Annotated in this window: 81 protein-coding genes, 1 tRNA gene and 4 pseudogenes (2 of these 86 running past the window's edge); 36 read left to right on the top strand and 50 right to left on the bottom strand. The window is 57.8% G+C overall.

The annotated features are described in order from the left end of the window. Window positions 1–520 carry part of the coding region annotated (locus ICA16_RS05485) for an Ig-like domain-containing protein (RefSeq protein ID WP_228734132.1) on the top strand (this coding region is incomplete at its 5' end). 844 nt of the annotated region lie to the left of the window's left edge, so 520 of the 1,364 annotated nt are shown. A gap of 99 nt (window positions 521–619) precedes the next feature. Continuing rightward, window positions 620–1,165 (top strand): hypothetical protein, encoded by a 546-nt coding sequence (locus tag ICA16_RS05480; RefSeq protein WP_210700155.1) that lies wholly within the window; start codon window positions 620–622, stop codon window positions 1,163–1,165. An 847-nt stretch (window positions 1,166–2,012) separates the two neighbouring features. On the opposite strand, the gene ICA16_RS05475 is transcribed toward ICA16_RS05480, so the two are convergent. Continuing rightward, window positions 2,013–2,171, bottom strand: coding sequence for a hypothetical protein (locus ICA16_RS05475; RefSeq protein ID WP_210700154.1), 159 nt, complete (start codon window positions 2,169–2,171; stop codon window positions 2,013–2,015). Window positions 2,172–2,186: 15 nt separating this feature from the next. Here ICA16_RS05475 and ICA16_RS05470 point away from each other — a divergent pair, with 15 nt between their 5' ends. The 6 genes and pseudogenes from ICA16_RS05470 (at window position 2,187) to ICA16_RS05445 (ending at window position 10,062) form a co-directional block, all read left to right on the top strand. Continuing rightward, window positions 2,187–4,487, top strand: coding sequence for a type I secretion system permease/ATPase (locus ICA16_RS05470; protein WP_210700153.1), 2,301 nt, complete (start codon window positions 2,187–2,189; stop codon window positions 4,485–4,487). Then, window positions 4,477–5,727, top strand: a complete 1,251-nt coding sequence (locus ICA16_RS05465) for an HlyD family type I secretion periplasmic adaptor subunit (protein ID WP_210700152.1) — start codon at window positions 4,477–4,479, stop codon at window positions 5,725–5,727. Before ICA16_RS05470 ends, ICA16_RS05465 begins: the two co-directional genes overlap by 11 nt. A 2-nt stretch (window positions 5,728–5,729) precedes the next feature. Continuing rightward, on the top strand, window positions 5,730–7,217 hold the full coding sequence (locus ICA16_RS05460) for a TolC family protein (RefSeq protein ID WP_210700151.1): 1,488 nt from the start codon (window positions 5,730–5,732) through the stop codon (window positions 7,215–7,217). Window positions 7,218–7,393: 176 nt separating this feature from the next. Beyond that, window positions 7,394–7,621: an IS66 family insertion sequence element accessory protein TnpB gene (tnpB, locus tag ICA16_RS05455; protein WP_228734131.1), complete on the top strand. Its 228-nt coding sequence runs from the start codon at window positions 7,394–7,396 to the stop codon at window positions 7,619–7,621. Between the two features lie 111 nt (window positions 7,622–7,732). Continuing rightward, window positions 7,733–9,227, top strand: a pseudogene (tnpC, locus tag ICA16_RS05450) (IS66 family transposase). Window positions 9,228–9,435: 208 nt separating this feature from the next. Beyond that, on the top strand, window positions 9,436–10,062 hold the full coding sequence (locus tag ICA16_RS05445) for a serine protease (RefSeq protein ID WP_228734130.1): 627 nt from the start codon (window positions 9,436–9,438) through the stop codon (window positions 10,060–10,062). A gap of 97 nt (window positions 10,063–10,159) precedes the next feature. Here the strand turns inward: ICA16_RS05445 and ICA16_RS05440 are convergent, their stop codons facing one another. From ICA16_RS05440 to ICA16_RS05430, 3 genes are all read right to left on the bottom strand, one after another. After that, entirely contained in the window at window positions 10,160–13,825 is a 3,666-nt protein-coding gene (locus ICA16_RS05440; protein WP_210700150.1) for a transporter substrate-binding domain-containing protein, read from the bottom strand. 86 nt (window positions 13,826–13,911) lie between these two features. After that, on the bottom strand, window positions 13,912–14,613 hold the full coding sequence (locus ICA16_RS05435; protein ID WP_210700149.1) for a response regulator transcription factor: 702 nt from the start codon (window positions 14,611–14,613) through the stop codon (window positions 13,912–13,914). A 471-nt stretch (window positions 14,614–15,084) separates the two neighbouring features. Beyond that, a tRNA-Ser gene (locus ICA16_RS05430) sits at window positions 15,085–15,172 on the bottom strand. Window positions 15,173–15,294: 122 nt separating this feature from the next. Here ICA16_RS05430 and ICA16_RS05425 point away from each other — a divergent pair. Beyond that, on the top strand, window positions 15,295–15,966 hold the full coding sequence (locus ICA16_RS05425) for a Bax inhibitor-1/YccA family protein (RefSeq protein WP_007915443.1): 672 nt from the start codon (window positions 15,295–15,297) through the stop codon (window positions 15,964–15,966). 65 nt (window positions 15,967–16,031) lie between these two features. On the opposite strand, the gene ICA16_RS05420 is transcribed toward ICA16_RS05425, so the two are convergent. Both ICA16_RS05420 and ICA16_RS05415 read right to left on the bottom strand, forming a co-directional pair. Further along, window positions 16,032–16,358, bottom strand: a complete 327-nt coding sequence (locus ICA16_RS05420; protein WP_210700148.1) for a YceK/YidQ family lipoprotein — start codon at window positions 16,356–16,358, stop codon at window positions 16,032–16,034. 57 nt (window positions 16,359–16,415) lie between these two features. Beyond that, the gene (locus ICA16_RS05415) at window positions 16,416–16,853 is read right to left on the bottom strand and encodes an Lrp/AsnC family transcriptional regulator (protein ID WP_007915449.1); all 438 of its coding nucleotides are present in this window, start codon (window positions 16,851–16,853) and stop codon (window positions 16,416–16,418) included. Between the two features lie 148 nt (window positions 16,854–17,001). Here ICA16_RS05415 and ICA16_RS05410 point away from each other — a divergent pair, with 148 nt between their 5' ends. After that, window positions 17,002–17,895, top strand: a complete 894-nt coding sequence (locus ICA16_RS05410) for a DMT family transporter (RefSeq protein WP_210700147.1) — start codon at window positions 17,002–17,004, stop codon at window positions 17,893–17,895. Window positions 17,896–17,899: 4 nt separating this feature from the next. On the opposite strand, the gene ICA16_RS05405 is transcribed toward ICA16_RS05410, so the two are convergent. Both ICA16_RS05405 and ICA16_RS05400 read right to left on the bottom strand, forming a co-directional pair. Further along, window positions 17,900–18,940, bottom strand: a complete 1,041-nt coding sequence (locus ICA16_RS05405; RefSeq protein WP_191626443.1) for an FUSC family protein — start codon at window positions 18,938–18,940, stop codon at window positions 17,900–17,902. 46 nt (window positions 18,941–18,986) lie between these two features. Beyond that, the gene (locus tag ICA16_RS05400; protein WP_210700146.1) at window positions 18,987–20,612 is read right to left on the bottom strand and encodes an NADP-dependent glyceraldehyde-3-phosphate dehydrogenase; all 1,626 of its coding nucleotides are present in this window, start codon (window positions 20,610–20,612) and stop codon (window positions 18,987–18,989) included. A 345-nt stretch (window positions 20,613–20,957) separates the two neighbouring features. Here ICA16_RS05400 and ICA16_RS05395 point away from each other — a divergent pair, with 345 nt between their 5' ends. From ICA16_RS05395 to ICA16_RS05375, 5 genes and pseudogenes are all read left to right on the top strand, one after another. Beyond that, window positions 20,958–21,320: a c-type cytochrome gene (locus ICA16_RS05395; RefSeq protein ID WP_210700145.1), complete on the top strand. Its 363-nt coding sequence runs from the start codon at window positions 20,958–20,960 to the stop codon at window positions 21,318–21,320. A gap of 76 nt (window positions 21,321–21,396) precedes the next feature. Further along, the gene (locus tag ICA16_RS05390; protein WP_210700181.1) at window positions 21,397–22,725 is read left to right on the top strand and encodes a D-arabinono-1,4-lactone oxidase; all 1,329 of its coding nucleotides are present in this window, start codon (window positions 21,397–21,399) and stop codon (window positions 22,723–22,725) included. Continuing rightward, window positions 22,725–24,008 (top strand): DSD1 family PLP-dependent enzyme, encoded by a 1,284-nt coding sequence (locus ICA16_RS05385; protein WP_228734129.1) that lies wholly within the window; start codon window positions 22,725–22,727, stop codon window positions 24,006–24,008. The genes ICA16_RS05390 and ICA16_RS05385 overlap by 1 nt, the downstream gene beginning before the upstream one ends. 197 nt (window positions 24,009–24,205) lie before the next feature. Beyond that, window positions 24,206–24,480: pseudogene (locus tag ICA16_RS05380) on the top strand (LysR family transcriptional regulator); the annotation flags it as partial. 293 nt (window positions 24,481–24,773) lie between these two features. Further along, window positions 24,774–25,292: a GNAT family N-acetyltransferase gene (locus tag ICA16_RS05375; protein WP_210700144.1), complete on the top strand. Its 519-nt coding sequence runs from the start codon at window positions 24,774–24,776 to the stop codon at window positions 25,290–25,292. A gap of 1 nt (window position 25,293) precedes the next feature. Here ICA16_RS05375 and ICA16_RS05370 read toward each other — a convergent pair whose 3' ends face one another. Continuing rightward, a complete protein-coding gene (locus ICA16_RS05370) occupies window positions 25,294–25,986 on the bottom strand; it encodes an aspartate/glutamate racemase family protein (RefSeq protein ID WP_210700143.1) in 693 nt (230 codons plus the stop codon). A 202-nt stretch (window positions 25,987–26,188) separates the two neighbouring features. On the opposite strand from ICA16_RS05370, the gene ICA16_RS05365 reads away from it, so the two are divergent. Continuing rightward, window positions 26,189–26,680 (top strand): hypothetical protein, encoded by a 492-nt coding sequence (locus ICA16_RS05365; protein WP_150615773.1) that lies wholly within the window; start codon window positions 26,189–26,191, stop codon window positions 26,678–26,680. A gap of 115 nt (window positions 26,681–26,795) precedes the next feature. Here ICA16_RS05365 and ICA16_RS05360 read toward each other — a convergent pair whose 3' ends face one another. Together ICA16_RS05360 and ccoN are read right to left on the bottom strand one after the other, a co-directional pair. Continuing rightward, window positions 26,796–27,017 carry a cbb3-type cytochrome c oxidase subunit 3 gene (locus ICA16_RS05360; RefSeq protein ID WP_210700142.1) on the bottom strand — a complete coding sequence of 74 codons (222 nt, stop codon included), beginning with the start codon at window positions 27,015–27,017 and terminating at the stop codon, window positions 26,796–26,798. A gap of 15 nt (window positions 27,018–27,032) precedes the next feature. Continuing rightward, window positions 27,033–28,460, bottom strand: coding sequence for a cytochrome-c oxidase, cbb3-type subunit I (gene ccoN / locus ICA16_RS05355; RefSeq protein WP_150615771.1), 1,428 nt, complete (start codon window positions 28,458–28,460; stop codon window positions 27,033–27,035). Window positions 28,461–28,720: 260 nt separating this feature from the next. On the opposite strand from ccoN, the gene ICA16_RS05350 reads away from it, so the two are divergent. The 3 genes from ICA16_RS05350 to ICA16_RS05340 all read left to right on the top strand — a co-directional run bounded on the left by ICA16_RS05350 (window position 28,721) and on the right by ICA16_RS05340 (window position 32,067). After that, window positions 28,721–30,394, top strand: a complete 1,674-nt coding sequence (locus tag ICA16_RS05350) for a nitrite/sulfite reductase (protein ID WP_210700141.1) — start codon at window positions 28,721–28,723, stop codon at window positions 30,392–30,394. Then, window positions 30,391–30,870, top strand: a complete 480-nt coding sequence (locus tag ICA16_RS05345) for a DUF934 domain-containing protein (RefSeq protein ID WP_210700140.1) — start codon at window positions 30,391–30,393, stop codon at window positions 30,868–30,870. The genes ICA16_RS05350 and ICA16_RS05345 overlap by 4 nt, the downstream gene beginning before the upstream one ends. A 222-nt stretch (window positions 30,871–31,092) precedes the next feature. Further along, entirely contained in the window at window positions 31,093–32,067 is a 975-nt protein-coding gene (locus ICA16_RS05340) for a hypothetical protein (RefSeq protein WP_210700139.1), read from the top strand. 118 nt (window positions 32,068–32,185) lie between these two features. Here ICA16_RS05340 and ICA16_RS05335 read toward each other — a convergent pair whose 3' ends face one another. Next, on the bottom strand, window positions 32,186–34,540 hold the full coding sequence (locus ICA16_RS05335) for a tetratricopeptide repeat protein (protein WP_210700138.1): 2,355 nt from the start codon (window positions 34,538–34,540) through the stop codon (window positions 32,186–32,188). A gap of 213 nt (window positions 34,541–34,753) precedes the next feature. Here ICA16_RS05335 and ICA16_RS05330 point away from each other — a divergent pair, with 213 nt between their 5' ends. After that, window positions 34,754–35,431 carry a DUF3313 domain-containing protein gene (locus ICA16_RS05330; RefSeq protein WP_210700137.1) on the top strand — a complete coding sequence of 226 codons (678 nt, stop codon included), beginning with the start codon at window positions 34,754–34,756 and terminating at the stop codon, window positions 35,429–35,431. A gap of 121 nt (window positions 35,432–35,552) precedes the next feature. On the opposite strand, the gene ICA16_RS05325 is transcribed toward ICA16_RS05330, so the two are convergent. Next, window positions 35,553–35,978 carry a YciI family protein gene (locus tag ICA16_RS05325; protein WP_210700136.1) on the bottom strand — a complete coding sequence of 142 codons (426 nt, stop codon included), beginning with the start codon at window positions 35,976–35,978 and terminating at the stop codon, window positions 35,553–35,555. Between the two features lie 529 nt (window positions 35,979–36,507). On the opposite strand from ICA16_RS05325, the gene tpx reads away from it, so the two are divergent. From tpx to ICA16_RS05290, 7 genes are all read left to right on the top strand, one after another. Next, window positions 36,508–37,008 (top strand): thiol peroxidase, encoded by a 501-nt coding sequence (tpx, locus tag ICA16_RS05320; RefSeq protein WP_150603175.1) that lies wholly within the window; start codon window positions 36,508–36,510, stop codon window positions 37,006–37,008. Between the two features lie 188 nt (window positions 37,009–37,196). Next, the gene (locus tag ICA16_RS05315; RefSeq protein ID WP_210554669.1) at window positions 37,197–38,504 is read left to right on the top strand and encodes an MdtA/MuxA family multidrug efflux RND transporter periplasmic adaptor subunit; all 1,308 of its coding nucleotides are present in this window, start codon (window positions 37,197–37,199) and stop codon (window positions 38,502–38,504) included. Beyond that, window positions 38,501–41,602 carry an MdtB/MuxB family multidrug efflux RND transporter permease subunit gene (locus tag ICA16_RS05310; protein WP_210700135.1) on the top strand — a complete coding sequence of 1,034 codons (3,102 nt, stop codon included), beginning with the start codon at window positions 38,501–38,503 and terminating at the stop codon, window positions 41,600–41,602. Before ICA16_RS05315 ends, ICA16_RS05310 begins: the two co-directional genes overlap by 4 nt. Window positions 41,603–41,738: 136 nt before the next feature. Beyond that, complete coding sequence (locus ICA16_RS05305; protein WP_210700134.1) at window positions 41,739–44,846, top strand: efflux RND transporter permease subunit; 3,108 nt, start codon at window positions 41,739–41,741, stop codon at window positions 44,844–44,846. Continuing rightward, complete coding sequence (locus ICA16_RS05300) at window positions 44,843–46,303, top strand: efflux transporter outer membrane subunit (protein WP_210700133.1); 1,461 nt, start codon at window positions 44,843–44,845, stop codon at window positions 46,301–46,303. Before ICA16_RS05305 ends, ICA16_RS05300 begins: the two co-directional genes overlap by 4 nt. Before the next feature lie 520 nt (window positions 46,304–46,823). Next, window positions 46,824–48,905: a putative bifunctional diguanylate cyclase/phosphodiesterase gene (locus tag ICA16_RS05295; RefSeq protein WP_150603170.1), complete on the top strand. Its 2,082-nt coding sequence runs from the start codon at window positions 46,824–46,826 to the stop codon at window positions 48,903–48,905. Window positions 48,906–49,085: 180 nt separating this feature from the next. Continuing rightward, window positions 49,086–49,832, top strand: coding sequence for an SDR family oxidoreductase (locus ICA16_RS05290; protein ID WP_210554673.1), 747 nt, complete (start codon window positions 49,086–49,088; stop codon window positions 49,830–49,832). 227 nt (window positions 49,833–50,059) lie between these two features. Here the strand turns inward: ICA16_RS05290 and mapR are convergent, their stop codons facing one another. The 3 genes from mapR to ICA16_RS05275 form a co-directional block, all read right to left on the bottom strand. Continuing rightward, window positions 50,060–51,469 carry a GntR family transcriptional regulator MpaR gene (gene mapR, locus ICA16_RS05285; protein ID WP_042558991.1) on the bottom strand — a complete coding sequence of 470 codons (1,410 nt, stop codon included), beginning with the start codon at window positions 51,467–51,469 and terminating at the stop codon, window positions 50,060–50,062. A gap of 209 nt (window positions 51,470–51,678) precedes the next feature. Continuing rightward, the gene (ccoG, locus tag ICA16_RS05280; protein WP_210700132.1) at window positions 51,679–53,109 is read right to left on the bottom strand and encodes a cytochrome c oxidase accessory protein CcoG; all 1,431 of its coding nucleotides are present in this window, start codon (window positions 53,107–53,109) and stop codon (window positions 51,679–51,681) included. A gap of 195 nt (window positions 53,110–53,304) precedes the next feature. Beyond that, window positions 53,305–53,553: a DUF3203 family protein gene (locus ICA16_RS05275; RefSeq protein ID WP_150615756.1), complete on the bottom strand. Its 249-nt coding sequence runs from the start codon at window positions 53,551–53,553 to the stop codon at window positions 53,305–53,307. 123 nt (window positions 53,554–53,676) lie between these two features. Between ICA16_RS05275 and ICA16_RS05270 the strand changes: the two genes are divergently transcribed. Beyond that, entirely contained in the window at window positions 53,677–54,210 is a 534-nt protein-coding gene (locus ICA16_RS05270; RefSeq protein ID WP_150603166.1) for an MgtC/SapB family protein, read from the top strand. Between the two features lie 227 nt (window positions 54,211–54,437). Here ICA16_RS05270 and ICA16_RS05265 read toward each other — a convergent pair whose 3' ends face one another. After that, window positions 54,438–54,596: a hypothetical protein gene (locus ICA16_RS05265; protein WP_191626437.1), complete on the bottom strand. Its 159-nt coding sequence runs from the start codon at window positions 54,594–54,596 to the stop codon at window positions 54,438–54,440. Between the two features lie 218 nt (window positions 54,597–54,814). Between ICA16_RS05265 and ICA16_RS05260 the strand changes: the two genes are divergently transcribed. From ICA16_RS05260 to glgB, 3 genes are all read left to right on the top strand, one after another. Continuing rightward, entirely contained in the window at window positions 54,815–56,812 is a 1,998-nt protein-coding gene (locus ICA16_RS05260) for an alpha-1,4-glucan--maltose-1-phosphate maltosyltransferase (RefSeq protein ID WP_210700131.1), read from the top strand. Window positions 56,813–56,954: 142 nt separating this feature from the next. Further along, complete coding sequence (gene treS / locus ICA16_RS05255) at window positions 56,955–60,296, top strand: maltose alpha-D-glucosyltransferase (RefSeq protein WP_210700130.1); 3,342 nt, start codon at window positions 56,955–56,957, stop codon at window positions 60,294–60,296. Between the two features lie 2 nt (window positions 60,297–60,298). After that, window positions 60,299–62,530 (top strand): 1,4-alpha-glucan branching protein GlgB, encoded by a 2,232-nt coding sequence (gene glgB, locus ICA16_RS05250; RefSeq protein WP_210554678.1) that lies wholly within the window; start codon window positions 60,299–60,301, stop codon window positions 62,528–62,530. A 130-nt stretch (window positions 62,531–62,660) separates the two neighbouring features. Here glgB and ICA16_RS05245 read toward each other — a convergent pair whose 3' ends face one another. The 11 genes and pseudogenes from ICA16_RS05245 to ICA16_RS05195 form a co-directional block, all read right to left on the bottom strand. Continuing rightward, window positions 62,661–63,731: an autotransporter domain-containing protein gene (locus ICA16_RS05245; RefSeq protein WP_210700129.1), complete on the bottom strand. Its 1,071-nt coding sequence runs from the start codon at window positions 63,729–63,731 to the stop codon at window positions 62,661–62,663. Window positions 63,732–64,051: 320 nt separating this feature from the next. Further along, window positions 64,052–66,637, bottom strand: a complete 2,586-nt coding sequence (locus ICA16_RS05240; RefSeq protein WP_210700128.1) for an autotransporter outer membrane beta-barrel domain-containing protein — start codon at window positions 66,635–66,637, stop codon at window positions 64,052–64,054. 199 nt (window positions 66,638–66,836) lie between these two features. Then, entirely contained in the window at window positions 66,837–67,619 is a 783-nt protein-coding gene (locus tag ICA16_RS05235; protein WP_150615750.1) for an endonuclease/exonuclease/phosphatase family protein, read from the bottom strand. A gap of 264 nt (window positions 67,620–67,883) precedes the next feature. After that, window positions 67,884–68,297: a hypothetical protein gene (locus ICA16_RS05230; RefSeq protein ID WP_210700127.1), complete on the bottom strand. Its 414-nt coding sequence runs from the start codon at window positions 68,295–68,297 to the stop codon at window positions 67,884–67,886. 382 nt (window positions 68,298–68,679) lie between these two features. Further along, window positions 68,680–72,441 carry a YncE family protein gene (locus ICA16_RS05225; RefSeq protein ID WP_210700126.1) on the bottom strand — a complete coding sequence of 1,254 codons (3,762 nt, stop codon included), beginning with the start codon at window positions 72,439–72,441 and terminating at the stop codon, window positions 68,680–68,682. A gap of 201 nt (window positions 72,442–72,642) precedes the next feature. Further along, window positions 72,643–73,401, bottom strand: coding sequence for a PIG-L deacetylase family protein (locus ICA16_RS05220; protein WP_150615747.1), 759 nt, complete (start codon window positions 73,399–73,401; stop codon window positions 72,643–72,645). A gap of 155 nt (window positions 73,402–73,556) precedes the next feature. After that, entirely contained in the window at window positions 73,557–74,243 is a 687-nt protein-coding gene (locus tag ICA16_RS05215; protein WP_210700125.1) for a glycosyltransferase family 2 protein, read from the bottom strand. Then, complete coding sequence (locus tag ICA16_RS05210; RefSeq protein WP_210700124.1) at window positions 74,240–74,839, bottom strand: SAM-dependent methyltransferase; 600 nt, start codon at window positions 74,837–74,839, stop codon at window positions 74,240–74,242. Before ICA16_RS05210 ends, ICA16_RS05215 begins: the two co-directional genes overlap by 4 nt. Continuing rightward, window positions 74,836–75,606, bottom strand: coding sequence for a PIG-L deacetylase family protein (locus ICA16_RS05205; protein ID WP_210700123.1), 771 nt, complete (start codon window positions 75,604–75,606; stop codon window positions 74,836–74,838). Before ICA16_RS05205 ends, ICA16_RS05210 begins: the two co-directional genes overlap by 4 nt. 20 nt (window positions 75,607–75,626) lie before the next feature. Continuing rightward, a pseudogene (locus tag ICA16_RS05200) lies at window positions 75,627–75,812 on the bottom strand (endonuclease/exonuclease/phosphatase family protein); the annotation flags it as partial. Window positions 75,813–76,110: 298 nt separating this feature from the next. Continuing rightward, a complete protein-coding gene (locus tag ICA16_RS05195) occupies window positions 76,111–76,485 on the bottom strand; it encodes a DUF6124 family protein (RefSeq protein ID WP_210700122.1) in 375 nt (124 codons plus the stop codon). A gap of 383 nt (window positions 76,486–76,868) precedes the next feature. On the opposite strand from ICA16_RS05195, the pseudogene ICA16_RS05190 reads away from it, so the two are divergent. Next, window positions 76,869–77,045, top strand: a pseudogene (locus ICA16_RS05190) (transposase); the annotation flags it as partial. Between the two features lie 191 nt (window positions 77,046–77,236). Here ICA16_RS05190 and ICA16_RS05185 read toward each other — a convergent pair. The 13 genes from ICA16_RS05185 to ICA16_RS05125 form a co-directional block, all read right to left on the bottom strand. Beyond that, window positions 77,237–80,986, bottom strand: coding sequence for a hypothetical protein (locus ICA16_RS05185; RefSeq protein ID WP_210700121.1), 3,750 nt, complete (start codon window positions 80,984–80,986; stop codon window positions 77,237–77,239). A gap of 179 nt (window positions 80,987–81,165) precedes the next feature. After that, complete coding sequence (locus tag ICA16_RS05180) at window positions 81,166–82,164, bottom strand: acyl-CoA dehydrogenase family protein (protein ID WP_210554690.1); 999 nt, start codon at window positions 82,162–82,164, stop codon at window positions 81,166–81,168. Between the two features lies 1 nt (window position 82,165). Then, window positions 82,166–84,325 carry a glycogen debranching protein GlgX gene (gene glgX, locus ICA16_RS05175; protein WP_210700120.1) on the bottom strand — a complete coding sequence of 720 codons (2,160 nt, stop codon included), beginning with the start codon at window positions 84,323–84,325 and terminating at the stop codon, window positions 82,166–82,168. A 354-nt stretch (window positions 84,326–84,679) separates the two neighbouring features. Beyond that, window positions 84,680–84,994: a DUF2934 domain-containing protein gene (locus ICA16_RS05170; protein ID WP_210700119.1), complete on the bottom strand. Its 315-nt coding sequence runs from the start codon at window positions 84,992–84,994 to the stop codon at window positions 84,680–84,682. 27 nt (window positions 84,995–85,021) lie between these two features. Further along, entirely contained in the window at window positions 85,022–87,790 is a 2,769-nt protein-coding gene (locus tag ICA16_RS05165) for a malto-oligosyltrehalose synthase (RefSeq protein WP_210700118.1), read from the bottom strand. After that, window positions 87,787–89,865, bottom strand: coding sequence for a 4-alpha-glucanotransferase (gene malQ / locus ICA16_RS05160; RefSeq protein WP_150603150.1), 2,079 nt, complete (start codon window positions 89,863–89,865; stop codon window positions 87,787–87,789). Before malQ ends, ICA16_RS05165 begins: the two co-directional genes overlap by 4 nt. Continuing rightward, a complete protein-coding gene (gene treZ / locus ICA16_RS05155) occupies window positions 89,862–91,664 on the bottom strand; it encodes a malto-oligosyltrehalose trehalohydrolase (RefSeq protein WP_210700117.1) in 1,803 nt (600 codons plus the stop codon). Before treZ ends, malQ begins: the two co-directional genes overlap by 4 nt. Before the next feature lie 18 nt (window positions 91,665–91,682). Continuing rightward, complete coding sequence (gene glgA, locus ICA16_RS05150; protein WP_210700116.1) at window positions 91,683–93,269, bottom strand: glycogen synthase GlgA; 1,587 nt, start codon at window positions 93,267–93,269, stop codon at window positions 91,683–91,685. A 584-nt stretch (window positions 93,270–93,853) separates the two neighbouring features. Next, window positions 93,854–94,807, bottom strand: coding sequence for a D-2-hydroxyacid dehydrogenase family protein (locus tag ICA16_RS05145; protein WP_210700115.1), 954 nt, complete (start codon window positions 94,805–94,807; stop codon window positions 93,854–93,856). 13 nt (window positions 94,808–94,820) lie between these two features. Continuing rightward, the gene (locus tag ICA16_RS05140) at window positions 94,821–95,873 is read right to left on the bottom strand and encodes an alpha/beta fold hydrolase (protein ID WP_210700114.1); all 1,053 of its coding nucleotides are present in this window, start codon (window positions 95,871–95,873) and stop codon (window positions 94,821–94,823) included. A gap of 86 nt (window positions 95,874–95,959) precedes the next feature. Further along, window positions 95,960–96,394 carry a YqaA family protein gene (locus ICA16_RS05135; protein ID WP_150603146.1) on the bottom strand — a complete coding sequence of 145 codons (435 nt, stop codon included), beginning with the start codon at window positions 96,392–96,394 and terminating at the stop codon, window positions 95,960–95,962. Further along, window positions 96,394–96,840: a DUF411 domain-containing protein gene (locus ICA16_RS05130; protein ID WP_077572718.1), complete on the bottom strand. Its 447-nt coding sequence runs from the start codon at window positions 96,838–96,840 to the stop codon at window positions 96,394–96,396. The genes ICA16_RS05135 and ICA16_RS05130 overlap by 1 nt, the downstream gene beginning before the upstream one ends. Before the next feature lie 272 nt (window positions 96,841–97,112). Further along, entirely contained in the window at window positions 97,113–99,104 is a 1,992-nt protein-coding gene (locus tag ICA16_RS05125; RefSeq protein ID WP_210700113.1) for a methyl-accepting chemotaxis protein, read from the bottom strand. A 381-nt stretch (window positions 99,105–99,485) separates the two neighbouring features. On the opposite strand from ICA16_RS05125, the gene ICA16_RS05120 reads away from it, so the two are divergent. After that, entirely contained in the window at window positions 99,486–100,013 is a 528-nt protein-coding gene (locus ICA16_RS05120; RefSeq protein ID WP_150615732.1) for a hypothetical protein, read from the top strand. 62 nt (window positions 100,014–100,075) lie between these two features. Here the strand turns inward: ICA16_RS05120 and ICA16_RS05115 are convergent, their stop codons facing one another. From ICA16_RS05115 to ICA16_RS05090, 6 genes are all read right to left on the bottom strand, one after another. Next, on the bottom strand, window positions 100,076–101,011 hold the full coding sequence (locus tag ICA16_RS05115) for a GNAT family N-acetyltransferase (RefSeq protein WP_210700112.1): 936 nt from the start codon (window positions 101,009–101,011) through the stop codon (window positions 100,076–100,078). After that, complete coding sequence (locus ICA16_RS05110) at window positions 100,989–102,299, bottom strand: phenylacetate--CoA ligase family protein (protein WP_210700111.1); 1,311 nt, start codon at window positions 102,297–102,299, stop codon at window positions 100,989–100,991. The genes ICA16_RS05115 and ICA16_RS05110 overlap by 23 nt, the downstream gene beginning before the upstream one ends. 46 nt (window positions 102,300–102,345) lie before the next feature. Further along, window positions 102,346–104,748, bottom strand: a complete 2,403-nt coding sequence (locus ICA16_RS05105; protein WP_210700110.1) for an aldehyde dehydrogenase family protein — start codon at window positions 104,746–104,748, stop codon at window positions 102,346–102,348. Between the two features lies 1 nt (window position 104,749). Further along, the gene (locus ICA16_RS05100) at window positions 104,750–105,880 is read right to left on the bottom strand and encodes a LuxE/PaaK family acyltransferase (RefSeq protein WP_210700109.1); all 1,131 of its coding nucleotides are present in this window, start codon (window positions 105,878–105,880) and stop codon (window positions 104,750–104,752) included. Between the two features lie 10 nt (window positions 105,881–105,890). Then, window positions 105,891–107,138 (bottom strand): MFS transporter, encoded by a 1,248-nt coding sequence (locus ICA16_RS05095; RefSeq protein ID WP_210700108.1) that lies wholly within the window; start codon window positions 107,136–107,138, stop codon window positions 105,891–105,893. 268 nt (window positions 107,139–107,406) lie between these two features. Beyond that, complete coding sequence (locus tag ICA16_RS05090) at window positions 107,407–107,547, bottom strand: hypothetical protein (protein WP_191627647.1); 141 nt, start codon at window positions 107,545–107,547, stop codon at window positions 107,407–107,409. A gap of 157 nt (window positions 107,548–107,704) precedes the next feature. Here ICA16_RS05090 and ICA16_RS05085 point away from each other — a divergent pair, with 157 nt between their 5' ends. Further along, window positions 107,705–107,893: a hypothetical protein gene (locus ICA16_RS05085; RefSeq protein WP_210554704.1), complete on the top strand. Its 189-nt coding sequence runs from the start codon at window positions 107,705–107,707 to the stop codon at window positions 107,891–107,893. Window positions 107,894–107,911: 18 nt separating this feature from the next. Here ICA16_RS05085 and ICA16_RS05080 read toward each other — a convergent pair whose 3' ends face one another. Continuing rightward, window positions 107,912–108,289 (bottom strand): fe2+ zn2+ uptake regulation protein, encoded by a 378-nt coding sequence (locus ICA16_RS05080; RefSeq protein ID WP_210700107.1) that lies wholly within the window; start codon window positions 108,287–108,289, stop codon window positions 107,912–107,914. Between the two features lie 302 nt (window positions 108,290–108,591). Here ICA16_RS05080 and pvdQ point away from each other — a divergent pair, with 302 nt between their 5' ends. Further along, on the top strand, window positions 108,592–110,937 hold the full coding sequence (pvdQ, locus tag ICA16_RS05075; protein WP_210700106.1) for a bifunctional acylase PvdQ: 2,346 nt from the start codon (window positions 108,592–108,594) through the stop codon (window positions 110,935–110,937). Between the two features lie 55 nt (window positions 110,938–110,992). Here pvdQ and ICA16_RS05070 read toward each other — a convergent pair whose 3' ends face one another. Next, complete coding sequence (locus ICA16_RS05070; RefSeq protein ID WP_210700105.1) at window positions 110,993–111,994, bottom strand: FecR family protein; 1,002 nt, start codon at window positions 111,992–111,994, stop codon at window positions 110,993–110,995. 152 nt (window positions 111,995–112,146) lie between these two features. Between ICA16_RS05070 and ICA16_RS05065 the strand changes: the two genes are divergently transcribed. Next, window positions 112,147–112,416 (top strand): PepSY domain-containing protein, encoded by a 270-nt coding sequence (locus ICA16_RS05065; RefSeq protein ID WP_150603134.1) that lies wholly within the window; start codon window positions 112,147–112,149, stop codon window positions 112,414–112,416. Window positions 112,417–112,475: 59 nt separating this feature from the next. Here the strand turns inward: ICA16_RS05065 and ICA16_RS05060 are convergent, their stop codons facing one another. Beyond that, window positions 112,476–115,343, bottom strand: the 3' portion of a protein-coding gene (locus tag ICA16_RS05060) for a dermonecrotic toxin domain-containing protein (RefSeq protein WP_338049901.1). 1,434 nt of this gene lie beyond the right edge of the window; only the last 2,868 of its 4,302 coding nucleotides appear in the window; its start codon lies off the right edge, out of view — the gene reads right to left on this strand; the stop codon is at window positions 112,476–112,478.

The following is a 115,343-nucleotide window of genomic DNA, read 5'->3' as shown; positions in this document are numbered from 1 at the left end:
TGGTGATGAACCTTTGAATGACAATGGATTTCTTCTTGAAAAGGTAACATGGGGCGGTTCCAGCATCTCCAGCATCTCCAGTAATGAGATTGTAAGAGATGCTTTGACTGATATTGCTTCGGGAGAGCATATTTTGCAGAGTGCTTCCACTGAAAAAAATGTCGAATCTTCCCATGGTGAGCACGATATTAGTGTACGAGCTGTCGCTGAAAACCAGAGTGCTAGCATGACTAAAGTTGTTTTTGATGATGATCAAATGCAAAAGCTTACTTTGGAGGACATGCTGGATGCTGCGACTAAGAATCTACTTGTTGACGACGGGCATATGCAGTTCTTGGTAGGGAAGGGTGAATGTGAAAATATCCAACTCAAAGACTTGCTGCCCGAAGGTGCCGAGCTGAGTGATTGGGATTCTATGGGGGAAATAAAGGTGGCTGGTGTTGTTTATGATGTTTACCAACATCAAGGGCTAGATGCTGAGTTGATTTTTCAGCATGAGATAGCTTCTGCCCTGATTTAACTCTCGTGAGGCGCTACCTTTGTGTCGCCTAATTAATTAAGTAATTCTCACTTTTGGTGTGGGCGTTGCTATTTTGCGACGCCCAAGTTGGAGTTTTCTATGTTAAAGCAAAAGAAACAATTGCTTTTCGGGTTTTTGACAGCGGCCCTTGTAGGTCCCTTGTCTTTTGATGTGGGTGCGGCTCCCTCGGCCGCAGCGTTTGGTGCCGAATATAAGTCAGGTGTCGCACCGTCCCACGAACAATCGCAAGTTATATACTATCGCAAGACTGAGCCTGATTCTCCGGGCGGAGCAGCTTTTATATACGTCGATCATAAGTTTCACAATAGCTTGTTGTTGGGAGGGTACACCCGGTTTTGCTTGGCACCAGGAAAACACGTGTTAGGCGGGTTTATGAATGAAGTCCCTCTTTATTTAGGTAAAGCCAATAAAGATTTTGAAATTGATCTAGAAGCGGGGAAAACCTATTTTTTTCGCGTAAGTAATAACAAGGCTCTTCAATCTGTACATATTGCCGAAGCCGAGCATGAGTTATTTACCCATCGAGAACAGCGGCATACCCTTTCCCGCGCTTCTAATGTGCAAGAATGTGGGACCAATCAGCAAGTGGTGGTTGGGGTGAATCTGAATCCGTTAGACCACTGATCAAGAGGCTTCCCAAGGTGGGCGGCGGAAGCTGCCCATTCAGGCCAAACGTACGGAGTGGTTCACGCCGCGGGATGTTGCTAATGTTTATATTGAGCGAGAATTTCATGCGAGTCTGTTGCCTGATAGCTACAGTGCGTTTTTGTGTTGTACCTGTTGCCCACACTCTAGGTGCTTAACTCGAGTGTGAGCCACTTTGCTAAGGAAAGAGTAGCAAGCTTTGCCAGGCGATATTTTATGATGGCGAGATTTATTTTTTACAAGTACGCTAGGGTAGAGATACATTGCCGATGATTGTGTGGTGTAATAAGTTAGAGTCATATTTTAAGCTTGCCTATGCGCGACGGCACGTGCTGTCTAGCTCTTCTTAAGTCGAAATCTGTAGCAATTACAGTTTTCTGTAGTGAGTAATTGAACTAATCGAGACTATAGCTTAACAGCGGAATGGCTCTTTTCAAAGGTAGTCTGATTATTTTGCGGAAAAACGAAACCCTTCGTCAGTCTATACGTAGCGTGGAGAGAGGCGTGCAAACCTAAAAATTATATTTAGGGGTATGTGGCTTCGCTTTGTAACTAGACTCAGAATCAACTAATCGAATTGCAGCGCGCCGATACGGTGCACGAGGATCTGGTTTTCTGAGTATTCCACAACTCTGATGCGCACATCTAGCAGTGGCCACCGAGATCCTGTGATCAATATCTGTTATGGCAACCTTAGCGAGTAACGCAAATGTTTCCCACACAATAACTAATCGCGTGGACTTGAAGGCTCAATCGAAAAATGATTTGCCCATGAATAGCGTAGTGAGACGCGTATGCATAATTATTCCCGATCTACATGTTATTTTTAAGACAATTCTTGTTCCGGCGCTTGCGCCAACGCATCAAAATCCTGTGCCAGCTTTAATTCTCGAATTGGTGTGCCTGTCACATCGTTACACAAATTGCGTAAATCACTTGCAAGTATCACTTTCAGCGACCTGTCATTTGGCGCGCGCTTGCTCATCCCAGGATTTTTTCGATGGATATTGACATGCCTGTAGCCTCAAGCATGGAAACTAAGATTCTACCCCCGCACCGGCCTAGTATTCAGGACTCTTTGTTAGAGAGCGTTTCTTGGGTCTGTGATTATTATGACCTTGGCAAAACACCGGAGGCCTTAACCGCAGGATTGCCAAAAGGCTGCCTGTTGTCTCCCTCACTAGCACTGGCAGCGTTGGAGAATACGGGGTTTTCGGCCGGGCTGGTCGAGAGGCGAGCTCAGGCTCTGCCATTGCAGCTGATGCCGATAATTTTGCTTCGAAAGGAGCAAGGGGGGGCGGTATTGGTGGGGCGACGTGAAGAAACCGATGAAAGGGGCAAGCGTTGTTTCTTTTACCAACTGATCCTACCCGACGTTAGTTTGCACGCAGTTGAGCTCGGACAGGCCGAGATGGATGAGTTGTACGCAGACTATGCCATCCTTCTCAAACCACGAGCCAAGATCGATGCGCGTGCTGGGGCACAACTCCCTAAGCCGACGGGGCATTGGTTAGTGAGCACATTATGGCGATACCGCCAGTATTACCGAAGTGCGGCGATTGGTGCAGTACTGATTAACGTACTTGCTCTAGCGAGCATTTTTTTCACCATGAATGTGTATGATCGCGTGGTTCCTAATCAAGCATTTGTAACATTATGGTCGTTGGGTATTGGTGTGACGGTTGCCATGATCTTCGAGGCAGTTGCTAGATATGTCCGTGCTCACCTCCTAGATATGGCTGGTAAGAAAGCTGATTTGTTGTTGGGGGCAATGCTATTTCGCCAAGCACTATCGATTCGGATGGAGCATAAACCCTCATCATCAGGTTCATTTGCCAACCAGTTGCGCGAATTTGAATCCGTGCGCGATTTCGCCACTTCAGCGACCTTGGCCGCCGTCTCTGACCTACCTTTTGTTTTAATGTTCGTCGGAGTGATCTTTGCTATTGGGGGGGCACTCGGATTTGTGCCGCTGTTGTTAATCCCCTTGATCGTGATTATTAGCGTGATGATCCAGTGGCCGCTTGCTCGCACTATGCAGGAGAACCTGCGCGAGACATCCCTCAAGCAAGGAGTGTTGATCGAGACTGTCGAGGGCTTAGAAGCACTCAAGTCCGTCAGCGGAGAAGCATTCATGCAGCGACGTTGGGAAGCGTTCAGCGCGCTTGCCTCTGCTACTTCAATGAAGTCACGCAAGCTATCCACTATCGCGACTGGAATAGTTACTTTTTTTCAGCAACTGCAGACGGTTGTGCTGGTGATCTGCGGGGTTTACCTGATTGATGCTGGTGAGCTCACCATGGGCGCGATGATTGCCACTGTAATGTTGGCTGGGCGTGCTACGGCCCCACTGGGCCAAGTGGTTGGTCTGGCTGTACGCTTTCAGCAGGCCAAGGCAGCACTTAACTCGCTGAACAAATTGATGAGCTTGCCAGTGGATCGTGATGTAAGTCGTGAATACCTGGCTAAGCCACCTCTTACCGGACAACTGAGCCTTAAAGATGTTGGCTTTGCTTATCCAGCACCGCCCATGCAATCCAATCCTCCGGTATTACAGGGAATTAATCTGTCCATTAAGGCTGGCGAGCGAGTGGCTTTCGTGGGCCGCATCGGCAGTGGCAAATCAACCCTGCTGAGGGTAATGGCGCGCCTTTACATGCCGGTAAGCGGACAACTTTTCAGTGATGGTCTGGACGTGGATCAAATTGATCCAGCTGACTGGCGTAAGCTAGTGGGATACGTTGGACAAGATGCGCGGCTTTTTTACGGATCATTGCGCGAAAACGTCATGATCGGTCGCCCCCACGCCACCGCTGACGAGTTTTTAAGAGTTCTTCGCCTGACTGGACTTGACCATATCGCCGCGCAACATCCGAAGGGCATTAACTTGCCAATTGGTGAAATGGGGGAAGGTCTGTCTGGGGGGCAGAGGCAATTGGTGTCATTAGCCCGTAGCTTGCTCGCCCGCCCTCAGGTGCTGCTACTTGATGAGCCTACCAGTGCGATGGATAGCCAAACAGAGGTTGTCTTTCTGCAGCATCTAAGACGTGCCATCGAAGGTCAGACGGTCGTGGTGGTAACACATCGAACCTCCTTGCTGGAGTTGGTCGAGCGAATTGTAGTCGTCGACGGGGGAAAGATTATTGCTGATGGACCTAAAGCGCAAATCCTGGCAGCGTTGGCTGAAAAAAAACACGTAAAAAATGATACCCGTTCAAAATTCGATGCGGGTTCCAGTGCAGAGAATGGCAAAGGCGAGGAGTTAATAATGGCACCCCAGGAAGCAGTCGATGATCTGTAAAATTTTTCATCGTGAGGAACGCTCTACAACTCCTTTAGCGCCTGGCGATGCTGCTTATATGAATGATGTACGAGAGTCTTTACTGACTCAGGGCACTCCTGGTTCGAGACTGATGCTTTATCTGATTGCCGTCGTACTTATCGGTGGACTGGTTTGGGCTCACTTTGCGCGGGTTGAGGAAATCACCCGCGGCGACGCGAAAATCATTTCTAGGAGTCGAGAGCAAGTGATTCAAAGTCTCGAAGGCGGAATTCTTTCTGAGATGCAGGTGAGCGCAGGGGATATTGTTGAGAAGGGCCAAATACTACTGCGTATTGATCCCACCCGTGCGCAGTCGAGCTATCGCGAAGCTCTATCCAAAGTTATTGGTCTGAAGGCAACGATCACTCGCTTGCGTTCCGAAGCGTACAGACAACCATTAGAGTTCGACGACATTGTGAAGCAGGATCCTGCGGTAATTTCCCAGGAAACTCGCGCTTATGTCGCACGCAAACGCGCCTTAGACGAAAGTGTGAGTGCGCTGGAGCGCAGCTACGCCTTGTCTAAGAAGGAAGTCAATATGGCGGAGCCGCTGGCTGCTAAGGGTTTGATGTCTGAAGTAGAGCTATTGCGCATTCGGCGACAAGCCAACGAGATCAAGTCGCAGATCGTGGAACGCATCAACCGTTTCCAAGCGGATGCTAACTCTGAACTGACTAAGGCAGAGCTCGAGCTTTCCCAGATCAGTGAAAACTTGGTAGGTCGAGCTGATATAGTAGATCGTACGACAATAACTGCGCCAGTACGTGGAACAGTTAAGAACGTTCGAGTTAACACTATTGGCGGAGTTATTCAGCCAGGTGAGCACATTATGGAGATTGTACCGCTTGAGGAGCAGTTACTTGTCGAAGGAAAAATCAAACCTTCTGATGTGGCATTTCTGCATCCTGGATTGCCTGCAACAGTAAAAATTACAGCGTATGACTATGCGATTTACGGGGGGCTCAAAGGACGAGTGGAACACGTTAGTCCGGACACCTTGAAAGATGACGATAAGCCTGGAACTAATCGGAAGGAGGGCGATAGTTATTATCGGGTATTGGTATTGACTGAGAGTAGTGAGCTGAGTGCCGGTGGAAAAAAATTGCCAATTATCCCGGGAATGATTGCTTCAGTGGAAATTCGTACCGGTGAAAAAACAATTCTTGACTACCTGCTTAAGCCTGTACTCAAAGCGCGTGAAGCTTTCCGGGAACGATAACTATGAAAATAAACTACCAGTCTCGGTCATGGTCTTGGCCTAGCAGTGCATCTCAGCGTTCTCGTGTCTTATCTCTATCTCTGGGATGCCGAGTATTGGCTCTATCGTCTGTTCAGTTATGTTCAGTAAGCGCTAATGCTCAAGCTTTTGATTTCGCTGGGATATCGAAACTTCCTCCGCACACCATAGAGGCCCCGGTTGCGCATGGTGTTACGGCTTTGGCAACAAAAGCTTCACGGAGCCGGCCTAGTCGAACGAGGGGTGTTGGACCGTCAGAAAAGGAGCTACGCGCGATATTCTATCAGGCGGTTCAGGCCGCTTTTGAGCGTAGTCCTCAGGTCCAACGCGCTCAGGCAGACTATAAAGCGTCACTTGCGGACATAGACGAGGCGAAGGGGCAGCGTATGCCACAGGTTGATCTCGGTACCCAAGCTAAGTCAGCGAGATTCGGTCCAGGTGCAGATTACGACGCGGGGGGAGGTGGCGGAGTCAGCCTTAATGTGACTACGCCTGTTTATGACTGGGGGCGGATTCGCAATACCATTAAAAGCCGCAAGTATTTATCCAGAGCCGCAAATTCTAGTGTTGAAGCCGAACTGGAAAACTCAGCCTATGAAGTCAGCTCTAATATGGTTGAGCTGGGCAAGCAACGTGTTATCGTCGAGATAAGCAAACAGTTTGTGCAGCGCATGGATGAACTGGTCAGAATGCTTGCTGGAATTGTTTCCGTGGATAAGGGAAGGCTTAGCGAATTGACACAGGCAAAGGCACGTCTGTTACAGGCAAAAGCGGCGTTGAATTCTGCCGAAAGCCAAGTGCGTGATACTGAACTCAATTTGCGCAAGCGCGTAGGTGATCGACCATTAATGCTCCCGCAAAGTCCCAAATGGAATATCCATTTTGCGGATCTCGACACATTGTTGTCCAAAGTTGATGACAATCCTTCTATTCACTTGAGTAAGGCACAGGCTCATTCGGCTGAGTTGGATGCGCAAGTCGTGCGCTCTTCCTCATTGCCGCAATTGAATTGGGTTGTCAGGAAAACTACCGCGCAGGATGGATTAGGTCGAGAGCAGCCTTGGGAAACCACATTATCGTTAACTTGGGCTGCGTTTCGTGGAGGCTCTACTCGTGCATCCGAGCGAGCGGCACTTCAGCGTGCAGAGTCGAGCCGGCAGCGAACAGAGGAGCAACGCTTGGATTTGGAGTATCGGATCCGTACCGCAGATCACGATGCGCGCACTTTGCTGGGACGTGCTGAGCTTTATCGTGATTTAACTTTGGAGTCTGAGCGCATCAGATTAGCATTTTTTGAGCAGTGGTATCACTTGGGGAAACGCAGTCTTTTGGATGTACTGATTGCGGAGAACGATCACTACAATAACCAGGTCGGTGAGGTTTCTCAGCGTTTCGATGGCTATAAAGCGATTCTGCGACAGTATGCCGGAGCTGGCTCATTGACGGGTTGGCTGGCGGGTTCTCAGTGGTGATAAGGCCGTGAGGCGTTTGTATTCAATGGCCAGTTGACGAGCGAGTGCGGCTTATGATGCAGGAGTGTGAATGCGACAAACCACCACGGCGTCATGCCGCATCTTCGCAACCGCTCCATAACACCACATTCAAACCGCTTAGCTGATCCCAAAGGCTGTATGCTAAAGTCGATAAATTGTATCTGTACCCCAAGCCAGTCGATTTCCGAAAATCTATCGACGGCTTGGCTTCGCTGGTCGAACTGGATATTAAAGTCGCAGTATTCGATCCTGTGCTTTTTGTTTTCCTCAATAAGCCGCACAACCGAGTGAAGATATTGTACTGGGAGCGCAACGGCTTTTGCGTTTGGCTCAAGCCCTCGAATCCGTACGATTCAAGACATCGGCCGACGTCAACGATGTAGAGGACGGTCCAGGAACTCAACTGGACGATCGATGGATTTGACCTCAGGCGCAACCGTCCCCATCATGTTTAGACACCGCGTTTCGTAGCTTAATTCGGTTCAATCTATGACATGATTTCAATGCCCGTAAACCTCGCCGACGATCCTGAATTGCTTAAGCAGATGCAGTCAAGGGGCGGGTTTCTCGAAGAAGAAAACGCGTTATTACGTCTCCGCTTATTCAGGCGCAAGTCCGAGCCAACAGCTGATTCGGCAACGCCGTAGCAGGCCTCTTCAACGAACTAGGAATTGTCGTCTAGCCTTTTGATGAAGCCTCAGATGAAGAGGCTGTCGCTCCAGCAAAGCGCCGCGGCAAACGCAAGCCACTGCCCGCTGATCTACCAAGTATCGAAGTCATCCACGAACTTCTTGAACATGAACTGACGTGCGTCTGCGGCTGCTGCAAACATTCCATTGGCGAAGAGGTCAGCGAGTAACTTGAAATCGTGCCGATACAAATCCCTGTGATCAAACACGTACGTAAAGTTTACGGTTGCTTCGACTGCGAGATGGCGCCGGTCACGGTTGAAAAGCCGGCTTAGTAGAATGAAAGAAGCATGGCCATCTAAAGTGTTCTGGCGATGCTGCTGACCACCAAGTACGTGGATGGACTGCCGCTTCACCGTTTCGAAAAAGTCTTGGGCCGTCACGGCGTCGATATCCTTCGTCAGACGTTGGCACGGTGGGTTATCCAGTTCGGCAAATACTTCCAGCCGCTGTTGAATTTAATGCGCGATGCCTGTTAGGCAGCCGTGTTGTCCACTGCGGTGAAGCACGGGTACAGGTGTTGAAAGAGCCAGACCGAAACCCAAGCAGTCAGTCCTGGATGTGGTTGCAAACAGTAGGCCCGGCAGATGAACGAGTGATCCTTTTTGAATGCTCCACCAGCCGCGTGCAGTGGTGCCAATGCGCCTGCTTGATGGTTATTGAGGCTACGTGATGATTACGCGGGATATGACGCGTTGAACGCGCAGGTCGGAGTTGAGCGTTCGGGCTGCAGGGCGTACGCAAGACGCAAGTTTGTTGAAGCGCTAAAAGTGCAACCCAAGGGCAAGTCGGGACTCGCCGATATCGCGCTGAACTTGATCAATAAGCTATATGGCGTCGAGCGTTCTGAAAGACGCGGGCGACGACGATGGTACAAATGGTCGTCATGATCGGAGCTTGCCAGTGCCGGCTTAGTTAGAAAGCTGAATGAGAAGATGCAGCTGCAAGTGAAGTCTCAAAACACCTTGGGCAAAGCCATCGGCTATCTGGCAAACGACTGTAAAAAACTGGGGCGGTACTGTGAGGAAGGCTACTAGCTGATCGACATCAACGCTGCCGAACGTGCGGTCCGGCCATTCGTCATCGGAAGAAAGAACTGCTTGTTCAGCGACACAGCCAAGTCTAGACAGCCAAAGCCAAAGCCAAAGCCAAAGCCAAAGCCAACGGTTAAGAGCTCTACGTGTGGATACGCCACGCATTAGAACGGCTGCCACTTGCGACCACCGCTGAAGATTACGAGGCCTTGCTGCCGTGGAACTGCTCGCGTGCGTCGTCTAGTTGGGGGCGTTACCTATCTTGAAGTCGGTGGGGTTATGGAGCGCTTATGCATCTTCTAAGGGGGCGAGCTGAACGTTTTCGAATAACGTTAGATATTTAGTTCTTTCGCCACTGGCGAGCTACCAATCCTCCTTCTAGTCTTGAGTGTCGCAGCGCTTCGTTTGGATCCGCTGCACGCGGCGAAGCTTAAGGCTTCCTGGCGTTTATTTGTCACAGGAGGAGGGGGGGGTATGCACATTTTCTTAGGCTGTGCTTCTTTGTTGATGTTGGTCGGCTGTAACGGCCTCCCAACAGTCATTCCCCACGAACACCTATATCAGGGGCACTTTATTGTCAGCTCCGGTTTTCCTTTACCTTATTTATTCCAGGTTAACGCTGTACAGTGGAATAGTGATTATGCCGTGACAGTCAATCATATACCGCTGATACCGAATTTGGTTCACACCTGCAGCCTTGGCTGTGATTTAGCTTTTATTAAACACAGCGCCGATGGGACGGTCCCTACATGGAGAAATTTTGTTAAAGGTGAAAAGGTCACGGCGGTCGGATTCAGTCCACTGATGATGAGAGTTCAGGGGGAAGGGGTAGCCAAAGAGCTGCGCTTAAGATTACCGGATGATGCTGATGAGGCGTCATACGCAATCAACGATGCACCCATCGTCGTAGGTATGTCTGGAGGGCCAGTGTATGGAAAGGATGGTGCGGTACTCGGTATCACTGTTGGGATCTGGGTGGGTGAGAAGCCTGAGTTTGGCGAACTAAAGAAAAGTAATCGGATCAGCGTTTATTTACCATATGACGTTATTCTTTCGGAGTGGCAGAAATTCAGCCTACAGGTTGGCGACGCCTCCATGTGAGCATGATTTAATTCGCTTGACTCGTGGCAGCCAAACTTCTGGATTGCCAGTTCAGAAGAGGTTGTTTCATAAAAAGCATTTTAAATAAATATCTGGTTTAAGTTGTGGTCAACAACAGGTGAGAGGCTTGGCTTGTAATGAGGGCGTTAAGGTTCTTTAACTTAATAATCAGCTCTTTCTGCAACTCCTCTAACCGCAAAGCAGTTCTCTGAATGTCCATCAGGTTGGTAATTGGCGTTCGACAAGCGGCTTCGAAGTCAATGCAGGCGCTGATTACTGGGCCGTCATTGACAATTCTTGCAGCACCCAAAATACGGTGCGCTAGATCACCGAGCAATGAGGGGTCAGGATTTCCAACGCAGTCTTGGAGCTCTAGTAGGTCTTTCTCAAAGCTCAGTAAGGCCTCTTCCAACAACGCGTGTAGCATTACTGAATCGCCATCGGTAAGTTTTTGTAAATACTCCAAGGTCGAGCATGGTACGGTATCTGAAGTATCAGTCGATGCGCCGTGATGAATTTTTTTGGCCGAGTATTGACGATTCAACAAAAGGCTAGATAAATGCCCCAAGCTTATAGGCTTGAACAAACAATCGTCCATGCCAACCTTGAGGCATTTAGTCTTTTCGTCGGGTTGCGCATTGGCCGTGAAACCGATTATCTCACAAGGCTCACGGTTTGATTGGTGTTCTTCTTGGCGAATTGTGTAAGCGAGGTCGTAACCGTTCATTAATGGCATATTGCAATCGGTAATTACAATGTCAAACGGCTCGTTGCGCCACAGTTCAAGTGCTGCTGCGCCATTTGGTGCTTCGCGCACTGTTTGGCGGAGATAACTAAGTTGTTGCACTAACAGTGACCGATTTGCACTTTGATCATCCACCACCAATATACGAAAGGCAGTGCTGAGAGGAACGCAATCGGCCTTTGGACTCACCAATTTGTTATAGATTGGCTCGAGTATGTTGAAATACAATGAAACATTTAGGCAGGTTCCTTTGCCTACTACGCTTGAAATGTTCAGATGCCCGCCCATTAGCTCACATAATGATCGTGAAATTGCTAAACCCAAGCCTGTGCCTCCTCGGGACATTGTGCCGTGATTGGCTTGGGAGAATGGTTGGAACAATATCCGTAAGTCTGAATCGGAAATGCCGATTCCAGTGTCCTCTACCTTCAGGTCAACCTGCAGGCGTTCGTCGGCGAGACGCTGACCGCTGATGGACACGCGTACCTCGCCTGTATCGGTAAACTTGATCGCATTACCCAACAGGTTCGACAGCACTTGTTGAAAACGGGTCGGATCAACCAAAACATCGCATCCGACATTCGCATCAATGTCCAGGCGTAAAATCAGGCCTTTTTGCCGAGCCAATCCGTCAAAAACCCGTGCGACTGATTCCACTAGTTCCCTTAGATTTGCTCGTGTGGGTGATAGGCTTACACGGCCAGACTCTATGCGCACTACGTCCAAGATGTCGCCGATCAGCTCCAGTAAACCTTTAGCGGAGTTATACGCAACTTCGATAGAAGGCCGATCGAAATGTCCTTGTTCTGCACGTTTGAGCGTGAGCTCTAGCATCCCGATCACTGCGCTCATAGGGGTGCGGATTTCATGACTCATTGTTGCGAGGAAGGTGGTTTTCGCGCGACTGGACTCGTCGGCAATTTTTTTGGCAGCGCGTAATTTCTCGATAAATTCCCGACGTTCGCTGATGTCGATCCAGCCACAGATCACGCCCCTCACCTGACCGGTGGTATCATGAAAGGGATGTATCCAATGATAAATTTCTAACTTGGTTTGTCCCACATGAAGTGTACGGTCCACCTCATAGGGCTGGTCTTGTTGGATAACACGGAGATAATCTTCGTGAAATTGTACCGCCTCTTCACGATCACTCTTGCCACTTTCTAGGACTGTCTTCCCTATGACATCCTGTCCGGTCAAGCCGAAGGTCTCCAAGTAGTTTTTATTACATTTAAGCAGCTTGCCCTCTCGATCTCGCACGTAGATCGGATGCGGGGTTCCGTTAATCAATGCCGCCATAAATTTGAGCTGATCGTTTAGCAGACGTTCGCTCAAGCGCCGCTTGCGAATCTGCCGGCGAATATAAAAATTCCATACCACCGAGCACAGGGTGATCAGGAAAGCTATACCTCCGATTTGATAAATTAACCACTTGTAATCGCGCCAAGTAAGCCCCGAAAAGGCCGCAATCGGGCGCCAGCGGTTGAGTACAACATCGAGATCATCTGGCGGAATACTCAGTAATGACTTGTTGAGGATCGATACCAGCTCTGTGTCGGCACGGCGAGTCGCAAATGATAAAAACCCTTTGTTACTCCCGACAATGCTGGTGATTTGAAGGCGATCTTCATAGAGGTGGGCGATATAATATCGTGCGCCGTGCAAGGTCGTGATCATTGCTTCGGCTTGACCATCATCAACTAGTGCCATTGATTCGAGAACTGTAGCTCCTTCGACAATTTGGATATCAGGATACGTGCGCAGCAACTCGCGTTCAGCTGAATCGATCGGGACAACTACTCGCTTACCTCGTAGTTCCTCCAAGCTTGTTGGAGGAAGTGCGGTCTTGGCCGTGATAATCGCAAACGGGCTAGAAATAAAGGGGTGGGTAAAGCGCATCTTGCTTTCACGGGCGATTGTCGGAGATAAGAGCGACAGGTCGGCTGTACCATTGAGCAACTCGCTACTCAATTCAGAAAACTTTTCTGTGCGGTGCACCTCGATCTGGAGTCCGGTGCGACGTTGGATTATCTGCACCAAGTCTGCGGCAACACCGCTAAAAATGCCTTGCGAATCAAAAAACGCAAATGGTGCCAAATCGTCATTTATAACAAATCGTGTCACTGGGTTTTGTTGTAACCAGCGCTTCTCGCTAGGCGAGAGTTCAATTTTTTTAGACGTTAATGCAGCTCCGCCTCCAGACCAGCGGTTTGTGATTTCATCAGTGCGATGTTCGCCTATCGCTAGCAGTGCTACATTTAGTAGTCGACGCAATTGCTCATTGCTACGCCGGAAAGCAAAGCTGAAGCCGGCGTTGCTGAATTCGATAAATGAATGAAGTTTTACATAGTTGAAATAATTTAGATTGATCAGGTAACTGCTAGTAAGTGTATTCCCCAAATAAAGATCTGCCTTGCCGAATGCCAATGCGGCCAACGCCTGCTCGTCCGAGGTGTAGGGAGTGAAATCAGCTTTCGGATACTTCTGATGAAGGTGCTCTAAGGGTAGGTAGTCGTCAGCAATCGCGACTTTTAATCCTGCCAAATTCGTAGGAAATGATCGGCGATCATCTGTACGCATGAATAGCGCAGGCTCAGCCTTGATATAGGGTGTACTTAAAACCACAAGACCGTTTCTGGCTTCAAAGCTATTCGAACTGCCCAGCATATCGATTTCACCGGTTTCTAACCCAACTAAAGCACTTTTTCGGTCCGGATAAGTTTTTACGGTAATTTCAGTGTGCAGCGCGTGGCTGATCATGCAAGTTACGTCAGCGTTAACGCCTTCATAGCGTGAGCCGCTGGCAGTCATTGCGTAGGGAGGGAAGTCAGGTTGAGCTACACCCAAAACTAAGCGGCGTTTTTCCCGCAGCCAAGACCAGTCCTCTTCGGGAAGAACAACCTGCAGGTTTTCACTGTTGGATCGACCATACAGAGTTAGCGATGGTTGGCTAGTTGCTGTCGCGAAGCCCGTGCTAATTAGAAACAGAGCGACAACAACGATTAAACCGCGCAGCATAATGAGTTTGACCTGATTTCGGTGAGATGTATCATTTGGAAGAATCTGATGTGCCCCTAGCACGAGCCTGAGGATAAGATTAGCGGTTAGTGTGGGCCTTTAGAGCTGTGTTGTAACTTGAATAACTCCGCATCACCGCGAATTCCAAGTTTCTTGTAAGCAGACTGTTTTTGCCCGCTGATGGTTTTGCGACTACGGTAGAACTTCAGGGCAATCTGCGTGACACCAAACCCCTCAAGGCAGCAGCGTAAAACTTCTCTTTCTTTTGGAGAAAGCAGCGGGTTGTTCAGGAGCGTATCGGTGTGGGGCGTGAATGGGGTCTCTAAAGCTTGGGGCTCGTTGCCGCATACCGGGAGAGAGCGTAGATCAAACGCCGTCTGGGCAGAAAGGTACAGGCGCCCAGAAGCAGTTGTTCGAATAGCTTTAATGAGATCATCAACTGGTTGGGACTTTCCAAAAAAGCCGCATGCGCCTGCGCCGATTGCCATATTGATCACGGCGGGCCTCTCTTCGGAGGATGATATGAGGATCTTGAGATCTGGATATTGTTTACGCAACTGTCTGATGAGGTGCAAACCATCCAGCTCACCGTCGTGCAGTTTGTAATCTAAAATCAACAGGTCGATCTCTATTTCTCGCATAGCTGAAAGCAATTCGGCGCTACCCGCATAGACTCCCACTATTTTGAATTCCGCTTCGCGGGCCAAGCGAGACTTCAAGGCTAGCCTAATCAGCGAATGATCATCCAGCACCGCCACACGTAAGGGATTAGCGATAGACCAGTTCAAAATGACCTCCAGGGCTCGTCAGGCTCATCGTGGGTTTCATAATTTGTAAAGATGAGCTCTTCCAAAAAACAGTATTAAATTGATTTAAGACAATTCTCGGTTGCTCCTCCCCCTTGAGGAATACGGAATTGTCTCAAAATGCTCGCTGAGGTGGATTGAGAGGGTGCGCCATATCCAAGGGACTTTGATAGGAGCCTGCACGGTTACGTAGTCATTTGCTTCTTGGCTACCCGCCTTTTTGACTCCTTGCTGAGGGCATTTGATGAAGGTCAGCTCCGCTCATAAGCGCTAATCTAGATGAGCCCTTGGGCCTCGTGCTGGCCAAATGCGCCATCTGCGTAGCACTAAATTCATACGAGGTTGCGGAAATCACCCAAAAGATGCGGAAACGATCTGGAATTGGAGCGCGTGCTTCTCACCACGCAGAAACGCCAAAGCCCTGAATAATCAGGGCTTTGGCGGTACCAAATATGGCGGAGGCGATGGGATTCGAACTCATGGACCTGTTACAGTCGACGGTTTTCAAGACCGTTGCCTTAAACCACTCGGCCACACCTCCGTTGCGTTGCGGGCGCCATAATACCTGAATGAAACACACTGTCAAACTCTCTGCATGGCTTGTTACAGAGCGTCTGTTATGATCTTTGCGACTGAACGTTTCAAACCAACAGGAGTGTCGCCATGCGCGAACAGGATTACGCAGTTAATAACAGCGTGCAGGCTGAGCAGCTAGAGGTTAGCCGCGTCCTGCGCAACACTTATGGTCTACTCGCTCTCACCCTCGCATTCAGCGGCGTGATGGCGTTCGTGGCCCAGCAGATGCGTGTTGGCTACCCGAACATTTTCGTGGTGCTGATCGGCTTCTACGGGCTTTTCTTCCTTACCAACAAACTCCGTGATTCCGCGTGGGGCCTGGTGTCCGCCTTTGCGTTGACCGGTTTCATGGGTTTCCTGCTCGGCCCGATCCTCAATCGTTACCTGGGCATGCAGGGCGGCGCTGAAGTGGTCAGCTCCGCGTTCGCGATGACGGCACTGGTGTTCGGCGGTCTGTCGGCTTACGTGCTGATCACCCGCAAGGACATGAGCTTCCTGGGTGGTTTCATCACCGCCGGTTTCTTCGTCCTGCTGGGTGCAACGCTGGCGAGCTTCTTCTTCCAGGTCAGCGGTCTGCAACTGGCGATCAGCGCAGGTTTCGTGCTGTTTTCGTCGGTCTGCATCCTGTTCCAGACCAGCGCCATCATTCACGGCGGCGAGCGTAACTACATCATGGCGACCATCAGCCTGTATGTATCGATCTACAACCTGTTCATCAGCTTGTTGCAGATCTTCGGCATCATGAGCCGCGACGACTGATCGCAGTCCATGAAATAACAAAAAACCCGCCTAGGCGGGTTTTTTGTTGCCTGCAGAAAAGGTGATCAATTGATCACGATGCTGCCATCGGCCTGTTGTTTGTAGATCGTGTAAGGCAACAGCAGTGTGTCCAGCACCCCTGACAATGCGGCATCCACCAGCACACCGGGCGTTGCGTTGTTGTAATTGAACGCATCGACATCATCCGGCCGCTCTGCGTGCAGCAGGCAGAAATCATAGGTCACGCCGCTGTAGATCCGCGGAACGGCGCCGCAGTGGGACTTTATCTCTCTCAGATCGTTCGCAGCGACGTGGTCACTGCGCACCACTGTCTGCACGGTCCCACAACCAGCGAGCATCAGCGTCGCCAACATCATTGCCTGAATTTTCATACCGCCAATCCTTAGCCGCAAAAACCTCAATTTACGCCGAACGCAGGTAAAAAGCATTTATGCCATGGGTGGCAGTCGGCGTTTGACTGGCGTCTTCTTGACGATCGCCGTATTGGTTTCGGCCAGGGTGTTAAGGCGATCGAGCAGGGTGTCCAGCTGTTCCATTGAGCGTACGTGCAGGCGGGCGATGAAGCAGTCCTCGCCGGTAACCTTGTCGCACTCGGTGAATTCGGGAATCGACAGAATCTGCCGCTCCACCTCTTGCAACTGCCCCGGTAGCGGGCGCACGCGGACGATGGCCTGCAATTGATAGCCAAAACACTTGGGGTCGATTTCGACGGTGTAGCCCTTGAGCACGCCGCGTTCTTCCAGTCGGCGCAAGCGTTCGGCCACGCTGGGCGACGACAGGCCGCTGATCTGCGCCAAGGCCTTTAATGAGCGTCGCGAATCCTCCATCAAGGCACTGATGAGGATCTGGTCGATGTCATCGGTCATGGTCAATCTCCGGCATTAGGCAATTGATGCAAACAACCCTCGATAAAAAAGGCAGAAACCGAGTTTAGCCTGCTTTTTGCGCTGGAGTGGCCCTGTGTCCACTTGGCATACTTTTGCCACGCATTCGCCAACGCTGAGGAGATTGAAGATGGACAACCCGATCCGTCGCGGCTCATTTGAAATGACCGCCGCCATGCTGATATCCGGGACGATCGGCTGGTTCGTACTGGTCTCCGGGCAACCGGTGCTGGACGTAGTGTTCTGGCGCTGTGTGTTTGGGGCCGGCACTTTGTTGCTGATCTGCGCGGTTTTCGGTTTTTTGCGCCCCGGCTTACTGACGCGCACTACATTCTTGCTGGCGGTACTCAGCGGCGGGGCGATTGTCGGCAACTGGGTGCTGCTGTTTGCCTCGTATTCCCGGGCCTCGATCGCGATTGGCACAGCGGTCTACAACGTGCAGCCGTTCATGCTGGTCGGATTGGCGGCGCTGTTCCTCGGCGAGAAAATAACCCTGCAGAAACTGTTTTGGCTGGCGATTTCCTTTATGGGCATGTTGGCGATTGTCAGTGCCCATGGCCAGCAAGGCGAGGGCGGTAGTGAGTATCTGCTGGGCATTGCCCTGGCATTGGGCGCGGCGTTTCTCTATGCGATTGCCGCGTTGATCATCAAGCGCCTGACGGGCACGCCACCTCACTTGATCGCGCTGATCCAAGTCTGCACCGGCGTGCTGTTGCTCGCGCCATTCGCGCACTTTTCTGCACTGCCGCAAGCGCCGAGTGCATGGGCCAGCCTGGTGACGCTGGGCATCGTTCACACTGGCCTGATGTACGTGCTGCTATATGGCGCGATTCAGAAGTTGCCGACAGCGTTGACGGGCGCACTGTCGTTCATCTACCCGATTGCAGCGATTTTCGTCGACTGGTTAGCCTTCGGTCATCGCCTGGAAGTCCTGCAATGGGTGGGCGTGGCGGCGATTCTGCTGGCCGCTGCCGGGATGCAGCAGGGCTGGGGTTTCAAGGCTCGGCGACTGGCTGCGCAGTAAAACGTCAAATGTTCCAGTGCGGGGCGGTTTTCGCCAGGCGCTGGCGCATCTCGCCAATGTTCGCGGCGAGTTGCCGGGTCAGCAATCGATAGCCATCCAAAGCACTATAAACCGGTGCATCAAGGCTAGCGTCCGGCAATTCCGCTGGCCGATCCAGACGCTGCGCCGCGCCGGATTTCAGGGCGCGGGCCATACCGATCAATTGCACGCGAATCTGCCGATGTTCGGCCTTCAACGCTGATTGCAGATGGGCCATGGCTTCGGGGTCGTTGGCATCGGGGCGTGTATTACCGAGAATCTCCAGTGTGCTGATGCACATGCGCAGGTTGCGCTGGATGGCATCGAGTTCAGTCATGGAGATCTTCACTTCCTTGGACACCGAAGGCATCAGCGAACGCAGTTGCACCATCACCGCACCCAGGCGGCCCATCAGTTTCAGATGTTCGTCGGCGCTGACCGGTTGGCCGCTGATGATGCGTCCGTAAACCGTGGCGCAATCGCGCAAGGCATCGGCGAGGTTGTAGCGCCACGAGTACACCGCGTACAGCGGCAGGGCGAAGGAGAACGCCAGCGCCAGGGCAATGCCGATCAGGATGTCGACCCCGCGCCACAGCCCATCCGTGATCGGATTGTCGCCGTGCCCGGCGACAATAAATACGGTGATCGCCGAGAGCAGGGCGGTGTAACCACCCTTGCCGATGGCGTGATACGAGAAGAAGCCGCACACCACGGCCATGGCAAAGTAGGTCAGCCACGGCATACCGAGCCACGCCTCCTGCGCCACGAGCAACAAACCGACGCCGGCACCGATCAAGGTACCGGTGGCGCGTTCGGCGGCTTTTTTGCCGATGTTGCCGTGGTGCTGCAAACCGCCGATGACCACCAGCATGGTCACCGACGCCCACTCGCCGTGGGGCAGGTTGATGCCGGTGGTCAGCAGGATGGTTGCCAGCAACCCCAAAGCCACCCGCACCGCGTGGATCAGTCGGGCGTGGCGGTAGCGCCGGTAAGGGTCCAGCAGCGGACGCAGGATTCGGCGCAACAGCGGTGGCAGTCGGTGGGTGCTGAACGTACTCAGTGCAAGGCCCTCGTCAGAAGATGTAGTCGGTGGTCAGGAAGCTCGAATCGCGTCCGCGAATGATCTCGCTGATCAGATCCTTGTTGCTGTCCTGGAACTTGGTGGCCACCAGCGTGCGGATCGAAAACACCCGCAGCGCATCGTGTACCGACAACGTGCCTTCGGCGGAGTTCTTGCGGCCGTTGAACGGATAAGTGTCCGGGCCACGTTGGCACTGGGCGTTGAGGTTGATCCGGCCGACCTGATTGGCAAACGTGTCGACCAGCCGGCCTACGGCCACCGGGTTGGTGCCGAAGATGCTCAACTGCTGGCCGAAGTCCGATTCCAGCACGTAGTCGATCACCGTATCGAGATGGCGGTACGGCACGATCGGCACCACCGGGCCAAACTGCTCTTCCTGATAGACGCGCATCTGCGGGTTCACCGGGTAGAGCACAGCCGGGTAGAAGAACGACTCGCGCGACTCACCGCCATTCGGGTTGACCACTTCGGCACCCTTGCTGCGCGCATCTGCGACCAAGCCATGCAGATAATCGACCTTGCCCGACTCCGGCAGCGGCGTCAGCGACACTCCGCTGTCCCACGGCATGCCCGGTTTCAGCGTGGCCAGTTTGGTGTTGAATTTTTCGATGAAGCTGTCGACCACATCCTCATGGACGAAGAGAATTTTCAGCGCGGTGCAGCGCTGGCCGTTGAACGACAGTGATCCGGTGACCGCTTCGCTGACGGCGTTGTCCAGATCGACTTCCGGCAGGACGATGCCGGGGTTCTTCGCATCCAGCCCCAGTGCGGCGCGCAAGCGGTGCGGTTTCGGGTGCAGTTTTTTCAGGTCACTGGCGGCCTTGTTGGTGCCGATGAAGGCGAAGATGTCGATTTTGCCGCTGGCCATCAGTGCGCTGACCGTTTCGCGGCCGCTGCCGTAGATGACGTTGATCACGCCGGTCGGGAAGCTGTCGCGGAACGCTTCGAGCAATGGGCGAATCAGCAGCACGCCGAGCTTGGCCGGTTTGAACACCACGGTGTTGCCCATGATCAGCGCCGGAATCAGCGTGGTGAAGGTCTCGTTCAGCGGATAGTTGTAGGGGCCCATGCACAGTGCCACGCCGAGCGGCACGCGGCGAATTTGCCCGAGCGTGTCCTGCTCCAGTTCGAAACGGCTGGAGCGGCGGTCGAGTTCTTTCAACGCATTGATGGTGTCGACGATGTAGTCGCAGGTGCGGTCGAACTCTTTTTCCGAGTCCTTGAGGTTCTTGCCGATTTCCCACATCAGCAGCTTGACCACTGCGTCACGCTGCTGGCGCATGCGCCCGAGGAACGCTTCAACGTGCTGAATGCGTTCGGCCACGCGCATGGTCGGCCACAAGCCCTGACCACGGTCGTAGGCGCGGACGGCGGCGTCCAGCGCGGTGAGGGCAGTGTCGGCGTCGAGCAGGGGTGTGCTGCCGAGAATCACTTGCTCATCGCCATTTTCGCCGTGCAAATAGACCGGGCTGCGAACCGTGGCGAGCGGGCCGTCCCAGCGGCGCAATTGCCCGTCGACCAGATATTCGCGCTGCTCGACCTGACCGTCGAGGCGGTATTTCTCCGGGATGTCGCTGACAGAAGGGAACAGATTGCCAAGGATGTTTGCTGTGGTCATGTCGCTACCCCGTGTTGATGTCTGCGTGCAGATCAAAAAGTCTGTACAGGTTATACGCCTGAATGCGGCGAAATTTAAACCCGTAAATATCAGGCAAAGGGCCGAAACAGAGAGGGCGGCGCCCATCGAATACCCTGTAGGAGCTGCCGCAGGCTGCGATCTTTTGACTTTGCCCTTCAAAAGCCAGATCAAAAGATCGCAGCCTGCGGCAGCTCCTACAGGGGGATGTTTGAAATGGCTGGCCCCGTAAGTCCCCCTCGCTGTCCCGCAATGCCCTCAAGCCTCTCGCGTCGCTGCCTTAAGGTGTGATCACAACAATAAGTGATGCCACACAAGAGGATCGTTATGCGGGTAATCCGATTCACTTTGCTGCTGGTGTTGGCCATGACACTGCCCGGATGCGGTGACGACGCCAAACCTGCGATCACTTCCAGCATCGCCAGCAGCGCTATCCCGTCCGACGCGGCACTGGCGCAGATCTACGCCAACAGTTGCCAACTCTGTCACGCCAACCCGGCCGCCAATGCGCCGCTCACTGGCGACCGCAAAGCCTGGGAACCGCGGATCCAGCAGGGCGTCGACACGCTGCTCGATCACGCCATCAACGGCTACAACGGCATGCCGCCGATGGGCCAGTGCGTCGAGTGCTCGCAAGAGCAGTTCCTGCAATTGATCGGCTTCATGGCCGACCAGCCTCTTCCACAATAAGGGTGCGCGCATGACGATGGATCTGACACGGCGTCAGTTGTTGCAACGGGCGAGCATTGTTGGCGCGTTCAGTGCGTTGGCGAGCAACCCGGCATTGGGCCAGTTGATGCGCGCGCCACGGCTGATCCCTTGGCGTAACTGGTCGGGCGCGCAAAGTTGCCTGCCGGCGGCGCGTCTGGCGCCAAAAAATCTCGATGAGCTGACGACAGTGATTCGTCAGGCTCAGGGCAAAATTCGCCCGGTCGGTTCAGCGCATTCGTTCAGCGCCTTGGTGCCCACCGACGGCACATTGTTGTCGTTAAGCTACTTCTCTGGGCTACTCGATCACGACCCGAAAACCCTGCAAGCCGAATTCGCCGCCGGCACACCGATGTCGCGCATGGGCATGCCGCTGAAGGACGTCGGCCAAGCGCTGCATAACATGGCCGATATCGACTATCAGACCCTCGCCGGCGCGATTGCCACCTCGACTCACGGCACCGGTAAAAACTTTCAGTCCTACTCGGCCCACGTCTGCGGCATGCAGTTGGTGACGGCCAGCGGCGAGGTGCTGGACTGTGACAGTCAGCGCCATCCGGAAGTGTTCAATGCCGCCCGCGTGTCTCTCGGTGCGCTGGGCGTGGCGACAAAAATTCGCCTGCAAAACCGCCCGGCCTATCGTCTGCGCGAACGCCAGTGGATCGCCAAAACCGAAGAGCTGCTGGAAGACCTCGACACCAACACCCGCGAAAACCAGCACTGGGAAATGCTCGTGGTCACCCATTCCGACTACGCCTTGTCCATCGCCCTCAATGAAACGGACGACCCGGCCACGCCGCCGATCAGCCCTGAAGAGGAGGGCGGCAACGAGTTCGTCACCCTGATAGAAAAGATCGACAAGTACGCCAGCGACTTCCCCGATCTGCGCCGCACCATGCTCAACAACCTGCGGCATCTGGCGAGTTTCGATGACCGGGTCGGCGACTCGTTCGACATCTACGCCAACGTGCGCACCGTGCGCTTCAACGAGATGGAGTACTCGGTGCCAGCCGAACACGGCCCGGCCTGCCTGCGCGAGATTCTCAAGCTGATTCAGGACAAGGATCTGCGCACCTGGTTTCCGATCGAGTATCGCTACGTCAAAGCCGACGACATCCCACTGAGCATGTTCGAGGGCCGCGACAGCTGTTCGATCTCGGTGCACCAGCATTACCAGATGGACCATCACAATCTGTTCGCCGCCGTCGAACCGATCTTCTGGAAGTACAACGGCCGCCCGCACTGGGGCAAGTTGCACACGCTCAACGCGAAAAACCTGCAACCGCTGTACCCGCGCTGGCGTGAGTTTGCCGAGGTGCGCGAGGCGCTTGATCCGAGCGGGCGGTTTCTCAATGCGCATTTGTCGTCGATTCTGGGGGTGAGCTGATGGCGGTCAATCGACGTAACTTTGTGCTGGGCACGTTAGGTGTCGGGGCTTTATTGGTGGGCGTCGGCGCATGGCTAAAACCGGGCGATCGCGGCGGGCCTTACAGCGACTATTTCCTCGCGCTGAATCGCGAACTTAAAGAAAAAGGCCCGATGCGCCCGGTGCTGTTGATTGATCTGGATCGTCTCGATCACAACATCGACGTGGTCATGCAGTCGGTCAAACGTGGCGGCAAGCAGTTGCGATTGGTGGAGAAATCGCTGCCATCGCCGGGGTTGCTCAGCTATATCGCGCAACGTACCGGAACGCAAAAACTGATGTCGTTTCATCAGCCGTTTCTCAATCACGATGCCGTGACGTTTCCGCAGTCGGATATCTTGCTCGGCAAGCCGTTGCCGGTGCGCTCGGCCGAGCTTTTTTATCAAACCCATAAAGGCCCGTTTGATCCTGCCAGGCAGTTGCAATGGCTGCTCGACAGCCCTGAGCGTTTGCAGCAGTACCTGGCGCTGGCGCAGGGTTTGGGCACGCGGATGCGCATCAACATCGAGCTGGATGTGGGCCTGCATCGCGGCGGAGTCAGTGACGTGAACGTGCTGGGACAGATGCTCGCGCTGATCAGTGCCAACCCGCAGCATCTGGAGTTCGCCGGGTTCATGGGTTACGACCCGTTCGTGGGCATGGGGGTGCCGGGGATTCTAGGTTCGCCCGAGGAATTGTTTGCCAGGGTCATGGTGATTTATCAGCGCTGCGTTGATTTCACTCGCCAGCAATTTCCGGAGTTGTGGCATGACGGTTTGTGCCTGAACACTGCTGGTAGCCCGAGTTATCGCATCCATGAAAACGAAAAGCTGAGCACGGAAGTCTCGGTCGGTACGGCGATGCTCAAACCCACGCATTACGACTTGCCGTCGCTGGTCGATCATGTGCCGGCGACTTACATCGCCACGCCCGTATTGAAAAGCACTGGCGCGGTGAACATTCCGGCGCTGGACGACAAGTCGAAACTGTTCTCGTGGTGGGACCAGAATCAGCGCCAGACCTTTTTCATCTACGGCGGCAACTGGATGGCCGAGTTCGAATCGCCGCAGGGGCTGCAAAGCAACACTGTTTACGGCCGCAGTTCGAATCAGGAAATGGTCAACGGCTCGAACGCGGTGGGCTTGAAGATTGAGGATCAAGTCTTCCTGCGCCCGACCCAGACCGAAGCCGTCCTCCTGCAATTCGGTGATTTGCTGGTGGTGCGTGGCGGCAAGATCGTCGACACCTGGCCGGTGTATACCTGAGTTCACTTTTAGCCCAGACACTACAAAACCCTGTGGGAGCAGGCTTGCCAGCGATGAGGTCGGCACATTCAACATCATCGGTGACTGACACTCCGCCAACGCTGGCAAGCCAGCTCCCACAGGGTTCTCCATCGGGTTCAGAATATTTTCAAAGTGCTGGACGCCATCAAACAACAAAGATCGACAGGGAGTCATCGATGTCATTCACCGAACCCGCAGGACGACAGGGCAGCGCGATTTCCGCTGGGCGCAGGACCACAGCGAACCGTGGCTTGCGCAAGCCGCGAGCATCGATACCGACGTCGCGCAGTACTTTCTGGTCAGCGCCCGCTGCGGTTGCTTCATGCAGGCCGCGCGCAGCCTCAACGTGCGCTCGACCTTGCTGCGCAAACAATTGGCGCAGCTTGAGCAGCAACTCCAGCACACCTTGTTCAGTTTTCAGGGCAGTGCGCTGAGCCTCACCCGTGAAGGCCATGCCTGGCTGGCGGTGAATGCCGACTCGCAAAATGTCAGCGAAGTGCAAACCCTGATCGAACTCATCCACCATACCTTCAGCGAGCGCCAGGAATGGTTCCATATCTGAACCAAACCCCTATCCCCTGTAGGAGCTGCCGAAGGCTGCGATCTTTTGATTTTGCTTCTAAAAAACAAAATCAAAAGATCGCCCGATCGCGGCCCGAGCCTTCGGCAGCTCCTACACATTGTGCGTATTCCATATCGCGGTTTAGAGTGTTTGGCCACACATCGATCCAGGAAGGATCTGCCATGCCTGACCACGACCCCACCATTCACCTCGAGCGCTTCAACGAATCCCACGTCGAGGGCGTCACCGCTCTGTACAACGATGCCGCCGTCGCCCGGCAGGTGTTGCAGATGCCGTTTCAGTCCGCCGAGGTTTGGCGCCAGCGGATACAAGCCGATAACGAGCGGGCGGTGAAACTGGTGGCGCTGCATCAGGGCGTAGTGATCGGTCACTTGGGCCTAGAGCATTTTTCGCGGATTCGCCGCAGCCACGCTGGCAGCTTCGGCATGGGTGTCGCGACGGCTTGGCAGGGCAAGGGAGTCGGTTCGAAATTGTTGGCGGCAGCGCTGGATGTGGCCGACAACTGGATGAATCTGCACCGCGTCGAGCTGTCGGTGTACGCCGACAACGAGGCGGCTATCGGTCTGTACCGCAAGTTCGGTTTCGAGACCGAAGGCCTGTTCCGTGATTACGCGGTACGCGACGGGCAATGGGTCGATACCCTGAGCATGGCCCGCCTGCGCAATCGTCCGAAAACCTGACTCAGTCTCCCAGCGCGAACGCCACCGCCGACTGCGCATGCAGCTCGGTGGTGTCGAGCAAGGGCAGGGCGCTGTGTTCGGGTTTGATCAACATGCCGATTTCCGTGCAGCCCAGAATGATCGCCTGAGCGCCGCGAGCGGTCAGGGATTCAATTACCTGCTGGTAGATCTTGCGCGACGCCTCGCTGATCACGCCGACGCAGAGTTCGTCGTAGATGATCCGGTGCACTTCTTTGCGCTGAGCGTCGTCCGGCACCAATACCGTCAAGCCTTGGGCGATCAAGCGCTGCTTGAGAAAATCCTGCTCCATGGTGAACGCCGTGCCCAACAGCCCGACCGTTCGCGCATCAATCTTCAAAGCCGCTTGCGCCGCTGGTTCGGCAATATGCAAAAACGGAATGCTGATTGCCGCCTGAATCTGGTCGGCCACCTTGTGCATGGTGTTGGTACACAGCACCACACATTCAGCGCCGCCGGCTTCGAGCCTGCGTGCGGCGTCCACCAGAATCGCTGCCGCATCGTCCCAGCGCCCGGCATGCTGGGCCTGTTCGACCGGGCCGAAGTCGACGCTGTACATCAGCATCTGCGCCGACCGCAGCGGGCCGAGCTGATCGCGGACTTGCTGATTGATGAGGCGATAGTATTCGGCGCTGGATTCCCAGCTCATGCCGCCGATCAGGCCGATAGTGCGCATTCGATGTCCCCAGGCAGGTGCCCAGACGAAAGGCCGGGCCGGAGCCGAGTGTCTATTTGTTCTCCTGCGTGCGCCAGCGCAAATTAACTGTACCGATCATCCAGCTGCAAAGTGTCACGGTGGTCGCTTTCGAGGTTAAACGTACGCCAGTGCTTCGATCTGTCACTATCAGGTATCGCAGGCTCCTCAGAGGAATGTACCCATGAACGACGTACAACAACTGGGCGAAATGCTTCGTCACTATGCCGAGAGTGAGGCGCACAAGAAGCAACTGTTCGAAACGCAGTCGCAGGCATGGACGACGCGGATTACCGAACTGTTCGGGCAGATCCAGCAATGGCTTGAACCGGTGCAGGCACCGAATTTGCTGGAGGTCAGCCGTGAGGCGTATGTCGCGTTCGGCCCTAGCACACCGGTCGATACTTCAACCTTCAAGACCGAGAAACTGACCATTGTGATTGCCGGCAAACCGGTGGAGTTTGTACCCGATGTGATGGGTAGCTCGGGGCAGATTTCATTGGCAGTGATGGGTTTGACTGCGGCGCGCTACGGCAGTATTTCGCTGGTGGGCCTGCCGGGCGGGGAGTGGCAGTGGCGCAAGACCAACGGCTTGAAAGACCCCGACACGTTTGCGTTTGATGCGGATTTTCTGGCGTTGCAGTTGCAGAGTCTTATTCCTCGAGACCGCACCTGAGCCCCCAAGAAAACACGCATTCCTCCTGTAGGAGCTGCCGCAGGCTGCGATCTTTTGATCTGTTTTTTAAACGCAAGATCAAAAGATCGCAGCCTGCGGCAGCTCCTACAGGAGGTTACATATCCAGATTGATCCAACCCGGCTTCGCCACCTCCGGCGCCACCGCTTTCACGGCCTTGCCCGTCGCCAGCTCAACCCTGCGCGCCACCTCCGGGTCATCGGCAAACGGCACCATGCTCGCCTCATCCAGACTGTCTGCGGTCTCACGGCGCAAGCAGTACTCCACCGCCAGCCACAGAAACACCACGCCCAACCCATTCAAGAAAAATTCAAACATGACCGGCTCCCTGCCTCAGGCGATCTGCGCTTCACGGTGGGCCAGTGCCACGTCCGCAACCCGCACGGTACGCCAGACGTTGTAAGCCATCAGCAACATCCCGGTCAGGAAAAACACCCCACCAGCAAAGCGCACGATGAACCCCGGATGGCTGGCCTGCAGCGCCTCGACAAACGAATAGGTCAGCGTGCCGTCTTCGTTGATCGCCCGCCACATCAGGCCCTGGGTGATGCCGTTCACCCACATCGAAGCGATATAAAGCACCGTGCCGATGGTCGCCAGCCAGAAGTGCAGGTTGATCAGCGGCGTGCTGTACATCTGCTCGCGGCCAAACACTTTCGGCACCATGTGATACGTCGCGCCAAAGGTGATCATCGCTACCCAGCCGAGTGCGCCGGCGTGCACGTGGCCGATGGTCCAGTCGGTGTAGTGGGAGAGGGCGTTGACGGTTTTGATCGCCATCATCGGCCCTTCAAACGTCGACATCCCGTAGAACGCCAGCGACAGCACCAGAAAGCGCAGGATCGGGTCGGTACGCAACTTATGCCACGCACCGGACAAGGTCATCATCCCGTTGATCATCCCGCCCCAGCTCGGCGCCAGCAGGATCAGCGACATCGCCATGCCCAGCGACTGCGCCCAGTCCGGTAGCGCGGTGTAGTGCAAGTGGTGGGGGCCGGCCCAGATGTACAGGGTGATCAGCGCCCAGAAATGCACGATCGACAACCGGTACGAATACACCGGCCGATTGACCTGCTTCGGCACGAAGTAATACATCATCCCCAAGAAACCCGTGGTCAGGAAGAAACCCACCGCGTTGTGCCCGTACCACCACTGCACCATGGCATCGGTTGCGCCGGAATACACCGGATAGGATTTGAACCAGTCCACCGGAATCGACAGGTGATTGACCACGTGCAGCATGGCGATCACCAGAATGAACGCGCCGAAGAACCAGTTGCCCACATAGATGTGCTTGGTCTTGCGCTGCACGACGGTAGTGAAGAACACCACGGCGTAAGCCACCCAGACCACCGCCATCCACACCGCGCCGGAGAATTCGATCTCGGCGTATTCCTTGGTGGTGGTGTAGCCCAGCGGCAGGGTGATCAGCATGATCACGATCACCGATTGCCAGCCCCAGAATGTGAACGCGGCGAGCTTGTCCGAATACAGCCGCACCTGACAGGTACGTTGCACGGCGTAGTAACTGGCGGCGAATTGCGCGCTGCCGGCGAAACCGAAAATCACCAGGCTGGTGTGCAACGGTCGCAAGCGGCCGAAGGTGGTCCACGGCAGGTCCAGATTCATCTCTGGCCATACCAGTTGCGAGGCGATCCATACCCCCATCGCCATGCCCACGACACCCCAGAAAACAGTCGCGATGACGAATTGGCGGACGACCTTGTAGTTATAAGCCTGTCCGATTGTTGCTGTGCTCATGGTCAGTTCATCCACGGTTGCAAAGTCTTGCCAGGCCACCCGGTCTGGCATGGGTTGCACTGTAGAAACCCCACCGGAAACAAAACAGGCTCAGGAATCTTTCATTTATGCGGATCAGATTGAAGTGCTGCCTGCGGCCATCTGCCACGCCCTGATACGGTTTTTATGCGTTCAGGTGAATCTGTAACGCGCTGCGCCGTTCGGCCATAGTCTGGGAAAATCTGTAGGAATTGTGTGCGTCCTGATGAGGTGGCAGTGGCATGTATCAATACGATGATTACGACCGGGCGCTGGTGTTCGAGCGCGTTGCGCAGTTTCGCGATCAGGTCGAGCGCTTCATGGCCGGGGAATTGAGTGAGGAGGAGTTTCTGCCGCTGCGTCTGCAAAACGGTCTGTACCTGCAAAAGCACGCCTACATGCTGCGTGTGGCGATTCCCTACGGCACGCTCAGCGCCGCGCAAATGCGCACGCTGGCCAGCATCGCGGCTGACTATGATCGTGGTTACGGACACTTCACCACGCGGCAAAACATGCAGTTCAACTGGATCGAACTGGCCGAAGTGCCGGATATTCTCGAACGGCTGGCGCAGGTCAACATGCATGCGATCCAGACCTCCGGCAACTGCGTGCGCAACATCACCACCGAAGCCTTCGCCGGGGTTGCGGCAGATGAGTTGATCGACCCGCGACCACTGGCGGAAATTCTCCGGCAATGGTCGACGATCAACCCGGAATTTCTCTTTCTGCCGCGCAAATTCAAGATCGCCATCTGCTCGGCGAAGCAGGATCGCGCGGCAATCATGATGCACGACATCGGCCTGTATCTTTACCCCGGCCGCGATGGGCAAATGCTCTTGCGAGTGATCGTTGGTGGTGGTCTGGGGCGCACGCCGATCCTCGGGTTACAGATCCGTGACGGCTTGCCGTGGCAGCACTTGCTGTCTTACGTCGAGGCGGTGCTGCGCGTGTACAACCGCCATGGCCGGCGCGATAACAAATACAAGGCGCGGATCAAGATTCTGGTCAAGGCACTGGGCATCGAAGCCTTCGCCAAAGAAGTCGAAGAGGAGTGGCAGCACCTCAAGGACGGCCCGGCGCAGTTGACCGAGGCCGAATATCAGCGGGTCGCCAGTGCCTTCGTGCCTCCGACCTATCGCGAGATGCCCGACACCGATCTGGACTACGGCACGCGGCTGGCCGAAAGCCCGGCGTTTGCCCGCTGGGTCGCGCGCAACGTGCAGCCGCACAAAGTGGCGGGTTACACCAGCGTAGTGCTGTCGACCAAACCCGGTCAGGCCGCGCCGCCGGGAGACGTGACGGAGTTGCAGATGCTGGCGGTCGCCGACTGGTCCGAGCGCTTCGGTTTCGGCGAGATTCGCATTGCCCATGAGCAGAACATCGTCCTGCCCGATGTGCCGAAAGCCGATCTGTATGCGCTGTGGCAACTGGCGTGCGAGCTCAATCTGGGGACGGCCAACGTCGGATTGTTGACCGACATCATTGCCTGCCCGGGCGGGGATTTCTGCGCACTTGCCAACGCCAAATCGATCCCGATCACCCAGGCGATTCAGGCGCGCTTCGACAATCTCGACTACCTGCACGATCTGGGTGATATCAGCCTGAACATCTCCGGCTGCATGAATGCCTGCGGCCATCACCACATCGGCAATATCGGCATCCTCGGCGTCGACAAGAACGGCAGCGAGTGGTACCAGATCACCCTCGGCGGCGCGCAGGGCAAAAACAGCGCGCTGGGCAAGGTCATCGGCCCGTCGTTCAGCGCAGCAGAGGTGCCGCAGGTGATCGAGCGGATCATTGGCACCTTTGTGCGTTATCGCGAGAGTGAGGAATTGTTTGTCGACACTTTGGCGCGGATCGGACTGGAGCCGTTCAAGGAACGTGTGTATCCCAAAGCGCTGGAGGTGTCGGCATGAACAATCTGCTGCGGTTGCAGGAGGGGGTCGCGCAAATAGTCACGGACGATCCGTGGACGCTGGTTCGCGAGCCTGCGTTGGCCAGTGCTTCGGGATTGCTGATTCTGCCTTTGACCCAATGGCTGGAACGGCCCTCGACCCACGCCGTGTGGCTCGGCCCGGATGACGATGCCGAAAGCCTCGTGCCCTGGCTAGCGTCATTGCCACTGATTGCGCTGGATTTCCCGAGTTTCCGTGACGGCCGCGCCTACAGCCAGGCCTATCTGCTGCGCAGTCGTTTCGGCTGGACCGGGGAATTGCGCGCGATTGGCGATGTGCTGCGCGATCAGCTCAGCCATATGCGCCAGTGCGGGTTCGACAGTTTTGCTGTGCGCGAGGACAAATCGGCTGAGGATGCGCTGAAGGGGTTGGCAGGAATGAGCGTGCTGTATGGCCGGTCAGTCATCGAGCCGCGGCCACTGTTTCGTAGACGCTGATGAATCAAAAGATCGCAGCCTGCGGCAGCTCCTACATGGGAATGCAGCTCCTGTAGGAGCTGCCGCAGGCTGCGATCTTTTGATCTTGGCCATACCGGGGAAACCCCTAGAACCCTGACCAATTCGGGATTTTTCCTTGGGTCGATGCTGGCCTTTTGGTAGAGTCGCCGTCGCCAGCGGGTTTTCGGCTGGACGATGGAATCGAAGAAGGGAGTCTGATCAGTGAGTCCGGGCAAGAAAATCCTGGGCCTCACCGCGTTGCTTTTGATGCTGACGCTGTGGGCCAGTTACTTTTATGTATTCAATGAAAACCGCAACGGCCAACTCGGCGGTGTCGGCGAAAGCACCGCGTGGTGTGGCACGCCGCCGTCCACTGAAGCAGCGCTGCTGGGCAAGGATCAACTGACCTTGCGCGTCACCAACAACCTGCGTGGCGAGTTCATGCTCAGCGGTTCACTGGTGGTCTCCGAACGCACGTTCAACCGCTACGACCTGGGCCGCAACGAACTGCGCCTGCGTCTGGAACCGTTGCAGTGGTCCTACGGCGTGACGCCGATCTTCCTCGAACAGGTCAAGTTGCAGCCCCTGAGCCGCAACCTCTCAGCGACTAACAAAAGCGCATTTGCCGAACTTGAACCGCGCCCGATTGGCGTGCAGGGGCAGGTCACCGCGTTTCCGTTCGACACCTACCGTTACGGCTACAAACCGGTGCTGTATTACCTCAAGGGCAGCGAGCGCGTCGACCTGCGCTTCAAGAACATCACCACGCTGATGGAGATGTCCAACACCTTCACGCCGATCCAGAAGTACAACCGCGTCGACTACATCGCCGAGCAAAACTCGATGATCCGCGACGAGGATTACAAGGCCTACGGCCCGCACGAATGCGCGTTCAGCGTTGAGCGCAAGGGCTCGTTCAAAGCCGTGGTGCTGTTGTTTCTGCTGGTGCTGTGTCTGCCGCTGTTGCTGGTGTTCTATCGCGAAGAACCGGGGATCGACTTCCTCGCCACGCTGGTGGGGGTTGCGCTGGTGCGGGTGCTGCTGATCGGGCCGGTGGAGGACTTCCGGTTGTACAACATCGACTTCCTGTTTGGCGCGGCGATTTTGCTGGTGGGCACGGTGTCGTTGTACAAGGCGATGCGGGCTAATACCCGGCGGGAGATAGCGCTGAGGAGTGGGGAAACCTCTTCCTGGTAAATCTGCGTTGAACCTGTAGGAGCTGCCGCAGGCTGCGATCTTTTGATCTTGATCTCTAAAGTCAAAAGATCGCAGCCTGCGGCAGCTCCTACATTGGAGTCATTGCGGCCCGAAGGGGTTATTTCAGGGCCGGATCACCCATGTTCATCTTCTTCCAGCCCTGCAACAGCACCTGCGCCTTCGGCTCCTGCCCACTGTCGAGGTAGTACTGAATCAGTGACAGCCGCGCGTTGCGATTCGTTGGCTGGACCTTGATCAAAACTTCCAATACTTCACACGCCTCATCGACCTTGCCACTTTCGTGCAGTGCCACGGCCAGCACGTAACCGTACTGCGCGTTCTGCGGCTCCAGTTGTGCGGCTTTTTTCAGCGGTGACATGGCTTCGGCGGTCTTGCCGGCGCGGATCAGCGATAGCCCGCGAGTGTGTTGCAATAGAGCAGCGTCCGGATGCGCCTTAAGGCTGTCATCGAGCAACGTCTGCGCTTCCTGACCGCGGCCATTGCCCTCCAGCCATTGGACCAGCGTCACCAGTGCCGGGAAGAAATCCGGATCGCGTTTGAGCGCGCTGCGCAGCAGGGCTTCAACTTCTGAACTGCGGCCACTGGCCTGATACAGCATCGCCAGATTCAAATTGGCTTCGGCACGTTCCAGCAGACTCTTCTGTACGGCTTCGTACTCGGCAATCGCCGCATCCCAATTCCCCTGCGCAGCGCCCAGACCATTGCGCGCAACGCTGAGCAGATCCCGCGCGGCAACGATGCGCACGGCTTTCACCGGATCACCCAACAACGGTGTCAGCAGCGGGGCACGTTCCGGTGGCGGCAGGAACGCGCTGATCGCCCGCACGGCACTTTCGCGAACCTGCGGCGCCAGATTTTTCAGATCCTGCGTTGCCAGCTTCAATGCCTGTTCACTCGGATACAGCGGCAGTTCTGCCAGCAACGTCGCGCGCTGGATCGCCGGCAGGTTGCTGCGCTGCAACTGTTCATACAGTGCGTTGGCGGCGCCGGGCTGGCCATTGCGGATCAGCCACAAGCTTTCGTCGTAACGCGGCGTCTCGGATATGGTCGACGCGCTCCACAGCTTGAACTGCGCGGTGACCTTGTCGCCAGCCTTGCCCTGGTGGCAGGTCAGGCACGCGTCGGGGGTGCCGAGTTTTTGCGCACGCTCAGGGTTGGGAATACTGAAACTGTGGTCATGCCGAAAATCATTGCCCATGTAGAACTTGCCGGGCATGTGGCAATCCACGCATTGCGAGCCAGGCTGGCCCATGGTGTGGCGGGTGTGCTCGATGGAATCGTAGTTCTTCGCTTGCAGGCCCTTGCCGTCAACGCTTTCGATCGAGGTCTTGCCGGCGGTGTTGTGGCATTGCAGGCAGACCGCGTTGCCCGGTGCTTTCAGCTCATTGCTGTGCGGGTTGTGGCAATTGCTACAACGCACACCCTTGTCGAACATTTTGCTTTGCAGGAACGAGCCGTGTTCGAACACTTCATCCTTGATCTTGCCGTCCAGCGCATACAGTTCGCGGGTGAGGGTGCTGGGCAGGTAGTCATCCATCAAGCGTTTACCGACCGTGAAGCCATCGCCCAGCGGCGCGCGTCGCGAATGACAGCGGGCGCAGGTTTCGATCTCGACAGTGGCGTTCTTGTCCTTGAGGTCGACGGCAAACCCTTGATGAATCAGGTCGCCTTTCTTCTGCGTCCATTCAAGGTGGCTGGATGCCGGGCCATGGCAGGCCTGACAACCGACGCCAAGGCTGTTCCATTGACTGTTGAAGGTGTTGCTGGCCGCATCGAAATTACGCTTGAAACCGGTGGTGTGACACTCGACGCACATGAAGTTGGCGTTCTGGCTCGGCTTGCTCCAGTGCAGCGGATTCTTGAAGTTCACGCCTTGGCCGGGGTAGAGGTGGAACCAGCGATTTTTCTCGGTATCCCACGCCACACCCAGCGCCTGCAAACGGCCCTCACCGGCTTCGATCAGGTATTGCTGCAGCGGCGCGATGCCGAAGGTGTAGGCCACCTTGAAATCGGCATTCTTGCCGTCGATACCCGGGGTGTTGACCCAGAATTCATCGCCCTTGCGCGAGAATCGCGTGGTCTCTTTTTCGGCCTTGAAGGTGATGTTGTTGAAATCGCCAAGCATCGTGTCGGCGTTCGCCGGTTGCATCGCCAATTGGTGGTGCGACCCTTGCCAGTCCTTGACTTGCTCGGTGTGGCAGCCTTGGCATTGTTGCTCGTCGACCATCGTCGCCGGTTTCAACGCGACAGATTGGGGCTTTGCTGTAACAGGTGCGGGGGCACTGATCGGCGGCGCTTTGAGCGGCGCGGGTGCCGGGCTGAACAGAAACCAGCCGATGCCCGTCCCGGTTGCCAGCAGCACAGCGATGGTGATCGGGAACAAGAGTTTTGAAGTGGAAGATTGCGACGAATCAGGGTCAGGTTGCACTGCTTTATTTTTATGCTTGGGCATTGCGACTTCCGTAGTCCAGGTGCTTTTGCTGTCTGGCGTGCGTTCAAGCTGGGTGCAGCTTTGCTGTCTGTAGCGAGCCTGTCAAATGACGGCTGTGATCCGCCGCGCAGGCTTGCGTGAATTTTCTGATTTCCAAGCGCAATTGCTGAGGCTTTAGCTATACCTGTACTTCCCCTATATAAAAGTTTTCGGCCGTCTGACAGGAGTTACAGCATGAAGCTAGCAGTAATGATGGGCACGCTGTGCATTGCTACCCTCGGCGTGGTGGGCTGCTCAAGCAAAACCGTCGCTCCCGATGAATATTCGGGGTTTCTCAAGGATTACAGCCAACTTAAAGAGGCCAAGTCGCCGTCCGGTGCCGAGGTGATGCGCTGGATGGACCCGAAACTCGACATCAAGAAATTCACCAGCTTTTACGTCGAACCGAGCCAGCTCTATCCGAAACCGCAAGCGACAGCGAAAGTCCCGCAACAGACGCTCAACGGCATCACCAGCTACTACGATCAAGCGCTCAAGCGTGAACTCGGCAAGTCGTTGCCACTCGCCACCGGTCCTGGACCAGGGGTGTTTGTGGTGCGTCCGGCGATCACTGCAGTCAGCAGCAAGACAGAAGGCCTGAAAGTTTATGAGGTGATTCCGATTGCACTGGTGGCGGCGGCGGTGAGCACTGCCACCGGGATCCGCGATCAGGAAACTACCCTGGCCACTGAAGCGGTGTTCATTGATGGCGGCAACAACAAGGTTGTTGCTCAGGTCGTGCGTAAAGGGACTGGCAAACCGCTGGAGAACGACTCGCAAGTAATGCAGGCCAATGACGTCAAAGCCGTGATCGATGGCTGGGCTTCGGATGTGCATCAGTCGTACCTCAAGCTGAAAGCTGAAGCCAAGTAATCGCGCACCCTGTAGGAGCTGCCGCAGGCTGCGATCTTTTGATCTTGTTTTTAAACAACCAGAGTCAAAAGATCGCAGCCTTCGGCAGCTCCTACAGTAGGTCGCGTTCACGGAGGACTGTTCAGGGCTTTTTCGCTTGCTCGCGAATGCGTTCTTCCTGCTCCCGCAATTCAGGCGTGAATTCTGCGCCGAAATCCTCGGCGGAGAATATCTGCCGAATCTCGATATCAGAGTCGCAGCCCGGCATCGGGTTGGGGCAGCGCTTGACCCATTCGATGGCTTCTTCTTTCGACTTCACGTCCCAGATCCAGTAGCCGGCTACCAGTTCCTTGGTTTCAATGAAGGGCCCGTCGGTCACTGTGCGTTTTTCTCCCGAGAACCGCACGCGGGCGCCTTTGCTGCTCGGGTGCAGGCCGTCGGCTGCGACGAGGATGCCGGCCTTGGTGAGATCTTCGTTGAAATTGCCCATGGCGGTCAGCAGCTCTTCGCTGGGCATGATGCCGGCCTCGGAGTCGGCGCTGGCTTTGACAAGGATCATGAATCGCATGGTGAGTACTCCGTGGAGTGTGGGGGGATTCAGTGATAGTCGAACGGGGTTGGAGCGAATCGACAGATGCATTTACAAAGATGCCAGCCCGAAACTCAAAACTGTAGTGACCCGAGCCCATGTAGGAGCTGCCGAACGCTGCGATCTTTTGACTTTGCTGTTTCAGATCAAAAGATCGCAGCGTTCCGCAGCTCCTACAGGGAGAACGCATTTCAAATGTAGGAGCTGCCGAAGGCTGCGATCTTTTGACTTTGCTGTTTAAAGATCACGAGATCGCAGCGTTGCGCAGCTCCTACAGGGAGAACGCATTTCAAATGTAGGAGCTGCCGAAGGCTGCGATCTTTTGATCTTGCTGTTTAAAGATCACGAGATCGCAGCGTTGCGCAGCTCCTACAGGGGGTGTGAGTTGTATGCAGTTTGCGTTTCAGAACATGACAATTTCAGCGCGGGCATAGGTTGTCGAACAATTTCGTGGTTAACTTCGGCCCCTGCGTGATTTTCTAAAACAACGTTCAGAAGGACTCAAGTCATGGCTCAAGTCACCCTCAAAGGCAACCCGGTTCAAGTCAACGGCCAGTTGCCACAAGCCGGTTCCAAGGCGCCAGCCTTTTCTCTGGTTGCCGGCAATCTGTCCGACGTCACCCTGAAAGACTTCGCCGGCAAGCGCAAAGTGCTGAACATCTTCCCAAGCGTCGACACCCCGACCTGCGCCACCTCCGTGCGCAAGTTCAACGCTCAGGCCAACGACATCAGCAACACCGTGGTGCTGTGCATCTCGGCTGACCTGCCGTTCGCCCAAGCGCGTTTCTGCGGTGCCGAAGGTCTGGAAAACGTCCAGAACCTGTCGACCCTGCGCGGCACCGAGTTCATCGAGAACTACGGTGTGGCCATCGCTGACGGCCCGCTGAAAGGCCTGACCGCTCGTGCCGTGGTTGTACTGGACGAAAACGACAACGTCCTGCACAGCGAACTGGTCAAGGAAATCGCTGAAGAGCCTAATTACGAAGCGGCGCTGGCCGTTCTGAAATAAGCGTTCTGAAACAAACGCTTTACAATTGTTAACGGCCTGGCCCTGTCCAGGCCGTTTTCATTTGTGTATCAGTGTTTTGCCTCACACCTTGAAACGTAAGTTGAAGGTAAATTGCCGGTAAAGCTGCTTTGCTTAATCCCCATCAGTGCTTATCGTTCAGCCTCCCGTAAAAGAAGCCCACGCGCCCAATGGTTAATCACTCCATGCAATCGTCCCCCCGCAACTCCCGTCGCTGGCTGATCAGCCTGCTTGTCTTGTTGGTTATCGCCGTGCTGTGCTGGAAATTCTGGCCCGCCGGCTCAGCCGACAAGGAGGGCGGCGAGAAGGCTGCAGCCGGACATGCCGGGCGTTCCGGGATGATGCGCCCTGGCTTCGGTGGCGGCGCCGGGCCGATTCCTGTGCGCGTGGCGCCGGCGGTCACAGGTGACTTCCCGCTGTATTACAAGGCGCTGGGCACCGTCACCGCGCTCAACACCATCAATGTGCGCAGCCGGGTGGGCGGCGAGCTGGTGAAGATCAATTTCGAAGAGGGCCAGATGGTCAAGGCTGGCGACTTGCTGGCAGAGATCGATCCGCGCCCGTACCAGAACGCCTTGCTTCAGGCTGAAGGCACCTTGCTGCAGAATCAGGCGCAACTGAAAAACGCACAGGTGGATGTCGAGCGTTATCGCGGCCTGTTCAAGGAAGACAGCATCGCCAAACAGACGCTGGACACCGCCGAAGCGCTGGTCGGCCAGTACCTGGGCACGGTCAAGACCAACCAGGCGGCGGTCAACGACGCCAAGCTCAATCTCGAATTCACCAGGATCCGCGCACCAATTGCCGGTCGCGTCGGTCTGCGTCAAGTTGACGTCGGCAACCTCGTTGCGGCCAATGACACCACGTTCCTCGCGGTGATCACTCAGACTCAGCCGATCAGCGTCGCTTTCACCCTCCCGGAAAACAACCTCGAAACCGTGCTCGCCCGCTACCGCAGCGGCGCAAAGTTGCCGGCTGAGGCGTGGGATCGCGGTGATACCAAACTGCAAGCCACCGGCGTGTTGCAAAGCCTCGACAACCAGATCGACGTGGCCACCGGCACCCTGAAGTTCAAGGCCCGCTACGAAAACCGCGATCAGTCGCTGTTCCCCAATCAGTTCGTCAACGTGCATCTGCTGGCCGACACCCTGAAAAACGTCGTGCTGGCACCGTCCGCCGCGATTCAGTTTGGCACCAACGGCACCTTCGTCTACGCACTGGACGGCGACAAGAAAGTCACGATTCGTCAGTTGAAGATCGGCGCCAGTGACGGTGAAAACACCGTGATCACTGAAGGCCTGGCCGCTGGCGACCGCGTAGTGCTGGAAGGCACCGACCGCCTCAAGGAAGGCAGCGAAGTGGAAGTGGTCAACGACAGCAATCAAGTGCCGACCACACCGACCGAACACCTGCAAGGCAAGTCCGCTGCCACCCCGACTGATGCCGCTGTGACCGACAAGGCCAAGAAGGGCGCATGAACATTTCGCGGCTGTTCATTCTTCGTCCGGTAGCCACCACCCTGAGCATGCTGGCCATTGTACTGGCCGGCCTGATCGCTTATCGCCTGCTGCCAGTCTCGGCGCTGCCGCAGGTCGATTACCCGACCATCCGCGTCATGACCCTGTATCCAGGCGCCAGTCCGGACGTGATGACCAGCGCGGTCACCGCGCCGCTTGAGCGTCAATTCGGGCAGATGCCGGGTCTGACGCAAATGGCCTCGACCAGTTCCGGCGGCGCCTCGGTGCTGACCCTGCGTTTCAGCCTCGACATCAACATGGACGTCGCCGAACAACAGGTGCAGGCCGCGATCAACGCTGCGACCAACCTGCTGCCGACCGACTTGCCGGCGCCGCCGGTGTACAACAAGGTCAACCCGGCGGACACCCCGGTGCTGACCCTGGCCATCACCTCGAAAACCATGCTGCTGCCCAAACTCAATGACCTGGTCGATACGCGCATGGCGCAGAAAATCGCCCAGATCAGCGGCGTCGGCATGGTCAGCATCGCTGGCGGCCAGCGTCAGGCCGTGCGGATCAAGGTCAACCCGGAGGCGTTGGCCGCCAATGGCCTGAACCTGTCGGACGTGCGCACCTTGATCGGCGCCTCCAACGTCAACCAGCCGAAAGGTAACTTCGACGGCCCGACCCGGGTGTCGATGCTCGATGCCAATGACCAACTGACGTCGCCCAAGGATTACGCCAACCTGATCCTCGCTTACAAGAACGGCGCGCCGTTGCGGCTCAAGGATGTTGCGGAAATTGTCGACGGCGCCGAGAACGAGCGTCTGGCCGCGTGGGCCAACCTGAATCAGGCAGTGCTGCTGAACATCCAGCGGCAACCGGGCGCCAACGTGATCGAGGTGGTCGACCGGATCAAGGCCTTGCTGCCAAGCATCACCGACAATTTGCCGGCCGGCCTCGAGGTCACTGTTCTGACCGACCGTACCCAGACCATTCGCGCTGCGGTGACGGACGTGCAGCACGAACTGCTGATCGCCGTTGCGCTGGTGGTAATGGTGACGTTCCTGTTCCTGCGCCGTTTCAGCGCGACGATCATTCCTTCGGTGGCCGTGCCGTTGTCGCTGATCGGTACGTTCGGCGTGATGTACCTCGCCGGATTCTCGGTGAATAACCTGACCCTGATGGCGCTGACTATTGCCACCGGTTTCGTGGTCGACGACGCCATCGTGATGCTGGAAAACATCTCGCGTTACATCGAAGAGGGCGACAGCCCGATGCAGGCCGCGCTCAAAGGCGCGAAGCAGATCGGCTTTACCCTGATTTCCCTGACCCTGTCGCTGATCGCAGTATTGATTCCGCTGCTGTTCATGGCCGACGTGGTCGGGCGGCTGTTCCGCGAATTCGCCATCACCCTGGCGGTGGCGATCCTGATTTCCCTCGTGGTCTCGCTGACCCTGACGCCAATGATGTGCGCGCGTCTGCTCAAGCGCGAACCCGAGGAACACGAGCAGGGCCGGTTCTACCGGGCCAGCGGCGCGTGTATTGACTGGATGATCGCCGAGTACGGCCGGATGCTGCGCTGGGTGCTCAAGCATCAGCCTCTGACTTTGCTGGTCGCTATCGGCACTCTGGCGTTGACTGTGTTCCTCTATATGGTCGTGCCGAAGGGCTTCTTCCCGGTGCAGGACACCGGGGTCATTCAGGGTATTTCCGAAGCGCCGCAGTCGATTTCCTTCGCCGCGATGGGCGAGCGTCAGCAGGCATTGGCCAAAGTCATTCTTGAAGACCCGGCGGTGCAGAGCCTGTCGTCCTACATTGGCGTCGATGGCGATAACGCCACGCTCAACAGCGGCCGGTTGTTGATCAATCTCAAGCCACACAGCGAGCGTGATTTAACCGCCACCGAAATCATCGCGCGCCTGCAACCGCAACTCGACAAACTGGTCGGCATTCGTCTGTACATGCAACCGGTGCAGGACCTGACCATCGAAGACCGTGTCAGCCGCACGCAGTACCAGTTCAGCATGTCCTCGCCGGATTCCGAACTGCTCAGCCAATGGAGCGGCCGACTGGTCGAAGCCCTGGCGCAACGTCCGGAGCTGACCGACGTCGCCAGTGACTTGCAGGACAAGGGCTTGCAGGTTTATCTGGTGATCGATCGCGATGCGGCGTCGCGCCTGGGTGTGTCGGTGGCGAACATCACCGATGCGCTGTACGACGCCTTCGGCCAGCGGCAGATCTCGACCATTTACACTCAGGCCAGCCAGTACCGCGTGGTGCTGCAAGCGCAGGCCGGGGAAAGGATCGGCCCGCAGGCGCTGGATCAGATTCACGTCAAGACCACTGACGGCGCGCAGGTGCGCCTGTCGAGTCTGGCCCATGTCGAGGAACGCCAGGCGCAACTGGCGATCACCCATATCGGCCAGTTCCCGGCGGTGATGATGTCGTTCAACCTGGCACCGGGCGTGGCGTTGGGGCATGCGTTGGACGTCATCGAACAAGTGCAGAAAGACATCGGCATGCCGGTCGGCGTGCAGACCCAGTTCCAGGGCGCGGCGGAAGCGTTCCAGGCATCGCTGTCGAGCACCTTGCTGCTGATTCTGGCGGCGGTGGTGACCATGTACATCGTGCTTGGCGTGCTTTACGAGAGCTACATCCACCCGATCACCATTCTCTCGACCCTGCCCTCAGCGGCGGTCGGTGCGTTGCTGGCATTGCTGCTCAGTGGCAACGACCTGGGCATGATCGCGATCATCGGCATCATCCTGCTGATCGGCATCGTCAAGAAGAACGCGATCATGATGATCGACTTCGCCCTCGACGCTGAACGCAATCAGGGCATGGCGCCGCAGGAGGCGATCTATCAAGCGGCGCTGCTGCGTTTCCGACCGATCCTGATGACCACGCTGGCGGCGTTGTTCGGCGCCGTGCCTTTGATGCTCGCCACCGGTTCCGGGGCTGAACTGCGCCAGCCTTTGGGTCTGGTGATGGTGGGTGGCTTGCTGGTAAGTCAGGTGCTGACGCTGTTCACCACACCGGTGATCTACCTGTATTTCGACCGTCTGGGCCGACGCTTTGGCAAAACCAATGCCGACACCGAAGAGGTGGCGGTATGACTGAGCACAAAACCTGTAGGAGTGAGCCTGCTCGCGATAGCGTCGGCACATCCAATATCAATGTAAGCAGACATACCGCTATCGCGAGCAGGCTCACGCCTACAGGGGTGCGGCGTGAAGCAGGGGACTGCGCTCGATGAACCTCTCCGGTCCTTTCATCAAGCGCCCGGTGGCAACCATGCTCCTGAGCCTGGCGATCATGCTGCTGGGCGGTGTCAGCTTCGGCTTGCTGCCAGTGTCGCCACTGCCGCAAATGGACTTCCCGGTGATCGTCGTGCAGGCGAGCCTGCCAGGCGCCAGTCCGGAAGTCATGGCGTCCACCGTGGCGACGCCGCTGGAGCGTTCGTTCGGTGCCATTGCCGGCGTCAACACCATGAGCAGCCGTTCGAGTCAGGGCTCGACCCGGGTCATTCTGCAATTCGATCTCGACCGAGACATCAACGGCGCAGCGCGGGAAGTGCAGGCCGCGATCAATGCTTCGCGCAATCTGTTGCCGAGCGGGATGCGCAGCATGCCGACCTATAAAAAGGTCAACCCGTCGCAGGCACCGATCATGGTGCTGTCGCTGACCTCGGATGTGCTGGAAAAAGGCCAGCTCTACGATCTGGCGTCGACCATCCTCTCGCAGAGCCTGTCGCAGGTGCAGGGTGTCGGTGAGGTGCAAATCGGCGGCAGTTCGCTCCCGGCGGTGCGCATCGAACTTGAACCGCAGGCACTCAACCAATACGGTGTGGCGCTCGACGATGTGCGTAAAACCATCGCCGATGCCAACCTGCGCCGGCCGAAAGGCTCGGTCGAGGACGGTCAGCGGCTGTGGCAGATCCAGGCCAACGATCAGTTAGAGAAAGCCAAGGATTACGAGTCGCTGATCATCCACTACGCCGATGGTGCCGCACTGCGCCTCAAAGACGTGGCCAAGGTCAGCGACGGAGTCGAAGACCGTTACAACAGCGGTTTCTTCAACGATGACGCGGCGGTCCTGCTGGTGATCAACCGCCAGGCCGGTGCCAACATCATCGAGACGGTCAACGAAATCAAGGCACAGTTGCCGGCGCTGCAGGCGGTGTTGCCGGCCAGCGTCAAACTGAATCTGGCGATGGACCGCTCGCCAGTGATCAAGGCAACCCTGCACGAAGCCGAGATGACGCTGTTGATCGCCGTGGGGCTGGTGATCCTGGTGGTCTTCCTGTTTCTGGGCAACTTCCGCGCCTCGCTGATTCCGAGCCTGGCCGTGCCGGTGTCGCTGGTCGGCACGTTTGCGGTGATGTACCTCTATGGCTTCTCGCTGAACAACCTGTCGCTGATGGCGTTGATTCTCGCCACCGGGCTGGTGGTGGACGATGCCATCGTGGTGCTGGAAAACATTTCCCGGCACATCGACGAAGGCGTCAAACCGATGCAGGCGGCTTATCTGGGCGCCAAGGAAGTCGGCTTTACCCTGCTGTCGATGAACGTGTCGCTGGTCGCGGTGTTCCTGTCGATCCTGTTCATGGGCGGGATTGTCGAGAGCCTGTTTCGCGAGTTTTCCATCACTTTGGCCGCGGCCATTGTGGTGTCGCTGGTGGTGTCCCTGACGTTGACGCCGATGCTCTGCGCGCGCTGGCTCAAACCGCACACGCCGGGGCAGGAAAACCGCCTGCAACGCTGGAGCCGCCGCACCAACGATTGGATGGTCGCCAGGTACGCCACCAGCCTCGACTGGGTGCTGCGCCACCGTCGCCTGACATTGCTCAGCCTGTTTATTACCGTAGGCGTCAATGTCGCGCTGTACGTGGTGGTGCCGAAAACCTTCATGCCGCAGCAGGACACGGGTCAGTTGATTGGTTTCGTGCGCGGTGATGACGGTCTGTCGTTCAGCGTCATGCAGCCGAAAATGGAGATCTTCCGCCGCGCCGTGCTCAAGGACGAGGCGGTGGAGAGTGTTGCCGGGTTCATCGGTGGCAGCAACGGCACCAACAACGCCTTCATGCTGGTGCGCTTGAAGCCAATCAAGGATCGCCAGTTGTCGGCGCAGAAGGTCATCGAGCGCCTGCGCAAGGAAATGCCCAAAGTGCCCGGCGCACAACTGATGCTGATGGCAGATCAGGATCTGCAATTTGGCGGTGGCCGCGAACAGACCTCGTCGCAGTACAGCTACATCCTGCAAAGCGGCGATCTCGGTGAATTACGTGAGTGGTATCCGAAAGTGGTCGCCGCGCTGCGCGCCTTGCCGGAGCTGACGGCGATTGACGCCCGCGAAGGCAAGGGCGCACAACAGGTGACGTTGATCGTCGATCGTGATCAGGCCAAACGCCTTGGCATCGACATGGACATGGTCACCTCGGTGCTCAACAACGCTTACAGCCAACGGCAGATTTCGACGATCTACGACAGCCTCAACCAGTATCAAGTGGTGATGGAGGTCAATCAGAAATACGCCCAGGACCCGGTGACGCTCAAGCAAGTGCAGGTCATCACCGCTGACGGTGCGCGGGTGCCGCTGTCGACTTTTGCGCACTATGAAAACAGCCTCGAAGACGATCGCGTCAGCCACGAAGGCCAGTTCGCTTCTGAAGATATTTCCTTCGACATGGCCGAAGGCGTGACGGTGGAGCAGGGCAGTGCCGCCATCGAGCGGGCGATTGCCAAGGTCGGCTTGCCGGAAGATGTCATCGCGAAAATGGCCGGCACCGCCGATGCCTTTGCCGCGACCCAGAAGAGCCAGCCGTTCATGATTCTTGGCGCGCTGCTGGCGGTGTATCTGGTGCTGGGCGTGCTTTATGAAAGCTATATCCATCCGCTGACGATTCTGTCGACGTTGCCCTCGGCCGGGGTTGGCGCGTTGCTGTCGATCTATGCGCTGGGGGGGGAATTCAGTCTGATATCGTTACTCGGATTGTTCCTGTTGATCGGCGTAGTGAAGAAAAACGCGATCCTGATGATCGACCTCGCGCTGCAACTGGAACGGCATCAGGGCATGACTCCGCTAGAGTCGATCCGCAGCGCCTGTTTGCAACGGCTGCGACCTATCCTGATGACCACGCTGGCGGCGATCCTCGGGGCCTTGCCGTTGCTGCTCAGCCGCGCCGAAGGTGCCGAAATGCGCCAGCCATTGGGCCTGACCATCATCGGCGGGCTGATTTTCAGCCAGGTGCTGACGCTTTACACCACGCCTGTGGTTTACCTCTATCTCGACAAGCTGCGCCATCGCTTCAACAAATGGCGTGGCGTGCGTACTGATGCTGCTCTGGAAACTCCGCTATGACCGACCGTTCGCTTTTAAATCTGGCCACTGCTCGCGGCTCGCGCCTGTTGAGCCTGTCATTGTGTGTGGCAATGCTCAGTGCCTGCGCCGTCGGCCCGGACTACCAGCGCCCGCAGACAGCGGAAATCGCTCAATACAAGGAAGCCGAAGGCTGGCGCCAGGCCAACCCGAGCGATTCGCTGGCCCGTGGCGCCTGGTGGGAGTTGTACGGCGATCAGCAACTCAACGGGCTGGTCGAGAAACTCAACAGCGCCAACCAGACGGTCGCGCAATCAGAAGCCCAATACCGTCAAGCCCAGGCCTTGGTCCGTAGCGCGCGCGGAGCGTTTTACCCAAGTGTCGACCTCAGCCTTGGCAAGACCCGCTCCAGTCAGGGCACCGGCAGCAGCAGTTCGAGCCTGAGCAGTTCCTCCAGCGGTATTCGCGATACCTACAACGCGCAGTTGGGCGTCAGTTGGGAAGCCGACATCTGGGGCAAGCTGCGCCGCGGGCTGCAAGCCGATGAGGCCAGTGCCCAGGCGAGCTTCGCCGATCTGGCGGCGATGCGTTTGAGCCAGCAGTCGGAGTTGGTGCAGAACTACCTGCAACTGCGGGTGATCGATGAGCAGAAGCGTTTGCTCGAAGCGACGGTTGCGGCGTATGAGCGTTCGCTGAAGATGACCCAGAACCAATACCGCGCGGGCGTTTCCGGGCGTGATGCGGTCGCCCAGGCGCAGACGCAACTGAAAAGTACCCAGGCTGATCTGGTCGATCTGATCTGGCAGCGGGCGCAGTTCGAAAACGCCATTGCCGTGCTCACCGGGCAAGCGCCGGCAAACTTCAACATCGCCGAAACCCAGACCATTCCGAATCTGCCGCAGGTGCCGTTGAACCTGCCTTCGCAACTGCTTGAGCGCCGCCCGGACATCGCCTCGGCCGAGCGCTCGGTGATAGCCGCCAACGCCAACATCGGCGTAGCCAAAGCCGCGTATTACCCGGATCTGTCGCTGAGCCTGAGTGGCGGCTACAGCAGCAGTACGTCAAATGACCTGATCAGCCTGCCGAACCGTTTCTGGTCGGTGGGGCCGAAACTGAACCTGCCGCTGTTCGACGGCGGCATACGTTCGGCAGAGGTCGACCGTACTGAAGCGGCGTACGACCAGACGGTGGCCAAGTACCGGCAGACGGTGCTCGATGGTTTCCGCGAGGTGGAAAACTATCTGGTGCAACTCAAGGTGTATGAAGACGAAGCAGCGGTGCGCCAGGAAGCGCTGGATGCTGCCCGTGATTCGCTGCGCCTGACGGAAAACCAGTACAAGGCCGGGCTGATTGCCTATATCGACGTTGTGGTGGTGCAGGCCACGGCGCTGAGTAACGAGCGCAATGTGCTGAATATCCTGCAGAGTCGCTTGATTGCCAGCGTGCAATTGATTGCCGCGCTGGGCGGTGGTTGGGATGGTGAACTGCCCGCCGAATGACTGTGCAGGAGCTGCGGCACGCTGCGATCTTTTGATCCTGGTCTTTAGAAGCAAGATCAAAAGATCGTCCGATCGCGGCCCGAGCCTTCGGCAGCTCCTACAGTTAACGCAATGACTACAGGTTAACGAATGACCTGTAGGAGCTGCGGTACGCTGCGATCTTTTGATCTTGTTTTTAGAGTCAGGATCAAAAGATCGCAGCCTTCGGCAGCTCCTACAGTTAACGCAATGACTACAGGTTAACGAATGACCTGTAGGAGCTGCGGCACGCTGCGATCTTTTGATCTTGTTTTTAGAATCAGGATCAAAAGATCGCAGCCTTCGGCCAGCTCCTACAAGGGTTTTTTGGGGGCTGTGATTACCGCGCCAGAGCCTTGTAGGACGATCAAACAAGCGTTTCATCGGGTTGATGGCAAAATGGTTACTTTGTCAGTGCGTTCTTCTGTGCAATCAGTACAATCGCCGCATTTTCCCGGCCGAGAATGGACGCAGTACGGTATGGGTCGCCACGAGAATCCGCATGCTCATCGGTAGTTATTCCTCCACTCTGGTTTTCATTTCGCTGTGTGTCGCGATTCTCGCCTCGTACACCGCGCTCGACCTCACCGGACGTATTGCCACGGCCAGAGGCCGTGCCGTGCATTTCTGGACTGCCGGTGGTGGTTTTGCCATGGGCATCGGTGTCTGGTCGATGCACTTCATCGGCATGCTCGCCTTCAAGCTGCCGATCGATCTGGGTTACGACATCGCCCTCACGGCACTGTCGCTGCTGATCGCGGTGCTGTCCTGTGGTTTTGCCTTGTGGCTGGTGAGTCAGCCGAAACTGCCCATTCTGCAATTGGCGTTTGGTGCGCTGATCATGGGCGCCGGCATCAGTGCCATGCATTACACCGGCATGGCGGCGATGCGCATGACCCCGGGAATCGACTACGACCCGACGCTGTTCAGTGCGTCCTTGTTGATCGCAGTCGGCGCTTCTGCGGCGGCGCTGTGGATCGCTTTTCGCTTGCGCCAGCATTCGCCCTATGTCCGTTTGATTCGCGCGGGCGCTGCGGTGATCATGGGCATCGCCATTGTCGGCATGCATTACACCGGCATGGCCGCCGCGCAATTTCCGGACGGCAGTTTCTGCGGCGCGACGATCAATGGCCTGAAAGGCAATGGCCTCGACAGCCTGGTACTGATTACCACGCTGGCCGTGCTGTCGATTGCCTTGCTCACCTCGATACTCGATGCGCGCCTTGAAGCACGTACTGCCGATCTGGCGCACTCGTTGACCGTGGCCAACCGCGAGCTCACGCAACTGGCGCTGCACGACACCCTGACCGGCCTGCCCAATCGCATGCTGCTCGACGACCGCATCAATCAGGCGATGAAAAAGGTCAATGAGCAGGGCGGTTGTTTTGCGCTGATGTTTATTGATCTGGACGGCTTCAAACCGGTCAATGACGCATTCGGCCATCACATGGGCGATCAGCTTTTGCGTGAAGTCGGCGTGCGCCTGCGCGAAGACTTGCGCAGCCTCGACACGCTGGCGCGGATCGGCGGCGATGAATTCGTCTTGCTGGTACGCCTGACCGAGCCTGACGATGCCTTGGGTTTGGCAGCACGTCAGGTCGGGCTGATCGCGCAACCATTTCACGTGGCTGAACATGATTTGCAGATTTCCGCCAGCGTCGGCATCGCCCTGTATCCGGGCAACGGCCAGAATGCGCAGGAATTGCTGATGAACGCCGACGCGGCGATGTACCACGCCAAGGGCGGCGGCAAAAACGGCTACAGCTTCTTCGACGTATCGATGAATACCAATGCGCGCAAACAGCTGCAATTGCTGCAGGATTTGCGCGCAGCGCTGGAGCATGGCCAGTTCAGCCTGTATTACCAGCCCAAGTTCGACGCCGCCAACGGTCGACCGGTCGGCGCCGAAGCGCTGCTGCGCTGGCAGCACCCGATCCACGGCATGCTGATGCCAGACAAATTCATCGATCTGGCGGAGAAAACCGGGCTGATTATCCCGATCGGCGAATGGGTGCTCAACGAAGCCTGCCGACAGATGCGCGAGTGGTACGTGCTCGGCTATACCGACTGGCGCATCGCGGTGAACCTGTCGGCGTTGCAGTTCTGCCACGCGGGGCTGGTGCGCGGCGTTGCCAAGGCGCTGGCGACCCACCATTTGCCGGCCAACAGCCTGACCCTGGAAATCACCGAAACCACGGCGATGAGCGACGCCGACGCGAGCATGACGGTGTTGCAGGAGTTGTCGGACATGGGCGTCGATTTGTCCATTGATGACTTTGGCACCGGCTATTCGAGCCTGATGTACCTCAAACGCCTGCCGGCCAACGAGTTGAAGATCGACCGTGGATTTGTCCGCGACCTGGAGCATGACAGCGACGATGCAGCGATTGTTTCGGCGATTGTCGCGTTGGGCCAGGCGCTGGGTTTGCGCATTGTTGCTGAAGGTGTTGAAACAGGGTCGCAGCAGGATTTCCTGACGCAACTGGGTTGCGATTCGTTGCAAGGGTATCTGCTGGGGCATCCGCTGCCGGCGGAGCAGTTCATGCGCGACATTGCCCGCGGCGAGAGCCTGGCGACAGTTTGATAGAGCGCGTCATCGTTCATCGCGAGCAGGCTCACTCCTACATTTGGAACGCATTCCCCCTGTAGGAGTGAGCCTGCTCGCGATGGCGTACTGCCAGACACCACACACACCATGCAAAACCCAACAATGGCGGTTATTCTTCCCCCGACGGTTACGTGTGCATTTGGGGGAAAGGCCAGCATGGATAAAGTCATTGTGATCACCGGTGGCGGGCGCGGGATTGGCGCCGCCACGGCATTGTTGGCTGCTGAACAGGGCTATCGGATCTGCATCAATTACCAGTCGGACGAACAGGCCGCGCACAGCGTGCTGGAGCAAGTCCGTGCGCTGGGCGCACACGCCATCGCGGTGCGCGCCGACGTCAGCATTGAAGACGAAGTGATCGGACTGTTTCAGCGGGTCGACACCGAACTGGGCCGAGTGACTGCGCTGGTGAACAATGCCGGCACCGTCGGACAAAAGTCGCGTGTCGATGAGATGTCCGAATTCCGCATCCTCAAAATCATGAAAACCAACGTCCTGGCGCCGATCCTCTGTGCCAAGCACGCCATTCTGCGCATGTCGCCCAAACACGGCGGGCAGGGCGGCAGCATCGTCAATGTGTCGTCGGTGGCGTCGCGTCTCGGTTCACCCAATGAATACGTTGACTACGCGGCCTCCAAAGGCGCGCTCGATACCTTCACCATTGGTTTGTCCAAGGAAGTGGCGGGCGAGGGGATTCGAGTGAACGCGGTGCGTCCGGGTTACATCTACACCGATTTCCACGCGCTGAGCGGCGATCCGGATCGGGTCAGCAAACTTGAATCGGCAATCCCGATGGCCCGTGGCGGGCGGCCGGATGAAGTGGCGGAGGCGATTATCTGGTTGCTGTCGGACAAGGCTTCGTATGCGACGGGGACGTTTGTTGATTTGGGTGGTGGGCGATAAACAGCAAGATCAAAAGATCGCAGCCTGCGGCAGCTCCTACAGAGGAATTTGTGTTCCCCTGTTGGAGCTGCCGCAGGCTGCGATCTTTTGTTTTGTCAGGTCTGGCCTCATCGCTGGCAAGCCAGCTCCCACAGTGATTTGTGTTGAACACACAATTTGTGAACGACATCGAAACCTGTGGGAGCTGGCTTGCCAGCGATAAGGCCGGTGCCATCAACATCAAACTGTCAGAACGACCGCACAATCCGCCCCAGCGTCTCCATCGCCTTCTCCGAATCCTCGGTCCACGGGCTGCCGTAATTCAAGCGAATACAGTTCCTGAACCGCTGCGTTGGCGAGAAAATCGGCCCCGGCGCGATGCTGATGCCTTGCGCCAGCGCCATCTGAAACAACTTCAACGAATCCATCTGCGGTGGCAATTCCAGCCATAGAAAGTAGCCGCCCGCCGGCTGACTGACCCGCGTCTGCGCCGGGAAGTACCGGGCAATCGCCGCGAGCATCGCGCTCTGCTGTTCTTCCAGCGCATAGCGCAATTTACGCAGATGCCGGTCGTAGCCGCCGTGTTGCAGGTAGTCGGCAATCGCCGCTTGCGCCGGCATCGAGGCGCACAGCGAGGTCATCAGTTTCAGCCGTTCGATCTTCTGCGCGTAGCGTCCGGCCGCGACCCAGCCGATGCGATAGCCGGGGGCCAGGCTCTTGGCGAACGATCCGCAATGCATCACCAGCCCTTCGGTGTCGAAGGCCTTGGCCGGTTTCGGCGCCTGTTGGCCGTAATAGAGTTCGGCGTAGACGTCGTCTTCGATCAGCGGCACTTGATGGCGGCGCAGCAGTTCGACCAGTTCCTGTTTCTTGGCCTCGGGCATGGTCGCGCCCATCGGGTTCTGGAAACTGGTCATGCACCAGCAGGCCTTGATCGGATGGCGTTCCAGCGTCTGCGCGAGCACGCCGAGGTCGATACCGTCGCGTGGGTGCACGGGGATTTCCACGGCTTTGAGTTTCAGTCGTTCCAGCACTTGCAGGCTGGCGTAGAACGCCGGGGCTTCGATGGCCACCAGATCGCCGGGTTCGGTGACCGCTTGCAGGCACAGGTTCAATGCTTCGAGGGCGCCGTTGGTGATCAGCAATTCTTCCATCGGCAACATCAAGCCGCCGACCATGTAACGCAGGGCGATCTGTCGACGCAGTTGCGGGTTGCCCGGCGACATGTCGGTGACCACCATGCGCGGGTCCATCTCCCGCGCGGCGCTGGCCAGTGACCGCGACAGCCGTTGCAACGGGAACAGTGTCGGGCTGGGGAATGCCGAGCCGAATGGCACGGTGCTTGGGTCCTTGATCGATTCCAGTACCGAGAACACCAGTTCGCTGACGTCGACTTCGGTGGAATCGTTGACGTGGCTGCTGATCACCGGCTCCGAGAACGGGCTCGGTGCGTGGGTGTTGACGAAGTAACCGGAGCGGGGCCGGGCGCGGATCAGACCCCGACGTTCGAGGAGGTAATAGGCCTGGAACACCGTGGACGGGCTGACGCCGTAAGTCTGGCTGGCATAGCGCACCGATGGAACGCGCTGGCCGGGGCCCAGGACGCCGGAGCGGATCAGTTCTGCGATGTCTTCGGCGAATTTTTCGTAGCGTTTCATCGGCTGCCCGGTTGGTGATTGATTCGAGTGTAGGAAATTGTGGCGAGGGGATTTATCCGCGCTGGGCTGCGGAGCAGTCCTGAAACCATCCAACGCGGTGTTTCAGGAATAATCGGGTTGCAGGGTTTGGGGCTGCTTCGCAGCCCAGCGGGGATAAATCCCCTCGCCACAGGGATCGCAGCGCTACTGAAAGGGCTGCATCTTAAGGCTCAGCGATTCATCGGCGCCACAAACCTGCTCTTTGCCACGCTGTAAATCTCAGGTTCATCGCTGTCGGCAATCTTGAAACTCAAGGTCTGCGAACTGCTACTCGGCCGCTCCGTGGTCATCGCCACCGACACCGGTACATCGACAATCTCACCCGGCGCCAGGCTCAGTTCGGTTTTGCCTTGGAGCTGGAAGCCATCGCCGTCGACCAGGCTCAGGTGGTAATCCTGGCGCTGCTGGGTCTTGTTGATGACTTTGAGGCTGTAGATGTTTTCGATCTGGCCCTGACCGTTTTCGCGGAACAGTCCACGATCCTTGGTCACGTCCAGCGATACCATCGGCCGCTCGACCAAGGCCAATGCCAGTGCGCCGATCATCACCAGCAGCACCGCCACGTAACCGATCAGCCGTGGCCGCAGCAGATGCGTTTTGCCTCCCTGCAATTCGCGCTCGGAACTGTAGCGGATCAAGCCGCGCGGGTAGTTCATTTTGTCCATGATCGAATCACAAGCGTCGATGCACGCCGCGCAACCGATGCACTCCATCTGCAAACCGTCGCGAATGTCGATACCGGTCGGGCACACCTGCACGCACAACTGGCAGTCGATGCAATCGCCCAGCCCTGCTTCCAGCGGTTTCACATCACGTTTGCGCGGGCCACGGTTTTCGCCGCGGGCCACGTCGTAGGAAATTGCCAGGGTGTCCTTGTCGAACATCACGCTCTGGAATCGCGCATACGGGCACATGTGCATGCACACGGCTTCGCGCAGCCAGCCGGCATTGATGTAAGTCGCGGCGGTGAAAAACAGCACCCAGAACAGGCTGACTCCGCCGATTTGCAGGGTCAGCAGTTCTTCGGCCAGCGGCCGGATCGGCGTGAAGTAACCAACGAAAGTCAGGCCGGTGAGCACGCTGATCGCCAGCCACAAGGTGTGCTTGGCCGCGCGGCGCGCCAGTTTGTTCAAGCCCCATGGCGCGGCTTGCAGTTTGATCCGTTGGTTGCGCTCGCCCTCGGTGATCTTCTCGCACCACATGAAGATCCACGTCCACGAACTCTGCGGGCAGGTGTAACCGCACCAGACCCGCCCGGCGAACACGGTGATGGCGAAGAGGCCGAACGCGGCGATGATCAGCAGGGCCGAGAGCAGAATGAAATCCTGTGGCCAGAAGGTCGCGCCGAAAATGTGAAATTTGCTTTCCGCCAGATCCCACAACACGGCCTGGCGACCACCCCAGTTCAACCACACCGTGCCAAAGAACAGCAAAAACAGAAACCCCGCGCCGCTCATGCGCAAGGTGCGGAACAGGCCGGTGAAACTGCGAGTGTGAATCTGGTTGTCGCTGGATTTGGCCGTCGCCTTCATTGGGCGTGCGGGCACACTTTTTATGGTGGGGGATGCTTCTACGGTTCGGACGGGGATTTGTTCGCTCATGGTCGTTCGCTCATCAGCCTCCATCAGGCCGATGAACTATGAGCGTCGATCTGTTTGCATAACAGGCTCAGCTAACTCAATAAAAACCATATCAGATGGTTTTTTATGCGCAGCCTGCGACAACTTGAAGCAGCCCGCAGGCCAAGGCGCAAACGCCTGAACCAGACGTTCACGCGGGGTGTTGACCAAGGTCAATCAAATCACCGAATCACTCGTATCGGCCTTCAAATGCTTACGCCCATCCTTGACGCCTGCAACGGTCAAGGCGTCGGCCTCTGCTTCGGTGATGTAGACGCGCCGCGCTTCGATTTCTACAAATGACATGGCTTTATCGCTATCTGTCTTGACCTCAAGGGTGTCGCAGATGCGAATTTCCTCACCATTTTCAACGGTGAAAAAACACACTTTTGACTCGGGATTGGTTTCATCGATTCGAACGGTCATGAGGCGGTCCTTTTTTTCACGGGTATCTGAAAGGTTAGGGCACAGGACTCGCAGATCGTTCTGCGCAACTGATTAATGGTCGCTGCTGTCCATCGTTTATCAAGCCATAACAAGGACTGCACGATGAACGCGTGGTGGGAAGAGGTGCTGGAAACGCTGCAAGCAGAATTCGCCGACATCGGCGATGCGTCGCAACTGACGCGCATTACCGTGCGCCTGCTGGTGGCGGCGATCCTTGGCGGGATTCTCGGTTTCGAGCGTGAGCAAAAGGGCAAGGCTGCCGGCGTGCGAACGCACATGCTGGTGGCGCTGGGGGCGGCGATGTTTGTGTTGGTGCCGCAGACCTCGGGCGCAGAGTCCGACGCGATGAGCCGGGTGTTGCAGGGGGTGATTGCCGGGATCGGCTTCCTGTGCGCAGGCACCATTTTGAAAAATCAGGAGGGTGATGAGGGTCACGTCAAAGGCCTGACCACCGCTGCGGGCTTGTGGATGACAGCAGCCATCGGCGTGGCGGCCGGTTTGGGCAAAGAGGCAACCGCACTGCTCAGTACCCTGCTGACACTGGGGATTTTCAGTCTGATGCCGAGGATCGTGCGCATTTTCGATAAAGACGATCAGCCTTTTGACAAGGATGAGCAAAAGAATGATCGCTTGTAACGACAACTCTCAACTGTAGGAGCTGCGGCACGCTGCGATCTGTTGATCTTGCTTCACAAAAAAGTCAAAAGATCGCAGCGTGCCGCAGCTCCTACAGGTCATTCGTTAACCGTAGTAATTGCGTTCACTGTAGGAGCTGCCGGAGGCTGCGATCTTTTGATCTTAAAAACAGAATCAAAAGATCGCAGCGTGCCGCAGCTCCTACAGGGACGGTTGTGTTCAGGAGATTAGAGGATCACCGGCGGCATTGTCGTCGGGGGCTCTTCCTTGGGCGGTGGCGTGGTGCCTGGCGGCTCCTGCTCGGGGATCGGTTGCGGCTCGGTGTCGGGAATGGTCGGGTTGTCGATGTTCGGATCGGGCGTTTCCGCCGGGAACGGGTTGTTCATCAGGTAGACCTCCGTGTGGCACATGGCGTGAGAAGTGCTTAAGTGGATTGACCGCCTCGTGGCGAATTCGATCCACCGGGTTGAACAGACAAATCGCTGTGAACTTTTCCCGGCACCGGTCGCTCGGAACCTAAGTGAGTTCATTCCGGGGCAGGTGCTTTGTTGTGAAGACTGAACCGGCACAAGAGCGTCCTTGGGGCGTTAAGGAGAGATGCTCGATGACTGCTGAAAAACCCTCAGAGCTGAGCTACAACCCGCACATGCCGCTGTCGCAGGCATTGCTGCTGCCGCGCATTGTTATTGAAGACACCATGCCGACCCTCGATGGCGGGCAGTTTGCCGTGAAGTCGATTGCCGGGCGCGACGTGATCGTGACCAGCAAGGTGTTTGCCGACGGTCACGACAAGCTTGCGGTGCGCATCCGCTGGCGTCAGGAAGGTCAGGAAACCTGGCAAAGCGAAGTCATGTCCGAGCTGGGCAACAACGGCTGGCGTGGCACTTTCCGCCCGGAACACCAAGGGCGATTCCTGTATTGCGTCGAAGCATGGATCGACCATTTCGCCAGTTTCCAGTACGAACTGGAAAAGAAGCACAACGCCGCCGTCCCGGTTTCACTGGAGCTGCAAGAAGGTCGCAGCATGGTGCAACACGCCGCCGAGCGCAGCGAAGGTCAGCTCAGCGAACAACTGGCCGCACTGCACCATGAATTGTCCGGTCTGCTCGAAACCGAGCAGGTTGCGTTGTTTCTGCACTCGCGCAGTGCGCAACTGATGGCGCAGGCAGATCACCGCGCCTACCTGAGCGTCAGCGCGGAATTCCCGATGGATGTCGAGCGTGAACTGGCCGAGTTCGCCAGTTGGTATGAATTGTTTCCACGCTCGATCACCGACGATCCCAACCGCCACGGCACTTTCAATGATGTGCACTCGCGGTTGCCGATGATTCAGGACATGGGCTTCGACGTCCTTTATTTCACGCCGATCCACCCGATTGGCCGCGCCCACCGCAAGGGGCGCAACAATTCCCTGACCGCTGGGCCGGATGATCCGGGCAGCCCGTATGCCATCGGCAGCGAGGAGGGTGGCCACGAGGCGATTCACTCGCAACTCGGCACGCGTGAGGATTTCCGTCGGCTGGTGGCTGCGGCTGCCGATCATGGTCTGGAAATCGCCCTCGATTTCGCCATCCAGTGTTCCCAGGATCACCCGTGGCTCAAGCAGCATCCGGGCTGGTTCAACTGGCGGCCGGACGGCACGATCAAATATGCGGAAAACCCGCCGAAGAAATATCAGGACATCGTCAACGTCGACTTTTATGCCCCGGACGCGATCCCGAGCCTGTGGGTTGAGTTGCGGGACATCGTCATTGGCTGGGTCGAGGAGGGCGTGAAGATCTTTCGCGTCGACAATCCGCACACCAAGCCGCTGCCGTTCTGGCAATGGCTGATTGCCGATGTGCGGGCGCTGCACCCGGAAGTGATCTTCCTCGCCGAAGCCTTCACCACACCGGCGATGATGGCGCGCCTGGGCAAGGTCGGTTACACCCAGAGCTACACCTATTTCACCTGGCGCAACACCAAGGCCGAGTTGGCCGCGTACTTCACCGAGCTAAACGAGTCGCCGTGGCGCGAATGCTACCGACCGAACTTCTTCGTCAATACGCCTGACATCAACCCGGCGTTTTTGCATGAGTCCGGGCGCGCGGGTTTTCTCATCCGTGCAGCGCTGGCGACCATGGGTTCGGGTCTGTGGGGCATGTATTCGGGGTTTGAACTGTGTGAAGCGGCGCCAGTGCCGGGCAAGGAGGAGTACCTCGATTCCGAAAAGTACGAAATCCGCGTCCGCGATTTCAACGCACCGGGCAACATCATTGCCGAGATCGCCCAGCTCAACCGCATCCGCCGCCAAAACCCGGCGCTGCACACGCATCTGGGCTTGCAGGTCTACAACGCGTGGAACGACAACATTCTGTATTTCGGTAAACGCAGCGCCGATGGCAGCAATTTCATTCTGGTAGCGGTGAGCCTTGATCCGCATAACGCGCAAGAAGCGAATTTCGAGTTGCCGTTGTGGGAAATGGGCCTGCCGGACGATGCGACTACGCACGGCGAAGATTTGATGAGCGGGCACCGCTGGGACTGGCACGGCAAATACCAGTTCATGCGCCTTGATCCGGCGTATCAACCGTTCGGCATCTGGCGGATCACTGCCACATAAAGCATTGCACAACCCCCTGTAGGAGCTGCCGAAGGCTGCGATCTGTTGATCTTGCTTCAAAAAAGATCGCAGCCTTCGGCAGCTCCTACAGGTACTCGCACGATCAATTCATGTGCAGAAACGAATTTTTCAGGAGTTTCACATGGCGAAGAAACCCAAGGCAGCCACCTTTATCAAAGACCCGCTCTGGTACAAGGACGCGGTGATCTATCAAGTACACGTCAAATCGTTTTTCGACTCTAACAACGACGGGATCGGCGACTTTCCCGGCCTGATCGCCAAACTCGATTACATTGCCGAACTCGGCGTCAACACCATCTGGCTGCTGCCGTTCTACCCCTCGCCACGTCGTGACGACGGTTACGACATCGCCGAATATCGCGGCGTGCACAGCGATTACGGGACCATGGCCGACGCCAAGCGCTTTATCGCTGAGGCGCATAAACGCGGTTTGCGAGTGATCACCGAGCTGGTCATCAACCACACCTCCGACCAGCATCCGTGGTTCCAGCGTGCGCGCAAGGCCAAGCCCGGTTCGGCGGCGCGAGACTTTTACGTGTGGTCGGACGACGACCAGAAATACGACGGCACGCGGATCATTTTCCTCGACACCGAAAAGTCCAACTGGACCTGGGATCCGGTCGCCGGCCAGTACTTCTGGCACCGTTTCTATTCGCATCAGCCGGACCTGAATTTCGACAACCCGCAAGTGATGAAAGCCGTGCTGTCAGTAATGCGTTACTGGCTGGACATGGGCATTGATGGCCTGCGTCTGGACGCGATTCCGTACCTGATCGAACGCGATGGCACCAACAACGAAAACCTCCCGGAAACCCACGACGTCCTCAAGCAGATCCGCGCCGAAATCGACGCCAACTACCCGGACCGCATGCTGCTGGCCGAGGCCAACCAATGGCCGGAAGACACTCAACTGTATTTCGGTGACACCGACGCCGAAGGCCTGAATGGCGATGAATGCCACATGGCTTTCCACTTTCCGCTGATGCCGCGCATGTACATGGCGCTGGCTCAGGAGGATCGCTTTCCAATCACCGACATTCTGCGCCAGACCCCGGAAATTCCCGCCAACTGTCAGTGGGCAATTTTCCTGCGTAACCACGATGAACTGACGTTGGAAATGGTGACCGACAAGGAACGCGATTACCTGTGGAATTACTATGCCGCTGACCGTCGCGCGCGGATCAACCTCGGTATTCGCCGGCGTCTGGCACCATTGATGGAGCGCGACCGCCGTCGCGTCGAGTTGCTCAACAGCCTGCTGCTGTCGATGCCGGGCACGCCGACCTTGTATTACGGCGATGAAATCGGCATGGGCGACAACATTTACCTCGGTGACCGCGACGGTGTGCGTACGCCGATGCAGTGGTCCATCGACCGCAACGGCGGCTTCTCTCGCGCCGATCCGGCCAGCCTGGTGCTGCCACCGATCATGGACCCGCAATACGGTTATCTGTCGGTCAACGTCGAGACCCAGGCCGGCGATCCGCACTCGCTGCTGAACTGGACGCGGCGCATGCTCGCGGTACGTAAACAGTCCAAGGCGTTCGGGCGCGGCACACTGAAAATGCTCTCGCCGAGCAACCGACGGATTCTGGCCTACACCCGCGAATTCACCGATGCCGACGGCAAGCACGAAATCATTCTTTGCGTGGCCAACGTGTCGCGCAGTGCTCAGGCAGCGGAGCTCGACCTGTCTGCCTACACCGGGATGGTGCCGGTGGAAATGCTCGGCGGTAATGCTTTTCCGCCGATTGGCCAGCTGAATTTCCTCCTGACCCTGGCCCCGTACGGCTTCTACTGGTTCGCCCTGGCGACCGAAAATCAGATGCCGAGCTGGCACGTCGAACCGGTGCAAAGCCTGCCGGACTTCACCACGTTAGTGCTGAAAAAGCGTATGGAAGAACTGCTCGAAGCGCCGTCCCGCACGACGCTGGAACAGAGCATTCTGCCGAGCTGGCTGCAAAACCGTCGCTGGTTCGCCGGCAAGGATGCGGCCATCGAGAAGGTCAATCTGGCTTACGGCGTGCGGTTTGGCGATGCGCAGCAACCCGTGCTGCTCAGCGAAATCGAAGTCACCAGCGGTGGCCAGACCAGCCGTTATCAGCTGCCGTTCGGCTTTATCGCCGAAGATTACGTCGGGCCACCGTTGCCGCAGCAATTGGCACTGGCCCGCGTGCGTCGGGTTCGTCAGGTCGGCCTGATTACTGACGCGTTCAGCCTCGAAGGGTTTGTTCGTGCGGTGCTGCAAGGCATGCAGAACAACGCGGTGCTGGAATCTGCCGACGGCGAAATCCGTTTCGCACCGACGGCGCATCTGGAAAAACTAAATCTGGGTGCCGACGCCGAAGTGCGTTATCTGTCGGCCGAGCAATCCAACAGTTCGGTTGTGATCGGCAACAGCCTGGTGCTCAAGCTGATTCGTAAAGTAGCGTCCGGCGTACACCCGGAACTGGAGATGAGCGCTTACCTGACCGCTGCCGGATTTGCCAATATCTCGCCGCTGCTGGGCTCGGTGATTCGCCGCGATGCCAAGGGCGAAGACAATCTGCTGATGATCGCCCAAGGTTATTTGAGCAATCAGGGCGATGCGTGGGAATGGACGCAGAACAACCTCGAACGGGCGTTGCGCGATGAATTGGCCGACTCCATGTCCGAGCAGGATCAGCATTACAACGCCTTGGGCGAGCTGAGGGATTTTGCCGGAATGCTCGGCCAGCGCCTCGGTGAGATGCACAAGATGCTGGCGGCGTCGACCGACAACGCCGATTTTGCACCTCAGGTGAGTTCGGCCAAGGACATGCAGGCGACCGGCAAGGATGTCGCTGCACAGGTCGAGCATGCGTTGAAACTGCTCAAGCAACATCAGGGCGAACTCAGCGCTGCCGATCAGAAACTGGTCGCACGGCTGCTCGACGAGAAGAAAACCATCCTTGCCCATGTGCAGGATCTGGCGAAAAAAGCCGTCGGTGGTTTGCGTATTCGTGTCCACGGTGACTTGCACCTGGGCCAGGTGCTGGTGATCAAGGGCGATGCCTATCTGATCGATTTCGAGGGCGAACCCGCGCGACCATTGAGCGAACGCCGTGGCAAACACAGTCCGTACAAGGATGTCAGCGGTGTGCTGCGATCTTTCGATTACGCCGCAGCGATGACCATCAACGTGCACAACGTTGATCACAGCGCTGAGTCCGAAGACGCCCGCCGTCGCGTGGCGCAACGCTATCTTGTTGAAGCGCGCTCAGCATTTGTCAAGGCATATCGCCAAGCGGCAGCTAGTCTTGATCATGCCTGGCAGGATCCTGAAGGTGCCGACGCGGCGCTCGCGCTGTTCGGTCTGGAGAAGGCGGCCTATGAAGTGGCCTATGAAGCCGAAAATCGCCCCACGTGGCTGCCCGTGCCGTTGCACGGTTTGTATGGGTTATTGACGGGGCTTAAACCCTTTTCCGATCTTGGTGGAGAGTAGTCATGAGTTTCTCGAACAAGGAACAGGGTCACGCTAAAGAAGCGTTACTGCCGTCGGCGAAAGATATCGACGCGCTGGTACGTGCGGAACACCCGGATCCGTTTTCCATTCTTGGCCCACACGGCGATGGCGCTGGCGGGCAGTTCATTCGAGCATACTTGCCGGGCGCGTTGAGCGTGGTGGTGCTGGATAAAGATTCTGATGAAGAGCTCGGTGTCCTGGAGCAAACCGAGACGCCGGGGCTTTTTGTTGGCCACTTCAACGGGGAGCGGCGCTATCGCTTGCGCACCCGTTGGGCCGGTGGTGAGCAGGTTGCCGAGGATCCTTACAGCTTCGGCCAGTTGCTCGGCGAAATGGATTTGTATCTGTTCGCCGAAGGCAATCACCGCGACCTCAGTGCGTGCCTTGGCGCGCAACTGAAAACGGTTGATGGCGTCGACGGTGTGCGCTTTGCCGTGTGGGCGCCGAATGCCCGGCGGGTTTCGGTTGTCGGTGATTTCAACGTCTGGGACGGGCGCCGGCATCCGATGCGTCTGCGTCATCCTTCCGGGGTCTGGGAGTTGTTCATCCCGCGCCTGCAAGCGGGGGAGTTGTACAAATACGAAATTCTTGGCGCCCACGGGATTCTGCCGCTCAAGGCCGACCCGATGGCGCTGGCCACCAGCCTGCCGCCGGACACCGCATCAAAAGTCGCCGCGCCATTGCAGGTCAATTGGCAGGATCAGGACTGGATGAACAGCCGCCGCGAGCGGCAGAAACATTCGGCACCGCTGTCGATCTACGAGCTGCATGCCGGATCGTGGCAATGCGAGCTGGATGATCTCGGTGAAGTGGCGCGCCAGTACAGCTGGCCGGAGCTGGCCGAGCGCTTGATTCCGTATGTCAAGGAACTGGGTTTCACCCACATCGAACTGATGCCGATCATGGAGCATCCTTTCGGTGGCTCCTGGGGTTATCAATTGCTTTCGCAATTCGCCCCGAGTGCGCGTTACGGCACGCCGGAACAGTTCGGCGAATTTATCGATGCCTGCCACCGCGCCGAAATCGGCGTGATCCTCGATTGGGTGCCGGCGCATTTCCCTACCGATACCCATGGTCTGGCGCAGTTCGACGGCACGGCATTGTATGAATACGCCAATCCGCTGGAGGGTTTCCATCAGGATTGGGACACGCTGATTTACAACCTCGGCCGCACCGAAGTCCACGGCTACATGCTCGCGTCGGCATTGCATTGGTTGAAGCATTTTCACATCGACGGTCTGCGCGTCGATGCGGTGGCCTCGATGCTGTATCGCGACTATTCGCGCAAGGCTGGCGAATGGGTGCCGAACCGCCATGGCGGCCGCGAGAATCTGGAAGCCATCGACTTCCTGCGTCACTTGAATGACGTGGTCGAGCTGGAAGCGCCGGGCGCCTTGGTGATCGCCGAGGAATCCACGGCATGGCCGGGCGTCAGCCAGAGTACGCAGCAGGGTGGTCTGGGTTTTGCCTACAAGTGGAACATGGGCTGGATGCACGATTCGCTGCATTACATTCAGCAGGACCCGGTGTACCGCGCCCATCATCACAACGAACTGAGTTTTGGTCTGGTTTACGCGTGGTCCGAGCGCTTCATTCTGCCGATTTCCCATGATGAAGTGGTACACGGCAAGCATTCGCTGATCGACAAGATGCCCGGCGATCGCTGGCAGAAGTTTGCCAACCTGCGCGCGTATCTGAGCTTCATGTGGACCCACCCGGGCAAGAAGCTGCTGTTCATGGGTTGCGAGTTTGGCCAGTGGCGCGAGTGGAATCATGATCAGCAGCTCGACTGGTATCTGCTGCAGTATTCCGAGCACCAAGGCGTGCAGAAACTGGTCGGCGACCTCAATCGCTTGTATCGCGAAGTACCGGCGCTGCACGATCAGGATGACGCGCCGCAGGGTTTTCAGTGGCTGATCGGTGACGATGCGATCAACAGCGTGTATGCCTGGTTGCGTTGGAGCAAGGACGGTGAGCCGGTGCTGGTGGTGGCTAACTTCACGCCGGTGCCGCGTCAGGCTTATCGGGTCGGCGTGCCGTTTGCCGGGCGCTGGACTGAACTGCTCAACAGCGACGCCGACACCTATGCCGGCTCCAATTATGGCAACGGCGGCGGGGCGTTTACCGAAGAAGTGCCGAGCCATGGCCAGGCGTTGTCGCTGGAACTGAATCTGCCACCGTTGGCGGTGTTGATATTGCGACCTGGGGGCTAGACCAGACACCGCATAACCTGTGGGAGCGGGCTTGCCCGCGATGAGGGCGGAACATTCAACATTACTGTTGCATGATCCACCGCCATCGCTGGCAAGCCAGCTCCCACAGGGATCTTCGGTGACCCGAAGATCACCACCGCATCCGCACACCCAAACTGCCAATCAACCCGTTCAGATCATTGTCATCGACATCACTGCTGTAATCGGCGCTGACGTACAGGCTCACCACCGGTGTCACCCGCGCCACCAGACCCAATCCCAATTCCACCGTCGACGACTTGCGACTGCTGCTGATCTTGTCGACCTGATCCAGAGTCACTGTGCTGCCGGTATACACCGTGTGCCACAGGTTGGTCCGCACATAGGGTTCGACCGGCAGACCGTTCAAGTCATAACTGCCTTTCAACCGTGCGCCGACGCGGCCGCTCCATGAGTTCAGGTCGCTTGAAGACGCGTTGCCCGAGCCCGCGTAAGGGGTGTCGAGGGTGATGCGCTGATTGATCAATTGTGCCTGCGGTTCGACCACCCAGTTTTCGCTCAAGCCAATCGGGTAGCCGCCCTCGACCGAGAAGGTTATCGCGCTGCCTTCGGTAACTTGCCGTGCACCTTGTTGATTGCGACTGAAACCACTGACGCGGCCGCCGCTGGCCGACAGGTCGACGTGCCAGCCCTGGGCGCCCGTCAGGCTGTAATAGGCGCCGAGACTCTGGCCTTCCAGATTCAGGGTCGCGATGGACGGGTCGGCGAGGGCACGACTGGTGAGCGGGCCGTTGCCGTTGGCCTGAATCTGGTGCGCGCCGCCAATCAAGCCGATGGTCTGGGTGGCGCCGTTGCTGCTTTGCAGGGTCAGGACAGCAGGGCCTTTTGAATGGCCACCGCCGGGTATTGCGAAACCTGACGACAGCACGTCGGTTTGCGCTTGTCGGGAACTGGCGCCGTAAAACCGCTCCCAGGCGCCGGGCGCGAGGTCTTCGGTGATCAGGCGGGAGTCTTGCAAGTCAGGGCGCTGACTGAAGCGTTGTGGGCCGGGCGTGATCACCGTCGCAGGCAAGGTCATCACCGGGACGTTCTCTCGATACCAAGGGGAAGTTTCATCCGCCGCAGAACCGGCCTGCGCCTCCATGGATGAGCACAGCAAGATAGAACTCGACACTGTGCAAAAAGTGATTTTGATCTCGTGTGGGGTGATGGAGATTTTCATGGAGGTCTACCTTGCAGGCGCATGCGGCATCTCGATGTGGCGCCTCTCCTACCCCGAACGAGGGGCGACCGAATGGAGCGAGGCAAACCGTGGGCGCTCGATTTCGCGAGAGTCCGGAGGCTCGCCCCGGTTAGGATTCCGGGGGTAGTAAGGTAGAGATAAGAAGAGTGAAGGGCGCGCGTCAAGAAATTGAACGATGAGCGGTAGTGGCAAATTGTCCGACGCAAGCGTTTGTTTTTCTGCACATAACTAAGTGATTGTTTGCATAGAAAAACGCAACGAAAGCGCCGGTCCAGAGCTTTATATTGCCGACGGAAGGTCTACCAGCTGATGCGGATCCCGATATTACCCGACACGCCGCGCAAGTCATTGCTGTCAATATTGCGGCTGTAATCAGTGCTGGCGTAAACACTCACTGCGCGGTCGAGGGTCAGCACCACACCGAGGCCGACATCCGCCGTTGAGGATTTCTGCTCTGTGCTGATCACATCACTGTCGTCGAAAGTCACCGAATCGGTGCCGGAAAACGTATGCCACAGGTTGGCACGCAGATACGGTTCAAGCGGCATGCCGCTGACCTGATAGCGACCCTTGAGTCGCGTGCCGAGGCGACTGGTCCAGGCGTCGTCGGAGTCGAACGACACCCGTGAAATGCCATCGTCCTGGCTGTCGAGGGAGATCTTCTGGTGAATGACTTGCACCTGCGGCTCGACGACCCAGGTGTCGTTGAGCGCAAAGGGATAACCCGCTTCTGCCGAGAGCGTCAGCGCATGCCCGCGATTGTCCAGCTCTACACCACGGTCGGAATGACTGTCGCCATCGAAACGGGTGCCCATCACGACCGTGTCGATGTACCAGCCGTACGGATCGGTCAGCGTCCAGTACAAGCCATAACTGTCGCCTTCGAGTTTGATCTTGCCGGCGCTGTTGTCCTGAAAGCCTTCGTTGAAGCCGTCGACATCACCTTGCAAACGACTATGGCCAACGAAGAAACCGAGACGCTGAGTCTGGCCACCCGAGGTCAGCGAACTGTACAGATCGTTGCCAACCTGAAAACCATTGAGTGAGCCGTCCAGGCGCGGAGTGACGGTGCCGGCCCAGGTCTGATCGATGTTTTTGCCATAGACCCGACCCCAACCTGCACCGAACGCGCCGGTCTCGCTGAGCAAGCGCTGATCGCCCTGGCGATCATGGAAGGTGCCCAGTGCGTTGAGCGTCAACTGCGCCGCAGCGGGTGGCAGTACCGACCAGGTCGGGACTTCCGGGCGATAGAGGGGAATTGGCGCGGCACCTGCCACAGCCGCCGGCAGGACAGGCAATACAGCCAGTGCCGGCGGCGCCGGGCTAGGCGTAGGTTCTCCAGGTTCGCCGGGTACGACAGGCGGGTTGGCAATGGGAGTGATAGCTGCCGCGACGGGGGTGGGCACGACCGGAACCAGAATCGGTGGCAACGCTGGATCGGGATTCGGCACGCTGATCACTTGGGGCGCAACCACGGCTGAGCGCAAGTACCAACTGTTCTCCGTACCGGCAGTCACGCCGCCCTTGAACAAGTAGTAATCGTAGGCGCCGGCAGACACCGGGCCGCTGAGGGTAAACGCGTTATCGGTACTGACCGTGCTGCCCTGCGCCTGCACCAGCTGGATGCCGTTTACCTGGGTCAGTGCGCCGAGTCCGCCGACGTTGCTGACGCTGATCACCGTTGCACCGCCGAGGCTGCCGTCGTTGACCACCAGTTTGTCACTCGGCGAATCATCGCCAGCCACCACACTTTGCAGCAGCAACTGGCCGCTGCCGCCAACCCCGCTGCCGCCAACATAGTTACCCTGCACGGTGAGCGTGTCGTCGGTGCGGCTGTTGTTGCGGGTCAGGTCAATGATGCCAGCGTTATTGAAAGTCACCGCTTGCCCGGCCACTGCCGGTGAGACAGCCCCTTGCGTGGCGAGTACAACGCTGCTCGCATCGACATTCAGCACGCCACTACCGGTTCCGGCATCGCCCAGCACCAGGCTGCTTGAGCCCAGATCCAGTTGCGAACCGTTGCTCAGATTGACTGTTTCCCAGTTGATAAACCGCGCGGGCAGAGCAGTGGGCGTATTGTCGAAAGTCAGCACATCGGTGCCGACGCCGCCATTGATGCTGGGGGTCAGCGCAAGAATGTTGTCGTCAAGGTTGCGCAATGTGGCGCTGTCATTGCCGACGTCCATGAGGATTGCCGAGCGGATAATGCCATCGCCATCCCACAGCAAGGTGTCATTGCCGGTACTGGCGCGGATCTCGCCGCCGATTTCGCCACCGGTCACGGTGATGCTGTCGTTGCCGCCGCTGACACTGACGTTGCCGCCAACGCGCCCGCCGGAGACGATGATGGTGTCGGTGCCAAAACCGGTCACCAGGTTGCCGATAATCTGCCCGCCGGACAGATCGAAAATATTGTTGTCGAGCTTCATGTCGACCCGGCCGATGCTGCCGTCGGTCATGCGCGCGACATCACCGTCCTCAAAAGCTCCGACGATGGTGCCGCCGGTCATCAGGAAGGTGTCGCGACTGTCGCCCTGTGCCAGGGAGCCTATCGAACCGCCGGACATGACGAAATCATCAATGCCATTGCCTTGGCTGACGGCGCCAGTGATAACACCGGAGTTTATTTCGACACGGTCGGTACCATTGCCAAAAGTCACGCTGCCGTTGATCCGGCCTGTGCCATTTGTGGGGAGAGTCAGGCTGTTGTTGCCCGCAAGATCGGTCAGTGAACCGCTGGTGCCGCTGTCACAGGTAAAGGCGTCGTTACCTGCGCCAGGCGTCAATACGCAGGCAGACCAGGCTGTCGGGCTGATGACCAGCAGCAGTGAAGCGGGCAGGAGCAATGAGTGTGGCAAAGCCTTCAAAGTATTTATAGATCGCATGTTGGCAGTTTCCATGGAGGAACCAGTGGGGTATTCATCCTTGAACGGGTGCCTGACCTAAAAACCTCTGAACTGCTGATGAACTACGTGAGATCTGAACCCTAACGTTATGAAGTGCTTGTCCTTAGCCTTTACAGGTCTAGAAGGTTTTCCGGGCTCTGCACCGCATGTCTGACGAACGGTCATGTGCGATGCGTTGCTAAAGATGCACTTCAACCGCCAGTGGCAGGTGATCCGACAGGTGTGTCCAAGGCTTGTTGCCAAGGATTTGCGGGTCATGACTGCTGGCGTTGCGCAGGTAGATCCGGTCCAGACGCAACAAGGGAAACCGTGCCGGATAAGTCTTGGCCGGGCGACCGTGATGGCGTTCGAAGGCTTCGTGCAGATAATCACGACGGGCGAGGGCGGCGTTGCCCTGCAACTGCCAATCGTTGAAGTCGCCAGCAATAATCACCGGTGCATCGTCCGGAAGGGATTCGAGCAACTGACAGAGCAGTTGCAGCTGCAATTGGCGATGGCTTTCGAGCAGACTCAAGTGCACGCAGATCGCGTGTACTTCTGCATGCCCCGGCACATCCAGCACACAGTGCAGGAGGCCACGGCGCTCGGGGCCGGTGATCGAGACATCGAGGTTGCGGTATTCGCGGATCGGGTATTTCGACAGCAACGCGTTGCCGTGATGGCCGTCGGGATACACCGCATTACGCCCGTAGGCGAAATCGCTCCACATGCTGTCGGCGAGAAATTCGTATTGCGAGGTTTGCGGCCATTCGTTGTAGCGGTTCGAATGCCGCTCGTGTTCACCCACCACTTCCTGCAAAAACACCAGATCGGCCGAAGTGCTGCGTACCGCTTCACGCAATTCCGGCAGGATGAAACGCCGGTTGAACGCGGTAAAACCCTTATGGGTATTGACCGTCAGCACCCGCAAACGATGGATGGCGGGTGCGTCGACGAGGTGAGGCTGGGGATCGCTGGACACGGTTACTCCTCTGAATCCTGAGTGCCTGTTCATGCGACTGGTGGGTGGGGGCGGCAGTTCCTTCCAGATAGGCCACCAGGCCCAAAAACTTGAAGCCTGCGATCTTTTGATCTTCACAAAACAAGATCAAGAGATCGCGGCCTCGTTTTACTCGACAAATCCTGCGTTATATCTATTTCGGAGTGTGGCGCAGGAGTAGGAGGTTAAAGTGAAGACGTTGTTTCTGTCAGCGTTCGCCGCTAGTTAAAAAATATGGTTCTTGCTTTATTCGCTCCAACCCACACGTGTTATCTGAATTTCCGCACCCGGTGTATCACAGTAGACCCTGAGATAGGTAACAGGTTTTGCTGATGTAAAAGACTTCGTATCTTCTTTCCAGATTTGATCGCCAACAAACTCGCCTGTCTCGTTGTGTAAAGTAATTGTTGTCGGAGCTCCAGGCATGCCCGCAATTTCGAACTGGGTAGATGAAACGCTTAACTTTATGCTTACTTCAGAGTCCGGGCCCATGTTCAAAAGTTTATCGTCATATTCCTCTACAAGTCCCATATCACCACGTACTACGTGAAGGGTCAGGCCGTTTGTAGTTGTGTACCCGGTTTCAGGTATGCCCGCGGGCGTTTTTTCAGCTTCAAAGTCTTCGTAATATGTTTGTGAAATATTCTGTGAGTTGTTCATGGATGAAGCTCCTGTGTTTTGGGGATATGCAGGCGCTATCAGAGCGCGAAACGATTAAATGCGCACCTGTCAGATCTGACAGGTGGCGACGAGTGGTCGTTTGTGCGAAGTGAACCGAGCCCTGTAAGAGTTGGCGAAGGCTGCGATCTTTTGATTTTTTTCTCCCTGTAGACCCGCACTTTTATCGGCCTTCCCGTTTTTCCACAGCGATCGTGCAGCAGTATCGCCGCCGTACAGGGGGACGGTGCGGGCGTCGAGTGACGGAATTCCGGATTGGGTGGCGAAGAGGGGGTGGTCGCAGGGCGGTTTATGTGTGTCGTAGCGGACGTAATCCGCTACGACAGCTCGCTCATTTAAATTTTCAGAATGGGTATTCAAATCCTTATAGCCAAGAGAAATCCCATAAGTTGTCGTCTTGAAAATTGCAGATGTATACGCGCTGGCCGTCCTTGCTAAAGGCTACTGCGGAAGGCTTGCGGCCAGCAGGGATGGGGCGAGCATTCAGTGTGTTGGTATCGAATATCGTGGCTTCGTTATTATTGTCAGGCCCGACACCACACAAATGTTTTCCATCCGGCGTGATTGCTAGCTTTGCTATTTTTAACTTGGTTGGTATGCGGCGTGTAATCTTATTTGTGCGGGTGCTGATTTCGATTAATTCGTTTGTATATGCCCTTGCAACATATAAGAATTCCCAGTCAGGGCTTGCGACCATGTCTGAAGGATTGTGTCCTGTGTCAATGACGTCAATAAGTCGCGTAGTGCTGGTGTCAATTACGCCAACTCCGCCTTGCGCAGAGCCTATACTGTTGAGGTTTTGAACGTAAAGTCGACTGCCGTCGTGGTTTATAAGTATTTTTCGCGTGTTCATTCCCAAGTTGATTGTTCGAATAGTCTGGCCGCCACTAACATCAATCACTTCCAGTTTTCCGGTGATTGAAGATTGTCCGTCAAAGATAACGCAATAGAATCGCGTGTTGTCGGGGCTTAAAACCAATGATAAAGGATGATACTTGCGAGTGTAGGTCCGTTTGAGTGTCAAGTCAGTTGCATCGTACTCGATGATGTTGCCCGCACAAACGTAGATTCGCCTGCCGTCTGGAGAGAGTACTGCACTAGCGACATAGCCCGGGGCCACAGATTTCGTTATTGTCTGTTTCGCGAGATTGATCAGGTTCAGCGATCTATTACCAGTATTATATGGCTCTCCATAACAGCCTACATGGACGAATGCTCCATCGGGACTGACCGTCATGTACTGTGGATCTTGAATGTGTGTGATTTTCAATTTGTCTGCCACGGTGAACGTCCGAACTGCCGACTCTGCGCCCGAGCCGTACAAGGCTTTGGCTTTGAAACTGTGCGCGCCAACGCTAAGTTCGTTAACGGCCAGTTCCCAGAGGCCGGTTGTCGTGTGAGCGACGGGTCGGCCTTTGGGCGTTATGCCGTCAAACACCTCGATCTGCTGTCCCTTGGCTGCAGTGCCGGAGAGGATCACGGCGGTTTCCTCAGTTGTTCCGTTCGGCGGGATTTCCGCGCCGCTCGGGGAACCTTTGATTGAGTTGATTTCAGGTTTCAAATCCTCCACAGCCTTGACGGTATAAGTGCGAACCGGAAAAATCACCGCCGTACTTTCATCGCTGCTGCCGTCAAAGCTCACCTTGAACTCGATCCGTAATCTGGCCCCATCGGCCAATTCCTTGAGCTTGCCCACCGGGGTATTCGGGAACATCCCGCTTGGCACACCGGTAACCGGAATCTCGGTGCCTTCGTATTCTGTATGGATCGGCGTAGAGTCGCCTTCGACAAAATAGCGCAGCCATATGCGTTGTCTGAGCGCAATGAACGGCCAACCGGCAATGCGCGTCTTTGCTCCGGCCGGCAGTGTCGTCACATCTAGCTCGCTACCGGTGTTGTCATTAATGACCGGCGTCGACAATGGCAGATCGCTCTCGGTGATCTTCTGCACCGTCAGATACAGCGAGTCCGAAATTTTCGGCATGCCATTGCGGGTCACGATGTAGTTCACCGTCACCGTCAGCCCCAGGTTAAAAGCCACCACCGAATTGATCAGCTCGATCTCTTTAGACCCCACCGTGCCCACCTCCACCGCAGCGGTGGTGTGACTGCCGTTACCAGCCGTGCCGGTCCATGTCACGCTGATCATGTCGGTGGCCAACATGCCGGGGTACTGGGGGATGATCGCCGTCAGCATGTCCTTGGCCGCGATGGGGTTCAGGCTGTCTCCAATAGCTTCCTTGATGGAGGGCGCTTCCAGCTCCAGCGCCACGCCGACATGAAACTCCAGCGCATTGGAATAACTGGTGCCACCTGCCTTGCGAATGATGGAGTAAGACGCCGACACCATCCCGCCTTCATTGCCCTTGATCCATTTCGCGTCGATGTTGAACGAAATCGGTCGGCCGGCGGTGAATGAGCTCAAAGTGACCGAGTCGCTGTGCCCCCCGGTTTTCGTGCCGAACCATTGGTAGGTCACTACGTCGCCTATGGCCGTGTCCGTGTATTCCACGGTGAGGGTGGTGCCGTTGGTGTCGGCGGGCAGTGCGCCGTCGACGACGCCGTCCACTTTCGGCTCTGGCAGTTCCAGGCGCGGCTCGCCGATTTGCAGGATCTCGGCGTGGATCGATTCGCGGATGGCGTGGGTCTGGTTGACCCGGTTCATCGTGCCGAGCACCGAGTCGTCGATGAGCAACCGGTAGTACAACTCCAGCTTGCCGCCGTTGATCGGGGTCAGGTGCGCCGGGCCAGGGATGTTCATAAACAGCGGCTGTTTGGCCGTGACGTCGCCTTGGGTGATTGAGCGCAGCAACAGATCGGGCAGGTAGGGGGTCAAGTCCGGGCGGGTGCCGAGCCAGTACAGCTGGATCGCCTGACCTTCGGCGAAGGAGTCGTCGAACGGAATTTTGATGCGCACCGTTGCCAACTCCGGATCGAGCGCACCCGACACCGCATCCAGCGCAACTGGCGCCGCGAGCCGCTGCAACTCGCCGATGACGCTGATGAACCGGGTCTTGGATCGCAGGTCGGGGGAGCCATCGGCCTTTTTCACCCGGTAGGACATCGCGAGCAGGGACTGGGCCATTAGCCGCAGTAAAGCGTTTGGCACCGGCATCAGGTGAACGCTTGGCAAGTTGAACAACGGCTCGCCAGGTATCTCGATATCGATCGGGGCGCCCTCCACCGGAGTGCACCTGAGTCGCAATATGATGATGTCGCCCTCTTTGAATGTGTCGAGGTCAAAGGCCGCGATCTGCGCATTGCTGTGGGCACCCTTCAGGTTCTTGACATCCAACACGTTGTTCACGGCTTTTTCGTGCAGCGGTGCCACCAATCGGGTTACGTCGGTGGTGACCACCACGCGTTGCGCAAAGCTCCAGTCCGAGGAGCGGTTGTCCACCAGGTCGTAGACCTCGAAGGCCACCGCCAGACCCGTCTGATCGGAGTCTTCGGCCTTAAGGATGATGTCCTTGTCGATGTGAACGATGATCTCGTCTTTGCCCTCGGCCTGTTCATGGGTCAGCCGATCACTGAGCACAAAGACGCCACCCCAGGACACCTGGATCTGATCACCGGTCGCCGCGTTCGGATAAGGCGGCAAGCCGTCATCGTTGCCGATGGTGATCGGCACGCCGGCGGCGACGTTGTCCTTGTCAATGCCGCCTTGGATGATGTCCTTCGGGATGCTCATGATCAGCTCCGAATGGCCCGGCCCTTCGGTTTCGTCATGGCCGCCGGGGCGGGTGAGTTTGACCAGAACGTCCATTACCTCCGAAGGCTCGGCGCCCTGGTTGAGGCGGGTGACGGTGTAGGAGACGCTGAATTTGCCTTCGGTGAGGCGTGCCGAAGGCACGAACATCTGCAGTTCTTTATCGACCTCATCCTTGTCGATGGTGACTTGCCGGACCTGATCGCCGCCCATAATGATCGTCAGTTTGTCGCCAACCCCCATCAAGCTCCACGGCCCGGCCCGGCACAACAAGCCCTGGCGGGGAAAGTTATCAAGCGCAGCGGCCCGGTTAATTCCCCATACCATCGGCCTCAGGGACACCGGGCCGGTGCGGCCGGGGATGTCGAGTTCCTTGTGAACCAGGGTGCTGTTGTCAGGCATTTGAGGGGTGGACATGGGCGGGAACTCCGGTCGGGTAGGTGACGGAGTGATTGAACGCGGGTTGGATGAATCGCGCACCTGTCAGATCTGACAGGTGCCGACGAATGGTCATCCGTGCGAAAGTCAAAGATCAAAAGATCAAAAGATCAAAAGATCAAAAGATCAAAAGATCAAAAGATCAAAAGATCGCAGCCTTCGGCAGCTCCTACAGGGGGGTCAGACGAAAACAATCTCATACGGCAAACGCATCCGTTCAAGGATCACCGGCGGCAGCATTGGCGCAATACCCAGTGCCGGTTCGCCCTTGAGCTGACTGGCGTACGCGTGAGTAGCGTGGCTCTTGCGCGCAACGGTCCAGGTGTCGAGGCGCAGTTTGCGGGCGCGCTCCCAGGGTATCAGTGACCGGTCTCGCTCTGGCCAGTGCCATGCCCACACAGGCACGTCGTGGAAAGTCACGCCGGCCAGTTCAGCGGCTTCGGCACTGGCGCGACCGACGGCTTCGTGGTCGTCGTTGCCGTCGCCGCGCCAAGTGCTGAACACCACGTCGCCGGGTCGCAGGTAGCGGCCGATGAATTCGGTCAACTGGCTGTGTTGATCGCTCAGGGCGTTGTCGGTGAAGCCGCCGCGCACCCATTTCAGGCTGTGCATCGGCAAGCCGAGGCGGCGTAGGGCTTCGACGCTTTCCTGCGGGCGGAATACGCTCAGGCGTTTTTCCGACCATTGTCGCGAACCGGGGTGGCTGGCGCTGCCATCGGTGATGGAGAGCAGTTGCAGCGGATGGCCCAGGCTTGAAAGTAATTGCAGCAGGCCGCCGCAGGTGACCACTTCGTCGCCGGGATGCGGCGCGATGATCACCGCGCGCGCGCCAGTGGGCACCAGGCTGCGGGTATTGATGACGGGGATGTTGTCGAGTTGCGCTGCGCTGTTCCAGATTTGCGCCGACGAAGGGCCTTCACTTAGCGATAACGGTTTCATGGGTATGACGTCCTTGTTTGTCTCGCCCTCGATCACGCTCGCCGTCATGAAATCCGACGGGGCCGACCCGTGAAGGCTGGTTGATTGCCTTGCAGCGCTCCGAACCCTGGATTGCCGCGCACAGGAGTATTGCCCATGAACTCACATTCGTCGCGTCACAGATCAATCTGATCCGGTTTTTTTGCTTCCAACTGTGCCAAATGACGCAAGTAGTCACCAAAACCGCCGCGGGCCCGACTGTCCAGGCGAGCGCTGGTGTGAACCTGCGGGCGATGGCTCCAGGCGATGTTGGCGCCCACCAGTTCCAGCTCGCGGACCAGTTGCACATCTTCGTCACAGGCCAGCGGTTTAAAGCCTCCGGCCCACCGATAGGCGTCTGCGCTGATGCCCAGATTGGCGCCATGGATATGCCGATGACCCTCGCAGGCCCGATAGTTTCGGTGGTAGTGGATCTGCGCCGCTTCATCGAACGACTCATGCCAGCGCTCGACGGTGACCGTGCCGCACACCGCGTCCGCGCCAAGCCCGAGCTGAGCCACCAGCCAGTCATCGGCGACGCGGCTGTCAGCATCCGAGCAGGAGATCCAGCGCGCGCCGCGCTCCAGTAACAGCTGGGCACCGGCGGCACGGGCCTGGCCAACGTTGCGTGCCTCGATGTGCAAACTCAACACCGGATAATTGTTGACGATTTGCGCAGAGCGATCAGTGCAGCTGTCGAGCACCACCAGCACTTCGACCCGCTCACCGGCCAGCAAGCCGTGCCGGCTGGCGCGCATGGCGGCACTCAGGCATTCGTCGAGCAGGTCTTCTTCGTTGTGCGCCGGGATCAGAATGCCAATCATCGCAGACCCTCCAACGCCGCCACTGAGCGCGGTTCGCGGTTCCACACCTCGAGAATAAAGTCCGCCTCCTGGTGCAGTGCCACACGCGGCAGCCGCAATTGTTCGTGAATCAGATCGTGAACCTGCCGTGCGTTCAGCGGGCAGCCCTCAATGGGCGGGCGCCAGTGACAGGCCAATAATTGGCCGTCGGCCGTCAGGGAATCGTTGATTCGACGGATCACTTCTGTCAGATCCTTGCTGTCGAGGTAGTAGCCGATTTCGCTAAATACAATCAGGTCGAATTTTTCCTCCGGCCAGTCGCCGGGCAAGCGACTTTGGCGGACTTCGGCGTGATCAAACTGACCCAATCGGGTTCGCGCCAGTTTTACTGCCGCGCTCGCCGTGTCGCAGCACAACAGTCGGTCACAACGGCCGGCGAGTTCGGCGCTCAATTCGCCGTTGGCGCAGCCCGGTTCGAAAATCGCCCGATAGTGCGGGCGGGGCAACGCCGCGAGGGTAATTGCGCGTTTGCGCTGTTCGTACCAGCGCTGGCGGAACGCCCACGGGTCGTCGTTGCCGGCGAACAGGCCTTCGAAATAACGATCCTCGACGCTCATAGAAACACCACTTCGAAAGGTTGCAGCAGACGCTCGAGAATATGCGGCGCCAGCACCGGAGCGAGTCCGGCTGCGGGATCACCTTCAAGTTGACTGGCAAAAGCGTGCACCGCGTGGCGTTTGCGTGCGACTTGTTCGGGGGTCAGTAGAATCTTGCGGGCCCGATGCCACGGGACAACCGCGTCTTCGGGGGATGCCCAATGCCACGTCCACACCGGCAGTTCGTGGCAGGTTGCGCCGGCTCTTCGCGCAGCTGTAGCGCTGGCGCGGCCTACGGCTTCGTGATCGCAATGACCATCCTCGCGCCAAGTGGTGAAGACCACGTCGTTGGGGCGCAGATGGCGTTCGATAAATTCACTTAACGCAGATTCCTGAGCGGCCACTTGGGTGTCGGCGAAACCACCGCGCAGCCACTTTAGTTGATGCATCGGCAGGCCGAGGCGGCGCAAGGCTTCGGCGGACTCCTGCGGACGGATCACGCTCAGTCGTTCGACCGGCCAGCGCTCCGAGCCGGGGTGACTGGCACAGCCGTCGGTGACCGAGATCAGTTGCAACGGCCGCTCGGCGGCGGCGAGCAATTGCAGCATGCCGCCACAGCCCAGCACTTCATCGTCCGGGTGCGGGGCAATGATCACCGCCCGGGCGCCCGCAGGCACAAGCTCGAGAATATTGATGGTGTCCAGTTCCGCCAGATGCCGCGAGTTCTGCCATTGCTGCAGAGACGTGCCATGGCCGACGATCGGGTTGTCTTTCTTCGCGGCGTTCATAGCGTCCAGGCCTCTGCGGATTCGTATTGCGAAGTTTGCTGCCATTCGTTGTAGCGGTTCGAATGCCGCTCGTGTTCACCCACCACTTCCTGCAAAAACACCAGATCGGCCGAAGTGCTGCGCACCACTTTATGCAATTCCGGCAGGATGAAGCACCGGCTGAACGCAGTGAAACCCTTGTGGGTATTGACCGTCAGCCCCCGCATGCGGTGGATGGCGGGGAAGTCGACGAGGTGAGGCTGGGGATCGCTGAACACGGTTACTCCTCTGAATCCTGAGTGCCTGTTCATGCGACTGGTGGGTGGGTGTGGCAGTTCCGTCGGAATGCGCGCACCCACCCGATGGTGGAGCAACCCCATTTGTGGCGAGGGGATTTATCCCCGATGGCTGCGCAGCAGCCCCAAAACCTGCGCGTGAGATATTCCTGATGTATCGAAGTTTCAGGTTTGGGGGGCTGCTGCGCAGCCCATCGGGGATAAATCCCCTCGCCACAGGGGCGGCGTCTTATCGAGGACTGGCGTTTTCGGGCAACTCCAGATTATCCAGCACGCGATTCACCGCCAACTCGCCGAGCATGATCAATTGCGCAATCCCCAACAGCGTCCTGCGTTGCGACGCTGGCAAGAGGCGGGCGAAGTCATTGGCGATGGTTTTGGCTGAGGCGAGTGTTTCGCAGGCATCGACCAGCAGTTCCTCGTTTTTGAAGTCTGCGGTAACGGCGTACATCCTGCGGGTTTGGCGTGGCGGTGGGGTGGAGCCGGGTGGGCAGAGATAGTGATCGAGGGCGCGATCGGCGGCTTCGTTGAGTTTTTTGGAATCGAGGGATTCGTAGGGGGAGGTGGGGTCGGTTTCGGGCGGGTTGGGTGTTGGTTTAATCATTGATAAAGCTCCTAGAGTCAACGGAGCCGCCACATTTCGCTGCGATACGAAATAGGTGGCAGCTATACGCGGGTCGCAGACCGGGACTCTAGAACCGGCAGACCCTAAGGTCTCCCACGTACAGCCGCCATAGCAACGACGGGTGTTGTGCGTCCAGAGATCATCGGGCTGCGAGACCCGATCGCTGATGAATCAGCGACCAACCCACAATAGAACCCGCCTCCAAAGCGCACAAGCCGGCGGATTCTGGCGTAGCTGTAGGCAAATGCGCAAGGATTCGTAGCCTGGATCCCGTGTCTTGAGGTGTCTTTTAAACATCATCGTTTAAAAGCTAAAGATCGCAGCCTTCGGCAGCTCATTGAGAGCTCGGCATGGGAGTACACAGTGTTTTGTACAAGGCGATCCGCAAGAACGAATAGGCTAAGGCCCAGGTTCGCACCAGGGTTGAGCACACATTTGGGTTAATCAAACGTAAGTTTGGCTATAAAAAAGTGAGCTTTTGGGGCTTGGCCAAGAACACCGCGCAGATGTTGACGTTGTTCGCCCTGTCAAACCTGTGAATGGCCGGCCGATATTTGTTGGCGAACGCAGGAGAGGTGCACGTGTAATGCAGGAAGTGGCCGCTGCAAAGGACTTTGCAGCGGCCGAAAGGGTAGAAAAGCGAAAATCATTGAACAAATTTCGACATGCGTCGTTTTTGAAAAGTGTTGACTACTCGATAGCCGGAACACATCCGGCTATTTCAGAGCATCTAAGGATATTTCCATGTGAGTGCCCAGTTGTTAGACCGGGTACCTGTTATAGAATCGATTACGTACCATGAATGGGGGCCTGAGTTCATGGGGCCCCCATGGAATGGTCCATAACTCCCTGATCCATTGGCATCAAATGTTATTGATCTTGATGGTGTTTGGTTTGTGTTATACACGTTCACTGTTCGGCCGGGGGCGCCTGTCATTACTACGCGAATGAGAGTTTTTGACCATGTACCACCACTAGGTATGAAAGTCTCTCCTGGGGTGTCGTCGTGACTTCCGTATATACCGACGATCTTTGGAGGAGTTGCATCGATTACGGTAACAATGCGTGCTGGCATGGATTGGAGATTGTTGGCTGATACATAGAATGCGTGGCTGGCGAACCTCAAGCCGGTGACGGTCGTCGTCCAGATGCCGGAGCTATTAATCGACACCTCACCAATCAAATTGCTGGCACCATTCCACAACTTCCCCTCTTGATTTGGGGTGGCGGTCCCTGTGAGTGTCAAGCGGGTGTCGTAGGTGCTGCCGTTGTCTGGGATATTGACGCCGTTGCTGCCGGCAACCTTGGTGATGACGGGTCTTTGCACTGCAATCACAGTAATGATGCGTGGATCGGAGACGAGGCCGGAGCCGTAGGTTGCCTTGGCGGTGAAGGTGTGGGTGACGGCCGCCAGGCCGGTGACGGCCTTGGTCCAGATGCCAGAGGTATTGACCGACACCTTACCGAGCGAAGTGGCGCCATCGAGGATATCCACCTCGAGATTTGGGGTGGCGCTCCCCGTCAGCGTCACGCGGGTGTCGACGGTGCTCCCATTGTGTGGAATATCGGTACCGTTGCTGCCGGTAACCTTGCTGATGACGGGCTTTTGCTCCGCAATCACGGTAATGGTGCGTGGATCGGAGGTGAGGCCACTACCATAAAGCGCTTTGGCGGTAAAACTGTGCGCAGCCACGCTTAATCCGGTAATGGTCAACTTCCAGATACCTGTCGTCCGATCGGCGATGGGTTGACCTTTGGACGTTGTACCGTCTAACACGTCGACTTTCTGGCCTTTGGCGGCGCTGCCGGTCAAGGTCACGGCTGTTTCCACAGTGGTCCCGCCTGACACGATTTCGACTCCGCTAGGCGAGCCTTTGACCGATGAAATTTGCGGTTTGATGTCCTGGACGGCGTTGACGGTGTAAGTGCGAACCGGAAAAACCACTGCCGTACTTTCATCGCTGTTGCCCTCAAATCCGACCTTGAACTCGATCCGCAATGACGAGCCGTCCTTGAGCTTTCTCAATTCCGCCACTGGAGCTCGCGGCAGCACCCCTCCCGGTACGCCGTCCGCCGGAATTGTGGTCGCCACATAGGTCTCATGAGTAAAAGTCGAACCATCTTCTTCAGTGCCAAAATACCGCAGCCACAGCGTCTGGCCCTCGGCAATAAACGGCCAGCCCGGCACCCGGGTCCGGGCTTGCTCGTTCAGCGCGTTCACATCGAGCTCGTCACCCACGGCACCATCGATTGCCGGGGTCGGCAGGCCACTGTCCTCGTCCTTGATTGGCAGTACGGCAAGCATTAACGGATCCGACTCTTTGGACATGCCGTCACGGGTTACGGCGTATCTCACTTTCACCTCTTTGCCGAGGTTAAAGGCAAGCACCGTAACCAGCAGCGCAATGTCCTGCGGGCCAACCGTTGTAACGGTCATTGGCGCAGTGGTGTGCGAGCCACTGGCGGGGGTTCCGGGGGCGCCGGTAAAGGTGACGATGATCTTGTCACCTTCAAGCATGCCGGGGTAATCGATCACGGCGGTGAGCTCGTCCTGCGCCGCCAACGGGTCAAGACTGTCACCATCCGGTGCCTGCTTGATGGAGGGCGCTTCCAGCTCCAGCGCCACGCCGACATGAAACTCCAGCGCATTGGAATAACTCGTCCCTCCCGCCGCCCGTTTGATGGAGTAAGACGCCGACACCATGCCGCCTTCATTGCCCTTGATCAGTTCGGCCTTGATCGGGAACGGAATCGGCTGGCCGGCGGTGAACGAGCTCAGCGTGACAGAGTCGCTGGCCTCTCCGGTTTTGGAGCCGAACCATTTATAGGTCACTACGTCGCCTTTGGCCGTGTCCCGGTATTCCACGGTCAGGGTGGTGCCGTTGGTGTCGGGGGGCAGGACGCCGTCGACGACGCCGTCCACTTTCGGCTCTGGCAGTTCCAGGCGCGGCTCGCCGATTTGCAGGATCTCGGCGTGGATCGATTCGCGGATGGCGTGGGTCTGGTTGACCCGGTTCATCGTGCCGAGCACCGAGTCGTCGATGAGCACCCGGTAGTACAACTCCAGCTGGCCGCCGGTGATCGGGGGCAGGTGCTCCGAGCCACGGATGTTCATAAACAGCGGCTGTTTGGCCGTGACGTCGCCTTGGGTGATTGAGCGCAGCAACAGATCGGGCAGGTAGGGGGTCAAGTCCGGACGGGTGCCGAGCCAGTACAGCTGGATCGCCTGACCTTCGGCGAAGGAGTCGTCGAACGGAATTTTGATGCGCACCGTTGCCAACTCCGGATCGAGCGCACCCGACACCGCATCCAGCGCAACTGGCGCCGCGAGCCGCTGCAACTCGCCGATGACGCTGATGAACCGGGTCTTGGATCGCAGGTCGGGGGAGCCATCGGCCTTTTTCACCCGGTAGGACATCGCGAGCAGGGACTGGGCCATTAGCCGCAGTAAAGCGTTTGGCACCGGCATCAGGTGAATGCTTGGCAAGTTGAACAACGGCTCGCCAGGTATCTCGATATCGATCGGGGCGCCCTCCATCGGAGTGCACCTGAGTCGCAATATGATGATGTCGCCCTCTTTGAATGTGTCGAGGTCAAAGGCCACGATCTGCGCATTGCTGTGGGTACCCTTCAGGTCCTTGACATCCAACACGTTGTTCACGGCTTTTTCGTGCAGCGGTGCCACCAATCGGGTTACGTCGGTGGTGACCACCACGCGTTGCGCAAAGCTCCAGTCCGAGGAGCGGTTGTCCACCAGGTCGTAGACCTCGAAGGCCACCGCCAGACCCGTCTGATCGGAGTCTTCGGCCTTAAGGATGATGTCCTTGTCGATGTGAACGATGATCTTGTCTTTGCCCTCGGCCTGTTCATGGGTCAGCCGTTCGCTGAGCACAAAGACGCCACCCCAGGACACCTGGATCTGATCACCGGTCGCCGCGTTCGGATAAGGCGGCAAGCCGTCATCGTTGCCGATGGTGATCGGCACGCCGGCGGCGACGTTGTCCTTGTCAATGCCGCCTTGGATGATGTCCTTCGGGATGCTCATGATCAGCTCCGAATGGCCCGGCCCTTCGGTTTCGTCATGGCCGCCGGGGCGGGTGAGTTTGATCAGAACGTCCATCACCTCCGAAGGCTCGGCGCCTTGGTTGAGGCGGGTGACGGTGTAGGAAATGGTGTGCGTCCCTTCGGTGAGGCGTGCCGAAGGCACGAACATCTGCAGTTCTTTATCGACCTCGTCCTTGTCGATGGTGACTTGCCGGACCTGATCGCCGCCCATAATGATCGTCAGTTTGTCGCCAACCCCCATCAAGCTCCACGGCCCGGCCCTACACAACATGCCCTGGCGGGGGAAGTTATCAAGCGCGGCTGCCCGGTTAATCCCCCATACCGTCGGCCTCAAGGACACCGGGCCGGTGCGGCCGGGGATGTCGATTTCCTTGTGAACCAGGGTGCTGTTGTCAGGTATTTGAGGGGTGGACATGGGCGGGAACTCCGGTCGGGTAGGTGACGGAGTTATTGAACGCGGGTTGGATGAATCGCGCACCTGTCAGATCTGACAGGTGCCGACGAATGGTCATCCGTGCGAAAGTCAAAGATCAAAAGATCAAAAGATCGCAGCCTTCGGCAGCTCCTACAGGGGGAGGTCAGACGAAAACAATTTCATAGCGTCCAGGCCTCTGCTGATTGCGCGGCAACGATTTGGCCGAGGGCGGCGAGGTCGCGTTCGGCGTGGCTTTGCCGCAGGAAGACCGGCAGGTCGGCGATCAAACGGGCGAAATGCCGATCCTTGCAAAACGGCCCGGCACCCAGTGCACGGCCAACCTCGCGCATCACCTGCTCAGCCGACTGTTCGACCACGGCGCGAGCGCGACGGGCGAGGAGTTCGGCGTCGTCTTCAGGGTGCGCGTCGATGTGCAAGGCGCTGAACCGCAGGACGTCGGCGGCGGCTTGCAACGTCGTGTCGACCGCGCCGAGGTGGGCGAGGGCGTGTGGCTCTTGCCGTTGCGCACATTGTTGGCGCAACGCCTCGGCAATCTGCCGTGCCGCGCCATACCAGCAGGCGGCGATGCCGATTCCGCCTTGCCAAAACCCCGGACGTTGCAGGTAATCGCCGGGAATGCCGATGGCCTGAGCTTGCGCGCCGTCGAACAACACTTCGACGCTGCCGGTGGCGCCCATCCCGACAGCATCCCAGCCTTGATCGGTGATGGTCACGCCCGGTTGATCGAGCGCGACCGCAACCAGTTGCTGTTGATCGTCGGCGTCCCACGCGGTGAGCAGCGCATGGCTAAGCACTGCGGCGCCGGAACACCAGGCCTTGCGTCCATGCAAGGTCACCAGGTGCCCGTCGGGCCGCACTTGCACTCGTGCTTGCGGCGGTTCTGCCGCCCACATGCCCCACGTGCTGCCCGGCGTTGGCGAACCGCCCAGTTGCTCGATGATGGCCAGCGCATCGGTGTGGCCTTCATAGAGTTTGCACAGCCCCAAATCGTGGCCGCCGACATCCGCCAAATGCTGCCACCGCTGCAGCGTGTGACCGCTGCCCGGTAGCGGCAAGCGGTCTAGCCCGGCTTCGACCATCGCCCGCAGGCAACCACCAAGCGCTACGGTATCGCTGTAGCCCGGGGGGCGGCGGGCGAGATAGGTTTGCAAGTCCATATCAATCTTCTTCATCACGTTGCAGTTCAAACAGCAGCAGCGAGCGCCCGGTGACCGAGTACTCGTGGCCAAAGTCGAATCGTTCCTGACCACGGATCGACGGCTGATTGGTGTCGATCATGCATGTCCAGAAACTGCCTTCAGGCACTTCCGGCAAGGAGAAGTTGACGACGTCGTGATGGGCGTTGACCACCAGCAACAGGGTCGCATCGGCGCCTTTGCGGCGAATGCCGGTTTCCTGCGCGCGGCCATCGAGCAGCATGCCCAGGCAACGGTTATTGGCGTCGTGCCAATGCTCGGTGGTCATCTCGGTGGCATCGGGTGCGAGCCAGGTCACGTCCTTGACACCGATGTCTTCGTTGTATTCCCCGACCAGGAAACGGCCACGACGCAGAATCGGGTAAGCGAGGCGCAGCTTGATCAGGCGTTTGACGAACTTCAGCAGGGCTTTGCCGTCTTCGCTCAGGTCCCAATTGACCCAGCCGATTTCGCTGTCCTGGCAATACGCGTTGTTGTTGCCGTCCTGAGTCCGCGCGAACTCGTCACCGGCGACGATCATCGGTGTGCCTTGGGACAGCAGCAGAGTGGCGAAGAAGTTGCGCATCTGCCGATGGCGCAGGGCATTGATCTCGGGATCGTCGGTCGGGCCTTCGACGCCATGGTTCCACGACAGGTTGTTGTTGCTGCCGTCCTGATTGTTCTCGTCGTTGGCCTCGTTGTGCTTGTCGTTGTACGACACCAAGTCATTGAGGGTGAAGCCGTCGTGGGCGGTGATGAAGTTCACCGACGAATATGGCCGGCGTCCACGCTGGTTGAACATCTCGCCGGATGCGGTCATGCGGGCGGCGAAGTCGGCCACCTGGCCGTCGTCACCTTTCCAGAACGCACGCACGGTATCGCGGAACTTGTCGTTCCACTCGACCCAGCCCGGCGGGAAGTTACCGACCTGGTAACCACCGGGGCCGCAGTCCCACGGTTCGGCAATCATTTTCACCTGACGCAGCACCGGGTCCTGACGGCAGGCCACAAGGAAGCTGTGACGCTCGTCGAAACCGTCGTGATAGCGACCGAGAATGGTCGCGAGGTCGAAGCGGAAGCCGTCGACATGCATTTCACTGGCCCAGTAACGCAGGGAGTCGGTGACCATTTGCAGCACGCACGGGTGACTCAGATCCAGCGTGTTGCCGGTGCCGGAATCGTTGATGTAATAGCGTTTGTCATCTGGCATCAGGCGGTAGTACGACGCGTTGTCGATACCGCGCATCGACAGCGTCGGACCTTGCTCGTTGCCCTCGGCGGTGTGGTTGTAGACCACGTCGAGGATAACTTCGAGATTGGCTTCGTGCAGGTGCGCGACCATCTCCTTGAACTCGGCGATCTTGCCGCTGGCCAGATAACGCGGGTCCGGGGCGAAGAACGCGATGCTGTTGTAACCCCAGTAATTGGTCATGCCCTTGTGCAGCAGATGCTGGTCATTGACGAAAGCATGGATCGGCAGCAGTTCCACCGACGAAACCCCGACGCTGCGGATGTGCTTGAGCACATCGTCATTCATCAGCCCGGCGAAGGTGCCGCGCACGTTTTCCGGCACCGATGGATGCCGCATGCTGATGCCGCGCACATGGGTCTCATAGATGATGGTTTTGTCCCACGGCACGCTGACGCGCTGGTCGTTGCCCCAGGTGTGGGCAGGGTCGATGACCTTGCACTTGGGCACGAACGGGGCGCTGTCGCGTTCGTCGAAACTGAGGTCAGCGTCGGGGTGGCCGATGGTGTAGCCGAACAGTGCTTCCGACCATTTCAGTTCGCCGACCAGTTGTTTGGCGTAAGGGTCGATCAGCAGTTTGTTGTGGTTAAAGCGGTGGCCGTTGGCCGGATCGTACGCGCCATAAACGCGGTAGCCGTAGATCAGCCCCGGGTGCGCGTCGGGCAGGTAGCCGTGGTAGATCTCGTCGGTGTATTCAGGGAGTTCGATGCGTTCGAGTTCGACTTCGCCTGCGTCATCGAAGATGCACAGTTCGACCTTGGTGGCGTTGGCGGAGAACAGGGCAAAGTTCACCCCCAGGCCATCCCAGGTCGCGCCGAGCGGGAAGGGCAGACCTTCACGGATTCTCGATGGCTCGGCGTGCGTGGCGGGCTCGGCTTTATTTGGACGGGTCATGATTGCTCCTGCAAAACGGTGAATTCTGGGGTGAAACAAAACCTTGTTGAGATACTTTGGCGGCTGCCTGTGGTGAAGAGTTCCTTGTGATTCGAACTCCCTGCAGCCGAAACCCTGTGGTGAGGGGATTTATCCCCGATCGGCTGCGAAGCAGTCGCTAAACCATTCAACGCGGTTTATCTGATGTTCAGCGTTTGCTGCCTTTAGGGCCGGTTCGCGACCCGTCGGGGATAAATCCCCTCACCACAAAAGCCCATGTTCACAAGGGTTTTGTGTGCTTTTTTCAGGGCGAGCGCGCCCTCGGTGGCGAGCAAACCCGCCACACGGTCGATCAGTTCAATACTCGGGAGAGCTTCAGTTCGCCGGAGGCTTGCGTGCTGCTCGCGGTTTTTTCTCGGCGGCTTTTTCGCCCGGCGGGATCACCGACGCGGCGCTCGCCGGTTTGGCTTTGGCCGGGGCTTTTGGTTTGGCGGCTGAAGCTTTCGCTTCAGTAGTCTTGCCGGCAGCTTTGCTGCCCGCAGCCTTCGGCGACTTCTTCGGCGCCAGTGCTTCGGCCTGGGCCAGTTTGCGCGCCATCTCCCAATGGCGTTCTTCCTGGCCTTGCGGTTGACCTTCAGATTCCCAGATCTGATAGGCGAATTCGCGAATGCGTTTATCGTCGGTACTCATCGCAATACTCCTGAACTGAACTCACGCTTAGGTTAAGTGTTGGATATAGAGATTGACCGGGACATCCCCCAGCGCGTCGCTGACTTTCAACTCCCTGTTTTTTGTGACTGCGCAGGTTGCGAAAAGTCCCTTCAAGTTTGTTTCGGAGGCGGCGAACGGTAAAACCACTCGCGTATCGCCCCAGCGCAGCGCATCGACCTGCGGTACAGCACTGTTTTCCAGCAAGCTGGCGCTGCGAATCGGCACGATCACGATGGCGCGCTGCCCCTCATTTTCACGGGCAAACGCGAGCACGTTGTGCGCCTGACTGCCCAGCACCTCCAGGGCCTGATACGAGCCGCGGCGGAACAATTCGGCATGCTCGACGCGCAGGTTCAGCACCTGAGCAATCAAGGCCTGCTTGATGCGCCCGTCACGCCAATCGTGCAGCAACTCCCCGGCCGGCAACTGTGCGTCCAGTGCCTGCTCGCGAGCGGCGTAATCCACCGGCCGGCGGTTGTCCGGATCGACCAGGCTGAAGTCCCAGAACTCGTTGCCCTGATACAAATCCGGCACACCCGGCACAGTCATGCGCAGCAAAGTCTGCGCCAAGCCATTGAGCGCGCCAGCAGCAGCGATGCTGTTGACGGTCTTGTGCAGGGCCGCGCGCAGCAGTTCGCCTTCTTCGCCGGTGAGCAGTTTTTCGGTGAACGACTGCGCGGCGTTTTCATAGGCTTCGTTGGGAGCGCTCCAACTGCTTTGCAGCTTGGCTTCGCGCAGCGCTTTTTGCTGCCACTGCCAGATGCGTTTGGCGTAGTCGGCAAATCCGGCCTGATCGCCATCGTGCAGATCCAGCGGCCAACTGCCGAGCAGGGCTTGATAGAGAATCAGCTCATCGCCGGTCGACGGCATTTGATCGTCACTGCGCACCGGGCGGGCGAGGGCGCGCCACAGTTCGATCTGCTCGGCGTACCAGTGGCTGCGCTCGCTGAGAACAGCGAGGCGCGCGCGGGTGTCTTCGCCGCGTTTGTGATCGTGGGTGGCGGTGGCTAGCAGGTTGTCGGGAAACTGCTGCAGACGCTGCTGATTGATCTCGTGGAAATCGCTGACCGGTGCGCTGAACTGTTCGGTGTTGTAGCCGACGTCATTGCGCGACAACAGCACGGCCGAACGATACAGCGCCGTGTCTTCCACGGCTTTGGCGGCTGCCGGCGACGTCAGTTGCTGGAAGCGTACGCAAGCGTGTTTGAGGATCTTGCGTGAACGCCCACGCGGCTTCTGCCGCCACGGCGTGCCACCGAGCCAGGCTGCGACGCAGTCGAGCACCGGCCAGTCGCCTTCGCCGAGAGCCTGCCGCGCACCGTCCATGGCTTGCTGGAAAAACACCTCATCCTGCGCCGAGCGGCCCATCGCGCTGATGTAGGTGCGATAGACCGGGAAGTGCACGATCAACGCCTGCAAGACGCGGCGGATCGAGCCGAGGGTCAGGTCGCGGGTCATCAAGTCATCGCGGGCCACTTGCAGTAACGCCTGCGCGACACTTTCGCAATCGCTGGCCAGCGAGCCGTTGAGGATCTGTTGACGCGCCAGTTGCGCCTCTTCGATGAACGCGGCAGGGCGTTCGGTGCGGCGTTGCCACAAGTCGCCGAGCACGTGTTCACCGTCGGGATCGTGTTGCAGCAGCGACAGTTGATTCATGAACTCGTAACCGGTGGTGCCATCCACCGACCAGTCGCGTCGCGGGGTTTCGCCGGCACCGAGGATCTTCTCGATGTAGATCGGCAAATGACGCCCCGGCGCGAGCAGATCGACACGGCGGCGCAGTTTGCGGCAATAACCGCGTGGATCGGCGAGGCCGTCGATATGGTCGATACGCAGGCCATCCACCAAACCTTCGGCGATCAACTGGAAGATTTTGCCGTGAGTCGCTTCGAAGACTGCCGGACGTTCGACGCGCAAACCGCCCAGTTCGTTGATGTCGAAAAAGCGCCGCCAGTTGATGTCATCCGCCGCCGTGCGCCAACTGGCCAGGCGATAACTCTGGCGTTCCAACAACTGATGCAGCTTTTGGAAACCCTCTTCGGTGGTGGAGTCGTAATGCGCCAGATTGCTGTGGATGGCTTCGAGAATTTGCGGCTCGCTCGCCAGTTGCTGCAGCTCTTCTTTCAGAGGAATGGCCAGCGAATGGGCATCGGTCTGATAGCTCAACGCCCTAAAACGATCGGCCAGAGATTTCAGCGCTTCTTCGGATTTGAGCAGCTCGCCGTAATCGTTTGGGCAGATCGGGAAGTGGTGATCATAGTGCTCGACATAAAAGCCGCCGGTTTGCGCATTGAACTGCAGCTTGAGCGTGCCTTCCTGCAACGCGGCGCCATAATCGCTGCCCAGAAATGGCAGCAGCAACTGGCCTTCCATCAACGGGTCCGGCGAGTGCCACTGAATGTCGAAGAACTCACCGTAAGGGCTCAGACGCCCCCACTCCAGCAAGTCCAGCCACCACGGATTGTCGTTGCCGCCGACCGCCATGTGGTTGGACACGATGTCGAGGATCAGCCCCATGCCGTGTTCACGCAGGGTACTGACCAAATGCCTGAGCGCAGGCTCGCCACCCAGCTCCGGATTGACTTGCGTCGGGTCGACAACGTCATAGCCGTGCATCGAACCGGCCCGCGCCTTGAGCAGAGGCGATGCGTAGATGTGACTGATGCCGAGGCGGGCGAAATACGGCACCAGCGGTACCGCTTGTTCCAGGGTAAAACCTTTGTGAAATTGCAGTCGCAGGGTGGCGCGCAGCGGTTGGATAAGCGATTGATTCATTGGTCACGCTCGGCAGCCTGAAGGCGTGCGCACGCCAGGAGTTCCAGACGCCGCGCGGCGTCTACACCATCAAGCAGTGCTTCGCTGTTGCCGGGCAGTCGCCGCGACCAGTTCGGGTGCGTGTCAGTCGTGCCCGGCAGGTTCGCTTGCTCGTCGATGCCCAACGCATCCTCCAGCGGCAGCAACACCAACGGTGCGCGGGTATGGCCGAGGTAACGCACGGCGGCGTCGACGATTTGATCGGCTTCGTGGGACTCTTCGCGAAAATTCTGCGGGTCCTGACTCAAGGCACTGCGCAAGCCTTCGCGCTCACGCTGGCGGTACCGGCGCCATTCGATTTCGCCGTTGCCGTCGACAAACCCGAGTCGGGAGTTCCAGTCGATATCGCGGCCATGCCACCAGCCGTTGAGCGTCGGCAGGTCGTGAGTGCTGGTGGTCGCCAGTGCGTTGTCCGGCCAGTCGAGGATCGGTTTGAAATGGGTGTTGTTCTGTTCGAACAACAGTACGCGCATGCCGAGTATGGAGCGGGCGATGAGTTTTTCCTGCAGGCCGTCGGGCACGGTGCCGAGGTCTTCACCGAGGACGATCGCTTGATGGCGATGGGACTCAAGGGTGAGCAAACGCAGCAAATCATCCACCGGGTAATACAGGTACGCACCGTCGGCCGGCGCCGATCCATTGGGAATCACCCACAACCGCTGGAGGCCCATGACATGGTCGATGCGCAGGCCGCCGGCATGGGCGAAGTTGGCACGGAGCATTTCGATGAATGCACGAAAACCATTGCGAATCAGACCTTCGGGAGAAAACGCAGAAATCCCCCAGCCCTGACCGGAACGATTGAGGATGTCCGGCGGCGCGCCAACGGTCAGTGAGGCGAGCAGTTCATCCTGAAAGCTCCAGGCCTGACTGCCACCGCCATCGGCACCGACCGCGAGGTCGGCGATCAGGCCAATGCCCATGCCCGCACTGCGTGCAGCGGTTTGCGCGCGTTCCAGGCAGCGGTGGATCAGCCATTGGCAAAAGGCGAAGTAGCCGATGCGCTCGGCGTACTCCTCGGCGAATGCACCGAGGGCTGCGCCACGCGGGTCGCGCCAGTGCTCGGGCCATTCGCGCCAGTCGAGGCTTTCGCCCCGTGCGGCGCGCATTTCCTGAATGGCTTCAAAGCGGCAGTGGTTTTCCAGCGCTGCGCCACCGGCGTGGCGAAAACTGGCGAAGTCGGGGTGCAACGGATGGTCGCCAGCGATAAAGCCTTGATACAAGGCTTGCAGGAGTTTTTGTTTGGCGTCGGCGGCGGTCGGCCAATCGACCAGTTTCAGGTCTTCCAGTTGCGCGAACTGTTGCGCCAAACCTGCGCTGTCGATGGCATCACGCAAGGCGCGTTCGCCGAGAATCGCGCCGGGTGCGGCATACAGGGAATTGAGAAACAAGCGACTGGACGGCGAATAAGGGCTATAGCGCCCGGTGTCGGCGCTGAACATCGCGTGCAGCGGGCTGATCGCCAGCGCATCGGCGCCGCGCTCGCCAGCAACCCGGGCCAGTTCTTCCAGCGCCTGAGTGTCGCCGAAACCGCCATCACCCGGCCGGCGCAAGCCATACAACTGCACGCTCAGGCCCCAGGCGCGGGGGATTGGGTTGTCGACCGCATCGCCGACGCTGAAGCAGCGTTCCGGGGCCACGGCCAGGGTGAAAAATTGATCGTCGATGTGCACTTGCTGATAGCCGACCGGAATGACGCCTGGCAGCATGGCCTCGGAATCGAGTTTTAGGTTCATGCGCGAACCGTCTTCGAGGTGGATCTCGCACGGCGTTTCGGGTTTGAAATAGCGCGCCAGATCAACGCTGACGCCCACGTCACTGGTTAGCAGCGGCGGGAGGTGGCGGTCTTGCTGGACTTTTTGCAATTCAAGCAGGCTGGCGTCGATTTCCAGCGCCGTGCTGGCGGGGTGGCCGAGGCCGATCAGAACATTGCGCAGCACCGCCGGGGCGACTTTTTGTGGCCGCCCGTTGGCGTCAATCCAGTCGACGGCAAGGCCGGCTCGGCTGGCAAGAATTTCCAGTTGCGCATCGCTCATAGGCGCTCTCCATTCAGAGGTTGCAAGGGGTTTGCGGCCGTGAGGCTGACGAGCGCGCAATACGGGGGCAGCAGGCCTTCATTCGACGGTTCGACGGCGGGCGGCTTTTGAAACAGCCACACCGCGCCGGTCCGTGGAGGGTTGACCACTGGTGTATCGCTGAGGTTCAGGTCGATTCGCAGCTCACTGCCATCGCCCAGCCGCCAGCGTGCACTGACTGCCGCATAGCCCAGCATTTGCGCGCCAAGGGCTTGAGTGCCGCTGAGGTGCGGGATGATGTGTTGATGGCGCAACTGCAACAGCTGACGATAGAGTTCGTGCATTTCCTGTTGCCCGGGCGTGCCTTGACCCTCCAGCCGCGGCTGCGAGGCGCGGAAGGTCTCTGCGGCATTAGGGTCGGGAATCTGCTCGCGTTTATGCGGATCGGCGAAGGCACTGAACGCGGCGAATTCATTGCGACGACCTTCGCGCACCAACTCGGCCAGTTCGCCATGATGGCTGGTGAAAAACAGGAACGGCTGTTCGGCGGCGAACTCGTCGCCCATGAACATCAGCGGAATCATCGGCGATAGCAGCAGCAATACGGTAGCGGCCTGCAAGGCTCGTGGGTCGGCCAGTTGATGCAGGCGTTCGCCAAAGGCGCGGTTGCCGATCTGGTCGTGGTTCTGCAAGAACAGCACGAAAGCGGTGGACGGCAGATGTTCACTCGGTTCGCCCCGAGGTTCGCCATGGCGGGTGATGTGGCCCTGAAACACGAAGCCCTGGCTCAGGCAGCGCACCAGTTGCTCGGTCGGTTGCAGCGCGTAATCGGCGTAATACGCATCGGTTTCGCCGGTCAGCAGCACGTGCAGGGCGTTGTGCCCGTCATCGTTCCACTGCGCGTCGTACTCCTCTTCGAGCAGGCTCGACTGGTTGAGCTCGTTTTCCACGGTCAGCCAGACATGCCGGGGCGCGTCGATCTGCTGGCGGATGCGTCGCGCCAGTTCGCGCAAAAATTGCGGATCTTCAATGGCGTGCACCGCGTCCAGACGTAAACCGTCGAAGCGGTATTCGAGCAGCCACATCAAAGCGTTTTCAATGAAAAAATCGCGGATTTCCAGGCGACGAAAATCGATCCCGGCGCCCCACGGCGTGTGCTTGTCCTCGCGGAAAAAGCCTTTGGCGTAGCGGTGCAGATAATTGCCATCGGGGCCGAAGTGGTTGTAGACCACGTCGAGAATCACCGCCAGACCATGGCTGTGGGCGGTATCGATCAGGTGCTTGAGTTGTTCGGGCGTGCCATAGGACGCTTGCGGTGCGTAGTGCAAGACGCCGTCGTAGCCCCAATTACGGTCGCCGGGAAACTGCGCAATCGGCATCAGTTCGATGGCGGTGATACCCAGTTCGGCAAGTCGCGCCAAGTGCGTTTCAACCGCAGCAAAGCCGCCGAGCGCGCCGACGTGCAGTTCGTAAATCACTGCCTCGTTCCAGGGGCGACCTTGCCAGGTAGTGTTTTGCCACTGATAGGCGAGAGGGTCGACCACCACGCTGTGGCGGTTGATGTCGCCATCCTGGGCTCGGGAGGCCGGGTCGGGCACCTCCAGCTCTCCATCGATGTTGTAGCGGTAGCGAGTGCCCGCGGGACAGCGGGTCTTGATCACGAACCAGCCGTCTGCCTGAGGCAACATCGGCAGCGACTCTCCATTGTCCAGTTCAACGCTGACGTAAAACGCGTCAGGTGCCCACAGCGCAAATTGTGTGTGTTCGGCGTCCAGCTTGATCGCGCCGTGGGGCCAGTTCTCTTGGGTCCGTAACGGCATCGTTAAAAAACTCCCTGCTTATTTGTGGTGAGCTTTACCCAGCGCCTTGGCGACCAGTTTTTCGTAAAGTTCAGCGTACGGTTCGACCGCTTTGCACCAGTTGAACGGCGCAGCCATGGCGCGGCAACGCATGGCGTTGAGCAGTTCGGGGAAAGCGAAAACCTTGAACGCGCGGCTCAACGCTTCGCGATAGCTTTCAGGCGTGGATTCGTCGAAAAGAAACCCGGTCATACCGTTCTCGATAGTGTCGGCCAGACCCCCGGTATTGCGTGCCACGGGCAGTGAACCGAAGCGCTGCGCGTACATCTGGCTGAGGCCACAAGGCTCATAACGCGAAGGCATCAAGAGGAAATCGCTGCCGGCAAACATGCGGCGCGCGTCGGTTTCGTTGAAGCCGATGCGCACACCGATCTGGCCTGGGAAGCGCAACGCGAGTTCACGCATGGCCTGTTCTTCTTCCGGTTCGCCACGTCCGATGATCGCGATCTGCCCACCGTTCTGCACGATGTACTCAGAGACCGATTCGGTCAGGTCCAGGCCTTTCTGATAAACAAGGCGCGATACCACGGCGAACAGCGGGCCGGTGGAGTCTTTCAGGCCAAATAATTGGCGAACGTGCGAGGCATTGACCGCTTTGCCTTCCCAGTCGCCGATGGCGAACGGCGCGAACAGGTGCGGGTCGGTTGCAGCGTCCCAGCTTTCATCGATGCCGTTGGGGATGCCACTGAGCAAGCCTTGCTGGGTCTTGGCGGCGAGAAAACCGTCTAGACCGCAGCCGAAATCCGGGGTGGTGATTTCCTGCGCGTAGGTGGCGCTGACCGTGGTGATGTGGCTCGAATAGGCCATGCCGGCCTTGAGGAACGACATCTTGCCGTAGAACTCCATGCCTTCCTGTTGCAGGGCATGGTTGGGAATGCCGAGTTCCGGGCAGGAGCCGAGGCTGGTCACGCCTTGATAAGCCAGGTTGTGGATGGTGAACAGGGTTGGCGTACGCTGACCGCGCCAGTGCATGTAAGCAGGCGCCAGGCCAGCCGGCCAGTCGTGGGCGTGCACCAGGTCCGGGCACCAGTGAATTTGTGCGAGGTTGGCGGCGATATCGGCAGCGGCCAGGCCCAGACGTGCGAAGCGAATGTGGTTGTCCGGCCAGTCGCGGCCGTTGTTGGCGCCGTAGGGCGAGCCTTCACGCTCGTAGAGTTCAGGGCAGATCAACACGTAGATCACCAGCCCGTCGGGCATGTCCATGCGCCCGATCTTGCACGGCGGCAGTGCTGCATGGCCGCCGAGTTCGCCGATGATGTGGATCGGATTCTCGCTGTGCATCACCTGCGGGTAACCGGGGATTAACACCCGTACATCGTGCAGATGCGCCATGGCGCGGGGCAGGGCGGCGGACACGTCACCCAGACCGCCGGTTTTCACCAGATCGGCGATTTCCGAGGTCACGAACAAAACTTTTTTCTTGTTGGGGTTCTGACTAGCTACCGGTGTCAGCGTTTTGCTGCTCGGGACGTTGATCGACCGGCTGCCGGGAATGCTGACGGTGCTCGCTTCGCCTATCGACTGCTGAGCACGTTCTCCCTGAATGTCCAATGCCGCACTGATCATATGAATCTCCCGTGTTGTTGATCTGATTCTTGTCTCAAACAAACGATGTCCATGGCCAAATCCTGTGGCCGGGCGCAAACGCACCGCGCAGGGGGGAGCAAACGCTACCCAACACGCGCAAAGCAGAATGGGTGGAGAGGCCATTGCAAGGATTGCACCACTCGCTTAAGCCCTACCTTTGAGATGACCCGCCGGGATCAGCAAAAGTTTCGACTAATTTTCGAGTTTGCGACCGGGCGGTTTTACCCCGCGAAAATGAGTCTAGGCCAGATCCTAGAGCGGGCCAGAGCAAATGGGTAAATTGTTCGACAATCGGTTACACAGTGTTGCGAGTGGAGGTGTGCAGGGGGAAACGCACCGACGAAGGGCAGGTTTTTTTGCTTGGAGGGATCAAAACGGTGACCGGGCGGTCACGTTTTCGTGCTAGCCAGGAAGGTGGGTGCACTGTTGTGGTGCGGGCAGTTTGTTGATAAGCCGATTACCGTGCCCCTATGTAGGAGCTGCCGAAGGCTGCGATCTTTTGATCCTTGTTTCCAGGTTAAAAATCAAAAGATCGCAGCCTGCGGCAGCTCCTACAGGGGATCTCAGTTGAGCAGACGTATTGAGTCGCCCGCCGACCAAGCCTGAATATCCTCAATCATTTGTGAAAAGAACTGCTGATAGTTCTGCCGGCTCACATACCCCACATGCGGGGTTGCCAGCACATTGTCGAGTGTGCGAAACGGGTGCAGTGCTGGCAGAGGTTCCTGATCGAACACGTCCAGTGCCGCACCGCCGAGCTGTTGTTTCTGCAAGGCCTTGATCAGCGCTGCTTCATCGACAATCGGGCCGCGGGCGGTGTTCACCAACAGTGCGGTCGGCTTCATCCAGGCCAATGCCTGCGCATCGACCAGCCCACGACTGCGATCGCTGAGCACCAGGTGCACGGACAGCACGTCCGCCTGTTCAAACAGTTGCTGCTTGCTGACATAGGTCACGCCGGCTTGTTGCGCGCGCTCGGCCGTAAGGTTTTCGCTCCAGGCAATAACGCGCATGCCAAATACCTGCCCGAACTGCGCCACCCGTTGGCCGATGCTGCCCAAGCCGAGGATGCCCAGCGTCTTGCCATGCAAATCGCCGCCAAGGCCTTGTTGCCACGCACCTGCGCGCAATGCATTGGCTTCTTTGAGCAGGTTGCGCGTGGCAGCCATGATCAGCGCCCAGGTCAGTTCCGGCGCGGCATGTTTATAGCTGTCGGTGCCGCAGATCTTGATGCCCAGCGCCGCTGCGGCTTGCATGTCCAGCGCGGCGTTGCGCATACCGCCGGTGACCAACAACTTGAGATTGGGCAAACGCTTGAGCAGGTCTTCGTCGAAACGCGTGCGTTCGCGCATCACGCAGATCACCTGATACTTGCCCAGTCGTTGAGCCAGCGTGGCATTGTCCGCCGGGTAATCATGCTCGAACGTCACTTCACCGAGGCTGTCGAGGACCGACCAGTCGACCACATCGCGCGCCACGTCCTGCCAGTCATCGATCACCGCAATCTGCACCGCCATCAGCCTTACCTCATCAATCAACGGGATTGGTTTTGTTCAGCCAGCCGAGCAGGGCCTGATGAAACTTCGCCGGCTCTTCCATCTGCGGCGCGTGGCCCATGCCGGGGAATTCAACCAGAGTCGACTGCGCGATCAGTTTGGCGACCTGTTTACCCAGCACCTCATAGTGACCGATCTTCGCTTTCACCTCAGGTGGCGCGAGATCCTTGCCGATGGCCGTGGTGTCGGAGGTGCCGATCAGCAACAGTGTCGGCATCTTCAAGTCCTTGAACTCGTAGTACACCGGCTGGGTGAAAATCATGTCGTAGATCAGCGCCGAGTTCCACGCTACCTGGGTCTTGCCCGGGCCTTTGCTCAGGCCAGCGAGCATGTCGACCCAACGGTCGAACTCAGGTTTCCAGCGGCCATCGTAGTAAGTGGTGCGCTCGTAGTCGCGAATGCCTTGAGCGGTAACTTTCAATTCGCGTTGATACCACTGATCCACCGTGCGGTACGGCACGCCGAGGGCTTTCCAGTCTTCCAGGCCAATCGGGTTGACCATTGCCAATTGGTCGACCTGATCCGGGAACAGCAGCGCATAACGCGTGGCAAGCATGCCGCCGGTGGAATGGCCGAGCAGGGTGGCTTTCTGGATACCCAGCGCTTTGAGCAACTGCTGGGTGTTGGTCGCTAGTTGCTGGAAGCTGTACTGATAATTGTCCGGCTTGCTGGAGGTACAGAAGCCGATCTGATCCGGCGCGATCACCCGGTAACCGGCCTCGCTCAGGGCATGGATCGAACTGTCCCAGGTGGCTGCGCAAAAATTCTTGCCGTGCATCAGCACCACGGTGCGACCGTTGGCCTTGCCGAGGGCGGCGACATCCATGTAACCCATCTGCAAGGATTTGCCCTGGGACTGGAATTCGAAGTGTTTAAGCGTGTAGGGGTAATCGAAACCTTGCAGCTCTGGCCCATACGCCGGACCTTCGGCGGGCGGCGTTGCGGTTTGCGTGGCGCCATGGGCAAACAGCGGCAGGGCGGCAGTCAGGAATAGACCGGGCAGCCAGCGAGATAACGTGACAGTCATAAGGGCAAACTCCATTGAAATCGGCCGATGCTCGAACGGCAAGATTACGGGGACGTTAAACACAGGCAATGTGCAGGCCTGATGGTTCAACCGATCCAGCCCAGCGTCAGCATGGCCAGCACGCCATACCGCGCGCCTTTGGCGAGGCTGACGATCAACAGGAACCGCCCGAGCGGCTCGCGCATCACCCCGGCAACCAGCGTCAGCGGGTCGCCAATAATCGGCAGCCAACTGAACAGCAGTGACCAATGGCCGTATCGCTCATAGTGCTTGCGCGCCTTGTTCATGTGCCTGGCGCTGACCGGAAACCAGCGCCGATCCTGAAATCGCTCAAGCCTGCAACCCAGCCACCAGTTGACCAGCGAGCCAAGCACATTGCCCACGGTCGCCACCGCCAACAATCCCCACAGCCAGTAACGGTCGCTGACGATCAACCCGACCAGCAAGGCTTCAGATTGCAGCGGCAGCAACGTCGCGGCGCCGAATGCGGCAAAGAAGAGGCCTGTGTAAGCAGCGCCCATCAATGGGCCGGGTAGTCCGCCACTACGACGTCAGCGCCGTCCTTTTTCAGACCAATCACTTGATAAGCGTCGCTCATGCCGTCCATTTCCATGCCCGGCGAGCCCATCGGCATGCCCGGAGCAGCAACACCCAGCAGATCGTCACGCTTGCTCAGGGCCAGCACTTGCTCCGCCGGGACATGGCCTTCGACAAATTTGCCGTTGATGATTGCGGTGTGGCAGGAAGCAAGCCGTGGCGGTACGCCGTGTTGTTGCTTGAAGCTGCTCATGTCGGATTCGACGTGGTCTTCGACTTTAAAGCCGTTGGCTTCGAGGTGGCTGATCCATTTCTTGCAGCAGCCGCAATTGGCGTCGCGATGGACTTCGATGGGGATCAGGTCGGCAGCCTGGGCCAGGGAGGAGATGAACAGGGCGCTCAGGGCGACTAGGCGCAGGTGGGTTCGCATGATGGACTCTCGACTCGGGTGGCGGTCAAAAAGAACGTATTTTGACCGGTTTTTCCTGCCAGGCATCAACTCAGTGTTTCAAGTTGCTACAAGACAGGCTGGCAGAATAATCGTAGATCAACCCTGACAGCCCGATGAGCGAGAGATGACAAATCCGTAAGTTTGCACGCGATCCCGTGTAGGAGCTGCCGCAGGCTGCGATCTTTTGATCTTTTAAAAGCAACATCAAAAGATCGCAGCCTGCGGCAGCTCCTACATGAGATTGAGGTGGATCAACGCACCTTGAACCGCCCCATGATCGCGCTCACCCGGCTGTTGGCTTCCAGCAACTGGCGGGTGTTGAGTTCGCTGGCGTTGCCGCTTTGTACCAGTTCATCGACCATGTGGCGGATCTGCACCATGCTGCGATTGATCTCTTCGGTCACCGCGCTTTGCTGCTCGGCGGCGGTGGCGATTTGCGTGCTGAGGCTGTTGATATGGCTGACGGAACCGGCCATTTCATCCAGCCCCGCGTTGACCCGTGCCGTGGCGTCGGCTGCCGACTGGCAACTGGCCTGGGTGTTTTCCATGGCGCTGACCGACGAACTCACCCCTTGGGTCAGACGCTTCAACATCTCGTTGATTTCCGAAGTGCTGGCCTGAGTGCGGGCGGCGAGGGCGCGCACTTCATCGGCTACCACGGCGAAGCCGCGACCCTGCTCACCGGCGCGGGCCGCTTCGATGGCGGCGTTGAGCGCCAACAGGTTGGTCTGGCCGGCAATCGCGCCAATCACCCCGAGAATCTCGGTGATGCGTTGGGCGTCCTGTTGCATGTTTTCGACTTTATGGGTGGCGCTGGCCACTTCATCGATCAGCGCGACCACGCTGTTGGTCGCCTCGCCTACCACCACCCGAGAACGGTCGGCGTTTTCGTTGGCGCGCTGGGTGAAGGCAGCGGTTTCAGCAGCGTTCTGCGCCACGCTGTCGGCGGTCGAGCTCATCTCGGTGATGGCGGTGACGGTCTGATCGGTTTCAGACGCGTGACGCAGCAGGATCTGGCTGGTATGCGCCGACGTGCGTTGCAGGTTGTCGAGGCTCGACGCCATGGCGCCGGTGGCTTGGGTGACTTCGCCGATCATGTTTTGCAGATAGGCAATAAAGGTGTTGACCGAATGACCGATGGCGCCGAGTTCGTCTTCGGCGCGGATGGTGATGCGTCGAGTCAGGTCGGCATCGCCGCTGGACAGCAGGTCGATGTTGGCTTTCAGCGCTTTCATGCGCGAAACCAGCTGACGGATCGCGTAGACCTGCAACAGCACCAACAGAATCACCAGCGGAATCTGCAACATGCTTAGGGTGCTGAGCACGTCGTCACGCTGGGCAGTGAGCATTTTGGTCGGCAGGGCAGTGGCGAGGAACCACGGTGTGCCCTCGATCGGGCGCATGAAGAAGGTGCTGGCTTCACCGTTGTTGTCGAATTCGACGCGTTGCGCCTGATCGCGACTTTGCAGACCCGCCTTGACCTGGCTGGCGAAGGTCGAGCCGGCAGCCAGTTCGCTGATGTTCTTCAGCACGATCGGGCCGCTGATGCGCGAACTGTTGCTGATGATTTTGCCATCGGCCTCGACGATGAGCATTTCGGCGTTGAGGTCTTTTTCCTTGCGGGCCACCAGATCGTTGAAGAAACCCAGGGTGACGTCGATGGTCGACACGCCCCAGGCGTTGCCGTTTTTCTGGATAGCCATGGCGCAGTTGGTGCGCGGTTCGGCGCTGGCGTCGTCCTTGTAGGCCGCTGCCCAGGCACACTGACCGCGCGGCGTCTGCATGCCGCCCTTGTACCAGGTCTGGTCGTAGTAATTGGGCGCCGCGTCACTGTTCCAGAACGTGTTTACCGCCAGTTTGCCCGAGGCATCGCGATGCCAGAAGGTGCTGAACTTGTTGCGCCCGGCTTCACGCTGGCCGGGTAGCGGCCAGATACCACCGCCAAACACTTTCAGTTCGCCGTATTGATCCACCAGGCCCGGCAATACCGTGTCGATGGCAGCGCTGTCGAGCAGCGGGATGGTCTGGGTGATGCTGCGTTGTTGCGCCTGAACCTTGTTCAACTCGCCCTGAATCTGCTCCGCGACTTCAGCAATGCGGTTGAGCACCACCTGTTCTTCGGTTTGACGCAGTTTGGGTGCGACCAATTGGCTGATACCGACCACGGTCAGCACTGACAACAGCAGCATGAACAGAACCAGAAACAGCGTGTAGCGAGCCTGAATAGTGCGGAATGCGGGCATGGAGACCGGTCCTTGAGCTGCGATTCTTATTAGGGGCGGGAGGCGTAAACATCGCGGGTATCACTAGGTATCGTCGATGCAGTCAGAAGCTTTAGGTACTGGCGTGCTGAAAAGCTGAAGGCCGATGACCGGTCGGTATTGAATCTGATACACAGGAATCAATCAGCCAGGCCATCGGCGTGGATTTTATGCAGGTCGCGGTGTAATGAGAGTCTTGAAAGCCAGCATCCACGGAGGTCTGCTGATTTGTATCGAGAATGTACGAGAATTGTAAGTGAGTGCACAAAAAGGGTTGGTGCCATCAGTTGGCCGGTGGATACTCCCCGGCATTCGAGTGGTTCAACAAGGATATTTCATGTTCATTTCACAGGGAGTTTTCTCATGACGATTGGCATTGTCGGCGGCTGGGAAAGCAAGGCTGGCGTCATGGTGCGCAACACGGGCGGCAAAAAGCAGGTGTCCCAAAGCGTCAAGGTGCAGCAAATGCTCACCAAGGTCGGTAACGATCCTAACGCTTTGAACACTGCCGAGATGGACAAGCAAGGCCTGCGCAAAAACATCAAGGGCTTTGACCCTGCGAACGTCTCGGTAAAACAGATGGGTAACCTGGCGGCGATGCTGCGTAGCCGAGGGCTGATCTCGGAAATCACGTCCTTCACCCTGATGAATGCCGGCGACAAGTTCGACCGTTTCGGCGTGACCAAAGACATTGATGTCAAATTCAATGCGCTGGAGTATTTCGCGACTCAGCTTGATGCGATCCAGAACAATGGTCTCAATGGCAACGCGTACGGCAAAAATCTGATCCCCGAATTCAAGAAAGCCATTTACGTCCTGCAAAACCTGAAAACCTATGGGGAAGGCAACGCGCCGCTTCCCAATAAAGACGGCATCAAAGCCAAGGCTTGAGCCGCCAGACAATGACCCGCTCAAGGTGAACGGGTCATTAGCAAGATCTCGGTACGCTCAAGTCACAGCGCTATTTTACTCAGGCGAGGTACGACTTGCTGTTGTGCCTGATCGTGTAAGTGCTGCATCCGCGAGCAGTGCAGCTCAAGTTTGCCCAGCCGGTAACCCCGGTGAAACAATGCCAGCCATCCTCCCTCCTTACCCTCGACGGGTGCCAGCCCGGTAAAGACAAATCCGATTGCGGTCAGCCTGTTCAGATCGCAGGTAAATTGCTGCGACAATCCGAGCCGGATCGACACCATCCATTGCTGCGGCAATCCCCTTAGCTGCTCGAGCAGATCGGGCCGCAGGTTCTTGAGCCGGATGTCGTAACGATTGGTGTGTCGTTCCAGCTGAATCGCTGGGCCATGCCAGCAAAACCTTTGCTCGTGCGTGCCGAATACATCGGATAAATGTTCCATGAAACTGCGGTAACCAGACGGCCAGGTCTGCCTCGGCAGCGGGCGTTTATACCCGTCGATGATGCGGCATCCCATAACAATGGATTCCGGCGTTGAGCTACCAAACGGCGAGGGCACGTAGTCCGGCAACAGCCCGGTGTTATGAAAACCGAGGTTGGCGGCCATGCGTTGCGTGTACGGATGGTGAGTGACCTGTTTGATGGATACGCTGTGGCAGCCCAGTGCTTGCGCGTGGCTCAGCAGTTGCTGGCTCAGACGCGTGGCAATGTTTTGTCCCCGGGCATCGGGATGGACGGCGCTCAATGCCAGTTCGGCGGTGCGGGCGCCTGTGTCGCGAAACAGGGTGGCGTGCCCGCGTATCTGCCCGTCCAGCTCGGCGACCAGCGAGTGCCAGCGCTGGTCGGCGTGGTTCTGGTTGATCATCTGCGGCAGATAAACATGCGGTTGCACGTAAAGATCGCCGTACACCTCGCGGAACAACTGGCTGACCGCCGTGGCATCGCTGGCGCGATAGTTACGCAGAATCAGCGGTTCCATCCGGACCCTCCTGATCCTTGTGTTCATAGCGACGCAGATCCAGCACGCGCAGGCATTTGCCCGAGCGGGGATGTCGTGGCAGATCCTCATGCGTGCAGCACTGGACGTGCAGTTCCAGCAGATGATCCGTCCGTAATTGCGTGATCAACGGATAAAGCTCAAGCATTGCGTTTTCCAGTTGCTGATTGACGTCGGCGCGGTCGGGAGACTGTGCAGCCGGCACCCATTTGAGCGTCAGTACATCCTTGAACGTGGCCTGTTCAATCACCATTTGCCAGTCGTCACTGGCGGCATCGCGGCGTATCAGCTCGGCGATCTCTTGAGGGACCAGCGACAAAATTCCCACCCGGACTCGTTGGCTACTGGCGCTTCGGCCCTTTAGCGCGAACTTGCGCTGCGCAGTGCCGTGCGGTTCTCGCCAACAGGCGCGGTCGCCTACCGGGTAACGAATCAGCGGCATCAAGCGTCGGTGAAGATTGGTCAGGACGAGCAAACCCACTTCATCGCAAGACTCGATCACCTCTCCCGAGTATTCGTCGACGATTTCCAGGAAGGCGTGATTTTCATGCATTCGATGTTCACCCTCGGCGCAATCGCGTTGACTGCTGCCGATAAAACCGGCGTCGACGCTGGCGTAGCCGATTGAGGCGATGCGCGCGTTGGGAAACGCCAGGTTGAGAAGCTGGCGCTGTGAATCAAACAGACTTTCGCCGCCATAGAGCAGCGTGTCGACAACCGGCAACGTTTGCTCGCGCCGTTCAAGCCATGCGGCAAAGGTCAACAGATGTGCTGGCAAGCCTGCAAGTACGTTGATCCGATGCTGCTGGATGGATTGCGCCAGAACCTGCGAATCGATGTCGCCGGTGAATGGAAACTCGGTGATGTCCACACAGACATGCGCCAATGAATCGTGGATGAACAGGAAGCTGGCATACAGGTCGCCAGCAAAAAACAGATTCGCCACCCGGTCGCCCGGGTTGAATTGGGCGCTGAGGGCGTTGCCGAAATCGCCGACCAGGCGCCGCCATTCTTCCCGGGTGTAGACAGAAAGTTTGCCGGCGCTGGTGGAACCGCCGGTTCTGAATACCAGTGCCCCCTGCGCCGAGTTGGTCAATACCGGCCACAGATCGAGAGTTTCGCTGTTACGCCAGAATTCGTCGGGATCAATTACCGGTAGCTCGGTGAGCAACGCTACTTGTCTAGGGACTTCGGCGAAATGTTGGCGGTAATAGTGCGAGTGTTGACGAGCGAAGTTGATCAATTCGCCCACGGAGTCAGTGATGTTCACAAGGTTGACCTTTTTTATAGTTTTCTGGCTTAGCTCACGGGAAGTATCAGTTGCGCGAATCGATCAATAACGGCGTCTTGCCGCTGTGCTTGTTCCGGGTGAAGTCTTTGATGGCACAGACTTCAACTTCGACATTGAGCAATCGGCTTTGAACAATCGTTGCCAGGGTCGGGTAATTCGCCAGTCGGGCCTGCACGTCGACAGTTTCAAGTTCGCTGCGCAAACGCATGCGCTCGATACCGTCGCAGGTGTGATCCAGTAGCAGTTGAAATGGCACTTGCAGATGCACCGCCAGTTCGCTCAAAGAAATGAAGTCGGTGCCAATGCGGATCAATTTGCCGTGGCGCTGCAGCAATTCGAAGCGTGGTGAGGCCAGTCCGCAAGCGCAGGCGCCAGGCACCCAGCGGCCGGTGTCGCCGACGTCATAGCGCTGAACGTTTTGCGCCTCCCGCGCGATTGAGGTGAACAACAAGCGGCCGACTTGATTGCCGACCACAGGCTCATCGGCATCCAACGCGACAATTTCCAGATGCTGGGTGTCGTTCATCAGATGAAAAATGCCATCCCCCGTAGCCTGACAGGCATGGCCTAGAGGGCCGGCGTCGACACTCCCGTAAATCGCCGAGCGGATGCTGGTCACACCGCAACTGAGCAGAAGCGCACGACTCGGTTCACTGAGATGTTCGCCAGCGAGAAACACCTTGGTGATGCCGCCGTAGGCTTGCAGCCGCTCCCGCTCGTTGAGGAACAGTCGGTGCAGAGTACTTGGCATGCCCATCAGCACTGTCACGCGCTGGCTGATGATCAAATCGGCGATTTCGCGGTAATCGTCATCGGCCGGCGCGCCCATTGGCAGGTGGGTGATGTCGAGCAGTTCAAGCACTTTGGCGAAGCTGAGGAAGCCGCCATACAACCCGCCGCAGAAGAACAGGTTCATCACCCGATCCCGCGCCGGATCCAGCCCGGCCGCGAACAAGCCGTCCGCCGTCGCGCGCATCTGTCGATGGAAATCACCATAGCTATAACCGGACAGCGCTGGCGTCCCGCTGCTGCCACCGGAGCGGAAATACAACTGCGCCGTCGCGTTGAACGGCTGGCCGTTGAGGCTCTCCTTGTCCATGATTGGCTGCCCGCAAAGCATTACGGGTACAGGCGCGCGGTCAAGGGTGGCGTGGCTTGGCAACCGGTCGGCGGCGACGCTGACGGACACGCGTCGACTGAGCCGTTGCAACGCGTAAACGCCATCATGGGGCTCACCGTCATAGCCGTCGTGAATGCCGGCCACTGGCGCGATGCGCGTCACACCGGCACTGATCAGCCTCCGCGCCAACTCGCCGATCTGTGCTTCGCCGCACAGCAGCGCGCAACTTTGCAGGACATTGCGCCATGGCAGCAGGGTTTCAGTGATCAGCTGCCGTGGTACCGGATGCAGTAGCACGCTGCGAAATAGTGGGGAGGGTGCTAGCTGACGCTCGTGCGCCCAGATCACCCGCCAACCCGGCGCGCTCCAGACATGGCCGGTTTGTTCAGCGAAACTCTGCGCCAAGCGTGCCATGTGCGTGTGTGTGGTAATTTGCGCGGCTTCCTGTGGCGTTGGCAGCAGCGCCGGCCATTGCCCGGCGCGGCGCTCGAAGGCTGCCGCCAGGCGTTCACCGATCTGGCGCAACACCACCGGGTTGTCACTGTCCACCAGCAGCCATTGCGGGCTGGAGCAGGCTTGCTGATCCAGCCGACAGACTTCATCGGCGACGGCATCGAGGTTTTGCGCTGTGGCGGCTTCGGGGGTCAGATAGACGAAGCTGATGCGATGTCCCCAATCGATCCAGCGGCAACCGGCCGGTAGCTGTTTGCGAATGGCTTGTAAGGCGGGTTCGCCTCCCCACGCCGCAACGCCATTGGCGTGTTTACACAGTTGCCCGATCTGCCCGGTGCTCACTGGCAATACCGCCACGTAACCAGCGAGTTGGCCACTCGAATCGCATTGCAACAACGCGTGCAGTAACCGTGCGGTCAGGCCCTGGTCGCTGCTGCTGGGCCGTAACCAGTTGACGTTGCCAGCCAACAGACTTTCCAGTACCGCGCAGAACGCCAGCAACGGCGCATTGCCCGGCGTGATGTGCACCACCAGCCCGAGTGGGCTCCAGCATTCGAAGCGCGATTGTCGATAGTCGATGCGGCGCAAAGAACCTGGTTGTGCGCCCAGTTCGCGTTGCAGTTTGATCTGCAACGCCTCGGCCGTGCAGAACTCGATCAGGGCCTGTCGCTGTTCGAGATCAAGCGCGAGTTTTTGATTGTCGCCGCTCAATTGCTCAGCAAAGCAGGTCGCGGCGCTGATCACAGTGCTGCTTTCCAGCGGCGTGCTCAGATGATCCGCAAGATCTGCCTGAAGGCATTCGAGGGTAGCGTCAAGGTCGTTGGCGTCGCGTAATTGTCCGTCGATCAAGTACATATCAGTAGCCCCCCAGTAGTTCGGCCGCTGCCATCGCGCAACTTCTGCCAGCGGTTGTGCCCGCGCGGCCATGCAGTTCAAACCAGTCGCTGCTCAGCCCGCAGTCGCAACTTCCGCCGGGGTGCAACGTCGCCAGGTCGCTCATCACCACCGCATGCGCGGGACTGGACGAGATGTAGGGCGAGACGAATCCCAGCAGGCCTTGCTGGCCGTAAGGCTGAACTGAAAAATCCGCGGGATGGCGCACGTACACCTTCGAATAGACCGGGACATGAAAACGCTGATGGGCGCATTCGATGTAAGGCACGGCATGCTCGACGGCGCCGTAGCCATCTCGACAACGCGAGGTTTCAATGCCCAGTTGGCGGTGGATGCAGGCATATAACTGTTGCCTGGGAATCTCATGTGCGGCCTGGGTTTTCCAGCCACCGCCGAAAAATGCCAGTGAACCGGCCGGCAGTTTCAGATTTGTCATGCCGAGGGCCTGCATCTGTTGCAAGGTCTGCCAGAGAAACGCCGGGAAGCCGAGGATGCGCACCGGCAGACCTTCTTCGGCAAACGCCTGCAAGGCCTGGATGACGCCAAACACATCAAACTGATGACTGTCACCGGTGCTGCGCAAGGCATACACCACGCGGTTGGCGGGAGCGAAACGGCACAGGAACTGATCGGTGAAGGAGGTGCCGAGCGTGATCTGCCCTTGCGGCTCGTAACTGAGCAGCAAATAGTTGCAGGGCGTGTCCGGGGTATCCCAGCCGTAATAGCGGAAGATCTGCGCGACCATGAATTGCGCCGCGCCAAGGCTGCGCTCGTCGTAGCGCATGCGGCTGCGCTGACCGCTGGTGCCAGAAGACGTCAGTTCCAGGGCATCGGCGCCGGTGCTGCTGAGCAGCAGCCGTTGCTTGAAAAAATTGGCGAAGATCGGTGGCAAGCGCGACCAGTCATCAAGCGTGTCCAGTTCATGCGCACCGAGCCCGTGGGCGTTCAACCAATGTTCGTAGCCCGCTGTGTGCCGGCAATGAAAACGACTGATCTCGGCCATGGCCCGCTCGAACAGGCCCGCTGGCACGGAATCCGGGCAATAAGGATGGGGCAACGCGCATAACGCATCGCTCGCGGGTAAATGGATCATCGAAACTCCCTTATTCAGATGCGGCGAACGCGGTTTTGGCGTCTTGCAGAAACCAGAGCAGCAGGGGCAGGCACATCAAGCCTGCGAGCGCGGCCCAAAGGGCGAAGAGTTCAAGGCGGGTTCCGCCGCCAATGGCGGCAATGATCGAGCCGCCGATGCCCATCACGGCAATCGAAATCATGCCGACCATGGCCGAGACCAGACCTTTGCTGTCATCCGAGCAAAACAGCGCCAATCGATACAGCGCCGCATTGCTGATGCCCAATCCAACGGCGTAAAGCGCCAGGCTGGCGACTGTCGCTGCCAGTCCCAGACCTTGCATCGCGCAGCCGATCAGCGCCAGCAGGCCCAGGCAAAACGGCCAGAGCCCCAGCTGAATCAAGCGGGGTAACGAATGCGTCACTAGTAGACGGTCGAGAATCAGATTGCCGACGATGACGGCAGAGAAAACCGGAATTTGCCACAGGCCGTACGTCAGCGGCGTCAGACCCAGGCCCTGGATCAGCAGCAACGGCGCCAGACCGATCCAGGCAATCAGCGGCAGGCTCATCAGTCCCAGGGCCAGGCTTGCGCCGAGGAACCGCGGATTGCCGAGCAGGGCGAGGTAGCGCTGGCGGATCTGACGCAGGGAAAACGTCACGCGGGCTTGCTGCTGCCCATCGCGGCGGACAACGCCCACGGTCTCCGGCATACAGGCGTAAAGCCCCAGCCAGACCAGCATCGCAGCAATGCCGAGTGCCAAAAACAGCTCGCGCCATGTCAGCCATTCCAGCAGTACGCTGCCGAGCATGGGGCCCAACAACGGCGATAGCAGCGCAATGTTGCCGAGCAGGGCCATCAGGCGTACGGCATCCGCCTCGCAGAACACCTCCTGCAGCGCCGGATAACTGACGGCCACGACAAATCCCAACCCCATGCCCTGTATCAGGCGCAGCACATTGAACGCTTCAATGCTGCGGGTGGCGAAAGCGGCGGCACAGGCAACAGCAAATGCGGCGCAGCCGATCAACAACAGGCGCCGCCTTCCCCAGTGATCAGACAGTGGCCCCATCAGCCATTGCAGGCAGACGCCGCCCAACAGATACAGATTGAACGCATTGGGAACATGGCGAACATCGGCTTGAAATTCTTCAGTGACGTTCAACATCGCTGGCATGATCAAGTCACTGGCCATATAGGTCAGGAGTTCAAAAGCGCTGAGCGCCAGGCAGAATCCCACCACTTGGCGTGGCCCGATTCTTATCAATGTTCTCTGCATAAACATCCTTGTCAGTTAAGGAGGAAGGTTGCAGAGCCTAGGTCCAGACATTGGCGTGACCTACTGGTTAGCTGAAACATTAGATTTCGAATCTTTGCAGGATATGAAACGGACCCAAAACGCTCGTAAAACAAGATGTTACCGGGCAGTCATCCATGGCCAAAAAAAATGCCCGCGAAGGGGGCGGGCATTGTTTGTCAGTTAATTCAGCGTGTATTTTTCATGCCCGGCATCTGACACTGACGGGCAGGCGGGGTGAAATATCCTGTCAACGATGTTGATAGTAGCCAGGGCCTCCACGGTCGTAACGATGATGGTCGCCGTGCCAGCCGCCGTGGGGAAAGATGATGCAACCACTCAGGGTCAGCAGGGCGAGAACAGGAATCAGCCAGGTGATTCGACGCAGCATTTGAATAATCCTCATGTTAAAGCCGTCATGAAGCCAAAAGCCTTCATCGGCTGTAACATGAGACCCCGTTTGCAGCGGCGCATCCCCGTAAGACGGTAAGTGCATGGCATGCAAGTGGACACAAACCGGATACATTCCAAAGTTTCAGGAAGCCGCAATGACCCAGAAGCAACGCTTGATTTATTCGATTCTGATCGCCGTCTCCGTACTGGCGATCATGCTCGGCCTGTCCTGGCTGCAAAACACCGGGAGAATCGATGAAAAGACCTTCCAGTACATCGCCATCGGTGTGGCGGTGATCGTCGTGGTGATCAACGGCGTAATGCGCCGCAAGGTCAAACCCTGACGGCGATCGCTGGACGTTTCAATCGATGTCGAGCACTGCAGCAGCCTGCGGATGCAGGCTGTAGCTCTTGTCTGCGTTGACGGTGATCACTCCTTCGGCGCTCAGGCGCTTGAGGACTTCGCGCACACTCAGGAAGGACAGCGGAATATCCAGATCCAGCAATTGGCTATGGACGCCGCGAACGCCCAGGCGACGGTCGTTCTGTGCCGCGACCAGCAGGGCGTCGATGACCTTAAGGCGAATCAGGCTGGTGCGCAGACCGAAACTTTTCAGCAGCAGACGGATGCGTTCGTTGCCGTGACGCTCGACGCGTTGTTCGAAATCGTTCGCGTGCGGGCTCATGGATGCTCCTTGTAACGCCTGGCTACCGTCCGTTGGTAGTTGCGAGTTGTACATGTGATTACTCCTTTTCAGAGCCCGATCGGGAAAGGTTTTCTTTGCGCTCTCTAAAACAAGACGTTTCAGCTCGCCAAATCATGAAAGAAAAAATGTAGAAAATTTGTCGGGATTTCGTCTTCTGCGTGTAATCACTGCGCAAAACCGCTGCACACCGCGCTAAATTTTTTTTGTCGACGTTCGTTTTCAGGACAGGCTCATTGCGTGTGGACGCATGGGTGTTTCCACAGCGGATCCGTTGCCTGTCACCTGCTTCGCACGGTATGCAGATCCGCTCTTCGGCATTTCGATCAGGAGCGAGCGTGATTATTTCCAGGCAGTTAACCGGACTGGCCCTTGCCGGTATTTTTTGCGGGCTTAGCCTGTCGGCCCATGCATTCAGCCCCTCCGTTGATACCAGCGCCGAGATCCGTCGTACCGGTTTTGGTGTGCCGCATATCCGCGCCCAAGACGAGCGTGGCCTCGGTTTCGGCATCGGTTACGCCTATGCGCAGGACAACCTTTGCCTGCTGGCCAACGAGATCGTCACGGTCAATGGCCAGCGTTCGCGTTATTTCGGCCCGGATCAGTTCACCGTCGAGGAGCGTGAAAACCGCGTCAGCGATGTCTTTTTCAACTGGCTCAATACGCCGGAAGCGGTCAGCACGTTCTGGCAGGCGCAAACGGCCCAGGTACGTGATTTGGTCCAGGGTTATGCCGCGGGCTACAACCACTATCTCGCCGAACGCCGTCAGCAGGGCCTGCCGCAACAATGCCAGGGCGAGTGGGTTCGCGATATTGCTCCAGAAGACCTGGTCAAGCTGACCCGTCGGCTGTTGGTCGAGGGCGGGGTTGGTCAGTTCGCCGAAGCCCTGGCCGGTGCCACGCCGCCACAGGCCACAGCGCGGATCGCCAGCGATACGCATGCCTACCAAATGGCAGATGCCCGTCAGCAGCGCTTCGCGCTCGATCGTGGCAGCAATGCCGTGGCGGTGGGTGGCGAGCGTTCGTTCAATGGTCGCGGCATGCTGCTGGCCAACCCGCACTTTCCCTGGGTTGGCGGTATGCGTTTCTATCAAATGCACCTGACTATTCCCGGCAAACTTGACGTCATGGGCGCCGCGTTGCCGGGCCTGCCGATGATCAACATCGGTTTCAACCAGCATCTGGCCTGGACCCACACGGTCGATTCCTCCAAACACTTCACCCTGTATCGCCTGCAACTCGATCCGAAAGACCCGACGCGCTATCTGCTTGATGGCCAATCATTGCCGATGAGCAAGCAGACAGTGACCGTGCAGGTCAAACAGGCCGATGGGCAAGTGCTGCCGGTGTCGCGCGACATCTATAGCTCGAAGTTTGGCCCGATTGTGCAGTGGCCGGGCAAGCTCGATTGGGACACTCAGTTCGCCTACAGCCTGCGTGATGCCAACCTCGACAACGATCGCGTGCTCAAACAGTGGTATGCGATGAATCAGGCTTCCACGCTTAAAGAATTGCAGGATTCGGTGCACAAGATTCAGGGTATTCCCTGGGTCAATACGCTCGCCGCAGATGACAAGGGGCAGACGCTGTACATGAACCTGTCGGTGGTGCCGAACGTCAGTCGCGAAAAACTCGCGAAGTGCAGTGACCCGCGAATCGGCACCCAGATGATCGTGCTCGACGGTTCCAACAGCGCCTGCGCCTGGGACATCGACCCGCAAGCTGCGCAGAAGGGTATCTACGCCTCCAGCCAATTGCCGCAACTGCTGCGCAAGGACTTCGTCCAGCACTCCAACGATTCCGCATGGCTGGCCAACCCGGCGCAACCGCTCACCGGTTTCTCGCCGGTGATCAGTCAGGACGGCCAACCGCTGGGGTTGCGTGCGCGCTTTGCCCTTGATCGTCTGGCCAGCCTGAATAAAAAAGGCCCGTTGGCAGTGAAGGATCTGCAGCAAATGGTAATGGACGATCAAGTGTATCTGGCGACCCAGGTCGTGCCGGATCTGCTGAAGTTCTGCGCCGCTGACCTTGGCGCCGATGCGCAAGCCCTCAAACCTGTGTGTGCCAGCCTGAAAGCGTGGGACGGGCGGGCCAGTCTGGATTCGGGCCTGGGTCTGGTGCACTTCCAGAACATCATGCAAGTCCTGCAGCAGTCAGCGGACATCTGGCGCGTCGCCTTCGATCCGCAGGACGCGCAGCACACTCCGCGTGGTCTGGCTGTCGAGCAGTCAGCGGTGGTCAAGGCTCTTCGCGAAGCAATGCTGGCGTCGGTCGATACGGTTGCCAAAATGGGCCTGAAACCGCAAACCCGTTGGGGCGACATTCAGGTGGTCAGCAGCGGCGGGCAGCAGACGCCGATTCATGGCGGGCCGGGTACGCTGGGGATCTACAACGCGATCCAGAGCGTGCCGCGCGAAGATGGCAAGCTTGAGGTGGTCAGTGGCACCAGCTATCTGCAAGTCGTGACGTTCGATGAAAAGGGCCCGCACGCGCAGGGGCTGTTGGCCTTCTCGCTGTCCAGTGATCCGGCATCGAAGTATTCACGCGATCAGACCGAGGCGTTCTCGAAGAAACAGTGGAGTGTGCTGCCGTTTACCGAACAGCAGATTCTGGCTGATCCGCAGTATCAGGTGCAGACCATTCACGGGGTGCCGGAAAAAACGGGGAACGTCGCCGCACAGTAAACACGGCGTTACTTGAAAAACAATTGAAGGCCGAATCCCGCAAGGGGCGCGGCCTTCAGTTTTTTTGCGGCTGCTGCGGCATCGGGTTGATCACCGGGTTGCCTTCCTTGTTGCGCGTCAGGTAGACGGGCAAGACCTTGGGCAGGGAGTTGGCAAGGTTGTTCAGCTCTTTGATGTTGTAGATACCGCCCACCCGAATTGTTCCGGTGCTGTTGTCAGCGAGCATCAAAGGTTTTTCCAGGTAGCGGTTGATCAGCGGTAGCGCTTCATTGAGCGGCAGATTGTCCAGCACCAGTTTGCCGCTGCGCCAGGCAAGCGAAGCATCGTTTGGGTAGGACTGGCTGATCTGCGGCATGTAGTCGCCCGGCTTGTAACGCGCTTGCATGGATGGCTCGAGACGCAAGCCATCGCCCGGCAATTGACGATTGCTGCTGACCAGCACCGAACCTGCGATCAGGTTCACCCGCACTTGATCCTCGTACATCCAGACATTGAACCGCGTGCCGGTCACCCGAATCTTGCCTTCGCCTGCACGCACGACAAAGGGGTGCGACGTGTCGTGACTGACGGTAAAGAACGCCTCGCCTTTTCTCAGCGTGACGCGGCGTTCGTCCTTGTAGTTGCTGAAGGTCAGGTCAGTGTTGAGGTTCAATTCGAGTTGGCTGCCGTCACTCAGCGTTACCTGACGCACATTGTCAGTGGCGGCAAAATGCTCGTAACTGTTGGGCAGCCAGCCGAGATTCCAACCGGTGTAAGCCGTCAGTGGCAACGCCACTGCGCAGAACCCGGCCGCTATCGCGTATCGGCGCCATGGGCGGGCAGGCTGAGCAACCGGCACGACCAATGCTGTACCCGGGCGCGGGAGGTGGCCGGCAACGTCCCAGATCTCCAGCATGGCTTCGTACTCGAATGCATGCAGAGGATAAGCATCGTGCCATTGCTGGAAGGCGCGACGCTCTTCGTCCGTGCAGTCGGCGGCGTGCAAACGCATGCACCAGTGCGCGGCGGCATCGGTGATCGCATCGTATTCGGCTTCCGAGAGAGTGTCTTGGGTCATTGACTCATCCTGATTTCGCACATTCTAACCTTGACGGGAAGTTGCCGAGAACATCAGTCATGGCATTTACCCATCAAAGTGGAACTTATTTTTCGCTCAGGCGCCCAAAAAACAGGAAGCCCATGACCACTATCCACAAATGGAGTGAAAAAATGATCAAGAAGACTTTTGCCGCCCTGATTGCCACCGCCAGTTTGCTTGGCGCCGGCGCTGCGTTGGCGGACAAGCCTGGCGCAGGCTGGATCACCATCGAAAAAGCGATCGATACCGCAAAAACCAAGGCCGGTTATGTCGAGATCTACAAGATCGAAGCTGACAACGACGGTTATTGGGAAGGTGAAGGTCGCAAGGCCGATGGCGTCGTGTACGAGTTCCGCATCGACGGCGCATCGGGCAATGTATTGCGAGATCAAAAGGACTGAACGTCGTCAGTTGAATAAAGGGAAGCGCAGGTTGAATCCTGCGCTTTCTTGTACATGTTTCAGGTGACTGGCTCGGTGTCCAGCTGCCGGCCGATTTCGCAGATCAGGCGTGAAATCGAATCGGCATTACTCAAAATCACATCAACGCGAATATCCGCTGAGTCAGGGTCTAAAAACGCATCACGTGCGTCTTCAATGGTCGGGCAGCCCGTCAACTTCAGAAGTTTCTTGCTGACCCTTTCTGCACCCATATCTCGAATTTTATCCCAGGTGATATAAGCGCCTGCCTTTCTGTTCCAGCGCGAAAAAAGCTCATCTCGAGGTGTTTTTAACGAAAGTGCCCGGCTTTGAAATTTTTCCTGCTGATGCTTCATCGACAAGCCTTTCAATGTATCGATTTTGATCAGATCAACAAACGGCCGTCGAGATTCCAGAGAGGCAAAATCTTCGGCTTTTGAGAATTGATGGGCGAATTCGTGAATCAGAGTCGATGCCTGAGCGTGGCCGTCGATATCGAATGGCTTCAACGTAGATGAATCATAGTCATCCAGACCCGGGTTGAAAAAATGCTCGGTGAGGTGAAGCTTTTTCTTACTGTCGTTGCCAAGTACGAACGCAATAGTTGTTGAGCGGCTGTTCACGTTTGAACCGATAACGAAACGTTCGGTATTCATCAAGTCCTCGGTAGGATCCACCAAGGCATTGCAAATAGGCACGATCGTTTTTTTGATTCTGTTCAATAACTGTGTATCGATTTGCTGGACACCAAAAAAAGACTTGAGAAAGCTGTCCACGCGTTCGACAGGGATATTGCTTTTGACTAATGCCAGGTTATGCAGGCATTGGAATGCATAGTTTCTTGCCATATCGATCGCATGTTGAATCGTTCGAGCTTTTTGAGGGAAATAGAGACTGATAGCCTCCATGCCTTCAGCCTCGATGTTCATCATCACCTGACGATTCACCTCTACGGTAATGTGGTTGTGCAGTTTCGAAATGGCTTTACCGTAATGAACAGCATGGCGGTCAGGATTCAGAAATAGTTGTGAGCCACTCTCTCTTAATGAGGGGCCGGGGTTTTCATCGTTTACCATTTGACAGACCGCGCCCGGTTGTTCGATGCGGTAAACCTTGCCGGCAATGGCGGTGTACGTGCGCTTGTCGGTCGTGTCCTCGTAAGTGCCGTTGCTGGTGTCGTGCTTGAGAGCTTCGAGCACCACATCTGATGCTTCAAAAGACTGCAGTTCGGTACGCAGCGGCGAGGTCGGCCTGATCTGCGACCATGTGGGCGCAACCGGCACTGGCAACAGTGGCGGCTGGCCAGGGACGGGGATATTGCTTTCAGTCCCGGTCGGCACTTCAACGGGTGTTTCGGGCTCCACCTTGTCAGTTGCTCCAACGGTCATGTCTTCTGTTTGCGCGGTGGCTTCCAGTGACAGGCTGCCCAGCAAGAGCATTTGCGCCGCGCCGGCGATGAACGCCTGCAGGGCTTTTTTCCAATGATGATCCTGCAAGGCTTCCGCCGATTCCTTGAAGTCTTTGTAGGCCTGCCAGAGAAAAATCGGACAGGACAGTTTGCCAGGCAGCAGATGCGCGGCCAGGCCGACGCCATACCTGAACAGGGTTTTGGCGGTCTCCCAGTCCGCTTGCGCGTTGCTTTGCAACTGGCAGTTGAGAAACTGCGGCAGCAGTTTGAGGTTGTCATCGAAAAACCGGTGCAACAGATTGCCGGTAATGGCCGCGCCAGCCAGGGTCAGTTCACTGGTCTTGTTCACGCTCGACTGCAACACGCCGCGAAAGACTGCTTGTTGCGCCTCCGGCAGGCGACGAATCAGCAGGTCCTGAAAATTGCCCGGCGTGTTGATGGCCGCGATCACGCTCGCTTCATCCGCAAACTCGCGGAACACCTGTTCTGCGTAGGGCGCATAAAGCACCAATGGGCCCTTGTGCCCAATGCCCGGGCTGATCAAATACAGCCCCAGGGTTTCCACGGCGACTGCGCCCGGCGTCTTGATCAACGACAGGGGATAAACCATCGCGTGGGCGCCTGCAACTGTCTTGCGTGCAAGACCATCCGGCATGTTCAGCACCTGGCAGAGGTAATCGAACGCGTCGCTGGACAATTGCTGTTGCAGTTTCAGGCCGTGCGCATGTTGCAGCAGTTGCCAGGGCAACTGGCGGTAGAATCGTTGTTTTCGCTCTTGGGCCAGAGGGTTAGTGTCCGATAGCGCCTCGACCACGGTCGTGGCGTAAGTCGTGGGTATCTCCAGCGACAGCAGCAGTTGCTGGACCGCGCTTGGATCCAGCTTGGCCGGCAGCGGCGTGGCTGTCTTCGAGGCGACCTTGTAGCCGGTGCCCTGGGTAAATTTCAGGGCAAACTCGGTGAGTGTGCACGCGGGGCCGCCCAAAGCCAGATCGGGTGTGATCTCGATATCAGCCGGCTTGAGTTTGCTGTCGGGGAAGCGCGCGTCCAGCAGAGACGTCAATCGTTTGGTCACATGATCCGTGAGCGAGGGCAGATCGCTGAGATAGTCTTTATCGTCGGCCACGCTCTGGCACCACTGCTCAAGCAGTTCGAGGTGCAACTGCTGCTCTGCCACCGGAGCCATGCCCAGCCAGGCGGGGAGAGTCTGCTGCAGGGCGATGGCTTTCGCCAGATGACTGGTTCGCAACAGGTTGGTTGCGATCATCTGCCTGGTGACGCTGGACAACGCCGGCACGAGTGCGGCCTTGCCCTTGAGGCGCTCGCGTAGCACGGCGCAGCGAGCAAGGAAGTGATCGATGCCGGACTGGACGCAATGATCCAGCACATTGCCCTCGATCAACTGCAACGCACCCAACGTGAAGTTCTGCTGGAGCAGTTGATCGCCTGGCAGCAGGTTTTCCAGGAGTGACAGGCGATCCACCTGGTCCTTTAGACGTCGCTC

Origin of the sequence: Pseudomonas anatoliensis (genome assembly GCF_017976235.1) — a bacterium.
GTDB lineage: Bacteria > Pseudomonadota > Gammaproteobacteria > Pseudomonadales > Pseudomonadaceae > Aquipseudomonas > Aquipseudomonas anatoliensis.
Note: the sequence above shows the minus strand (reverse complement) of the source record. Positions and strands in the feature narration are given on the sequence as shown.

What these genes read in the sequence shown, in the direction of transcription:
- ICA16_RS05480 (WP_210700155.1), top strand. Translation starts at nt 620, where the DNA reads ATGTTAAAGCAAAAGAAACAATTGCTTTTCGGGTTTTTGACAGCGGCC.
- ICA16_RS05475 (WP_210700154.1), bottom strand. Translation starts at nt 2,171, where the DNA reads ATGAGCAAGCGCGCGCCAAATGACAGGTCGCTGAAAGTGATACTTGCA.
- ICA16_RS05470 (WP_210700153.1), top strand. Translation starts at nt 2,187, where the DNA reads ATGGATATTGACATGCCTGTAGCCTCAAGCATGGAAACTAAGATTCTA.
- ICA16_RS05465 (WP_210700152.1), top strand. Translation starts at nt 4,477, where the DNA reads ATGATCTGTAAAATTTTTCATCGTGAGGAACGCTCTACAACTCCTTTA.
- ICA16_RS05460 (WP_210700151.1), top strand. Translation starts at nt 5,730, where the DNA reads ATGAAAATAAACTACCAGTCTCGGTCATGGTCTTGGCCTAGCAGTGCA.
- ICA16_RS05445 (WP_228734130.1), top strand. Translation starts at nt 9,436, where the DNA reads ATGCACATTTTCTTAGGCTGTGCTTCTTTGTTGATGTTGGTCGGCTGT.
- ICA16_RS05440 (WP_210700150.1), bottom strand. Translation starts at nt 13,825, where the DNA reads ATGCTGCGCGGTTTAATCGTTGTTGTCGCTCTGTTTCTAATTAGCACG.
- ICA16_RS05425 (WP_007915443.1), top strand. Translation starts at nt 15,295, where the DNA reads ATGCGCGAACAGGATTACGCAGTTAATAACAGCGTGCAGGCTGAGCAG.
- ICA16_RS05420 (WP_210700148.1), bottom strand. Translation starts at nt 16,358, where the DNA reads ATGAAAATTCAGGCAATGATGTTGGCGACGCTGATGCTCGCTGGTTGT.
- ICA16_RS05415 (WP_007915449.1), bottom strand. Translation starts at nt 16,853, where the DNA reads ATGACCGATGACATCGACCAGATCCTCATCAGTGCCTTGATGGAGGAT.
- ICA16_RS05410 (WP_210700147.1), top strand. Translation starts at nt 17,002, where the DNA reads ATGGACAACCCGATCCGTCGCGGCTCATTTGAAATGACCGCCGCCATG.
- ICA16_RS05400 (WP_210700146.1), bottom strand. Translation starts at nt 20,612, where the DNA reads ATGACCACAGCAAACATCCTTGGCAATCTGTTCCCTTCTGTCAGCGAC.
- ICA16_RS05395 (WP_210700145.1), top strand. Translation starts at nt 20,958, where the DNA reads ATGCGGGTAATCCGATTCACTTTGCTGCTGGTGTTGGCCATGACACTG.
- ICA16_RS05385 (WP_228734129.1), top strand. Translation starts at nt 22,725, where the DNA reads ATGGCGGTCAATCGACGTAACTTTGTGCTGGGCACGTTAGGTGTCGGG.
- ICA16_RS05375 (WP_210700144.1), top strand. Translation starts at nt 24,774, where the DNA reads ATGCCTGACCACGACCCCACCATTCACCTCGAGCGCTTCAACGAATCC.
- ICA16_RS05370 (WP_210700143.1), bottom strand. Translation starts at nt 25,986, where the DNA reads ATGCGCACTATCGGCCTGATCGGCGGCATGAGCTGGGAATCCAGCGCC.
- ICA16_RS05365 (WP_150615773.1), top strand. Translation starts at nt 26,189, where the DNA reads ATGAACGACGTACAACAACTGGGCGAAATGCTTCGTCACTATGCCGAG.
- ICA16_RS05360 (WP_210700142.1), bottom strand. Translation starts at nt 27,017, where the DNA reads ATGTTTGAATTTTTCTTGAATGGGTTGGGCGTGGTGTTTCTGTGGCTG.
- ccoN (WP_150615771.1), bottom strand. Translation starts at nt 28,460, where the DNA reads ATGAGCACAGCAACAATCGGACAGGCTTATAACTACAAGGTCGTCCGC.
- ICA16_RS05350 (WP_210700141.1), top strand. Translation starts at nt 28,721, where the DNA reads ATGTATCAATACGATGATTACGACCGGGCGCTGGTGTTCGAGCGCGTT.
- ICA16_RS05345 (WP_210700140.1), top strand. Translation starts at nt 30,391, where the DNA reads ATGAACAATCTGCTGCGGTTGCAGGAGGGGGTCGCGCAAATAGTCACG.
- ICA16_RS05335 (WP_210700138.1), bottom strand. Translation starts at nt 34,540, where the DNA reads ATGCCCAAGCATAAAAATAAAGCAGTGCAACCTGACCCTGATTCGTCG.
- ICA16_RS05330 (WP_210700137.1), top strand. Translation starts at nt 34,754, where the DNA reads ATGAAGCTAGCAGTAATGATGGGCACGCTGTGCATTGCTACCCTCGGC.
- ICA16_RS05325 (WP_210700136.1), bottom strand. Translation starts at nt 35,978, where the DNA reads ATGCGATTCATGATCCTTGTCAAAGCCAGCGCCGACTCCGAGGCCGGC.
- tpx (WP_150603175.1), top strand. Translation starts at nt 36,508, where the DNA reads ATGGCTCAAGTCACCCTCAAAGGCAACCCGGTTCAAGTCAACGGCCAG.
- ICA16_RS05315 (WP_210554669.1), top strand. Translation starts at nt 37,197, where the DNA reads ATGGTTAATCACTCCATGCAATCGTCCCCCCGCAACTCCCGTCGCTGG.
- ICA16_RS05310 (WP_210700135.1), top strand. Translation starts at nt 38,501, where the DNA reads ATGAACATTTCGCGGCTGTTCATTCTTCGTCCGGTAGCCACCACCCTG.
- ICA16_RS05305 (WP_210700134.1), top strand. Translation starts at nt 41,739, where the DNA reads ATGAACCTCTCCGGTCCTTTCATCAAGCGCCCGGTGGCAACCATGCTC.
- ICA16_RS05300 (WP_210700133.1), top strand. Translation starts at nt 44,843, where the DNA reads ATGACCGACCGTTCGCTTTTAAATCTGGCCACTGCTCGCGGCTCGCGC.
- ICA16_RS05295 (WP_150603170.1), top strand. Translation starts at nt 46,824, where the DNA reads ATGCTCATCGGTAGTTATTCCTCCACTCTGGTTTTCATTTCGCTGTGT.
- ICA16_RS05290 (WP_210554673.1), top strand. Translation starts at nt 49,086, where the DNA reads ATGGATAAAGTCATTGTGATCACCGGTGGCGGGCGCGGGATTGGCGCC.
- mapR (WP_042558991.1), bottom strand. Translation starts at nt 51,469, where the DNA reads ATGAAACGCTACGAAAAATTCGCCGAAGACATCGCAGAACTGATCCGC.
- ccoG (WP_210700132.1), bottom strand. Translation starts at nt 53,109, where the DNA reads ATGAGCGAACAAATCCCCGTCCGAACCGTAGAAGCATCCCCCACCATA.
- ICA16_RS05275 (WP_150615756.1), bottom strand. Translation starts at nt 53,553, where the DNA reads ATGACCGTTCGAATCGATGAAACCAATCCCGAGTCAAAAGTGTGTTTT.
- ICA16_RS05270 (WP_150603166.1), top strand. Translation starts at nt 53,677, where the DNA reads ATGAACGCGTGGTGGGAAGAGGTGCTGGAAACGCTGCAAGCAGAATTC.
- ICA16_RS05265 (WP_191626437.1), bottom strand. Translation starts at nt 54,596, where the DNA reads ATGAACAACCCGTTCCCGGCGGAAACGCCCGATCCGAACATCGACAAC.
- ICA16_RS05260 (WP_210700131.1), top strand. Translation starts at nt 54,815, where the DNA reads ATGACTGCTGAAAAACCCTCAGAGCTGAGCTACAACCCGCACATGCCG.
- treS (WP_210700130.1), top strand. Translation starts at nt 56,955, where the DNA reads ATGGCGAAGAAACCCAAGGCAGCCACCTTTATCAAAGACCCGCTCTGG.
- glgB (WP_210554678.1), top strand. Translation starts at nt 60,299, where the DNA reads ATGAGTTTCTCGAACAAGGAACAGGGTCACGCTAAAGAAGCGTTACTG.
- ICA16_RS05245 (WP_210700129.1), bottom strand. Translation starts at nt 63,731, where the DNA reads ATGAAAATCTCCATCACCCCACACGAGATCAAAATCACTTTTTGCACA.
- ICA16_RS05240 (WP_210700128.1), bottom strand. Translation starts at nt 66,637, where the DNA reads ATGCGATCTATAAATACTTTGAAGGCTTTGCCACACTCATTGCTCCTG.
- ICA16_RS05230 (WP_210700127.1), bottom strand. Translation starts at nt 68,297, where the DNA reads ATGAACAACTCACAGAATATTTCACAAACATATTACGAAGACTTTGAA.
- ICA16_RS05225 (WP_210700126.1), bottom strand. Translation starts at nt 72,441, where the DNA reads ATGTCCACCCCTCAAATGCCTGACAACAGCACCCTGGTTCACAAGGAA.
- ICA16_RS05220 (WP_150615747.1), bottom strand. Translation starts at nt 73,401, where the DNA reads ATGAAACCGTTATCGCTAAGTGAAGGCCCTTCGTCGGCGCAAATCTGG.
- ICA16_RS05215 (WP_210700125.1), bottom strand. Translation starts at nt 74,243, where the DNA reads ATGATTGGCATTCTGATCCCGGCGCACAACGAAGAAGACCTGCTCGAC.
- ICA16_RS05210 (WP_210700124.1), bottom strand. Translation starts at nt 74,839, where the DNA reads ATGAGCGTCGAGGATCGTTATTTCGAAGGCCTGTTCGCCGGCAACGAC.
- ICA16_RS05205 (WP_210700123.1), bottom strand. Translation starts at nt 75,606, where the DNA reads ATGAACGCCGCGAAGAAAGACAACCCGATCGTCGGCCATGGCACGTCT.
- ICA16_RS05195 (WP_210700122.1), bottom strand. Translation starts at nt 76,485, where the DNA reads ATGATTAAACCAACACCCAACCCGCCCGAAACCGACCCCACCTCCCCC.
- ICA16_RS05185 (WP_210700121.1), bottom strand. Translation starts at nt 80,986, where the DNA reads ATGTCCACCCCTCAAATACCTGACAACAGCACCCTGGTTCACAAGGAA.
- ICA16_RS05180 (WP_210554690.1), bottom strand. Translation starts at nt 82,164, where the DNA reads ATGGACTTGCAAACCTATCTCGCCCGCCGCCCCCCGGGCTACAGCGAT.
- glgX (WP_210700120.1), bottom strand. Translation starts at nt 84,325, where the DNA reads ATGACCCGTCCAAATAAAGCCGAGCCCGCCACGCACGCCGAGCCATCG.
- ICA16_RS05170 (WP_210700119.1), bottom strand. Translation starts at nt 84,994, where the DNA reads ATGAGTACCGACGATAAACGCATTCGCGAATTCGCCTATCAGATCTGG.
- ICA16_RS05165 (WP_210700118.1), bottom strand. Translation starts at nt 87,790, where the DNA reads ATGAATCAATCGCTTATCCAACCGCTGCGCGCCACCCTGCGACTGCAA.
- malQ (WP_150603150.1), bottom strand. Translation starts at nt 89,865, where the DNA reads ATGAGCGATGCGCAACTGGAAATTCTTGCCAGCCGAGCCGGCCTTGCC.
- treZ (WP_210700117.1), bottom strand. Translation starts at nt 91,664, where the DNA reads ATGCCGTTACGGACCCAAGAGAACTGGCCCCACGGCGCGATCAAGCTG.
- glgA (WP_210700116.1), bottom strand. Translation starts at nt 93,269, where the DNA reads ATGATCAGTGCGGCATTGGACATTCAGGGAGAACGTGCTCAGCAGTCG.
- ICA16_RS05145 (WP_210700115.1), bottom strand. Translation starts at nt 94,807, where the DNA reads ATGGCGGTGCAGATTGCGGTGATCGATGACTGGCAGGACGTGGCGCGC.
- ICA16_RS05140 (WP_210700114.1), bottom strand. Translation starts at nt 95,873, where the DNA reads ATGACTGTCACGTTATCTCGCTGGCTGCCCGGTCTATTCCTGACTGCC.
- ICA16_RS05135 (WP_150603146.1), bottom strand. Translation starts at nt 96,394, where the DNA reads ATGGGCGCTGCTTACACAGGCCTCTTCTTTGCCGCATTCGGCGCCGCG.
- ICA16_RS05130 (WP_077572718.1), bottom strand. Translation starts at nt 96,840, where the DNA reads ATGCGAACCCACCTGCGCCTAGTCGCCCTGAGCGCCCTGTTCATCTCC.
- ICA16_RS05125 (WP_210700113.1), bottom strand. Translation starts at nt 99,104, where the DNA reads ATGCCCGCATTCCGCACTATTCAGGCTCGCTACACGCTGTTTCTGGTT.
- ICA16_RS05120 (WP_150615732.1), top strand. Translation starts at nt 99,486, where the DNA reads ATGACGATTGGCATTGTCGGCGGCTGGGAAAGCAAGGCTGGCGTCATG.
- ICA16_RS05115 (WP_210700112.1), bottom strand. Translation starts at nt 101,011, where the DNA reads ATGGAACCGCTGATTCTGCGTAACTATCGCGCCAGCGATGCCACGGCG.
- ICA16_RS05105 (WP_210700110.1), bottom strand. Translation starts at nt 104,748, where the DNA reads ATGTACTTGATCGACGGACAATTACGCGACGCCAACGACCTTGACGCT.
- ICA16_RS05100 (WP_210700109.1), bottom strand. Translation starts at nt 105,880, where the DNA reads ATGATCCATTTACCCGCGAGCGATGCGTTATGCGCGTTGCCCCATCCT.
- ICA16_RS05095 (WP_210700108.1), bottom strand. Translation starts at nt 107,138, where the DNA reads ATGCAGAGAACATTGATAAGAATCGGGCCACGCCAAGTGGTGGGATTC.
- ICA16_RS05090 (WP_191627647.1), bottom strand. Translation starts at nt 107,547, where the DNA reads ATGCTGCGTCGAATCACCTGGCTGATTCCTGTTCTCGCCCTGCTGACC.
- ICA16_RS05085 (WP_210554704.1), top strand. Translation starts at nt 107,705, where the DNA reads ATGACCCAGAAGCAACGCTTGATTTATTCGATTCTGATCGCCGTCTCC.
- ICA16_RS05080 (WP_210700107.1), bottom strand. Translation starts at nt 108,289, where the DNA reads ATGTACAACTCGCAACTACCAACGGACGGTAGCCAGGCGTTACAAGGA.
- ICA16_RS05070 (WP_210700105.1), bottom strand. Translation starts at nt 111,994, where the DNA reads ATGACCCAAGACACTCTCTCGGAAGCCGAATACGATGCGATCACCGAT.
- ICA16_RS05065 (WP_150603134.1), top strand. Translation starts at nt 112,147, where the DNA reads ATGATCAAGAAGACTTTTGCCGCCCTGATTGCCACCGCCAGTTTGCTT.